This window comes from Paenibacillus sp. JT31N7, assembly GCF_059692095.1.
On sequence record NZ_JCAUAT010000001.1, the window covers coordinates 1 to 115,343 of the forward strand.

101 protein-coding genes (1 of these 101 running past the window's edge) are annotated in these 115,343 nt (G+C 53.9%); 83 read left to right on the forward strand and 18 right to left on the reverse strand.

The window, feature by feature from the left end; all coding sequences use genetic code 11:
- Positions 1 to 124: 124 nt before the first annotated feature.
- Positions 125 to 946: an MBL fold metallo-hydrolase gene (locus tag AC58P5_RS00005; RefSeq protein WP_497383799.1), complete on the reverse strand. Its 822-nt coding sequence runs from the start codon at positions 944 to 946 to the stop codon at positions 125 to 127.
- A 175-nt stretch (positions 947 to 1,121) separates the two neighbouring features.
- Here AC58P5_RS00005 and AC58P5_RS00010 point away from each other — a divergent pair, with 175 nt between their 5' ends.
- From AC58P5_RS00010 to AC58P5_RS00105, 20 genes are all read left to right on the forward strand, one after another.
- Entirely contained in the window at positions 1,122 to 2,417 is a 1,296-nt protein-coding gene (locus tag AC58P5_RS00010; protein WP_497383800.1) for an MFS transporter, read from the forward strand.
- 265 nt (positions 2,418 to 2,682) lie between these two features.
- Complete coding sequence (locus AC58P5_RS00015) at positions 2,683 to 4,338, forward strand: ABC transporter substrate-binding protein (RefSeq protein ID WP_497383801.1); 1,656 nt, start codon at positions 2,683 to 2,685, stop codon at positions 4,336 to 4,338.
- 15 nt (positions 4,339 to 4,353) lie between these two features.
- Positions 4,354 to 5,280, forward strand: a complete 927-nt coding sequence (locus AC58P5_RS00020; protein WP_497383802.1) for an ABC transporter permease — start codon at positions 4,354 to 4,356, stop codon at positions 5,278 to 5,280.
- Between the two features lie 43 nt (positions 5,281 to 5,323).
- Entirely contained in the window at positions 5,324 to 6,232 is a 909-nt protein-coding gene (locus AC58P5_RS00025; protein ID WP_497383803.1) for an ABC transporter permease, read from the forward strand.
- A gap of 136 nt (positions 6,233 to 6,368) precedes the next feature.
- Positions 6,369 to 8,450, forward strand: coding sequence for an ABC transporter ATP-binding protein (locus AC58P5_RS00030; RefSeq protein WP_497383804.1), 2,082 nt, complete (start codon positions 6,369 to 6,371; stop codon positions 8,448 to 8,450).
- A gap of 41 nt (positions 8,451 to 8,491) precedes the next feature.
- Positions 8,492 to 9,061, forward strand: a complete 570-nt coding sequence (locus AC58P5_RS00035) for a GNAT family N-acetyltransferase (RefSeq protein WP_497383805.1) — start codon at positions 8,492 to 8,494, stop codon at positions 9,059 to 9,061.
- 17 nt (positions 9,062 to 9,078) lie between these two features.
- Positions 9,079 to 10,722: an ABC transporter substrate-binding protein gene (locus AC58P5_RS00040; protein ID WP_497383807.1), complete on the forward strand. Its 1,644-nt coding sequence runs from the start codon at positions 9,079 to 9,081 to the stop codon at positions 10,720 to 10,722.
- Between the two features lie 15 nt (positions 10,723 to 10,737).
- A complete protein-coding gene (locus tag AC58P5_RS00045; RefSeq protein ID WP_497383808.1) occupies positions 10,738 to 12,150 on the forward strand; it encodes an amidohydrolase in 1,413 nt (470 codons plus the stop codon).
- 152 nt (positions 12,151 to 12,302) lie between these two features.
- Entirely contained in the window at positions 12,303 to 13,313 is a 1,011-nt protein-coding gene (locus AC58P5_RS00050) for an ABC transporter ATP-binding protein (protein ID WP_497383809.1), read from the forward strand.
- Positions 13,310 to 14,329 (forward strand): ABC transporter ATP-binding protein, encoded by a 1,020-nt coding sequence (locus AC58P5_RS00055; protein ID WP_497383810.1) that lies wholly within the window; start codon positions 13,310 to 13,312, stop codon positions 14,327 to 14,329. The genes AC58P5_RS00050 and AC58P5_RS00055 overlap by 4 nt, the downstream gene beginning before the upstream one ends.
- A 49-nt stretch (positions 14,330 to 14,378) precedes the next feature.
- Positions 14,379 to 15,332: an ABC transporter permease gene (locus tag AC58P5_RS00060; protein ID WP_497383812.1), complete on the forward strand. Its 954-nt coding sequence runs from the start codon at positions 14,379 to 14,381 to the stop codon at positions 15,330 to 15,332.
- Positions 15,333 to 15,344: 12 nt separating this feature from the next.
- Complete coding sequence (gene opp4C / locus AC58P5_RS00065) at positions 15,345 to 16,259, forward strand: oligopeptide ABC transporter permease (RefSeq protein WP_497383813.1); 915 nt, start codon at positions 15,345 to 15,347, stop codon at positions 16,257 to 16,259.
- A gap of 211 nt (positions 16,260 to 16,470) precedes the next feature.
- Positions 16,471 to 17,193 (forward strand): response regulator transcription factor, encoded by a 723-nt coding sequence (locus tag AC58P5_RS00070; protein ID WP_497383814.1) that lies wholly within the window; start codon positions 16,471 to 16,473, stop codon positions 17,191 to 17,193.
- Positions 17,174 to 18,229: a sensor histidine kinase gene (locus AC58P5_RS00075; protein ID WP_497383815.1), complete on the forward strand. Its 1,056-nt coding sequence runs from the start codon at positions 17,174 to 17,176 to the stop codon at positions 18,227 to 18,229. Before AC58P5_RS00070 ends, AC58P5_RS00075 begins: the two co-directional genes overlap by 20 nt.
- Before the next feature lie 82 nt (positions 18,230 to 18,311).
- A complete protein-coding gene (locus AC58P5_RS00080; RefSeq protein ID WP_497383816.1) occupies positions 18,312 to 19,232 on the forward strand; it encodes an ABC transporter ATP-binding protein in 921 nt (306 codons plus the stop codon).
- Complete coding sequence (locus AC58P5_RS00085; RefSeq protein WP_497383817.1) at positions 19,225 to 19,959, forward strand: ABC transporter permease; 735 nt, start codon at positions 19,225 to 19,227, stop codon at positions 19,957 to 19,959. The genes AC58P5_RS00080 and AC58P5_RS00085 overlap by 8 nt, the downstream gene beginning before the upstream one ends.
- Before the next feature lie 15 nt (positions 19,960 to 19,974).
- Positions 19,975 to 20,802 carry an undecaprenyl-diphosphate phosphatase gene (locus AC58P5_RS00090; protein ID WP_497383819.1) on the forward strand — a complete coding sequence of 276 codons (828 nt, stop codon included), beginning with the start codon at positions 19,975 to 19,977 and terminating at the stop codon, positions 20,800 to 20,802.
- A gap of 106 nt (positions 20,803 to 20,908) precedes the next feature.
- Complete coding sequence (locus AC58P5_RS00095; RefSeq protein WP_497383820.1) at positions 20,909 to 21,868, forward strand: alpha/beta fold hydrolase; 960 nt, start codon at positions 20,909 to 20,911, stop codon at positions 21,866 to 21,868.
- Positions 21,869 to 21,975: 107 nt separating this feature from the next.
- The gene (locus tag AC58P5_RS00100; protein ID WP_497383822.1) at positions 21,976 to 23,085 is read left to right on the forward strand and encodes a DUF3626 domain-containing protein; all 1,110 of its coding nucleotides are present in this window, start codon (positions 21,976 to 21,978) and stop codon (positions 23,083 to 23,085) included.
- 407 nt (positions 23,086 to 23,492) lie between these two features.
- Positions 23,493 to 24,566 carry a bifunctional 3-deoxy-7-phosphoheptulonate synthase/chorismate mutase gene (locus AC58P5_RS00105; RefSeq protein WP_497383824.1) on the forward strand — a complete coding sequence of 358 codons (1,074 nt, stop codon included), beginning with the start codon at positions 23,493 to 23,495 and terminating at the stop codon, positions 24,564 to 24,566.
- Positions 24,567 to 24,659: 93 nt separating this feature from the next.
- Here the strand turns inward: AC58P5_RS00105 and AC58P5_RS00110 are convergent, their stop codons facing one another.
- Positions 24,660 to 24,833, reverse strand: coding sequence for a hypothetical protein (locus AC58P5_RS00110; protein WP_497383825.1), 174 nt, complete (start codon positions 24,831 to 24,833; stop codon positions 24,660 to 24,662).
- 477 nt (positions 24,834 to 25,310) lie between these two features.
- Between AC58P5_RS00110 and AC58P5_RS00115 the strand changes: the two genes are divergently transcribed.
- The 10 genes from AC58P5_RS00115 (at position 25,311) to AC58P5_RS00160 (ending at position 36,501) form a co-directional block, all read left to right on the forward strand.
- On the forward strand, positions 25,311 to 26,735 hold the full coding sequence (locus tag AC58P5_RS00115; protein WP_497383827.1) for an RtcB family protein: 1,425 nt from the start codon (positions 25,311 to 25,313) through the stop codon (positions 26,733 to 26,735).
- 5 nt (positions 26,736 to 26,740) lie between these two features.
- A complete protein-coding gene (locus tag AC58P5_RS00120) occupies positions 26,741 to 27,295 on the forward strand; it encodes an RNA 2'-phosphotransferase (protein ID WP_497383828.1) in 555 nt (184 codons plus the stop codon).
- A gap of 99 nt (positions 27,296 to 27,394) precedes the next feature.
- On the forward strand, positions 27,395 to 28,588 hold the full coding sequence (locus AC58P5_RS00125) for an MFS transporter (protein ID WP_497383830.1): 1,194 nt from the start codon (positions 27,395 to 27,397) through the stop codon (positions 28,586 to 28,588).
- 503 nt (positions 28,589 to 29,091) lie between these two features.
- Positions 29,092 to 30,726, forward strand: coding sequence for an ABC transporter substrate-binding protein (locus AC58P5_RS00130; RefSeq protein WP_497383831.1), 1,635 nt, complete (start codon positions 29,092 to 29,094; stop codon positions 30,724 to 30,726).
- A 167-nt stretch (positions 30,727 to 30,893) separates the two neighbouring features.
- The gene (locus AC58P5_RS00135; RefSeq protein ID WP_497383832.1) at positions 30,894 to 31,694 is read left to right on the forward strand and encodes an alpha/beta hydrolase; all 801 of its coding nucleotides are present in this window, start codon (positions 30,894 to 30,896) and stop codon (positions 31,692 to 31,694) included.
- A 6-nt stretch (positions 31,695 to 31,700) separates the two neighbouring features.
- Entirely contained in the window at positions 31,701 to 32,681 is a 981-nt protein-coding gene (locus AC58P5_RS00140) for an ABC transporter substrate-binding protein (protein WP_497383834.1), read from the forward strand.
- An 83-nt stretch (positions 32,682 to 32,764) separates the two neighbouring features.
- A complete protein-coding gene (locus AC58P5_RS00145; RefSeq protein WP_497385995.1) occupies positions 32,765 to 33,715 on the forward strand; it encodes a FecCD family ABC transporter permease in 951 nt (316 codons plus the stop codon).
- A complete protein-coding gene (locus AC58P5_RS00150; RefSeq protein ID WP_497383835.1) occupies positions 33,708 to 34,730 on the forward strand; it encodes a FecCD family ABC transporter permease in 1,023 nt (340 codons plus the stop codon). Before AC58P5_RS00145 ends, AC58P5_RS00150 begins: the two co-directional genes overlap by 8 nt.
- 15 nt (positions 34,731 to 34,745) lie before the next feature.
- Positions 34,746 to 35,600 carry an ABC transporter ATP-binding protein gene (locus AC58P5_RS00155; protein ID WP_497383836.1) on the forward strand — a complete coding sequence of 285 codons (855 nt, stop codon included), beginning with the start codon at positions 34,746 to 34,748 and terminating at the stop codon, positions 35,598 to 35,600.
- A 1-nt stretch (position 35,601) separates the two neighbouring features.
- Complete coding sequence (locus tag AC58P5_RS00160) at positions 35,602 to 36,501, forward strand: alpha/beta hydrolase (RefSeq protein WP_497383837.1); 900 nt, start codon at positions 35,602 to 35,604, stop codon at positions 36,499 to 36,501.
- A gap of 208 nt (positions 36,502 to 36,709) precedes the next feature.
- Here the strand turns inward: AC58P5_RS00160 and greA are convergent, their stop codons facing one another.
- Positions 36,710 to 37,183 (reverse strand): transcription elongation factor GreA, encoded by a 474-nt coding sequence (greA, locus tag AC58P5_RS00165; protein WP_497383838.1) that lies wholly within the window; start codon positions 37,181 to 37,183, stop codon positions 36,710 to 36,712.
- 262 nt (positions 37,184 to 37,445) lie between these two features.
- Here greA and AC58P5_RS00170 point away from each other — a divergent pair, with 262 nt between their 5' ends.
- The 6 genes from AC58P5_RS00170 (at position 37,446) to AC58P5_RS00195 (ending at position 43,398) form a co-directional block, all read left to right on the forward strand.
- Complete coding sequence (locus tag AC58P5_RS00170) at positions 37,446 to 38,900, forward strand: 4-hydroxyphenylacetate 3-hydroxylase family protein (RefSeq protein WP_497383839.1); 1,455 nt, start codon at positions 37,446 to 37,448, stop codon at positions 38,898 to 38,900.
- A 13-nt stretch (positions 38,901 to 38,913) separates the two neighbouring features.
- Positions 38,914 to 39,291, forward strand: coding sequence for an NUDIX hydrolase (locus AC58P5_RS00175; protein ID WP_497383841.1), 378 nt, complete (start codon positions 38,914 to 38,916; stop codon positions 39,289 to 39,291).
- Positions 39,292 to 39,294: 3 nt separating this feature from the next.
- Positions 39,295 to 40,494 carry a M24 family metallopeptidase gene (locus AC58P5_RS00180; protein ID WP_497383842.1) on the forward strand — a complete coding sequence of 400 codons (1,200 nt, stop codon included), beginning with the start codon at positions 39,295 to 39,297 and terminating at the stop codon, positions 40,492 to 40,494.
- A gap of 4 nt (positions 40,495 to 40,498) precedes the next feature.
- The gene (locus AC58P5_RS00185) at positions 40,499 to 41,515 is read left to right on the forward strand and encodes a PLP-dependent cysteine synthase family protein (protein WP_497385996.1); all 1,017 of its coding nucleotides are present in this window, start codon (positions 40,499 to 40,501) and stop codon (positions 41,513 to 41,515) included.
- Positions 41,516 to 41,566: 51 nt separating this feature from the next.
- On the forward strand, positions 41,567 to 42,217 hold the full coding sequence (gene pyrE, locus AC58P5_RS00190) for an orotate phosphoribosyltransferase (protein ID WP_497383843.1): 651 nt from the start codon (positions 41,567 to 41,569) through the stop codon (positions 42,215 to 42,217).
- A 71-nt stretch (positions 42,218 to 42,288) separates the two neighbouring features.
- Complete coding sequence (locus tag AC58P5_RS00195) at positions 42,289 to 43,398, forward strand: quinone-dependent dihydroorotate dehydrogenase (protein ID WP_497383844.1); 1,110 nt, start codon at positions 42,289 to 42,291, stop codon at positions 43,396 to 43,398.
- A 49-nt stretch (positions 43,399 to 43,447) separates the two neighbouring features.
- Here the strand turns inward: AC58P5_RS00195 and AC58P5_RS00200 are convergent, their stop codons facing one another.
- The 3 genes from AC58P5_RS00200 to AC58P5_RS00210 form a co-directional block, all read right to left on the reverse strand.
- Entirely contained in the window at positions 43,448 to 43,921 is a 474-nt protein-coding gene (locus tag AC58P5_RS00200; protein WP_497383845.1) for a L,D-transpeptidase family protein, read from the reverse strand.
- A gap of 205 nt (positions 43,922 to 44,126) precedes the next feature.
- Positions 44,127 to 44,294 (reverse strand): hypothetical protein, encoded by a 168-nt coding sequence (locus AC58P5_RS00205; protein ID WP_497383846.1) that lies wholly within the window; start codon positions 44,292 to 44,294, stop codon positions 44,127 to 44,129.
- 23 nt (positions 44,295 to 44,317) lie between these two features.
- On the reverse strand, positions 44,318 to 44,680 hold the full coding sequence (locus AC58P5_RS00210; RefSeq protein ID WP_497383847.1) for a sigma-70 family RNA polymerase sigma factor: 363 nt from the start codon (positions 44,678 to 44,680) through the stop codon (positions 44,318 to 44,320).
- Between the two features lie 165 nt (positions 44,681 to 44,845).
- Here AC58P5_RS00210 and AC58P5_RS00215 point away from each other — a divergent pair, with 165 nt between their 5' ends.
- On the forward strand, positions 44,846 to 45,064 hold the full coding sequence (locus tag AC58P5_RS00215; RefSeq protein ID WP_009673644.1) for a hypothetical protein: 219 nt from the start codon (positions 44,846 to 44,848) through the stop codon (positions 45,062 to 45,064).
- 92 nt (positions 45,065 to 45,156) lie between these two features.
- Here the strand turns inward: AC58P5_RS00215 and AC58P5_RS00220 are convergent, their stop codons facing one another.
- Positions 45,157 to 46,977, reverse strand: a complete 1,821-nt coding sequence (locus AC58P5_RS00220) for an ABC transporter substrate-binding protein (protein ID WP_497383849.1) — start codon at positions 46,975 to 46,977, stop codon at positions 45,157 to 45,159.
- Between the two features lie 248 nt (positions 46,978 to 47,225).
- On the opposite strand from AC58P5_RS00220, the gene AC58P5_RS00225 reads away from it, so the two are divergent.
- The 5 genes from AC58P5_RS00225 (at position 47,226) to AC58P5_RS00245 (ending at position 51,790) form a co-directional block, all read left to right on the forward strand.
- Positions 47,226 to 47,465: a helix-turn-helix domain-containing protein gene (locus AC58P5_RS00225; protein ID WP_042226250.1), complete on the forward strand. Its 240-nt coding sequence runs from the start codon at positions 47,226 to 47,228 to the stop codon at positions 47,463 to 47,465.
- Between the two features lie 30 nt (positions 47,466 to 47,495).
- The gene (def, locus tag AC58P5_RS00230; RefSeq protein WP_497383850.1) at positions 47,496 to 48,014 is read left to right on the forward strand and encodes a peptide deformylase; all 519 of its coding nucleotides are present in this window, start codon (positions 47,496 to 47,498) and stop codon (positions 48,012 to 48,014) included.
- 464 nt (positions 48,015 to 48,478) lie between these two features.
- Positions 48,479 to 50,263 (forward strand): RNA polymerase sigma factor, encoded by a 1,785-nt coding sequence (locus AC58P5_RS00235; protein WP_497383851.1) that lies wholly within the window; start codon positions 48,479 to 48,481, stop codon positions 50,261 to 50,263.
- Positions 50,264 to 50,437: 174 nt separating this feature from the next.
- Positions 50,438 to 51,016 carry a TetR/AcrR family transcriptional regulator gene (locus AC58P5_RS00240; protein ID WP_497383852.1) on the forward strand — a complete coding sequence of 193 codons (579 nt, stop codon included), beginning with the start codon at positions 50,438 to 50,440 and terminating at the stop codon, positions 51,014 to 51,016.
- A gap of 66 nt (positions 51,017 to 51,082) precedes the next feature.
- Positions 51,083 to 51,790, forward strand: coding sequence for a YqeB family protein (locus AC58P5_RS00245; protein ID WP_497383853.1), 708 nt, complete (start codon positions 51,083 to 51,085; stop codon positions 51,788 to 51,790).
- A 175-nt stretch (positions 51,791 to 51,965) separates the two neighbouring features.
- Here the strand turns inward: AC58P5_RS00245 and AC58P5_RS00250 are convergent, their stop codons facing one another.
- Positions 51,966 to 52,748, reverse strand: coding sequence for an ABC transporter ATP-binding protein (locus AC58P5_RS00250; RefSeq protein ID WP_497383854.1), 783 nt, complete (start codon positions 52,746 to 52,748; stop codon positions 51,966 to 51,968).
- Between the two features lie 152 nt (positions 52,749 to 52,900).
- Here AC58P5_RS00250 and AC58P5_RS00255 point away from each other — a divergent pair, with 152 nt between their 5' ends.
- The 19 genes from AC58P5_RS00255 (at position 52,901) to AC58P5_RS00345 (ending at position 77,345) form a co-directional block, all read left to right on the forward strand.
- Positions 52,901 to 53,695 (forward strand): helix-turn-helix domain-containing protein, encoded by a 795-nt coding sequence (locus AC58P5_RS00255; RefSeq protein ID WP_497383855.1) that lies wholly within the window; start codon positions 52,901 to 52,903, stop codon positions 53,693 to 53,695.
- Positions 53,696 to 53,962: 267 nt separating this feature from the next.
- Positions 53,963 to 55,231 (forward strand): chitinase, encoded by a 1,269-nt coding sequence (locus AC58P5_RS00260; RefSeq protein WP_497383856.1) that lies wholly within the window; start codon positions 53,963 to 53,965, stop codon positions 55,229 to 55,231.
- 345 nt (positions 55,232 to 55,576) lie between these two features.
- A complete protein-coding gene (locus tag AC58P5_RS00265; RefSeq protein WP_497383857.1) occupies positions 55,577 to 56,590 on the forward strand; it encodes an ABC transporter ATP-binding protein in 1,014 nt (337 codons plus the stop codon).
- Positions 56,591 to 56,619: 29 nt separating this feature from the next.
- Positions 56,620 to 57,378, forward strand: coding sequence for an ABC transporter permease (locus AC58P5_RS00270; RefSeq protein ID WP_497385997.1), 759 nt, complete (start codon positions 56,620 to 56,622; stop codon positions 57,376 to 57,378).
- An 18-nt stretch (positions 57,379 to 57,396) separates the two neighbouring features.
- Positions 57,397 to 58,179 (forward strand): ABC transporter permease, encoded by a 783-nt coding sequence (locus AC58P5_RS00275; RefSeq protein WP_497383859.1) that lies wholly within the window; start codon positions 57,397 to 57,399, stop codon positions 58,177 to 58,179.
- 701 nt (positions 58,180 to 58,880) lie between these two features.
- Positions 58,881 to 59,582, forward strand: coding sequence for a response regulator transcription factor (locus AC58P5_RS00280; protein WP_497383860.1), 702 nt, complete (start codon positions 58,881 to 58,883; stop codon positions 59,580 to 59,582).
- Positions 59,579 to 60,571, forward strand: coding sequence for a sensor histidine kinase (locus AC58P5_RS00285; RefSeq protein WP_497383861.1), 993 nt, complete (start codon positions 59,579 to 59,581; stop codon positions 60,569 to 60,571). Before AC58P5_RS00280 ends, AC58P5_RS00285 begins: the two co-directional genes overlap by 4 nt.
- A 235-nt stretch (positions 60,572 to 60,806) precedes the next feature.
- Positions 60,807 to 61,577, forward strand: a complete 771-nt coding sequence (locus AC58P5_RS00290; RefSeq protein ID WP_497383862.1) for an ABC transporter ATP-binding protein — start codon at positions 60,807 to 60,809, stop codon at positions 61,575 to 61,577.
- Complete coding sequence (locus AC58P5_RS00295; RefSeq protein WP_497383863.1) at positions 61,552 to 63,495, forward strand: FtsX-like permease family protein; 1,944 nt, start codon at positions 61,552 to 61,554, stop codon at positions 63,493 to 63,495. Before AC58P5_RS00290 ends, AC58P5_RS00295 begins: the two co-directional genes overlap by 26 nt.
- A gap of 26 nt (positions 63,496 to 63,521) precedes the next feature.
- On the forward strand, positions 63,522 to 64,496 hold the full coding sequence (locus AC58P5_RS00300) for a DUF418 domain-containing protein (RefSeq protein WP_497383864.1): 975 nt from the start codon (positions 63,522 to 63,524) through the stop codon (positions 64,494 to 64,496).
- Positions 64,497 to 64,778: 282 nt separating this feature from the next.
- Positions 64,779 to 65,705, forward strand: a complete 927-nt coding sequence (locus tag AC58P5_RS00305) for a helix-turn-helix transcriptional regulator (protein ID WP_497383865.1) — start codon at positions 64,779 to 64,781, stop codon at positions 65,703 to 65,705.
- Between the two features lie 63 nt (positions 65,706 to 65,768).
- The gene (locus AC58P5_RS00310; protein ID WP_497383866.1) at positions 65,769 to 66,275 is read left to right on the forward strand and encodes a DinB family protein; all 507 of its coding nucleotides are present in this window, start codon (positions 65,769 to 65,771) and stop codon (positions 66,273 to 66,275) included.
- Between the two features lie 127 nt (positions 66,276 to 66,402).
- Positions 66,403 to 67,167, forward strand: coding sequence for an AAA family ATPase (locus AC58P5_RS00315; RefSeq protein WP_497383867.1), 765 nt, complete (start codon positions 66,403 to 66,405; stop codon positions 67,165 to 67,167).
- A gap of 160 nt (positions 67,168 to 67,327) precedes the next feature.
- Entirely contained in the window at positions 67,328 to 68,389 is a 1,062-nt protein-coding gene (gene rlmN, locus AC58P5_RS00320; protein WP_497383868.1) for a dual-specificity RNA methyltransferase RlmN, read from the forward strand.
- Positions 68,390 to 68,813: 424 nt separating this feature from the next.
- On the forward strand, positions 68,814 to 72,098 hold the full coding sequence (locus AC58P5_RS00325; RefSeq protein ID WP_497383869.1) for a hypothetical protein: 3,285 nt from the start codon (positions 68,814 to 68,816) through the stop codon (positions 72,096 to 72,098).
- 334 nt (positions 72,099 to 72,432) lie between these two features.
- Positions 72,433 to 73,485 (forward strand): FecCD family ABC transporter permease, encoded by a 1,053-nt coding sequence (locus AC58P5_RS00330; RefSeq protein WP_497383870.1) that lies wholly within the window; start codon positions 72,433 to 72,435, stop codon positions 73,483 to 73,485.
- A 1-nt stretch (position 73,486) separates the two neighbouring features.
- Entirely contained in the window at positions 73,487 to 74,536 is a 1,050-nt protein-coding gene (locus AC58P5_RS00335) for a FecCD family ABC transporter permease (RefSeq protein ID WP_497383871.1), read from the forward strand.
- Positions 74,537 to 74,590: 54 nt separating this feature from the next.
- Positions 74,591 to 76,366, forward strand: coding sequence for an ABC transporter ATP-binding protein (locus tag AC58P5_RS00340; RefSeq protein ID WP_497383872.1), 1,776 nt, complete (start codon positions 74,591 to 74,593; stop codon positions 76,364 to 76,366).
- Positions 76,367 to 76,541: 175 nt separating this feature from the next.
- The gene (locus tag AC58P5_RS00345; RefSeq protein WP_497383873.1) at positions 76,542 to 77,345 is read left to right on the forward strand and encodes an ABC transporter ATP-binding protein; all 804 of its coding nucleotides are present in this window, start codon (positions 76,542 to 76,544) and stop codon (positions 77,343 to 77,345) included.
- 54 nt (positions 77,346 to 77,399) lie between these two features.
- Here AC58P5_RS00345 and AC58P5_RS00350 read toward each other — a convergent pair whose 3' ends face one another.
- The gene (locus AC58P5_RS00350; RefSeq protein WP_497383874.1) at positions 77,400 to 79,118 is read right to left on the reverse strand and encodes a helix-turn-helix domain-containing protein; all 1,719 of its coding nucleotides are present in this window, start codon (positions 79,116 to 79,118) and stop codon (positions 77,400 to 77,402) included.
- A gap of 154 nt (positions 79,119 to 79,272) precedes the next feature.
- Positions 79,273 to 80,271, reverse strand: a complete 999-nt coding sequence (locus AC58P5_RS00355; protein WP_497383875.1) for an ABC transporter substrate-binding protein — start codon at positions 80,269 to 80,271, stop codon at positions 79,273 to 79,275.
- 239 nt (positions 80,272 to 80,510) lie between these two features.
- On the opposite strand from AC58P5_RS00355, the gene AC58P5_RS00360 reads away from it, so the two are divergent.
- From AC58P5_RS00360 to AC58P5_RS00375, 4 genes are all read left to right on the forward strand, one after another.
- The gene (locus AC58P5_RS00360) at positions 80,511 to 81,410 is read left to right on the forward strand and encodes a DMT family transporter (protein WP_497383876.1); all 900 of its coding nucleotides are present in this window, start codon (positions 80,511 to 80,513) and stop codon (positions 81,408 to 81,410) included.
- A 126-nt stretch (positions 81,411 to 81,536) separates the two neighbouring features.
- Positions 81,537 to 82,772: a family 16 glycosylhydrolase gene (locus tag AC58P5_RS00365; protein WP_497383878.1), complete on the forward strand. Its 1,236-nt coding sequence runs from the start codon at positions 81,537 to 81,539 to the stop codon at positions 82,770 to 82,772.
- A 275-nt stretch (positions 82,773 to 83,047) separates the two neighbouring features.
- Positions 83,048 to 83,890, forward strand: a complete 843-nt coding sequence (gene pgoN, locus AC58P5_RS00370; RefSeq protein WP_497383879.1) for a glyoxal/methylglyoxal reductase — start codon at positions 83,048 to 83,050, stop codon at positions 83,888 to 83,890.
- Positions 83,891 to 84,026: 136 nt separating this feature from the next.
- Entirely contained in the window at positions 84,027 to 85,535 is a 1,509-nt protein-coding gene (locus AC58P5_RS00375; RefSeq protein ID WP_497383880.1) for a sensor histidine kinase, read from the forward strand.
- Positions 85,536 to 85,940: 405 nt separating this feature from the next.
- Here the strand turns inward: AC58P5_RS00375 and AC58P5_RS00380 are convergent, their stop codons facing one another.
- Both AC58P5_RS00380 and AC58P5_RS00385 read right to left on the reverse strand, forming a co-directional pair.
- Positions 85,941 to 86,375: a DoxX family protein gene (locus AC58P5_RS00380; protein ID WP_497383881.1), complete on the reverse strand. Its 435-nt coding sequence runs from the start codon at positions 86,373 to 86,375 to the stop codon at positions 85,941 to 85,943.
- A 74-nt stretch (positions 86,376 to 86,449) separates the two neighbouring features.
- Positions 86,450 to 87,610 (reverse strand): oxalate decarboxylase family bicupin, encoded by a 1,161-nt coding sequence (locus tag AC58P5_RS00385; RefSeq protein ID WP_497383882.1) that lies wholly within the window; start codon positions 87,608 to 87,610, stop codon positions 86,450 to 86,452.
- A 227-nt stretch (positions 87,611 to 87,837) separates the two neighbouring features.
- Here AC58P5_RS00385 and AC58P5_RS00390 point away from each other — a divergent pair, with 227 nt between their 5' ends.
- The 6 genes from AC58P5_RS00390 (at position 87,838) to AC58P5_RS00415 (ending at position 94,494) form a co-directional block, all read left to right on the forward strand.
- Positions 87,838 to 88,830, forward strand: a complete 993-nt coding sequence (locus tag AC58P5_RS00390; protein WP_497383883.1) for a helix-turn-helix transcriptional regulator — start codon at positions 87,838 to 87,840, stop codon at positions 88,828 to 88,830.
- Positions 88,831 to 89,003: 173 nt separating this feature from the next.
- Entirely contained in the window at positions 89,004 to 90,215 is a 1,212-nt protein-coding gene (locus tag AC58P5_RS00395) for an MFS transporter (RefSeq protein ID WP_497383884.1), read from the forward strand.
- Positions 90,216 to 90,350: 135 nt separating this feature from the next.
- Positions 90,351 to 90,899, forward strand: a complete 549-nt coding sequence (locus AC58P5_RS00400) for a GNAT family N-acetyltransferase (RefSeq protein WP_497383885.1) — start codon at positions 90,351 to 90,353, stop codon at positions 90,897 to 90,899.
- A gap of 210 nt (positions 90,900 to 91,109) precedes the next feature.
- Positions 91,110 to 92,597 (forward strand): NAD(P)/FAD-dependent oxidoreductase, encoded by a 1,488-nt coding sequence (locus AC58P5_RS00405; RefSeq protein WP_497383887.1) that lies wholly within the window; start codon positions 91,110 to 91,112, stop codon positions 92,595 to 92,597.
- Positions 92,598 to 92,643: 46 nt separating this feature from the next.
- Positions 92,644 to 93,240: a TetR/AcrR family transcriptional regulator gene (locus tag AC58P5_RS00410; RefSeq protein ID WP_497383888.1), complete on the forward strand. Its 597-nt coding sequence runs from the start codon at positions 92,644 to 92,646 to the stop codon at positions 93,238 to 93,240.
- Between the two features lie 303 nt (positions 93,241 to 93,543).
- Entirely contained in the window at positions 93,544 to 94,494 is a 951-nt protein-coding gene (locus tag AC58P5_RS00415; protein ID WP_497383889.1) for a chitosanase, read from the forward strand.
- Between the two features lie 149 nt (positions 94,495 to 94,643).
- Here the strand turns inward: AC58P5_RS00415 and AC58P5_RS00420 are convergent, their stop codons facing one another.
- A complete protein-coding gene (locus tag AC58P5_RS00420; RefSeq protein WP_497383890.1) occupies positions 94,644 to 95,504 on the reverse strand; it encodes an EamA family transporter in 861 nt (286 codons plus the stop codon).
- Between the two features lie 322 nt (positions 95,505 to 95,826).
- On the opposite strand from AC58P5_RS00420, the gene AC58P5_RS00425 reads away from it, so the two are divergent.
- A complete protein-coding gene (locus AC58P5_RS00425) occupies positions 95,827 to 96,597 on the forward strand; it encodes a DeoR/GlpR family DNA-binding transcription regulator (RefSeq protein ID WP_497383891.1) in 771 nt (256 codons plus the stop codon).
- A gap of 259 nt (positions 96,598 to 96,856) precedes the next feature.
- Here AC58P5_RS00425 and AC58P5_RS00430 read toward each other — a convergent pair whose 3' ends face one another.
- A complete protein-coding gene (locus tag AC58P5_RS00430; RefSeq protein ID WP_497383893.1) occupies positions 96,857 to 97,000 on the reverse strand; it encodes a hypothetical protein in 144 nt (47 codons plus the stop codon).
- Positions 97,001 to 97,173: 173 nt separating this feature from the next.
- Between AC58P5_RS00430 and AC58P5_RS00435 the strand changes: the two genes are divergently transcribed.
- The 4 genes from AC58P5_RS00435 to AC58P5_RS00450 all read left to right on the forward strand — a co-directional run bounded on the left by AC58P5_RS00435 (position 97,174) and on the right by AC58P5_RS00450 (position 104,276).
- Positions 97,174 to 98,991: an APC family permease gene (locus AC58P5_RS00435; protein WP_497383894.1), complete on the forward strand. Its 1,818-nt coding sequence runs from the start codon at positions 97,174 to 97,176 to the stop codon at positions 98,989 to 98,991.
- A gap of 264 nt (positions 98,992 to 99,255) precedes the next feature.
- Positions 99,256 to 99,867: a biliverdin-producing heme oxygenase gene (locus AC58P5_RS00440; RefSeq protein WP_497383895.1), complete on the forward strand. Its 612-nt coding sequence runs from the start codon at positions 99,256 to 99,258 to the stop codon at positions 99,865 to 99,867.
- Between the two features lie 21 nt (positions 99,868 to 99,888).
- Positions 99,889 to 102,453 (forward strand): diguanylate cyclase domain-containing protein, encoded by a 2,565-nt coding sequence (locus tag AC58P5_RS00445; protein WP_497383896.1) that lies wholly within the window; start codon positions 99,889 to 99,891, stop codon positions 102,451 to 102,453.
- Between the two features lie 545 nt (positions 102,454 to 102,998).
- The gene (locus tag AC58P5_RS00450; protein WP_497383897.1) at positions 102,999 to 104,276 is read left to right on the forward strand and encodes an Nramp family divalent metal transporter; all 1,278 of its coding nucleotides are present in this window, start codon (positions 102,999 to 103,001) and stop codon (positions 104,274 to 104,276) included.
- Between the two features lie 181 nt (positions 104,277 to 104,457).
- Here AC58P5_RS00450 and hflX read toward each other — a convergent pair whose 3' ends face one another.
- Positions 104,458 to 105,750: a GTPase HflX gene (gene hflX / locus AC58P5_RS00455; RefSeq protein WP_497383898.1), complete on the reverse strand. Its 1,293-nt coding sequence runs from the start codon at positions 105,748 to 105,750 to the stop codon at positions 104,458 to 104,460.
- A 472-nt stretch (positions 105,751 to 106,222) separates the two neighbouring features.
- Here hflX and AC58P5_RS00460 point away from each other — a divergent pair, with 472 nt between their 5' ends.
- Positions 106,223 to 107,275: an acyl-CoA dehydrogenase family protein gene (locus AC58P5_RS00460; protein ID WP_497383899.1), complete on the forward strand. Its 1,053-nt coding sequence runs from the start codon at positions 106,223 to 106,225 to the stop codon at positions 107,273 to 107,275.
- A gap of 168 nt (positions 107,276 to 107,443) precedes the next feature.
- Complete coding sequence (locus tag AC58P5_RS00465) at positions 107,444 to 107,773, forward strand: DUF3892 domain-containing protein (RefSeq protein WP_497383901.1); 330 nt, start codon at positions 107,444 to 107,446, stop codon at positions 107,771 to 107,773.
- A gap of 52 nt (positions 107,774 to 107,825) precedes the next feature.
- Here the strand turns inward: AC58P5_RS00465 and AC58P5_RS00470 are convergent, their stop codons facing one another.
- Positions 107,826 to 109,175 carry an Ig-like domain-containing protein gene (locus tag AC58P5_RS00470; protein ID WP_497383902.1) on the reverse strand — a complete coding sequence of 450 codons (1,350 nt, stop codon included), beginning with the start codon at positions 109,173 to 109,175 and terminating at the stop codon, positions 107,826 to 107,828.
- Positions 109,176 to 109,533: 358 nt separating this feature from the next.
- Here AC58P5_RS00470 and AC58P5_RS00475 point away from each other — a divergent pair, with 358 nt between their 5' ends.
- From AC58P5_RS00475 to AC58P5_RS00485, 3 genes are all read left to right on the forward strand, one after another.
- Positions 109,534 to 111,090 (forward strand): ABC-F family ATP-binding cassette domain-containing protein, encoded by a 1,557-nt coding sequence (locus AC58P5_RS00475; RefSeq protein WP_497383903.1) that lies wholly within the window; start codon positions 109,534 to 109,536, stop codon positions 111,088 to 111,090.
- Between the two features lie 182 nt (positions 111,091 to 111,272).
- Complete coding sequence (locus tag AC58P5_RS00480) at positions 111,273 to 112,070, forward strand: helix-turn-helix transcriptional regulator (protein WP_497383904.1); 798 nt, start codon at positions 111,273 to 111,275, stop codon at positions 112,068 to 112,070.
- A gap of 108 nt (positions 112,071 to 112,178) precedes the next feature.
- Positions 112,179 to 112,598, forward strand: coding sequence for a VOC family protein (locus AC58P5_RS00485; RefSeq protein ID WP_497383906.1), 420 nt, complete (start codon positions 112,179 to 112,181; stop codon positions 112,596 to 112,598).
- A gap of 157 nt (positions 112,599 to 112,755) precedes the next feature.
- On the opposite strand, the gene AC58P5_RS00490 is transcribed toward AC58P5_RS00485, so the two are convergent.
- Together AC58P5_RS00490 and AC58P5_RS00495 are read right to left on the reverse strand one after the other, a co-directional pair.
- A complete protein-coding gene (locus AC58P5_RS00490; protein WP_497383907.1) occupies positions 112,756 to 113,574 on the reverse strand; it encodes an SPL family radical SAM protein in 819 nt (272 codons plus the stop codon).
- A gap of 73 nt (positions 113,575 to 113,647) precedes the next feature.
- Positions 113,648 to 114,247: a bifunctional transcriptional activator/DNA repair enzyme AdaA gene (locus AC58P5_RS00495; RefSeq protein WP_497383909.1), complete on the reverse strand. Its 600-nt coding sequence runs from the start codon at positions 114,245 to 114,247 to the stop codon at positions 113,648 to 113,650.
- Positions 114,248 to 114,484: 237 nt separating this feature from the next.
- Here AC58P5_RS00495 and AC58P5_RS00500 point away from each other — a divergent pair, with 237 nt between their 5' ends.
- Both AC58P5_RS00500 and ypfJ read left to right on the forward strand, forming a co-directional pair.
- Positions 114,485 to 114,901 (forward strand): VOC family protein, encoded by a 417-nt coding sequence (locus AC58P5_RS00500; RefSeq protein ID WP_497385998.1) that lies wholly within the window; start codon positions 114,485 to 114,487, stop codon positions 114,899 to 114,901.
- A gap of 206 nt (positions 114,902 to 115,107) precedes the next feature.
- Positions 115,108 to 115,343 carry the start of a KPN_02809 family neutral zinc metallopeptidase gene (gene ypfJ, locus AC58P5_RS00505; RefSeq protein WP_497383911.1) on the forward strand. The gene runs 604 nt beyond the window's last position, so the window shows 236 of its 840 coding nt (coding positions 1–236); the start codon lies at positions 115,108 to 115,110; its stop codon lies beyond the right edge, outside the window.

Consider the following 115,343-nt stretch of genomic DNA (forward strand, 5'->3'; position numbering starts at 1 on the left):
GTCCGCGCCAGTCGTCCGCGCCAGTCGTCCGCGCCAGTCGTCCGCGCCAGTCGTCCGCGCCAGTCGTCCGCGCCAGTCGTCCGCGCCAGTCGTCCGCGCCAGTCGTCCGCGCCAGTCGTCCGCGTCAGCCGCCGGCGTACTCGCTCCGGACGATCCGGACGTTCTCTTCGTGGCAGCCGTCCGTAAAGGCGGAACGATAAGCGTGCGCGTCCCGGAGCGCGAGCAGGGCATCGTCGTCATCAGCCTGAACGGCCCCGATCAGGCTTGCGAGGTACCGGTCCGCGTGCTCCAGCCGGCGGTCCATTTCGCGGACGTCCTCGGTCTCCTGCCCGTGCCCGGGCACAAGCAGCTTCAGGCCGTGGGCTCTGTAAACGTGCCGGACAGTGTCCAATGTCTTCTTATATGCTTTGGCGCTGTCATAAATGAAGGGAAGCTCGAAGTCCGATAAATAATCCCCGGCGATCAGGACGCCTAACGGCTCGACCACGGTCATCAGCCCGTCAGCCGTATGACCGGGTGCGAGATAGAAAGTCAGGCGGGTTTCGCCGAGCTGGAACACCTGGCCGTTTCCGGCCGCAGCGATATCCACATGCGGAAATTCCACGGGATAGCCTCTGTCGATATAGTGGCCGGCATCGAACGAAGTGATGAGGGCCAGCTTTTGTTCCTTGTCCGTGTGGTTGAGCAGCCCCTCACTACCGATGGTTACAGCTCCCGGGAACGCTTTATATCCGATGATATGGTCGAAATCGCCGTGAGTAAACAGCACATAAACCGGCCTTTCGCCCCGCACGGCTTCGACATGCTGCCGGATCTCTTCGATCTCCCGAGGCAGCCAGTTCGGATCGGCGATCAAGACGAGATCATCCGTTACGATCACAGTCGAAGTTGTTTTATAGATCGCGCTTTGAAAGACAGTTACCTGTCCGTTGCGATACTGGATCATACGCTTCACAATCTCCTTGCTCCATGGACGATGTGCGCCCGGCATTTAAAAGAAATTGTAGCATCCGAAGACGGAGAAAGAAACCGGGTGGACTCACCTTTTGGAAGAAACCTTTTTATTTACCGCCGGATGAAAAAAGATACCGCTTACCTGCGAAATGAGTTATGCTTAGGGCATGACGAACTTTCTCAATGAATGGAAAACCCAACTGCTCGCATACAGCCGGAACATTCGTCTTTTTTTCGTGTTTATTTTCGTGTGGAATACGGGTCTCGGCATGTTCGGGCTCATGTACAATTTGTACGTCCGCGCGCTTGGCTACGATCAGACGATGGTTGGACAGTTGGTCGGGATGACGGCCATAGCATCCGCAATCATATTAATCCCGGCGGGAATAATGAATGACAGATTCGGGCCCAAGCGGATCGTATCTGCCGGTCTCTTTTTTGTGCTGCTGGCGCTGACCGCCCGCTCTCTTTTCGAGTTTAAAAACGCCCTGCTCGTCACCTCGTTTCTCGGCGGAATGTCGCAGGCGGTCGTATCGGCTACGATTATCCCTTTTATGGCCAACAATTCGACACCCCGGCAGCGGGTTCACTTGTTCAGCTTTAACATGGCGCTAAGTATGTTCGCAAGCGTGGCGGGAAATATGCTGGGCGGTGTTTTGACGGACATGTTCCAGTTTGCCTTCGGCATCTCGGAAGTGATCAGCTTAAGAACGACTTTGCTGATCGGCGTCGGAACGATGGCGCTCGGACTCATTCCCGTGCTTTTGTATACATCGGAAGCTTCCGGTGAAAAAGAGAAAAGAGAGGATAGAACGGCCGGCGCCAAAACCGGCTGGCGGCAAACGGCATCAAAGCATAAGTCTTCGCTTCAGGTTATCGCGCTGTTTGCGTTTTTAAGCCTGCTTACTTCGACGGCGGGCGGGATGATCGTTCCTTATCTGAACGTGTATTTCGAAGACAGATTCGATGCTTCCAAAACGATGATCGGCTTTATCGTGTCGCTGGGCCAAGGGGCGACCGCACTTGCATTCCTGCTCGGCCCCGCCATTGCGCGCAAAATCGGCGAAGCGAGAGCGGTCGTCCTGCTTCAGCTGAGTTCGATTCCTTTTCTGCTGATCACGGCATACTCGTCTAATTTCACATTGGCGAGCGTAGGGTACTTGTTCAGACAGGCGCTTATGAATGCGGCGAATCCTTTTTACAGCACGATCAAAATGAAGTACGTCGACCGCTCGATGCGGGGACTTGCGTCCAGTTCCGGGGAAGCGATGTTCAATCTGGGCTGGTTTCTGGCCTCTCCGGTCAGCATGGGACTAGTGGCGACGTACGGTTCTTACTACGGTTACGCGTACGCCTTCAGTATTACGGCAGTCGTCTATACCGTGATTTGTATTCTTTTCCACGTGTTTTTCGGCAAAGAACGCTTCAAGCCGGCGGAGGAAGCCGAACAGGCAGGCGGGTAACAGATGCTAGGAGCGGGATGCTTCCGATAGGAGGTGTCCCGTTTTTTTATTATACGTCTTTATTGCCAAGGATTGACAGAAATAAGAGGGATGGCTATAATCATAACATACTAATATTATCGGTTTAATCAGATATCGACCAGTTCACTGGAGATACGGTCTTTCCCGGAGGAAAGCTGTGTCTCCTTTTTTTGTGGAGCAGAATAGGCTGGGCACCGGAGAGGCAGCTAAACGCGACTTAAAATCAATGAAATGGAGAGAACTTATGATTTCATCCAGACGTAATTTTCACCTGGCAGTCTTGTCTGCATTTATTCTCCTTATCGTATCCGGCTGCGGGGGAAACGCGGAGAATACCGGCAGCGCAAATCCTCCGGCCTCCGAAAACGGAACAGCCGGCCAAGGCGGCACGTTTACGTACGCGCTTGCCGGATCGCCGTCCGGACTCGACCCTAATGTGGTTCCGGCCGCACTGGATTACCGGGTTATGCGCTCCATTTACGACAGTCTTGTCGTCCAACTGCCCGATCAGTCCATCAAACCGTGGCTTGCCGAGGAATGGAAGGTTTCACCGGACGGAAAAGAGTATACGTTCAAGCTGCGCAAGGACGTTAAGTTCCATGACGGCACTCCTTTTAATGCCGCTGCCGTTAAAGCCAATTTCGACCGGATCGTGAATCCGGCTACGAAATCCCGGTTTGCCGTTACCCTGCTGGGACCCTACGAATCGTCTGAAGTGGTCGACGAGTACAGCGTAAAGGTGCGGCTGAAATCCCCTTACAGCGCGTTTCTGAGTTCGCTCAGCCAGGCTTTTCTCGGAATCGTTTCACCGGCGGCCGCCGAGAAATACAAGGACCAGCTTACGAAAAACCCCGTAGGCACCGGCCCTTTCAAATTTGTGAGCTGGACCGAAAATTCGGCCGTCACACTGCAGCGCAATTCCGAATACAAATGGGCGCCGGAACTGGCGGCCAATAAGGGCGCACCTTACATAGACAAGCTTGTATTCAAAATTATTCCCGAAGAGGCGACACGTATCGGAAGCGTACAAAGCGGGCAGGTTTCGGCCGGAGAGACGGTGCCTCCCCAAAATTTCGTCACTCTCAAGAAGGACCCGAACGTGCAGCTTTTCCAGGCGGAATCTACGGGCATTCCCTACACGCTCATGCTGAATCAGGATCATGCGCCCTGGAACGAGCTGGAGGCCCGAAAGGCCGTCCAGTTGTCGATCGACTTCGATGCCATCGTCAAGACCTTGTATCTAGGGGCCTATACGCGAGCCTGGTCTCCGCTGACGCCCTCCGTACTCGGCTATGATGCCTCCCTGGAAGGAGCCCTGAAACCCGATCCCGAAGAAGCGGGCCGCCTGCTTGACGGGCTGGGCTGGATCAAAGGGGCGGACGGAATCCGCGAGAAAAACGGCAAAAAGCTGACGATCCATTACATCGACGCGTCGCCGAACAGGGAGAAGCGCAACGACATTGCGGCGATGATCCAGCAGCAGCTGAAAAAATCCGGAATCGCCGTGGAAGTCGAAATTTTGGCCGACACGACGACAGCTCTGATGGTCAAGGGGACGAATGATCTGGTCGGCGTCAGTAATGTTTCGGGCGATCCGGACATTTTGCGGAGCTTTTTTCACACGAATGCCATTCCGAAAGACGGGAAGTGGGGGCACAACCATACCCACAAATCCGATCCAAAGGTGGACGCCTGGCTGGAAGAAGGGCTTAGAGAGCAGGACCCCAAGAAGCGGGCGGAGATTTACAAGCAGGTTCAATCGTATCTGATCGAAAATGCTTACGGATTTCCCGTGTACGTATTTCCGTATACCGTCGCAGCCGGGAAAAACGTGAGCGGACTTAAATTCGATTCGCTGGGATATCCGTTGTTCTATGATGTAAGCCTGAAAAAATCGTGACGGGGGGAAGCCGGCTTGATTTACGCGATCGCAAGAAGACTGGTTTCTTCGCTGCTTGTCATAGGAGGCGCTTCGGTTCTCGTCTTCTTTATTCTGTACCTGCTGCCGGGAGATCCGGTGCTGATGATGCTGTCCGGTACGTCCGCCTCCCCGGAGACGGCAGCGAATCTGCGGCATCAGCTGGGCTTGGATCAGCCCGTGATCCGGCAATTTCTCGTCTATGCCGAAAATCTGCTGCGGGGGGATTTCGGGAAATCCCTCGTTAACGATGACCCGGTGCTCCCCAAAATTTTAGAGCAGTTTCCCGCAACGGCTCTGCTTACGGCAGCGGGTACTTTCCTGGCGGTTGTGACGGGAATCTGGCTCGGCGTGCTTTCGGCGGTACACCGCAACGGCTTCATTGATTTTGCGGCCCGCATCGTATCGCTGTTCGGAATTTCCATGCCGACTTTCTGGTCGGGCATACTTCTGATCCTCGTTTTCTCCGTCCACCTGAACTGGTTTCCGGCCGTAGGCTCGGAAGGGTGGGAGTCGCTGGTTCTGCCGGCGGCTGCGCTTGGACTTGTAGGATCGGGTTTTATCGTGCGCATGGTACGGAGTTCCATGCTTGAGGTTATGAATGAACCGTTTATTACCACTCTGCGTTCCAAAGGGCTTAGCGAAAGAGTCGTCATGTACCGGCATGCGCTGCGCAGCGCCCTCATTCCGGCTCTTACCATGATCGGTATCCAGATCGGGGAACTCATGGCCGGGGCCGTCGTGATCGAAACGGTTTTTTCCAGACAGGGGATCGGCAGGCTGCTGGCTGGAGCTATCCTGTCCAAAGATCTTCCGGTCGTACAAGGCGTCGTTTTCTTCACCGCAATCGTGTATGTCCTTGTGAATGTGCTCGTGGACTTGTCCTATGCATTCATCGATCCCAGAGTGAGAAGGGCAGCCTGATGCAGACAGCCGAAAAAGAGACGCGTGATAAGGGGGAAGCCGTATGAAAACTGCAGCCGAAGTGAACTATTTACCGGAACAGCTCGCCCGGGAACGGAGCCGGGAACCGGGACAAAGACGGAGGATCTCGGGCTTTTTGCGGCTAGGCGACCTTCCGTATTATGCGGCTCTCTTGATCGTTTTGGCGATTGCGCTCAGTGCAGTCGTGCCGCAATGGCTGGCGCCTTATCCGCCGACGGAAATGAATGCGGACGCCCTGCTCCAGAAGCCGGGCTCCGCCCACTGGTTCGGGACGGATTACTACGGAAGGGATGTGCTCAGCCTTCTGATATACGGGGCAAGAGATTCTCTTCTGATCGGCGCAGGCTCCGTCGTCATCGGCGGGACCGCAGGCATGCTGATCGGCAGTCTGGCAGGTTATATCGGAGGGTTTGCGGACGGAGTGCTTATGCGGATTATCGATGTGCTCATGGCCATACCGGGCTTGTTGCTGTCGCTGGCCATTGCGGCCGCTTTGGGGCCCAGTCTGCTCAATATTGTACTGGCCGTCAGCGTATCGCTGGTGCCCAAATTTGCCCGGGTAGTCCGCAGCCAGGTGATCAGCATCAAAAGCCGTCCCTATATCGCTGCGTCCCGGTCTATCGGTGCGGGCGGCTGGCATATTTTCGTGAAGCACGTGCTTCCTCACGTTCTGTCCCCGCTGCTCGTCATGGCGACGATAGGGATCGGAACGTCCATCCTGATCGGCTCCGCGCTTAGTTTCCTCGGGCTTGGCGTGCTTAAGGAGATTCCGGACTGGGGAACGCTTCTTTCGCAGGGCAGAGGCTATTTGACCGTTGCTTGGTGGAATGCCACTTTTCCGGGACTGGCGATTACACTTCTTGTGCTGGCCGTCAATCTGCTGGGAGACCGGTGGAGAGACGTGCTGGATCCGAAGCAACATGCAAAATGAATGTTTGCAAATCCGGCGGGTTCACTCGATAAACACGGAATGCGAAGATCGTGTGCGGCAAAGTCGGATGCCGATAGAAAGACGCGGCCGAAATAAAAAACTTCAACCGTTTGGCGGCGGACCGGAGGGAACAATTATGGCAAATCCGATTCTGGAAATGGACCGGTTGAGCGTGGAATTTACAAAAGAAAATAAGAGCCTGACGGCACTATCGGAAGTCAGCCTGCATATCAGGCCCGGAGAGACGCTGTGTCTCGTTGGGGAATCCGGTAGCGGCAAAACGATTTTGTCCAAAGCGATCCTCCGTCTGGTGGAGTTTGAAGGGGGGCGCATTACGCACGGCACCATCCGGCTGGGACAGGAAGACGTGACCCGGCGTCCGCAGAAGCAGATGGGCGCAATCCGCGGAAGGAAGGCGGCGATGGTATTTCAGGAGCCCATGTCGGCGTTCGATCCGCTCTTCCCGGTAGGGAAGCAAATCGCCGAGGCTTATCTTCGGCATAACCGTTGCTCCTACAAGGAGGCTTGGGAACACGCCGTCCGGCTGCTTCATAAAGTCGGCATCCCGGAGCCCGGACTGCGGATGAAACAGTACCCGGGCGAGCTGTCCGGGGGACTGCTCCAGAGGGCGATGATTGCGATGGCGCTGTCTTGCGGTCCCGAGCTGCTCATTGCCGACGAGCCGACAACGGCGCTGGACGTAACCATCCAGTCGCAAATCCTGGAGCTGCTGAAGGAGATCCAGAAAGAATACGGCATGTCGATCCTGTTTGTCACGCATGATTTGGGCGTGGCGGCGGAGATTGCCGACCAGGTCGCCGTTCTGTACGCGGGCGGAATCGTCGAGATCGGCGAGGCGGATGCGTTGTTCCGGACACCGCTGCATCCTTACACGAAAGGACTCATCGGCTCCGTCACGGGTTTGGAGACTCCTCGGGGCAACCGGCTTCCTTCCATTGAAGGAAGCATTCCCTCGCTTGCCGAGCTGCCGTCCGGCTGCCGCTTTCACCCTCGCTGTCCGCATGCCGTCCAGAGGTGCGCACAGTCCGTACCGCCTCTGGAAGAGATTGCCGGACGCGAAGCGGCGTGCTGGCTTGCCGGTGAACTCCGGCAGGAGCGGGAACGTGAGGCGGCGGAAGCTTACCCGGAAGGTTCCCGGGCACGGACGGAGGTCCCGTACGCCGTGATCCGGCCCGCCGCCGGCGGATCGGATCTTCGAGAGGAACACACCGCTGCGGAAGTTTCCGGCGACCGGACGCCGTTGTTTTCCGTACATGGCCTTCGGAAAACATATCGGCTCGGAGGCGGGTTTCTGCGCCCGCCCAAAGGTACGATCTATGCGGTCGACGACGTCACCTTCACGATCCGGGAAGGAGAGACGTTCGGCTTGGTCGGCGAGTCAGGCAGCGGCAAGTCGACCCTCGGGCGGGCTTTACTTCATCTGGAGACGCCTACGGAAGGGGAAGTTCTTTTTGCCGGAAAAGAGCTTTCCGCCATGTCTCCTTTAGAGCTGCGGAAAGCGAGAAAGCAGATGCAGGTCATTTTCCAGGACCCGTACGGCTCGCTCAATCCGCGCTGGACGGTCGGGCAGTGCATCGGTGAACCTTTGGCGGTGCACGGGACACACCGGGGGAAAGAACGCAGGGATAAAGTCGCGGAGCTGCTGGCGTCAGTCGGACTGCCTCGTTCGGCAAGCGAACGGTATCCCCATGAATTTTCGGGGGGACAGCGTCAAAGGATCGGCATCGCCAGAGCGATGGCTTTGCAGCCCCGGTTTATTCTGGCCGATGAGGCCGTATCGGCTCTGGACGTATCGGTACAGGCCCAGATTCTGAATTTGCTGCAGGATCTGCGCCAGAGAGAGAATCTCACGTATCTCTTTATCGGGCACGGTCTTCATGCGGTCCGGCATATGTCCGACCGCATCGGCGTGATGTATCTGGGCAAGCTTGTGGAAATGGCTCCGAGCGACGAGCTGTTCCGCCATCCGGCCCATCCGTATACCGCCGCTCTGCTGGCATCCGTCCCGAGGCGTGACCGCACCGGTTCACGGGAGAGGATCCGGCTTGCGGGCGAAATTCCCTCCCCGGCCAACCCGCCGTCCGGCTGCCGGTTCCATACGCGCTGCCCGGCGGCAACGGCGCTGTGCCGGGAGGTTCAGCCCGAATGGATAGAGGTGGGCCCGGGACACACGGCGGCCTGCCATTATCCGCTATAAAACGGTTTTCTGCTAAAGGTTTTAGAGGTGAGGTGACGATTATGGGAGATATTTTCCGGTTGGCGGAGGAAAGCGACACCGGGCAGCTGTTAGAGCTTGTCGAGGGGGCTTATCAAGCCATCCGGGATCTGAATATCGATTTCAGAGCGGCCTCCGCGGATTACGACTTTATCCGGGCGAACAGCGCCGAGAACGCGTGTTACGTTCTGGAGCGTGACGGACGCATAAGCGCAACCCTTTCGCTGAAATACATGGAAGAAGTATCCGTGTATCCGTTCTTGTATATGCTTGCCGTTCACCCGGCCGAGCAGTCTCGAGGGAAGGGCAGCCGCCTTCTCCGATACGTGGAGGAAGAAATCGTACGGGATACGCTGCTCTCGCCCGCTTCGACGCTGGCAACTTCACGGAAGCATCCCTGGCTTCTTCCCTTTTACGAGCGGAAAGGCTACCAGCCTTTCTACGAGAGGGATCTCGGGACCGACGACAAACTGGTTTTCCTGATCAAAAATCTTCGGAGCGGGTCCGTTACGGATTCGGAAAGTTCTGCACATCCATCCGGCGAAGCGGGATCAGTGCCGTATTCTTTGCCCCGGGATCTGAAGAAAAATTGAAGTGGAGGAATTTTACGGTGAAAAAAAGAGATCGGATTACTTGGCTGATTGTACTGGCCGCTTTCATGACCGGCTTATCGGCCTGCGGAGCGCCTGCCGCCTCTCCGGCATCGTCGCCGAATCAGGGGGGAGCACCCGGCAAAGGAGCGGACTCCGGCGAAAAGACCGTCTATATCGGGATCGTGAACGCACCGATAACGCTCAGCCAGATTAACGACCAGGGCGACTCCGCTTCGGATAACGTTATCGCGCTCCTCAACGATTCGCTGCTGAATTTGAGCGACAAATTTGAATTTACTCCGAAGCTTGCGGAGTCCGTCGAAACGAAAGACAATCAGACCTTTGTCGTGAAGTTGAATCCCGCTGCCAAATGGAATGACGGGAAACCTTTTACCACAGCGGATGTCGCCTTTACGCTCCAGACCGCCCTGCACCCGAAAGTCGAGACGTACTTCAAGCTGAATTTTATCGAAGGGCTGAACAATGCAGGCAAGCTGGAGGAAGGGAAAACGGAAATCAGCGGTCTCAAAATCGTGGACGATCATAAGTTCGAAGTGCGGACGAAGACACCGGTCGACCCGCTTCTATTTAAAGAACGATTCGGAACGAAAGTATTTTTCCTGCCGAAGCATATCCTGAAAGACGTTCCCCCCGAACAAATCGCGACTCATCCTTACTTTCAGAAGCCAGAAGTAACGATCGGGGCGTTCAAATTCGCCAACTTCGTAAAAGGCCAGTATGCCGAGGTGGTCAAAAACCCGAACTATTATTTGTCCCCGGCCAAACTCGACAAAATTTTTATTAAAGTGCTTCCGGCCGCCAATCTGGTGGCACAGCTTCAAACGGGCGAAATTCATATGAATTCGCTGCCCGTCGGTCTTATTCCGATCACGGAATACGAGAAAGTCAAGGCGCTGCCGAACGTGGAGCTTACGACGAGCAATCCGTCCATTCCGCCCGAGCTGTTTTTCAATACGGCGACTATCGGCGACTCCCGCGTACGTCAAGCCGTCGCTTACGCGATCAACCGCAAGCTTATTGTCGATCAGCTTCTGAAAGGCCAGGGCGAAGTGATTGACGGCGGCATTCCGAGCTATCACCCCAATTTCAACAAAGACATCCAGCCATACCCCTACGATCCGGAGAAAGCCAAAAAGCTGCTCCAGGAGGCGAAATGGGATACGAACAAGCCCATCCAGTTCCTGATTCCGGTGGGCAACAAAGTGCGCGAGCAGGCCGCGGATATTCTCGTCCAGAATTTGCAGGCCGTCGGTTTGAAGGTTCAGGTTCAGAAGTATGATTTTGCCACGCTGATCCAGAAAGTGCGCAAAAAAGAGTTCGATCTTACTATCTTCAACCGGGACTTTTACATTGAACCGAGCTCGTATTTTACCCTGTACAAAAGCGACAGCTCGAGCAATTACTACAGCTACAAAAATCCGAAGGTGGATGAGCTGATTACGAAAGGGGAGAGTGAGTCCGATCCGGCGAAGCGGCGTCTGATCTACAACGAGCTGCAAGCGGTCATCCATGAGGATGTGCCGACGCTCGCGGTTTATTCGGAGAAACGTCTGCTTGCCGTATCCAAAGATGTTCGGGTCGGGAGACCCCGGGATATCGGGATGTACAACAATACGAACGAATGGGATTTAAAAAAATAGAAAGGCGTGAGGGCGATGGGAAAGCGGCACTTGGTGGAGTGGCTGGACGGCCGTGCGGAAAAATTCGAGGAGCTTGCGCTGCGGATCTGGGAAGAGCCTGAAGTCGCGTATACGGAGGCGTACGCCTCCAAGCTGCAAGCCGCTGTGCTTCAGGAAGCCGGATTCACGGTCCGCTCCGGTATCGGGGGCGCGGCGACGGCGTTCGTTGCCGAGTACGGCAGCGGAAAGCCGGTCATCGGCATCCTGGGGGAATACGACGCGCTGCCCGGCTTGTCGCAGAAGGTGAGCGCCGAACGGGAAGCCCTCGTTCCGGGCGGACCCGGACACGGATGCGGACATAACCTGCTCGGCACGGCCGGTGTAGCCGCCGCCGTTGCTTTGAGCCGCCGCATCCGCGAGGAAAAGCTTCCGGGTACGGTCCGCTATTACGGCTGCCCGGCCGAAGAAGTCATCTCGGGCAAAACGTTTATGGCCCGGGAGGGCGTGTTTGACGACCTTGACACGGCGCTCACGTGGCATCCCGGCAGCTCCAACATGCCGTGGAACGTGCCGACGTCGGCTCTGACGTCCGTCGAGTTTTTTTTCAAGGGGCGGGCGTCCCATGCGGGCAGTTTCCCGCATTTGGGCCGCAGCGCGCTGGATGCCGTGGAGCTGACGAACGTCGGCGCCAACTATTTGCGCGAGCATGTAGCGGACGGCTCCCGGATTCAGTACACGATCACGAACGGCGGACAGGCTCCGAATATCGTGCCGGAAGACGCGAGCGTCTGGTATTTCCTGCGGGGCTCCAGCCGGGATCATGTCGACGAGCTGCTCCGCCGTCTGCAGAACATCGCCCGGGGGGCTGCCCTGATGACGGATACCGAGGTGACGTGGGAGATCAAGGCGGGCGCGTACGATCTGAACGTCAACCATACGCTCAACGATCTGCTTTACCGGCAAAAAGACGAGGCGGGCCCGCTTTCGTTCACGGACGAGGATGTCCATCTGGCCGCCGCACTCGTGGATACGCTGCCTCCCGACTTGCGGGAGTCGGCACTGAGGCGCCGGGAAGAGCTCGGACTTCCCGCCGGGGAACTGCTGCCGGCCGGGTTCGTGAACGTGAAGCCGGCGCCCAAAGCCTTCGGCGGAGGCTCGACGGACGTCGGCGACGTCTCGTGGATTGCGCCGGTCGGGCAGATCATCACCACGTGCGCGCCGTTTGGCGTGCAGGTGCATACGTGGCAAGCGACGGCGTCCTTCGGCTCGCCGATCGGCCTCAAAGGCATGCACCTTGCGGCCAAGCTCCTGGCACTTGCGGCCTACGAGCTGTTGACGGACGGCGGGGTGCTGCTGGCCGAGGCCAGGGCGGAGTTCCTGCGCGCCACGAACGGCCGCAAGTATGTGCCTGCCATACCCGGCGATGTTCAAGCGCCGGTGCTTGTCTGAGTAAACCGTCGTCCGCAAGGTGCTGCGCAAGGCTTATGCGATGCGAGGGCTGTTCCGCCGCATGAGGTTGACCGCCTTTTTGCGGCGCAGTAGTTTCCGCTGGAAAGCCCTTTTGCGGGAACGGCAAATTTTAACCGAGGAGGGATGCAGGTATGCTGCCCGTGCTGGAAATTCACCGTCTTCAGACCGTCTTCAAGACGGGACACGAAGAAGTAACGGCCGTGGATGAAGTCAGTTTTCAGCTTCTGCCCGGCGAAACGGTCGGGATTGTCGGCGAGTCCGGCAGCGGCAAAAGCGTGACGGCACTCTCGGTCATGAGACTGCTGGGCAGAAGCGGCCGCATTGAGAAAGGCGACATCCTCTTTCAGGGAAGCAACTTGGCGCTGTCGTCCGATCCGGAGCTTAGACAGATCCGGGGACGGGACATGTCGATGATTTTCCAGGAGCCGATGAGTTCGCTCAATCCGGTTTTTACGATCGGGGAACAGCTTCTGGAGGTCATCCGGCGGCATATGGATTTTTCCCGCAAAGAAGCGCGGGCCTATGCCATTGAAATGCTCGGAAAAGTAGGACTTCCCCGAGCCGAAGTCCTTATGAAATCTTATCCGCACGCGTTGTCCGGCGGCATGCGCCAGAGGGTCATGATAGCGATGGCGCTCGCCTGCAAGCCGAAACTGCTGATCGCCGACGAGCCGACTACGGCGCTGGACGTGACCATTCAGGCTCAAATTTTGGAGCTGATGAAGCAGCTTCGCGAAGAGAGCGGGGCCGCCATCATGCTGATCACGCACGATCTGGGTGTCGTCGCCGAGATGGCGGACCGGGTCGTGGTGATGTATGCGGGCCAAATTGTGGAGGAGGCGGATGTTTTCACGCTGTTCCGCGAGCCGCTGCATCCGTATACAAGAGGGCTGCTCAACTCCATGCCCAGAATTAGCGGAGACAGCGGACCGTTGGAGGCCATTCCGGGGACGGTGCCTTCCCTGAACCGCATGCCGGAAGGCTGCCGGTTTTATGCCCGGTGCGCCTGGGCTTCCGCCGTTTGCGCAGGAGAGCAGCCGGAACTGACCGCTCTGGAGGGAGGCCGCCGGGTCCGGTGCTGGGTCTCCCAGGTGGAGGGCACGCTGCCCGAAAAACCGGTCCGGAAGGAGGCTGCCTTATGAGGGGCCGGCCGGAAGTTCCTGCGGCGGACGATGTGCCCCTCCTTCAAGTCGAGCATCTGAAAACGTACTACCCCGTCAAAAGCGGCGTTTTCTCGCGCACGACAGGCTACATCCGGGCGGTGGACGATGTAAGCTTGACCATCCGCAAAGGAGAGACGCTGGGCCTTGTGGGAGAATCCGGCTGCGGCAAATCCACAATCGGCCGTTCCATCGTACGGCTGGAAAACCCCACTTCCGGGCGGATCCTTTTTCGAAACGAGGATATTACGATCAAGACCCGTCAGCAATTAAAGCCGGTAAGGACGCGGCTGCAAATTATTTTTCAAGATCCGTACTCCTCCCTAAATCCCCGCAAAAGAGTAAACGAGCTGCTGGCCGAGCCGTTCATCGCCCACAAGCTGGCGGATAAAAAAGACATTCCCGCGCGCGTCGGCCGTCTCCTGGATCTGGTAGGGCTGCCCCGCGGTTCGGGAAACCGGTTCCCGCATGAGTTTTCCGGAGGGCAGCGGCAGAGAATCGGCATTGCCAGAGCAATTTCGTTTGAACCGGAACTGATCGTATGCGATGAGCCGGTTTCCGCACTCGACGTGTCAATCCAGGCCCAGATTCTGAATCTGCTCGGCGACCTGCAGAAGGAATTAAAGCTGACTTATTTGTTCATCGCTCACGGGATAGGGGCGGTCAAATATATCAGCACCCGGATCGCGGTCATGTATTTGGGCAAAATCGTTGAAATCGGAAGCAAGGAGGAGCTGTTCCGGAATCCGAAGCATCCGTATACCCGGATTTTGCTGAATGCTTATCCGCCGCCCGATCCGGAAGCGCGTTCGGCGGGCCGGATCTTAATCCGCGGCGATGTGCCGAGTCCGGAACATCCGCCGTCCGGGTGCCGGTTTCATACGCGCTGCCCGTATGTCCGGGACTTGTGCAGGACAGCCGAACCGGCGCTTGGCGCGGAATCTCATGCGGCCGCCTGTCATTTTCCGCTGGAAGAACCGGCAGGCCTCCTGTTTTGAGCTAAGATGCAAACGATTCGGCGGAAAGGGAAAGGAGGGAGCTTCGCTTATGCTTCCGTATACGATCCGGCGGATTCTGATTGCCGTTCCCGTTTTATTCGGCATCACGGTCATTAATTTTTTCCTGATCAACATGGCTCCGGGCAACCCGGTCGACATGCTTATCGATCCCACGATGCCCAAGGAACTGCTGGACGCGCGCAAAGAACTGCTGGGCTTGAACGATCCTCTGTGGATGCAGTATCTAAAGTGGCTCGGCGGCCTGCTGCACGGAGAGCTGGGGTATTCGTTCAGCTCGTATGCACCCGTAAGCACCTTGATCGGCGAAAGACTGGGGCCTACGCTGGGACTTGCGGCGGCTTCGCTGGCTCTCGGCCTGCTGATCGCCGTACCCGTCGGAATTATTAGCGCGGTCCGGCAAAATACAAAATTTGATTATTTCATGACGGGTCTGTCCTTTATCGGAACCTCGATCCCGCAGTTTTTTTTCGGACTCAGCCTGATTTATATTTTTGCCGTCCAGTTAAGAATTCTGCCGACGGGAGGAATGTACACGCTGGGAGCCGGCGGGGGCGTCTGGGATCTGATCCGCCATATGATTCTTCCGGTCTTTGTGCTTGGCGTTTTTATCGCGGGCAAGAAGGTCCGGTACGTGAGGGCGAGCATGCTTGACGTGCTGAAGCAGGACTATCTTCGGACCGCCCGGGCAAAAGGACTGCATCCTTTTATCGTCACGAACAAGCATGCGCTCCGTAACGCGCTGATCCCGATGATTACCGTCATCGCGATGGAAATTCCTCTTCTGCTCGGAGGAAGCATTCTCATCGAGCAAATTTTCCAGTGGCCGGGGATCGGCCAGTTAACCATTCAATCGATTCTCTCCAGGGATTATCCCACGCTAATGGGGCTGAACCTGGCTGCGGCTTGTATCGTTCTGGCAACGAATTTGCTGACCGATCTTCTGTACTCCGCAGCGGATCCGCGCATTCGTTACAATGGATAGGAGGTGGAAGCTGTGGCGCTAACCGAATGGAAACTGAGTGAAACGAATTTCCACAGCGGAGCGGCAGAGACGGAATCCGAGCCGGATTCGCCGAGACCGTGGCGGCAAACTTGGCTGAAGTTCAGACGGCATAAGCTGGCCGTAGCCGGATCTGCCGTGACTCTGCTGCTGATTGCCGTCGCCCTGCTTGCTCCGGTTATCGTCCCGTACGATCCGAAGGAAGTGACCGGCGTCTTCTCGGCTGCTCCTTCCGCGGAGCACTGGCTGGGTACTGACCAGGTCGGCCGCGATGTATTCAGCCGGCTGGTCTATGCGACCCGGGTTTCACTGATCGTCGGTTTCGCTTCGGTCTTTCTGTATGTGACATTCGGAACACTGGTCGGTCTGGTTTCGGGTTTCTTCGGAGGCTGGCTGGATATGGTGATTATGCGAATTACGGATATGTTCATGGCGTTTCCGTTTCTGATGGTTATCCTGGTCGTCGTGGCGGTAATGGGCTCGGATATGAGCACAATCATCCTGGTACTGGCCTTGTTTTCGTGGCCGGGTGTCGCCCGTCTGGTCCGGGGAAGCGTCCTGACGATCAAGCAGCTGGATTATGTCAGAGCGGGGATAGCCCTGGGCTACGGCACACCCCGTATGCTTTTCCAGCATATCCTGCCGAACGCTGCCGGCCCCATTATCGTCCAAGCTACATTCGGCGTTGCTTCCGCCATTATGAGCGAGGCGGGACTCAGCTTCCTGGGCATGGGCGTTCAGCCGCCGACCGCCAGCTGGGGCAATATGCTCACGGACGCCCAGTCTCTGACCGTGTTGACGGAACAGCCCTGGCTCTGGATTCCGCCGGGGTCCATGATTCTGCTCGTTGTTCTGAGCATAAACTTTGTCGGGGACGGACTGCGCGACGCCCTGGATTCCCAGCCGTAAACAAGTGTATCCGCACGAGCCTCTTTTTCCGCCGCAGGCGGTAAAGGAGGCTTTTTGAGGATGTGCGGAGCTGCCTGTTTCCCTTTGTTGGAGGGAAACAGCTTTTTTACGGTTCTTTTTGCATATGTGCGGGTTTGTTGGCTTTTAATGGAGATTTCGGTAAACTGGAGTGTACAAGAAGAGGCAAAATTGTTGCGAAGCAGGTGCATGGATGACGGAAATTCACATTCTTATAGCAGACGACGAGAAAGAAATCAGGGATCTGCTAAAGACGTATCTGGAGAGAGAAACATACATAGCGGACACGGCTCATAACGGGGAAGAAGCGCTCCGGCTTGCGGAGGAACGCTCCTATAGTTTAATCGTGCTGGATCTGATGATGCCGAAAGTAGACGGGATCGAGGTGTGCAGAAGGCTTCGCCAGACGTCGAACGTGCCTATCTTGATGCTGACGGCCAAAGATCAGGAAGTGGATAAATTAGTCGGACTGAGCATTGGAGCCGACGATTATATCACCAAGCCGTTCAGTATTCACGAAGTGATCGCCAGGATCAAGGCTCATTTGCGAAGATACAAGGTGTTAGGCAGCGAAAACGGCCTCGCCGGGGAAACGGCCCTATCGGCCGGGGATCTGAAACTGGACCCGAAGAAGTTCATGCTGTCCAAGGACGAGGAAGAGATCGCTTTAACGGCTAAAGAGTTCGAACTGTTGAAATTTTTTATGACGCACCCCGAGCAAGTATTCACGAAAACTCAAATATTCCGCCAAGTCTGGAACAGCGATTACCTGGAAGACGATAATACGGTCATGGTCCATATCCGCAAGCTGCGGAAAAAAATCGAGGAAGATCCGTCCGATCCGAAAAGAATCGTAACGGTATGGGGGATCGGATATAAATTCGCAGGAGAGAGATATGAAGAGAGATCCCGTTAAGCTGCTCGGTATCATCCATTTGATTTTACTGGCGGCTCTGGCCTGGATTACGGCAGTCGGCACCCCGAACGGTATGACCGGCGGGGTGCTGTTTGCTGCGCTTTTTGCTTCCGCAGCCGGGCTGCTCATGTCCAGATTCCGTTATACCGCCAGACTCCGCGACCTTAACCGTCAGCTGGCAAGGGCGCTCCAAGGAAACGTGAACACCCGGATTTTGGCGAACGACGATCCGGCTCTGAACGAAGTCATTTTCTCGGTCAATGAATTGATCGGACAACTGGACAAGCTCCAGGTTTACACGATAAAAACCGAGGCGGGCCGCAAAAGGTTCCTTTCGAATATTTCGCACGATATCCGCACTCCGCTGACGTCCATCATCGGCTACATGGATGCCCTGAAAGACGGGGTGGCGGCAAGCGAGGAACAGAAGCGGCAGTATCTGGACGTTCTGGCCCGGAAATCCGGCGCCTTGAAAAAGCTGATCGACGAAGTGTTTCTGCTGGCTAAACTGGACGCCGATGAAATCCGGCTTCAGCCCGCCAGGCTGGATCTGGCCGAAACCATCCGCGAAGCTGTCATCGAATTTCTGCCGGAGCTGCATAAAGCGGGGCTGGAGCTTGTTCTCCGGCTCCCTGAAGAAGTTTGTCCCGTCGTCGCGGACCGGGTCAGTCTTCTGCGGATGCTGAATAATCTGATTCAAAACGCCGTCAAGCACGGAGCGGAAGGGAATAAGCTCGGCCTGGAACTGTCCCTGGCGCAGGGGAAGTACTGCCTGACGGTCTGGGACAACGGAGCGGGTATTCCCACAGAGGAACTCGGCCTCGTCTTTGACCGGATGTACAGGACGGATGAGTCGAGAAGCCGGGCCGGCGGCGGGAGCGGGCTGGGGCTGGCGATTACGAAAGCCCTTGCCGAAAAGCATGGAGGAACGCTGGGAGCGGACAGCGAGCCGGGGGTACGGACCGCTTTTTACCTGACTCTGCCGGAAATGGGCAATGGACTCCAGCCTGAGGACGACATTTTAAGAAACAATTAAGAACTTGTTAAGAGGCATTTAAAATCGGCTGCTTATCCTGAATAGAGACAGAGAAAAGAACCATACGGAGCAGGAGGGAACCATGAGCGCCATTATCAGAACAACGGGATTGACCAAAACTTACGGAGATCAGAAAGCGGTGGACCGCCTGGATCTGACCGTCGGGCAGGGGCAGATTTACGGCTTCCTGGGACGCAACGGGGCGGGGAAAACGACCACGATCCGGATGCTGCTGGGTTTGATTAAGCCCACGGAAGGACAAATCGAAATTTTCGGTGAAAATTTGTTCAAGCAGAAACGAAATCTTTTGAGAAGGATCGGTTCGATCGTCGAGCATTCGGGCTTTTACGAAAATTTGACCGGTGCCGAAAATCTCCTGATCAACGCGAGGCTGATGGGCGTCCATAAGAAAACGGCGATCCAGGACGCGCTGGAAATCGTCAGCCTCCACCAGGAAACGAAAAAGCTCGTCGGACAGTATTCGATGGGCATGAAGCAGCGTCTCGGCATAGCGAGAGCCGTCCTGCATCATCCGGAGCTTCTTATTCTGGACGAACCGACGAACGGGCTCGATCCCATCGGGATCAAGGAAATCCGAAGGCTGATCAAATCGCTCGCCGAGGAAAGGAAAATGACGATTCTCATTTCCAGTCATATTTTGCCCGAAATCGAACAGCTGGCCGATCAGATCGGAATCATACACCAGGGACGGCTTTTGGAGGAGATTTCCTTCCAAGAACTTCGGACGCGCAACCGCAAGCATTTGGAGTTTCAGGTGTCGGACGACAATAAGGCGGCTATGCTGCTGGAGAAAGAGCTGGACATTCACGATTACGAAGTCCGGGGTGAAGGCAGAATCCGCGTTTATTCCCATATCGGCCGTCAGGCCAGTCTGAACCGGTTGTTCGTGGAGAACGGCATCGACGTTTCCCGCCTTACGATCAGTGAAGACAGGCTGGAGGATTATTTCATCAAGCTGATAGGAGGCGGAACGATTGGTTAATCTGCTGTATACCGAACTTTTGAAATTAAAACGCGCGAAAATGTTCCTGGTCAGCGTCATTGGAGCCTCCGCCGCGCCTGTCCTTATGTTTATCGGATTTCTCAACATGAAAAGCGAAAAACCGGACACATCCGTCACGTACGAGATCTCGTTCTACAACACGAACATGTATGTGCTGCTGCTCAGCGGTACTCTGCTGTACGGCGTCATAACGGCCTATCTGTTCAACCGGGAATATGTCGAGGACACGATGAAAAACCTCTTGACCATTCCCGTATCGCGGACAAGTCTGCTTTTTAGCAAACTGCTCATGCTGCTGATCTGGATCGTTGCGCTGACGCTTGTATCCTGGGGAATGACGTTCGTATTCGGACTGATCGGCGGATTCGACGGGCTCACGATCCACGTTATCTTGTATTCGCTTGGCCGGTATCTGATCGGGGCGGTTCTGCTCTTCCTGCTGTCGACCCCTTCGATTCTCATTACGTTCTGGTTCAAAAATTACGTGCCGACCATTATTTTCACGGCGATTGTCACGATGGTGAACGTAGCCCTGGTAGACAAGAAGTACAGCGCCCTGTTTCCCTGGTCGGCGGTTCACGTGATCGCCAATAAAGCCTACGTGCCCGAATACCCGGTTCTGTATTCCGTCCTTGTCATTCTGGCCGCATCTATCGCCGGATTGGCGGCAACGATTATTTACTTGAACAAATCGGACATTCAATAAAAGGAGCATGCGGCTATGAATCTATGGGAAGCTTTTGCGGCGTTTGTACTCGGACTGGTCGAAGGTTTTACGGAGTTCGCTCCGGTTTCTTCCACCGGCCACATGATTATCGTGGATGATGTCTGGTTCCAGACCAAAGATTTGTTCACTCCCCAGGCGGCCAACACGTTCAAGGTCGTCATTCAGCTCGGCTCTATACTGGCCGTAGTCGTTCTGATGTGGGACCGCTTTATGAACCTGCTCGGACTTAAAAAACTGCCGGGTCAGGAAGAGGGAGGTCCGCGCCTTAACCTTCTTCAGGTCATCGTGGGACTCATTCCTTTCGGTGTCCTCGGTGTTCTCTTCGAAGATTATATCGACGAGTATCTGTTCTCCACGCGCACGGTCGTCATCGGTCTTGTACTCGGAGCGGTCCTGATGCTGGTTGCGGAATGGCGGCGGCCGGCCGTCCCCCAGACAGATACGGTGGACCGGCTGACGTATAAACAAGCGCTGGGCATGGGCTTGTTCCAATGTCTCGCCATGTGGCCGGGTTTCTCCCGGTCGGGTTCCACCATTTCCGGAGGAGTGCTTCTGGGGCTTGGCCATAGGGCGGCGGCCGATTTTACGTTTATTATGGCCGTTCCCATCATGGCCGGCGCAAGCTTTTTGAAGCTGCTCAAAAGTTGGGATTCGATTCCGGCGGAGGCCATCCCTTTTTTCGCCGTCGGCTTTGTAAGCGCCTTTGTGTTCGCCCTGATTTCCATCCGCTTCTTCCTGAAGCTGATCAACCGGATTAAGCTTGTTCCGTTCGCGATTTACCGCTTGGCGCTGGCGGCTGTTATTTACATCGTGCTGCTTTAGACGGCTGAAAATTGTGGTTGTTTTTTGTTTAAGCCGGGTGATATGATCGGATTAGTTTAGGAACAAACCTCCAACTATACATATCCCGGAAGGAAGAGAACTTCACATGCCACTAATCGATCTGCCATTGGAAAAACTGAAAGAGTATCAGGGTAGAAATCCGCGACCGTCGGATTTTGACGAGTACTGGGAGCGCGCGCTGGCCGAACTGGATTCCGTGGACCCTCAGGTGGAACTGATTCCGTCGGACTTTACAGTCCCTTACGCCGAGTGTTTCGACCTCTATTTTACCGGTGTAAAAGGAGCACGGATTCACGCGAAATACGTGAAACCGAAATCAGACGGCAAGCCGCATCCGGCGGTTCTTCAATTTCACGGATACACCGGTCATGCCGGTGATTGGTTGGAGCGCCTCCCTTACGCCGCGCTCGGTTACTCGGTAGCGGCTCTCGATGTGCGCGGTCAAGGGGGAAAGTCCCAGGATATCGGCGGAATTGCGGGCAATACGCATCACGGGCACATCATCCGCGGACTGGATGAGCATCCCGACGAGCTTCTGTTCCGTCATGTATTCCTGGATACGGTCCGTTTGGCACGGATTGTGATGGATTTCGAGGAAGTGGACGGCAGCCGGATCGCCACGATGGGCGGATCGCAGGGCGGAGCGCTGGCACTCGCTTGCGCGGCACTGGAACCGCGGATCCGCAAGACAGCGGCCAACTTCCCGTTTCTGAGCGACTACAAACGCGTTTGGGAAATGGATCTGGCCAAGGACGCTTACGCGGAGCTGCGTACGTATTTCCGCTTCTTCGATCCCCAGCACAAACGGGAAGAGGAAGTGTTCTACAAGCTGGGCTATATCGATATCCAGCACCTGGCTTCCCGGATTACGGCGGATATTTTGTTCGGCATCGGCCTGATGGATACCGTGTGCCCGCCGTCTACGCAGTATGCGGTGCTGAACAAATTGAAGGCGCCGGTACAGTTGGAGATCTATCCCGATTTCGCTCATGAAGGCCTTCCGGGAATGAACGATAAACAATTTATGTTTCTTCAGCAGCTATAAGATTAACGCGAAGGCCGGGGATTTTTCCCTTGGCCTTTGTCCGTTTCCGGCCTATAATCGTTAGTAAGTCAGGCATCACTACGGAATAAAGCGGGGGAGGACTCGCCGTGTACAAACTGAAACCTTGCCAGGAGCGGGCACTGGAGGCTATCGAGGCCAAAGCAGCGGCGGCGCAGCCGCATGCGAATGAGAAGGCCGCCGGGATTTTGCGCGAGGCGGATTTCGACGCTTTGTCCGCGGAAGAGCTGTGTGAAGCGGTTTTGGCCTGCTCCCGCGTCACGCTGAATTTTCACCCGGACCGGCTGGTCGCGGGCGGCCGCACCGTTGCGGAAGGGCTCCTGCAGGACGGCGAGTACCGGAGCCAGTTCGAAACGCGCATCTCAAACGGCAGACTGAGCGCTTATCCGGGCGGGGATCGCGACCGCTGGGAGCGGAGTCTGTTCGGGGGCGCCTATCAGGCGGAGGACGTGCAGCCGTGCGACCGCCCGAAATACGGAGCGCTCAACGTGATGCGCTATGCGGACGGGGCGTCGCCGCGCTTCGGCTCCTGTCACTTCCGGCTGAATGCCGGCGTCCTGGACCGGTGCACGTTTACCTACGGGGACAGTCATGCGCAGCCGGAACATGCGGGCACCCGCAAGGTGTTTATGCCGGTGCTGGCGGCTCTGCTCGAAGAGGTGCGGATCACGGGCTCGGCACTCGCTTCGGAAGCGCGCGATGCGGGTGCGTTTGCGGCCCGCTGCTTGGCCGCTTCGAAGCTTGACGGCGAAGACGGGATGCCCGGTTCCGCCGGTGGAATCGGCCGCGCCCTCGATGACTACATCGAAGCCCAGATTCACGGGGCGATCCGCATGGACTCCGATGTAGAAGCGCTCGTTGCCGACCCGTCATTCCGGGGCACGGCCACCGGCGCGCAGCTTGCCGCGCTCAGCGAGGCATACGGCATCCCGCTCTGCTGGCACCCCGGCTTCCGGCTTGCCGCCGAACACGTGCCGGACGATTTCCGCGGTCCCGTTATGCCCCCGCTTGCGCGACGAGTCGCTGCTGTGTCCCGCGGAACGGAGGCGGCAGCCCCGGACGGGCTTGATGCAGCCGCGATCGGCAGAGCCGCGGCCAGTCTGCATCGCCAGCCGGAAGCATGGGCGGACTTCGGAACCCGGGACGAGGTGCTTCAATATTTGAAGCAGCTGTGGCATGTGCTCGTCCGTTACGGCTGATTGCCGGGATCGGAAGTTGCTTTACCACAATAAAGCGACTACGCATTAAACCGGCAGCTTGCTTTTATTTTTCCGATTGAGTTAGAATGATTAAAATTACTTGTTGAACAGGCTGAGAAGGAGAGAGTAAGCGGATTGACGTTTATGACAGGAACGGACTGCCACCGACTGAGAGCGTCCGAGAAAATGTCCCCGCCGAAGTTCACTCCGGAGCCGGTACCTGATGGACAGCCGCAAGCGGCTTACTCTAGGGTTACCCGTATTCCCTTCGTTACAGGGCCGAAAGTGAGAGGACCGAACTTTTTTATGCAGTCCGTTCTCTCGAATAAGGGTGGTACCACGACTTCTCGTCCCTTGCGGAGGAGAGGTCTTTTTTTATTTTCTGGACATAAAAAGGAGAGATTACGATGGCAAAAGGAAATTTAGACGCACTGCGTGAACGGCTGGATACGATTAACGGTCAACTGCTTGAGCTGCTTTCGGAGCGGGCTGAGATTGTTCAAGAGATCGGTCAGGAGAAGGAACGCCAGGGAGTTCCGAAATTCGATCCCGTCCGCGAGAAGAAAATGCTCGATGAACTGGTGGCGCTCAATAAAGGCCCGTTCAGCCACGAGACGGTCCGGCATTTATTCAAGCAGATTTTCAAGGCGTCGCTTAACCTCCAGGAGGAAGGCCAGAAGAAACATCTGCTTGTAAGCCGCAAAAACAAGAGAGAAGACACAATCGTTACGCTGGGAGACGGGGTTGCGGTAGGAAACGGCAAGCCTGTCATGATCGCCGGCCCGTGCTCCGTCGAAAGTTACGAACAGGTCCGTCAAGTCGCGGCTGTACTGAAAGAAGCCGGTGTGACGGTTATGCGCGGAGGGGCGTTCAAACCCCGCACATCTCCTTACGATTTCCAGGGCCTTGGCATCGAAGGGCTGAAAATTCTTAAAGAAGTGGCCTCTGAATTCGGCCTCAAAACGATCAGCGAAATCGTCGACCCGGCGCATATCGAAATCGCCTGCGATTACATCGATGTGATCCAGATCGGCGCGCGTAATATGCAGAACTTCGAGCTGCTTAAAGCGGCCGGCGACGTGCGTGTCCCCGTCCTGCTGAAGCGCGGTCTGGCGGCCACGCTCGATGAGTTCCTGAATGCGGCCGAGTACATCGTGTCCCGTGGCAATACGCAGGTGATGCTGATCGAGAGAGGAATCCGCACCTACGAGAAGGCGACGCGCAACACGCTCGACATTTCGGCCGTGCCGATCCTCAAGCAGGAGAGCCATCTGCCGGTCCTTGTCGACGTCACCCACTCTACGGGACGCAAAGATATTTTGGCGCCATGTGCGAAAGCGGCGCTTGCCGCAGGTGCGGACGGCGTGATGGTCGAAGTTCATCCGGACCCGGCTACCGCCCTTTCCGACGCGGCCCAGCAGCTGAATTTCAAGGAATTCGAAGAATTCTACAAAACGGTAACGGAATCCGGCTTGTTTTAAGGAGCCCGCGCCCGCATAGCGGGACAGTCACAAAAAGAACCAGCGGAGCACATTCTTTCTTTGCGGAAAGAAGGGGCCGGCTGGTTCTTTTTTTCAGACGAGACGGTAATCGTCTATTTTTTCGCCGTCATCCCAAATTTCCAGGAACAGCGCATCGCAATCTTCAAAATCTTCCGGTTTAAGCGCGAGTGCCTTCTCTTCGTCCGGCGTCACGCACACATTCTCCGTACTCTCTCCGTTAAAAGAGAGAACCACATAGATCTTCATCGTCCATTCTCCTTCTTGTAGCGTAGCGTCCTCCTGCTATTATAAATTTCTTGGTCGTTTGAAGCAAAAACGGTTGAGGATGCTTGATTGTGTATGTTAGTTTAGACACGAGCCCAGCTCTTCGAAAACGGGACGAAACTTAACCAGCGTATGCCTATAATTTTTAAGGTTAGAACCATTATAATCATTTTCTCCCCATGGTACGGATTGACAATTTGCCGCGAAAGAACGTATGATGGGTACAATTATTCGAAAGGAGGCCGGAAACAATGACATTTACCATCTCGCACACTCAATTGAACAGAGAAGTCCATTTCACCGGTCTCGACGGGATCATGTGAAAGTTGGTTAGGCGCATGCTTTTCCGCATGCCGGCCTGAATAACAGAGCTGCAGACAGCCATGGACGCGAAGTCCATGGTTTTTTTGCGTTTATTTTTCTGAATAAGTTTTTTCAACCAGGAAAGGAAGTCTATCTATGAAAGAAAACTATTACCGCCAGGTGAAACTGCCCTCGGGGACCGTACACGTGTACGCCGGACCGTCCTTGTACGAGGCGCTGGACTATAAAGTATTCGAAATGGCGAACAACAATTTGCAAATCCCGAACGGGGTTTATATGAGCTATACACCGGACGTTCACGTCGGAGTCGGAACGTGCATCGGCACGACGGCCGTCTGGAACCGTGAGGACGGGTATGTGTCCCCATCCATCGTGGGGAGCGATATCGGCTGCGGCATGAGGGTTCATCTGACGAATCTGCACAAGGACGAACTGAAGGATTTGAAGCTGCGGAAGAAGCTGGTGCGCACGATTGAGAAGTATTTGCCGGTCGATTCCCATACTCGCGGGCATTTTTCCGACATCCGTTTGGAGACCGTGGTGAAAAAAGGGCTTCACGGTCTTCCGAAAAAGTACATTCCCGACGGGTATACGCCGCGTAAAGCCAAATCGCTGACTCACGTGGAATCGAGCCGCTTCGGTTTTGACGAGAATTCGCTGAACCGGCTGCCGGAAAATGTCTGGCACCGTTCCCATCGCCAGCTCGGAACACTGGGAGGCGGCAATCATTTCGCCGAAATCCAGTCGGTGGAAATCGCGGAAGAAAACCGGGCGACGGCGGAAGCGTGGGGACTGTTTGACGGTCAGGTGATCGTCATGATCCACTCCGGCTCGCGTGCATGGGGCGGATCGGTCAGCCAACTGTGCGGCAGCGACATCAAACGGATGATGCGGGCCGAAGGAATGGGGACAGCGGATCCTAATCTGCTGTTCGCGTCACTGGATCACCCGCTGGCCGTGCAATACACGGATCTGATGTACTCGGCGCTGAACTATGCGGTCGTAAACCGTCATCTTATCGCATATGCCATCCGCGAAGCGGGCAAAGACGTGTTCGGTTCCAAATTCGAGCTTGCGACCCTCTACGATCTGATGCATAACTACGCATGGGAGGAAGATAGGGAAGAAGAGGGACAGCGTGTGTTTGTCCACCGCAAAGGGGCCACGCGCGCACTTCCCGCAAATCATCCGGATAATCCTGAACCGTACGCCTCAACGGGCCATCCCGCTTTAATCCCGGGTTCGATGGGGACTTCTTCTTACATTATGGTGGGAGCGGACGGAGGAAAAGCCAATTATCATTCCATCTGCCACGGAGCGGGGCGCATCCGGTCCCGCAGTGCTACGAAAAGGCTCGTCACGGTGGATGAATTTTCCGCCAGTATGCGCGTGGGTAAGGAGGACGAGGTCGTCGTGAACCAGCGTTCCCTCGAAACGATCCTCGACGAATCGCCGCAGGCCTATAAAGATGTGGACCAAATTATCGAAAGCGTCGTCGGTGCGGGCCTTGCGTCCGTCGTTGCCAAATGCAAACCGATGGCTGTCGTAAAAGGAGTTTGATAACAATGCCGGTATCAAAGGAAGATACACGCTTAAGCAAACGGATGAGCAAGATGTTGCGTCATACCCCCGGAGATTTCGGGCTCGTCCTCGACGGGGAGGGTTTCTGCTCTCTGGAAGACGTTTTAAACGTTTTGAATCGTGTGTCCGGGTTCAAAGAAGTTCATCAGGAAGATGTTGAGAGAGTGGTAAGTGAGTGCGAGAAACAGCGGTTCGAGATTACGGATGGTCATATCCGGGCCAGATACGGGCACAGCCATGAACGCATTACGTACGAGGCGGCAGACCCGCCTCCTGTTCTTTATCACGGAACGAACCGGAAGGCCGTTCCGCAAATTTTGTCCGAGGGGCTCCTGCCCATGTCCCGCCAATACGTCCATCTTTCCGAAGGGCTGCATTTCGCCTCATTGGCGGGAAAGAGGAGAGGAGAACTTGTCATTCTGGAGGTAGATACAGTCCGGGCCCGGCAGGAAGGTGTGCGGTTTTATTACGCCGGAAACGAGGTGTGGCTGGCCGACCGGATACCGTCTGAATGCTGCCGTCCCTTTACCGATCAATAATGATTTTCACTCGGGCCTGCAGGGTGGAGTTTATTCAATAAGCGTGCTAACATAAATCATTGTCTTATTGAATAGGTGAAAGGGGATCAACTTGACCTCATGAATCATGCACAACTTGCGGGTAAAACGGAAACGGCCAAGGACCGGTTCCCGCTGGCACTCATTTCCTTAACGTGCGGCGCTTTTGCGATCGGAATGACGGAATTTGTCATTATGGGACTGCTGCCCAATGTGGCTGGCGATCTTCATGTCTCCATCTCGCAGGCGGGCCAACTGATTACGGGTTATGCGCTCGGAGTAGCGGTCGGAGCCCCTCTTCTGGCGGTCGCGACACACCGGCTGCCGCAGAAAATGCTGCTCTGCCTGCTGATGGTGCTCTTTATCCTCGGCAACGCGGTTGCGGCCATCGCGCCGAATTACGGCCTGCTCATGGGGGCGAGGCTGCTGACCGCGCTGGCGCACGGCACTTTCTTCGGCGTCGGATCGGTTATCGCCGCCAATCTGGTGAAACCGCACCGGAGAGCTGCGGCTGTCTCCATTATGATGGCGGGACTAACAATCGCCAATATTATCGGCGTTCCGTTCGGCACGTTTATCGGCCAGAATATGGGCTGGCGGGCGTCGTTCGGAGCTGTGGCCGTTATGGGCGTTATTTCGCTCGTCGGAATATTAGCTCTGATTCCGGTGATTCCCCGGGAGGAATCATCGAGCCTCGTCCGGCAGATCCGCGCCCTGGCGCAGCCGAAGCTGCTGCTTGTCCTCCTTACGGGAGCCATAGGCTGCAGCAGTCTGTTCACGGTGTTCACTTATATCGCCCCGCTCCTGGAACAGGTTACCGGTTATGCGGAGCACAGTGTGACGTGGATTCTTGTTTTATTCGGCTTCGGCGTTACATTCGGCAATATACTGGGCGGAAAGCTGGCGGACTGGAAGCCGATGCCGGTGATGATCGGCAATTTTGCCATACTGGCGCTTATTTTGGCGGTCTTTGCTTATACGGTTTATCTGCCGGCAGCGGCTGTGGTGACCATCTTCATATGGGGCGTTGCCGCTTTCGGAGTGCTGCCCGGCCTTCAGGTCAAGATTATGACGCTGGCCAAAGACGCACCCGCCCTTGCTTCCACGTCCAATCACTCGGCCTTGAATCTCGGAAATGCCGGAGGAGCTTTCCTTGGCGGCATGGTCATCAACCAGGCCGGTTTATCGACGCTTCCGTGGGCCGGAGCGGTTTTGTCTCTGATCGGTATGCTGCTTGCGCTCTGGGTGTTCGCACTGGACAGAAAAACGGCCTGATCGCACTAAGCGATATTAGCGACAAAGAAGTAAAGCAGGCTGTTAGACTGTCCGACAACCCATGCGGAAACGAACGTTTAGGTTTCTCGCATGTTGCACAACGTCTTGCTTTGCGCTGCCGTACTCGGGAAGCTCCGCAAGGTTATTCCATGATACCGGCCGGAACCGCCGGAACAACGAAAGACCGCACAGAGATGTGCGGTCTTTTTTTCATGCGGACCCAAGAAGAACGGCACCGGCAGCCGACAATTCCGCAGGTCAGCAGTTCTTATGATGCCTGAGACGTATTTGCCAGTGACGATAGTAAGCCGCAGCTTTTCCACTATTTCCGTTTCAGAAAATGTAACGTTGTTTTATGTTTGAAAGAAAGCCGTTCTCAAAGAGCGGGACATCTGCTATAATCAAATGATATTGAGAATCATTATCAAACTTACATATCTCACCATACAAAACCCGGCAGACTCCGGAACAGAACGATAACGAGCATCATTGGAGGGAAAGGGATGAGTGACATTCTAAATAACGACAAAAACGTATGTCCGGGTTTAGCGGCAGCCGCTGCGGATGCTTCTTATAGAGTACGTCAGGTGGAAATCATCAAAGCCGGCGAGAGCTGGGAAATGGATTACCGGCTCATTGATACGCATGTGCTGATCGCCGTTACGGCCGGCGAAGGAGTGCTGAAACGGGACGGCGGACTTAGCCGCCTCGGCGAAGAGAACGTACATATATGTCTGCCCGGCCAGGTAATCGGAATGAAAGCTGAGGGGGACGGGCTGGAGTTGACTCTTGTCGGATTCGACCTTTTTTATGAGGGTGAAACGGGGGAAAACTTTAACAAAGCAACCTGGAGGGGGCCTCAGGTGCTCCACGTTCAGCCTTTGCCGCAGCTGCCCGTGTTAAGCGGGGCGCTTCATACCTTCTGGCACGGCAGCGACCCGCTCGACCGGCTGAAAGCACAGGCGGGATTTCTTGAACTGATCCATGCGATCTGCTCCCATACGCGGGACGAATCCAGGCAGGATGCCCGAAGCGCTCTCGAACGGACCCGCCATTATATCGAAAATCATTACCAGACGAACATCACGATCGACGAGCTCGCGCGGATGGCCGAAGTATCGCCGAAGTATTACGGGGATTTATTCAAGAAAACCTACGGGCTGAGCGTGATCGACTATTTGACCGAGCAGCGGGTTAACCGGGCCAAGCAGCTGATGGCGTTATCCCAATCCCGTCTCAAAGACATCGCTCATGTCGTGGGCTATCAGGATGAATTTTATTTCAGCCGGAAATTCAAACTGGAAGTGGGGGTTTCGCCGACGGTCTATATGAAGAACCGGAGGAAAAAAATCGCGGTCCATCAGTCACACCTGATCGGCCAACTGCTGGCCATTCATCATCTTCCGTACGCGGCTCCCCTGCATCCCAAATGGACCGGCCACTATTACGAGCACTACCGCTCCGATATTCCCGTCCATCTCAGCGCCTACCGGTACAGCGAAGACTGGGAGCACAACATCGAGAAGCTCCGGGAAACACAGCCGGATCTAATCATTTCGATGGACACCCTTAATCCGGGAGAAAAAGAGCGCCTGGAGCAGGCGGGAAAAGTGCTCTATATTCCCGAGCGGCAGTCGGATTGGCGGGAGCAGCTGCTGCTTATCGCCGCTTATCTGGACCGCACGGCCGAAGCACAAGCTTGGCTCGATAAATTCGACAGCCGTGTGGAGTCGCTTCGCGGCAGGCTGCGGAAGCGGGCGGGGGAAGAAACCTTTCTGCTGATCAGCCTGCATAAGCAGGAGATCCGGGTATGCGGAACCCGGAGCATGGGTGACGTGTTTTTTCACGAGCTGGGGATGAAGCCGGCCTACGATTATGCGCGGGACCGGATCAATGTGCCGATCCTTCCCGAACAGCTAGCCGGACTGGAGGCGGACCATATCCTCGTTAACGTCTGTCAGGAAACGGAGACACTCCGGCGGTGGCGCGACCTGCAGGCGACGGCTCTCTGGCGGGATCTCAAGGCGGTGCGGATGGGCCGGGTTCACGAAATTCCTTCCGATCCATGGAGGGAATACTCGGCATCCGGTCACGAACGTATTCTGGGTGAAGTGGAAAAACTGTTTTTGCGGAAATAGTCCAGCATGAAATCCGGTTATTGTCCATGTCCCGGCAAAGAAACGTGGGTTATAATTTCAATTGAGAATTGTTATCAATACATAAACGAAAAAGAACCTCCCTCTTTTTTTTGTTAATAAGTGATAATGATTCTCAGTATTTACAAAGAGAGTGTTGGGGGAATGGCATGGAATTCAGTAGAGAGAGAGGAAGTCTGGAACGCCAAGTTTTTCAAGGCAGGACGCTGAGCGTATACACGCCTCCGTCTTACGGCTTAACGAAGCACCGCTACCCGGTCGTGTATGTCAACGATCCGTCCGACTATATGGATACGGTCTCTAACGAGGCGGTGACCCGTATGGAGGAGCTGTTCCGGGAGAAGAAGCTGCCGGAAATGATTCTCGTCGGGCTGGAGCCGCATGAACGGCTGGATGAATATACGCCTTGGCCGGCGAAGGCGCTGGTCGAATCCGTCCAAGATTTCGGGGGGTTCGGCAAGAAGTATCTGGACCTCGTGGTTCGTGAGCTTAAGCCTTATATCGACAATCGTTACGAGACGCGGACGGGACCTGCCGACACGGGGATGATAGGAGCTTCGCTCGGCGGCTTGATCTCGATGTTTGCGGCATTCGAGCATCCCGGTGTTTTCGGGAAAATCGGCTGCCTTTCAGGTTCCTTCTGGTATGAAGGGTTCACCGAATACATGGCGGAGCGCAAGCTGGCCGACGGGGGACAAAGGTTTTACATGTATGTGGGGGATCAGGAAGGCGTCGGCAAGAAAACGATTCAGAATGCCATGATGGCCCGAACGAGACAGGCTTACACGCTGCTTGCGGACTCCGGTTTTGGCGGAGCCAGACTGCGTCTGGTTATCGGAGAAGGCGGGCATCACCAGGTTCCCGTATTCGTGGAACAGTTTCCCGAGGCATTGAAGTGGATTTTCGTTACAGATACAAACACAATTTTTCCGGATACGGAGAGGGGTTAGAGAAAAATGAAAAAAACATGGGTGGCAGCCGGTCTGGTTGCCGTAACACTACTATCTTCCGCATGCGGAGCGCAAAAAGAAGCGGCTAACACAGGCGGCGCCGAAGCGACCAAAAGTCCGGCGGCAACGACTGCGGGCAACAACGAACCGCGCAAAATTACATACCTCGGCAAAGAATATACCGTACCGTCCAAAGCGGAACGCATCGTAGTGGCCGGCTCCTTCGAATCGATGGAAGACGCACTCGTGCTCGGCGTGAAACCGGTCGGCGCAAATTCGGTCGGCGGCAAATTCCCCGACATGTTCAAGAGCATTACGGACAAAGCGGAATCCGTCGGCGAGAAGACGCAGCCGAATGTGGAAGCGATTCTGAAGCTGAAGCCCGATGTCATTCTCGGTTCCACCAAATTTCCTGCTGAAATGATGGAAAAGCTGAACAAGGTTAAAGTTACGCTTCCGATCTCCCATGTTTCGACCGATTGGGAAGCGAACCTGAACATATTGGCGGAACTGACCGGTCATCAGGATAAGGCTAAAGAAGTCATCGAGAAGTACAAGAAAGACGCCGCCGCCGCGAAAGAAAAACTCGGCACTTCGCTGAAAGACAAAAAAGTGCTGGTTCTCCGTGTGCGTGCGGGCAGCATCGCCATTTATCCGGCCGGCGTGTTCTTCAACCCGTCGCTCTATACCGATCTGGGTCTCGCCGTTCCCAATGAAGTGAAGGAAGCCAAAGCGCAGCAGTTGATCTCGCTGGAGAAATTGTCCGAAATCAATCCGGACTATATGTTCGTCCAATTCTCCGAAGACGAGAATAAAGAGCAGCCGAAAGCGCTGGAAGACCTGGAGAAAAACCCGATCTGGCAAAGTATCAACGCCGTGAAAAACAAAAAAGTGTTCGTCAACGTCGTAGACCCGCTGGCGCAGGGAGGAACGTCGTACAGCAAGATCAAGTTCCTGGAGGCCGCTCTTCCTAAGCTTACCAACTAAATTTCAAAAAAAGCGAGTATTCCGATATGAATAGAAATACGGTAAAGCCTCAATGGATCTTATGGGTTTCACCGGTGATCATCATGTTCACCATTGTGCTGTCCGTTCTCTACGGGGCCAAACAAATTCATCTGCAAACGGTCATGGATGCCCTGTTCCATTTCGATCCGGGTAATGTCGATCATCAGATTATCCGGACCTCCCGTTTGCCGAGAGTAGTGGGGGCGCTTCTAATCGGAGCGTTCCTTGCCATATCGGGCGCACTCATGCAGGGGATGACAAGGAACTACCTTGCATCCCCTTCCATCATGGGGGTGACCGACGGCTCGGCGTTTGTCATTACGCTCTGCATGATTTTTCTGCCTAATTCGTCTTCAGTGGATATGATTTTGTATTCCCTGATCGGCTCCGCGCTTGGGGTCGGTATCGTATTCGGGCTTGCCTCGCTGCTCCCCAATGGATTGACGCCTGTGCGGATGGCCATCGTCGGCACCGTCATCGGTACATTTCTCAGCAGCGTTTCGGCGGCTTTTTCCATGTATTTTCAGAAATCGCAGAACATAAGCTTCTGGTACAACGCGAGACTTCATCAACTGGATCCCAAGCTGATTCTGCTTTGCATTCCTTTCGCGATTGTCGGTCTTATCGCCGCCTTCCGGATAGCGAAATCGATCACGATTCTCTCACTGGGAGAAGAAGTCGCGATCAATCTGGGGCAAAGGACGCTGCTGGTGAAGATCGTCGCCATGGGCGCGGTCGTTATTCTCACAGGGATTTCCGTAGCTCTGGCCGGTAAAATCGGATTCGTGGGGCTCATTATTCCCCATATTACCCGCTTCCTGATCGGCATCGACTACAAATGGGTGATTCCGTGCGCCGGTGTGCTGGGCGGTATATTCCTCGCTCTCGCGGACGTTCTCAGCCGGTTCCTGAATTATCCGTACGAAATGCCTATCGGAGTCGTGACCGCTATTATCGGCGTGCCGTTTTTCCTGTATCTGGCCAGGACGAGAGGCGGGGAAAAGCATGCCTAAACAATCGTTCAGCCGCTATACGCTGGTTCTTCTTTCCGGGATAGGACTTATCGCGATCGCCGCGTACATAAGCTTGACGAACGGATCGTTCGATATCACGGTCCGGGACGTGCTGCATACGCTCTTGCGGATCAACCCGAGTCCCGAGAACGATCTAGTCATTCTCGAATTCCGGCTGCCGCGTATTGTGATCGCGGGACTGGTCGGCATGGGACTGGGCATAGCGGGAACCGTTATTCAGGGAATTACCCGCAACGGGCTGGCGGACCCGGGCATTCTCGGTATCAACGCCGGAGCCGGGGCGGCCATCGTCATCTTCATGTTTTTCTTCCAGGGCAAGCTGCACGGAACAGGCTGGTGGGGGATTATGACGATGCCTCTGTTCGGACTGGTCGGAGGGCTTGCGTCCGCCGTTCTCATTTACCTGTTTTCCTGGAAAAACGGACGGATCGATTCCCAGCGTCTGATTTTAACGGGAATTGCGATCGGGGCCGGATTCAGCGCGCTGGCTTTGTTCCTGACGCTCAAGATGGATGCCAAAGATTTCGAGATGGCTGCCGTCTGGACTTCGGGCAGCATTTACAGCGCCAATTGGAAATATGTCGTTTCCATTTTGCCGTGGCTGATTATCCTGATCCCGTTAATACGGAGAAGTGCGTACATCCTCGATCTTTTCCAGCTCGAAGAGAGCAGCGTGAAAAGTCTGGGCGTCCATGTCGAAAGGCAGAAGGGTATTCTTCTGCTCGGCAGCATCGGGCTTGTCAGCGCGTGCGTATCCGTGTCCGGGGGGATCGGCTTTATCGGGCTGATGTCGCCGCATATCGCCAAACGTCTGGTCGGCGTTCATCATAACCGCGTTCTGCCGGTCAGCGCCGTCATCGGTATGCTGCTGGTGATCGGCTCGGATTTTATCGCCAAAACGGTATTTAATCCGGTCGAGCTGCCTGTGGGTGTCGTCATTTCGATCGTAGGCGTTCCGTATTTTATTTACCTGCTGTTTAAGGCCAAAGCATAGAGGGAGTGTTCGTCCTTGAGTATCATACGTGTGGAGAATCTGGAAACGTGTTATGAAAAGAACACTGTGTTCCGTGATCTCAATTTTGAGGTGAAGGAAGGGGAGGTCACGACGATCATCGGGCCTAACGGCTGCGGGAAATCGACGCTGCTCAAAACGATCGGTCGTATTCTGAAGCAGAAGAACGGGACTGTTTTTTTCCGCGGCCAAAATTTGAGTTCGATTCCGACCCGGAAGATAGCTCAGCATATCGCGCTGCTGCCGCAGAATCCCATCGCCCCTTCCGAGCTTAAAGTCGAAGAACTCGTTTCGTACGGGCGCTATCCGCACCGTAAAAACCTGAACAGACTGTCCCCCCGGGACAAAGAAGTGATCGAGTGGGCGCTCGAAGTTACGAACGTAGCCTCTTTCCGGGATCGGGAGATCGGCAGCCTGTCGGGCGGACAGCGGCAGAAGGTATGGCTGGCGATGGCTTTCGCCCAGGATACCGAAGTGCTGCTGCTCGACGAACCGACGACCTTCCTGGACATGGCCCACCAATTGGAAGTGCTCCAGATCGTAGAGAAAATGAACATGGAGCGGAAGCAGACGATCGTGATGGTGCTTCACGATATCAACCATGCGGCGCGGTTTTCCCATCGGATCGTCGCTATGAAGAGCGGACAAATTATCGCGGCCGGGCATCCACATGAAATTATCACCAGAGAAGTGCTCAATCAGGTCTTCCATATCGATGCCCGGATTATGCTGGACCCGGAGAACGGGGCACCGGTCTGTTACGGGTATGAAAGCTATTTGCGCAATAAGGCGGCATCGTCGGCAGGCAGCACGGAACCGCAAAAAGAAGCGGTAGGCGAAGGAGTGAGGTAGATTGAGATCAGTCAACCGAGAAAATACAGAGTCCGGAGCGGCAGCCGGAGTCCTGGAGCGTGTGACGATTCCGCGGTCCGAGCAGCGTACCGTGCGGTCACGTGCGGAAAACCGGGAATACCGGATTTTCATTGCCGTGCCCGAGGGAGAACCGCCTGCGTCCGGATTCCCCGTTGTCTACGTGCTGGACGCCAACTCCGTCTTCGGCACGATGGTGGAAGCCGTCCGCGTCCAGTCCCGGGCACCGCAGAGAACCGGCGTTATCCCCGCTATCGTGGTCGGCATCGGCTATCCGACGGACGGACCGTTTCATCCCGCGCGGCATTATGATTTTACTCGTGATATCGATGTGGAGGAGCTGCCTTTCAAGCTCAGAACCGGGGAGCAGCCGGAGCACGGGGGTGCGGAAGCCTTCATGGCGTTCATCGAAGACGAGCTGAAGCCGCAGATCGAAGAGACGTATGCTATCGACCGCCGGAGGCAGACGATCTTCGGCCATTCGCTGGGCGGACTGTTTGTTCTTCATATGCTGTACGCCAGGCCGGAAGCGTTCCAATGTTACGTAGCGGGCAGCCCTTCCATCCACTGGAACAAGCGGGTGCTGCTTGAAGAAGAGCGGGCTTTTGCGGCGAAGCTGTCAGCTTCTGCCGGAGGGTCAACGGGTGAGTCTGCGGATATAAAGCTGTTCCTCGCCATCGGGGAGCTGGAAAAGTCGCATCATACGGGCGGCGGAGAGAATGCGGCCGAGCTTTGCGAGCGGCTTTCGGAGTTAGGCGCCTACGGCGTGGAAACCGAGTACAAAGAGTTCGAGGGAGAGGGGCATGTATCCGTGCTGCCTCCGTTAATCAGCCGCGCCGTGCGGTTCGCGCTTCGTCCCGAACTCGCTGCCCGGCAAGTGTAGCGGAAATTGCGCGCCTGTCCGTCGCGGCGACCTTCGTGCCGTCCACTTCATCGCAATCCAATACGATTCGTGCATGAAGACGTCCAGGGCACTCGGAATCGGCGCATTTCGGGCTGAGACGGCAAGAAATCATACGTTAAAAAGGGGCAGCCCGCCAAGTCATCCAAATTGACTCGGCGGGCTGCCCCTTTTTGTCGGGAATAAGCGATTATTTCACTCTGATTTCGAGAAGTTCGTATTTGATGACACCGACCGGAGCATCCACACGGATAATACTGCCGACCGATTTCCCCATCAGGGAACCCCCCAGCGGGCTTTCGTAAGAAATTTTGTTGCCGGCTACATCGGCTTCGGCGGGGCCGACGATCCGGTACTCCACTTTTTCGGAAAATTCGATATCGTTCAGCACGACAATAGAGCCTACTTTAACGGTAGACGTATCGGTATTGTCGGAAACACGGGCTTTCTTCAGCATCCGCTCAATCGTGATAATCCGGGTTTCCATAAATGCCTGATCGTCTTTTGCGGAGTGATATTCACTATTTTCTTTTAAATCCCCGTAGCTGATCGCGGTCTTGAGGCGGGCTGCCAGCTCTTTGCGCTTCACGGTTTTGAGTTCTTCCAGCTCCTGCTCCAGCTGAGCCATTCCTTCGGGGGTTAAGATCACTTCATCTTCTGCCATGTAAACATCTCCTAATGGTACCCAAACTTTTAATAACAGGTGTTTCTTGCATTGTACACTATATGAAGCGATCATGCGAACCTCAATCCGGAAAAAGTCATCTTCTTTTCATTTTGGTAAAAATTGCATAAATTCTATTGAAAAAGAAGAAGGCAACATGGTAATCTTTAATATAGTAAAATTTGTCAGAATGTATTTATTTATGTTTTGATAAACAAAATTTGTCATTTCATGACGATCAGACAGGAGTGAGGCAACCCACATGGTAGTTATCGCAAAATCGGCCGCTGGTCAGTATCTGGATAGACTGAGGGACCGGAATACCGTGTATGTAAACGGAGCAAAAGTCGATGTCCTTACGGAGCCCGCATTTACGGGAGCCATCGCGTGCATCGGGCGCTATTACGATTTACAGGCGGAGAAGCCCGGCGTTCACTGCTTTAAGGACGAGGGAGGCCGAGATGCCCCCATCAGTCTGCTCGTACCCTCAACCGTCGAAGACTTGCAGAGAAAGGGAAAGTCTTACAAGGAAGTCGCGGATCTGTCTTACGGTATGCTGGGCAGAACGCCGGATTTTATCAACGCGGCGCTTGCCACGCTTCATGCCCACAGCAAGCTGCTGGGAGAGAATGCGTACACCGATTTTTCCGCGAATATGAACGCATACTACCGCCACGTCAAGACGAACAACTACTTCGTCGGTCACGGCGCGATCAATCCGCAAATCGACCGCTCTCTGCCTCTCGGTTCCCAGGTCAACGAATATGCGGGCGTTAAGGTAGTCCGTCACGACAAAGAGGGAATTACCGTCACCGGCGCCAAAATGATTGTCACCCTTGCGCCGATCGCGGACGAGCTGCTTATTTTTAACATGCCGGGTTTAAAACCGGGGGATGAGGACTATGCCGTGTCGTTCGCGCTGCCGGTCGACTATCCCGGAGTCAAAATCATCTGCCGGAAACCGCTTGTAAAATCATCTTACCATGCGTTCGACCACCCGCTTGCCAACTCTTTCGACGAAATCGACGCTTACCTGATCCTGGATGAAGTATTTATCCCCTGGAATAAAGTATTTGTGTTTAAAGACGTAGCGAAATCGAACCTGTTCTACGACAAAACTTTCGCGCGGAATCATACGGGCCATCAGGGTATCGTGCGCGGCCTGTCCAAGGCGGAGCTTCTGACGGGAATAGCCGTCAAACTCGCCGGCATGCTCAAGCTGGACGGGTTTGTAAACATTCAGGAGAAGCTGGGAGAGATGACCTCCTACGTCGAGCTACTGAGGGCAAGCATTCTGTTAAGCGAAGCCGACTCCGCTGTCAGCCACGAGGGCGTACAAACGCCGAGCATCAACGCCATCCAGGCGATCCGCTACAATTTTCCCAAAATGTACGAAAAAATGGTGAAAACGATCCAATCCTTGGCGGCGGGCTCTATGCTGTCGACCCCTCATTACGAGGACTTTTTGACCGAAGAGCTAAGCGGACTGGCTGTCTCGCTGTCTACGGGAGAGACGGACGCCGCGACCCGATCGAAGCTCCTGAATCTGGCCTGGGACGCCTCCGGGGACGGCTTCGGGCAGCGTCAGCTGGTGTATGAGTTTTTCCATGCGGGGGATCCCATGAGAATTGCGGCCGGCCATTATCTTCATTACGACAAAAGCGGAATGCTGTCGATGGTAGACAGGGTGCTGGCCCGTGCAAACAAAGCGGATTAGATGTGCGTGTCTCGTGAAGCGGGATCAGACCAGGCTGCTGCTTGTCCGTGTAAGAGATAACGAGCGCTGGTACCTGCCCGGCGGAAAAATCGAGGAGGGTGAGGACCCGGAGACCGCACTTGGAAGAGAGCTGAAAGAAGAGCTGGACATAGACCTTCTCCCGGAGAGCATTGCGTATTTGAGAACGGTGATCGGTGCCGCCTACAAGGAGGACGCGCAGGTCGAACTCGTCTGCTATGAAGCGGACTGGGAAGGGGAAATCGCCCCGTGCTCCGAGATTAGTGAAGCCGGCTGGATCGAGATGGACCGGCATGAGCTGCTGGCTCCCGCCGTAGCGGACCTGGTCCGGGCGATCAAGAACGAAACCGAATCCGAAACTGATACGAGGTGAGCTATGCTGTACAACGCGCAGCGGCTTCAATCGAAGCTGAATGAACATAATCTGGCGGCGGTCATATCGACGACCAAAGAAAATATCCGTTACCTGACCGGTTTCGAACCGGTAGTGAAAACGCTGAATCCGTACCGGGGTCAGTGCTATGCGATCGTGACGGCGGATTCGCCGGGCGAGGTACATGTCGTGCACTCCGTGGGCGAAATCGATCAGATCCTCGACGCCCGCTCGAACATCGGGCAGGTCGTTACGTACGGCACGTTCTATCGCGAACATCCGGGCGGAGGATCGCTGCCCGTAGAGGAAGAGCGTCTGAAATATTTGTCGGACGTGCAAAAAAGTCAGGCCGGTCCCGAGGAAGCTCTCGCGGTTCTGCTCGCCCGTCTGAATCTTACCGCCGAACGGGTGGCGCTGGATGAAGACGGAATTACGGCCGCCGCATTCGGCGCGATCCGCGACAGGCATCCGCAGGGGGAATTTATCGAAGGCGCAGCCCTGCTCCGGCAGGTAAGGGCCGTGAAGACGCAGGCGGAAGTCGATGCCCTGGCGTATTCGGCCGACTGCATCGACTATGCGATCGGTCAGGTTATCGGAGAGCTTCGCGAAGGCATTACCGAGCATGAAATCGCAGCGGTTTTTTCAACCTCCGTTGCCGCACGGGGCGGTCTGGCCGTCCTGCCCATGATTAAAGCAGGCAGGCATGCGGTAGGCGGACAGCGCAGGCCGAGCCGGGATATCCGGCTAACGCCCGGGGACCTGCTCTGGTTTGACTGCGATATCGTCTGCGACGGGTATTGGGCGGATATCGCGAGGGTATTCGCCTATAGGACGCTTAAACCCGAGTATACCAAGTACGATTCTTTATATAAAGGGCAGCAGGAGGCCATCCGGCAGGTGAGACCGGGGATGACGGGCAGCGATGTATTTGGCCTGACGATGGACGCGGTACACGAAGCCGGGTTTCCCGCATACAGAAGGCACCACGTCGGTCATGGAATCGGTCTGGAGCCGTACGAGCTGCCGATCCTGGCACCGGGCAGCGGAGATGTGATTGAAGAGGGGATGATTCTTTCTATTGAAACGCCGTATTACGAATTTGGCCTGGGTGCGCTGCATGTCGAAGATCCGGTTCTCGTAACCCGGGATGAGAGCTTACGCCTGACTAAAGCGGATACCAGTCTAATCAAAATAGTGGGGTGAAATGATGATTCATACCGATATAACGGAGTGCATCGGAAACACGCCGGTCGTCATGCTGGACGACGAACTCGTACCGTCCGGCAAAAAGCTGTATCTCAAGCTCGATTATTTCAATCCGAACTTCAGCATAAAGGACAGAACGGCGCTGGGACTGGTCAAAGCGGCCATGGCGGAAGGCAAAATCCGGCCCGGCTCCATCCTGATCGAATCCACATCCGGCAATCTCGGTAAATCTCTGGCGATGCTGGGAGCGGTTTACGGATTTAAAGTCATTATCGTAGTCGATCCGAAAGTGAGCGCCAGCCTGCTGAAATGGTATCAGGCGTACGGGGCTGAGGTCGACATGGTCACGACGCCCGCGCCGGAAGGCGGATTTCAGAGAGCGCGGCTCAACCGCGTCCAGCAGCTGCTGGACAAGTATCCCGGAGCCTTCTGGTCGAATCAGTACGACAATCCGTCCAATCCGGCCTTCCACGCGGAAACGACGGCAAGGGAGATTGCTGATCTGCCGGTCGATTCGATTGTCGGGGCCGTCAGCACAGGCGGCCATCTCTGCGGTATCGGAAGATATGTGAAAAATCAAAAGCCGCATCTGCGCGTGGTTGCCTGCGATGTGGCGGGCTCCGCCGTGTTCGGCCAACCGTTTGCGCCCTACCTGATCAACGGAGTCGGCCTCAGTTGGAGAAGCGCGAACACGGACACGTCCGTGCTGGATGCGGTCAGCATATCCAGCGATCAGGAAGCCATCTCCATCTGCAGGCTGCTGGCCCGCGATCACGGCATTCTGATGGGCGGCTCGGGCGGGCTGACCGTGTTTACAGCGCTTGCCTGGCTTAAGCACAGCGACGCCTCTTCCGCCCTGGCGATCATTGCCGACGCGGGAACGAATTACCTCGACCAGTTCTATGACGACGAGTGGCTGATCGCCAAAGAAATCAAGCTGCTCGGCAGAGGCGAGCTGGGGGAGAGGCTGCAAAAGAAGGCGTTTACGAATTTAAGTAAACAGGAAACCTTAACCTGATTGCGTGAAAGCATACCAGGTACGATGTTTATAAGGAACGGAGGACGAAGAATGGAACATACGAGAGCAGCGTTTTCCAAATTTGTCGTGGACGAAGGGATCATCCGGTTCGGCGAATTTATTTTAAAATCGAAGCGGATCAGCCCGTATTTCTTTAATTTCGGCTCGTTCGACGATTCCAGGAAATTAAAGGCACTGGGTTCTTTTTACGCCTCGACGATTGTGCGCGAACAAATCGAGTATGACGTGATTTTCGGGCCGGCGTACAAAGGAATACCGATCTCGCTGACGACTGCACTCGCTTTGTTTAACGGACACGGAATCAACGCAAATTTCGCTTTTAACCGCAAAGAGCCGAAGGCGTACGGGGAAGGCGGCAATATCATCGGGTCCGGAATCGAGGGCAAAAACGTGCTGGCGGTAGACGATGTGCTGACCTCGGGCAGGACGATCAAAGATACGAAGGAATTGATCGAAAGCGAAGGCGGGCGGCTTGCGGCTTTCCTGGTCGCGCTGGACCGGGAGGAAAAGGGGCAGGAGGGGCGCTTGTCCGCGTTGGAGGAAGCGGCCTTAACCTACGATGTCAACATCTATTCCGTAGCGAGCATCCGGGATATTGTCACATACATGCGGACTGAGGGGAACAGGGAAGATCTTCTCGACAGGATCGGAACTTACCTGCAGCTGCACGGCACCGCCTGACCGTAAAGGGAAGCCGGCTTGCACAGTCGGGTCCGGCTTCCCCGTTTTATCTGAAAAGGGGAGGAAATCAGTTGATTTATGAAGCCTTGGTGAAGCCCATGCTCTTTAGAATGGAACCTGAGGAAGCTCATGACTTCGTCTTGCGGAATTTACAGAGAATCCAGCGGCAGCCAGGACTTCTGTATCTGCTTGAGAAGCTGTACGGGGTCAGGGAGGAGCCGGGTCTGGCCAGCGAACTGCTGGGAATCCGCTTTCCGAGTCCCATCGGGCTTGCTGCGGGTCTGGACAAAGACGCCCGGGCTGTGCCCGCGCTTTCTTCGATGGGGTTCGGGTTTATGGAGGTGGGCAGCGTCACGCCCATCGGTCAAGCGGGAAACGACCGCCCGCGCCTGTTCCGCCTGCCGGACGACGAGGCCCTGATTAACCGGATGGGGTTTAACAACGGGGGCATTAACGCCATGAAGGAAAGGCTGGAGAGATGCAACGCTCTCAAAATCCCTTTGGGCATCAACATCGGCAAAAACAAACAGACGCCCAATGAGAAAGCGCATGAAGACTATACGAAGTGTCTTCGTTCCTTGTATCCTTACGCGGATTTTTTTATCATCAATATCAGTTCGCCCAATACGCCCGACCTTCGGAAGCTTCAGCACGGGAGCGAGCTCGACGAATTGCTCATCCGCATTACGGCAGAGACGGAAAGGCTGAATGCCCGCCACCGGAGGGACAAACCCGTTTTTGTAAAAATTGCGCCCGATATGGGCGGCGGCGAGCTGGAAAACATGATCGGAAAAATCATGAAGCACGGAATCCCCGGCGTTATAGCGGCGAATACGACCGTCACCCGGAGCGGGCTGACTCATCCGCACAGGGAGCAAACGGGCGGACTCAGCGGGAAACCGCTGCACCAGAAATCGACGGAAATCATCCGCAGTATTTATAAGCAGAGCGGCGGCACGCTGAAAATCATCGGATCGGGCGGCATCTTCACGGCCCGGGATGTGTACGATAAAATCCGTGCGGGCGCCTCGCTCGTTGAAATTTACACGTCCTTTATTTATAAAGGACCCGGGATCAACCGGGCGTGCAGCAGCGAGCTGCTGGACCTGTTGAAGCGGGACGGGTTTACCAGCTTGTCCGAGGCGGTCGGGGCGGATCATGCGGCCGGCAGCGGCACGTGACTGGAAACAGGGCAAAAAGGCGGGGAATGCTCCCCGCCTTTTTTTGCCGTCAGATGTTGTTGACCGTCAGCTTGCCGCTGCCGCCGACGGATTTGATTTTGTTGATCAGCGCATTCTGGTTGCTGTTGGAAAGACGGATACAGCCGTAAGTCGGTCTGAGCGGGTACCACGAAGCGGAAGAGTCCGTGGACCCGTCGCCGCCGTGAATCATGAACCCGAACCGGCCGTTATTCTCGGCGATAAGCGCGTTCCCGCTCGTCGGATCGAGGTTGACCCGGCTGTACGGGCCGTAAGAGGACGTAGGCGTCCCGGCGCCGATGACGGAAGCGGCATACTCGCCTGTAGGCGTATCGGCATTCGTCATCTTCCAGTTGGCGTGGTTATTGTTGTTGGCGGGATCGTTCGATCCGCGTCCCAGCGCTTCGACCGGACCGAAGACAAGCGCTCCGCTTCCGTCGTACATCTTCAAGGTTCCTTTGTTGTCGCGGTTGGCAGAGAAATTGGCAATAATATGGTAACTCATAAAATCAGCCTCCAAATAGAATGTAGACGAGAACCCGATGGAGCCGCAGCCGGAAAGGAAGGACTCCTCTTCCGTTTCCGCCGCCTCGTTTTCCCTCTCATCTATGTAGGTAAAAGGGGAGAGCTTTTAACAACCAGAACTAAAAAAATCTCCTTCGGAAAGGAGATTTTTCTGAAATTTTGGCCGTTCCGGGATGCCTCTTTCATCAGAGCTTGTCCGGTTCTGCGACAGAAGAAGGAGGAACGTCATCGCTTTGCTTGACCAGCGCGATAAAGTCCGTCACGATGCTTTGGACGGCATCCTCGCGTGACATCCGGATGTAACGGCTGATTTTCAGAATATCATCTTCGAAAACTTGCAGCAGCCGGAGCATGGCTTCGGGATCTCCGTCCTTGCTTAGCCGGACGAGCTGGAGGAATTCTTCGTCTGAGATAGGAAGCGGAGCATTTTCCTTTTCCATTTATTCACCGCCTGTTGGGTCATATTGAGGTCCCTTGCGACCTGCGCTTCCGTTTTATCCTGAACAAAAAGCTCGTGGAGGACGATCCTGCCCGTCCGGGACGGGAGAGATTGGATCAAGGCGAGCGCGTCCAGCTTGCTGTCGGAGCTTTCGGAAAAGCTCCCGGCCGTAAACGAATAACCGTTGTCCGAAACCGAATATTCGCGGTTGCTGAGTACCCGGGCTTTATACTGGATCCGCCATCCGATCCGGTACACTTCCTTTCTGTATTTCTCCACCAAAGTAGACTGCTGAGACATAAAAAATCACCCCTTCGTCTTTATCTAATAGGGTAATTCCAGTCGGTTTTTTACAACCGAAACAAGAACATATGTTCTTGTTTATCTCTCTTTATTATACCTGATTTGTTGTAAAAAAGACACGCTTTTTACCTATAAAATGAGACCGAAAGGAGGGAGAAAAGGATGGATCTGAATATCGAGAATCTGGTATCCCTGGTGACCAATGTCGGCTTTCCGGTTACGCTCTGCTTCGTTCTGCTCCGTTACGTGCTGCAGACGATGGGTGAGAAGCTGGATAAGCTGGACAGCTCGCTGAACAAATTGTGCCGGCTGATTAAAGAAATCGACGCCCGGGCGGACCGGGGACGCGGCAAAGAAGACAAGAACGGCACGCAGCCGTAAAAAAAGGATGAGCCCGCAGGGGCTCATCCGAATGCCGGGAACCCTCTGTTCGATGAGACAGAGGGTTTCTTTTTTTGTTCCTATGCTGGCCCTCAAAAAGGCCAGACAGCTTTCTGGGCAGAAGGAGATTGAATCCACACTTTCGAGATATCGATAAGCCCGAACGAATCCATCTGCCTTCCCTGTAAAGAGTCGTGCAGGTGGATTTTTTTGATCACATGGCAGCCGAAGAGCAGCCAGTTGTTGTCTTTCAAGGTCCGCTCGGCTTCCCGGAGCAGCTTCTCCCTGGAAGGTTCGGGAAGTCCGGCGAAACCGTCCAGAATGCGGTCCAGCAGGCCGAGCTGCTCCTCGGTGAGCAAGTGATGGAGGAAGTTGGAGCGGTTCTTATAGTAGCTGATCAAGCCCCATTCCAGGTCGTCCTCCAGCACTTCTTCCGCCGCAAGCAGGTCCGCTTCGGCGGCTACCCGGCTGCGCTCGAAGCTTTTCATCGGCTGCAGGATGAGCGGGAGCCCGGCCTGTGCGCAGCGGTCCCGGAGCCAGCGTGCTTCTTTCTCTTCCTCTTTTTTGTTCATAAAAAAGAGCTGGAGCGGCTCGCCCCGGTAGCCGGACTTCCGAAGCAACCGCACGGCTTCTTGGAGAGGCGCAGCCTCGAAGGAGGTTCCCTCGCTCTCGCTTTGGAGGAAACTGTCAGCCGGAGCGATCCGGTTGCCCTTCAGCTCCGCTACCATCGCGGCCCGGTCGTGAATCATCCTCATCGCTTTGCGGAAATCGGGGTTATGATGGATACCGGGCTTGCGGAAATTGAACAGCAGGTAGCGGGAACCGGCTACGGGATTGATTAAATTGACTGTGCGCTCGGGCTGCCCGGATTCCGTGCCGGCGGCGGTCACGGTGTCGTTCTCGTTCCCGTTCCCGCTGATCTGATAGCGCCGCTCGTTGGACGTATCTTCCGGCATCAGCAGCAGCTCCACACGGTCCAGAAGAGGACGGTGCCCGTAGTAAGCGTCGAACGCACTCAGCACAAGCAGCCGTTCGCTTTGTTCGGCAATCCGGAACGGTCCCGTCCCCGTCAGTATATGAGAAGCGGGATCGAGATCGCCGGGTAGAATCGAAAACTGAATAGAGCTCAGGATATGGGGGAAGAAAAGGCTGCTGCGGCTCAGCTTAAAGGTCAGCGTATACTCGCCGTCCGTCTCGATTTCGCCGATATCTTCGCACAGCCACGCCGAATGGGGCAGCCGCTTCAGCCTCCGCACGGTGAACAGCACGTCCTGAACCGTCAGGCTGCGGCCGTGATGAAAGCGGACTCCCTTGCGCAGGAAAAAGGTCCAGCGCGTGCTGTCGTCGCTGCTCTGCCAAGCATGGGCCAGGCCGGGAACGAACCGGCCTTCGGCGGGGTCGTACGAAATCAGTCGGCTGCATACCTGACTGATCAGATAGGACTCGAACGTGGTGAAAATATAAGCGGGATCGTGGGTCTCCAACCGCTTGTTATGCGTAACCCTGAGCACATCGAGAAGGACCCCGCCGCTTTCCTCGACCTGAAAGCCGAGGTGCGAATCCAGCATCGTTCTCAGCCGGTGTTTCAGAGAAACAGGCAGCGCTTCCATCGACAGAAGGTCGATCGCTTCTTTCAGCTTGCCTTTGTGCATCAGCTCCCGGAACAGGGGAGAGACCACGTCCCCCGGCTCTTTCAGCAGCGTCAGGCGGGAAGAGTTCCCGCGTCCTCGCCCGGGCTGCCAGCGTATGTACTGCTCGTCCTCCAGCTTTCTCAGGACGAATTTCACATTGCGTGAAGAACAGCACAGCAGGTCCGCCAGCCGCTCGATGGTAACGGTAAACGATCCGTCTTCGGACATCTCCGCTTCGGTCAGCAGAGGATAGAAGCGCAGAAAATGCTCGGTTATGTTCATGGCAGACTCCTTCTATATAAAGGTGAAAAACATCTTCGTACCCTGTTTTTTTCTTCTCCTTTTACACTTTACAATTATACACAAACGAAGGAGGAGAAAGCGATGAGGATTACGCAACCCGTTAGGACCGGCAACTCTTAAAAGCCGGAATACGAAAGTCGTTGTTTTCTCAGGAGAACTTGCATATGCTATATTAGGTAATACCTAAATAATTAAGGTTATGCCTAATATACTGGGGGGTGAGTGTTCTGCTGATCTGGATGTTACGGAAAATCATGGCGGAAAGAGGGCTGTGGACCGGTGCCGCGCTTGCGCGCCTGCTGAAAGAAAAGGCCGGTTACGACTTGTCGGCTCCTTCGATCTCCGCCCTTCTGAATGAATCGCCCAAGCAGATGAAAGCGGACACGCTTGACGCCTTGTGTACCGCGCTCGATTGTACGCCGGGAGATTTGTGGGTCCACAAGCCGTCCGGCAGAAAAGGCGCATAAGCAAGCAATATTCAGAAGGAGATGAAGCCCGTGGCCGTGAAAACGATCCTTCCTTTCGGAGAGCCCATTTTAAGGAAAGAAGCGAAGCTCGTTACGGAAATTAACGCGAGAGTGATCAAATTACTGGATGATATGACCGATACGCTGTATGCCGAGGAAGGAAGAGCCGGATTGGCCGCTCCTCAGGTGGGCATTCTGCGCCGTGTCATTGTCATGGACTGCGGGGAGGGGCTGATTGAGCTGATTAACCCCGAGATCATAGACATGCGCGGAGAACAGACCGGTCCCGAGGCGTGTTTGTCTTATCCGGGCTACGCGGGAATGGTGAAAAGAGCGGACTATGTGAAGATTACGACATTAGACCGGAGCGGGAATATGCGGGAACTGGAAGGGGAAGGTTACCTGGCACGCTGCATTCAGCACGAGATGGACCACTTGAACGGCATTCTTTTCGTGGACCGTATTGTCCGGAACGATTTTTATCAGGAACAGACGGGGCAGCCGGCGGATCTTGCCGAGGTTCTCCGTCTGACGAACCGGAAATTTTAAGCGGTGCTTTGTTGGTCGATTGAAGGCTGACCCCGACCGGCTGAATATTTCGACGCCACAAGCGATCCGGCACGCGTTCAAAAGCCGCTCCCGGCCTTCACGATTGCCGCCGTGGTTGCTATCGCCTTGCTACGCCACAACGTGCGCTGAGAGCTGTACGCGGTGTGAAACGCTGCCGCCTGCGGCGTCCGCTTATCTGTCTAAAGCAGCCGGGAAATCAGGTCCCGGGCTGCTTTTTTTGAAGGAAGATAAAGGCGGCATCGAGAACGGCATACAGGAAACCGGCCGCGACAAAAAGAATATTATACCGGTCGGAATAAGGGATGAACCACATACCTAAACCGCCGATAATCAAATAGAGCGGAAGCCGGATCGGCCATGTCCATTCTTTATGAGATTCAAGCCGAATAAAAAATCGGGTATTCCGTCATTTTTGTCAGAAAAAGCCCCGTTCCCTAGTCTGTATGACAGGTCAACTTTTTTGCGAGGTGCTCATCTTGAATCACTACACAACCGATTTGAAAAACTGGGAACAGATGGATGACAACAATCTGGTGCAGCGGGCACAGGACGGAGAGCGAGAGGCATTCGGGGAACTGGTCCGGAGGCACCGGTCCCGCATGTACGGGTATGCGCGGGCGATTACCCGGGAATCATTTTTTGCGGAGGACATTGTCCAGGATGCGCTGGTGAAAGCTTTTCTGCATCTGGGCAAACTGGTCGAGGCCGACAAGTTCTTGCCCTGGGTACACCGGATTGTGCGCAATCAGGCCTTCACCCGCCTGAAAAAAACATCCGCCAGGGAACGCGCTTTCTCGCAGCTTCCCCCGTTGTTGAAGGGTACGGGCGAAGAATCGCGGGAATGGGACGATCTGGACCTCATTCTGGACCGGCTCGGCCGTACGGCCGCCGACAAAGCGGAAGCGTCGCTCACCCCGGAAGAAACGTACATGCAGAAGGAAACGCTGGAGATACTGACCGGGATCATCGGCTGCTTAAAGCCGCGTGAAAGGCGTATTTTCGAGTCGTATTTCTTTGATCAGCTCTCTCCGCAGGAAATCGCCGGGCTGTTCGAGCTTTCCTCCGCGAATGTGTACCAGATTATCAGCCGTTCCCGGAAAAAAGTGATGCAGGAAAGAATCCGCATAACGGTTGGCTCCTATATGAGAACGAGAAAGGATATGGGAGATATGAAAACTGTTTTTGTACCGGATCATGAAAGTTTCACGGAGGCTCAGAGCTGGACCACGGCGGCGGATGCCTTATATGCGATGCTGAAAGCTGCGGGCGAGACGTTGTCCCATCCGATGGTTATGGGGCTGACCGGCCATGCGTTCCGGATCAACATCGTGCCGTCCGGCGTCCATATTGCGGGCCCGACGGCATACAGCTTTGCGGATATCCTATCCGGGGGACTGGAGAACATCGGCTATCAGTCGGCTTATGTGGACGGGATGAGCGGGGCGCTCGGCACGAATGCGAATTTTCTTGAACCGGCATTGCTGAGCAAAGAAGCGATGGGCAAACGCGGCATCAACCAGTCGCTGCCCGAAGCTCTCGACTTGATCCACCGGTCCATCGACAAGGGCATTCCCGTGCTCGCCTGGGACTTGTTCCTCCCTGAATTCGGGCTCATCTACGGATACGACGATGATCGGCGTCTGCTTCATGCCTATGAATGCGGAAAGAAAGATACACTGGCATACGAAAACCTGGGCCGCAGCGTGCAGGAGGAGATTTTCGTGCTGGCACTCGGCGGGTCGGCCGGGGCGACCTTCAAGCAGCGGCTCAGCCGAGCGCTTGCCATGGTCTTGGACCATTACGAAGGAAAAGAACGGGACGACTCCACCGGCTCGGTTAAAGGGCTGGCGGCATACGATGCCTGGATCGAGGCTTTCCGGGGGGAAGAAATCGAACCCAATGGAAATGCCTATAATATCGCGGTTGTAAGAGACGCGCGGACTCATGCCGTCCGGTTTCTGAACGAAGCGGCGGAGTACTGGGCTCAAACCGGAGAATCTGCGGCGGGTTTTGCGGATGTTCCTGTCCTTGCCCGAAAAGCGGCTCTCGAATACAAGGAAGCAGTGGGGCATTTCTCCATTCTCAAAGATCTGTTCCCGTTTCCGCAAGGCGGCGATCCTAACGATCCCGATGCTTCCGCGAAGGCGATCTCACTGTTGGAACTCATTAAAGAGCGCGAACAAACAGCCGCCGGCTATCTCCGAGAGCTGTCGAATCTGCTTCGTTAAAGAGAAGTTTTCTTAATTAGGTTCAGGAAGGGCTGCCGGCTATCCGGCGGCTTTTTACTTTTTTATGCCCGAAAGAGATAAAAGAGGGTTTAAGTGACGAAAACTTTGTGCTATAATTTTACCTATCGGTAAGTAAAAATGAATAAATAGGCTAGCTATGAGGGAGAAAAACAAATGTCCAACAATCAGACCCATCAGCAGATTCTCGAAGCCGCCTTCAAACTGTTTGCGGAGCACGGTATAGATAAAACAAGTCTCGCCATGATTGCGGCCGAAGTCGGGATCACCAAGCCCGCCATCTATTATCATTTTTCTTCGAAAGAAGCGCTGATTCAGTTTATTTTCGAGGAAACGTTCCGGGACTATACGTTTTCCCATTATTTCAAGCCGGACGAATTTACAAAGGAAAACTTTCAAACGCTGCTTGTCGAGAACGGATTGAAAATGCTTCCGCAGGAAGAAGAAGAATACAGCATCCTGCGCGTTTTGAACGAATTCCTGCTGGCCGTAAGCCGCCAGGACGTTTACAAGCAGCGGCTGTATGAGATTGAAGAAGACTTTCTTCTGGGCTTCACGGCCTTAATGGAAAAAGGTGTCGAACTCGGCGTCGTCGCTCCGGACAAAATTTCGGCGAAGGCATACGTGCTGGCGCTCGTCATCGACAATTTAAGCAACTTCATGCTTATGGGCTTTAAGCCGGATGTGAGAGAAATCTGGAGCGAAGCTGTCAACGGCGTATTGATTCGCGACTGAAAACTTGCGGATGCTAGAAAAAGTTGTTATGCCCGTGTTTATTTTAAGCAAAGCAGGTGATGGTTCTTGACAAGCTTCCATACACAACCGCAGCAGGTAACGCTCGGGCTCGACCATGCGTCGCGGATCATTTTGCTTGCCGGTCCGGCCCTTCTGGGAGGTGTTCTGGGCTATTTCATTCCCGGCCTCGCCAGACTGGCCCTTAAACTTCCCTGGATCCCGTATCAGGGTCCCATTGAAGCTCTTACTTCTTTTCACGGACCATGGGTCAGTCTTGTTGCGGCTCTGCTTGGTGCGTCGGCGGGTCTATGGTTTACGGGGCAGGCGTTTAAGGAAATCGTGTTCGTTACCCTCTCTGAGCAGGAAATTCAGCTTAAGAAGGACGGCCAGGTGCAGACGATACCGAAAGAAGCGGTCGGGACCGTATATATGGACGGCAAGCAAATGATTATTCTGGGTGCGGACGGCCGGGAACTGGCCCGGGAAACTTACGAAGCTCCTGCGGAGAGCCTGCCCGCCGCTCTTAAGACGTTCGGCTACAACTGGTCGGGAGAAGGGGATCCGTACAGAGACCGGTACGCGAGATGGGTGCCCGATATGCCCGGCGTCAGCCCGCCCGTCAATGCGCTCCTGAAAGCGCGCGAACGGGCGCTGCAAAAGAAGGAGAAAGAAGAAGCGGCGGATCTGCGGCGCGAAATCGCCAAGCTCGGCGTCGTTGTCCGGGACGAGGAAACACGCCAGTACTGGCGCGGAACGGATGAAGGCCGCGGTTAACCCGCGGCCTCTAGGGCACTGTGGCGGATGCTCTCCGGCATCCGGCTCTGTTCACCCGCATGCGTGCGGGTTGCCTGCTCTTTCGGACCGCGAATTGAGGCGCCGCATGACGGTGTTCAACCAGAGAGAAGCCTCTAGCGGCGCCCGGTTGCTTTTACAGGTCAGGCGAACCCGGTCAAGGCACGCGTACGTAAAAGCGCTCGTCGTGATTGTCCACCTGAACCGGCGCTTCGAAAAAATCGCTCAGCGTCGCCGTGTTCATCAGCTCGCCGGTCGCGCCCTGACGCACGACTTCTCCTTGCCGGAGCAGCAGCGTGTGCCCGAACACCGGAAGAATTTCTTCGGTGTGGTGGGTTACATAGATCAAGGTCGGCGTCTGCTCTTGCCGCGTCAGCCCGCGGATACTCTCCAGCAGCTTTTCGCGGGAAAATAAATCGAGCCCGTTGCACGGCTCATCCAGAATCAGCAGCTTCGGATCGGCCATCAGCGCCCTGGCGATGAGAACCTTCTGCTTCTCGCCCTGGGAGCAGGTGCGGAACTCGCGGTCCCACAGATGCAGGCAGCCCATCGTGCGCATAAGGTCTTCGGCTCTGTTTAAATCTTTGTCCGTAAGACGTTCGTACAAGCCGATTGTGGCGTACTTGCCGCTGATGACGACGCTTTGGGCTTTGTCCGCCCCGTACAGCTTGTCCTGCAGGGAGGAGCTTACCCAGCCGATCGACTGCCGCAGCTCCCGCAGATCGATTTCGCCGAACCGGTGCCCGAGCACGGTAACGACGCCGCGGGTCGGCCAGATATAGCCGTTAATGAGATTGAGCAGCGTCGTTTTGCCGGACCCGTTCAGCCCGAGAAGCGCCCAGTGCTCTTGAGGACGCACTGTCCAGTTGACCCCCTTCAACAGTTCTTTGCTGCCTGTTTTCCAGGTAACATCTTTAAGCTCGATGATCGCAGTATTCATGGCTATCCGTCTCCATTTTCGTGAAATTGCGGGAATGCTCCCGTTAGCTTTTTATTCATCATAAAGAGTGAGGCGGGCGATGTCGATACCAATCGTGCTGGATCCTTGTCATAAAAAAGCAATTTTCGCTATTGCGGAGGAGGTGCAGGCCCATGAAGCTGGAAATGACCACCGGTCGTCTCGAATTGTACAAATATGAGGAAGCGTACGTGAACGAACCGCATCGCCATCCCGACTGGTTCCAGATGACGATCCCCGTCCGCGGAGCCTGCGAGTTTACGCAATCCGGTAAAACGTACCTCCTGGCGGCAGGGGAAGTGCTGCTCCAGCGTCCCGCGGAGGAGCATCATTTCAAGACGGGTCCGGGGGAGAGCGTGCTGATTGTGAAGCTGCACGGAAGTCTCTTCCCGGTAGAGGAAGATCGCGGAAACCGGTTCGACGTAAATCCTGCGGAAGCGGCGGAAACGTTCGGAGTCTGGACGTCCGGCTTGATCAATTCCCGGAACACCGAAAGCCTCCGGGACGCCGAAAGCCGTGTTGTGCACGATGTGAGGCGGATGCTGGAAGCGGGAATGCCTCCGGCGGACGGCCATTATACGGACACGGAGCTGATCCGCCCCATCGCCGATCCGCATTTGCGGGACGCCTGGGATTATATGAGGGCGCATTACAAATCCGCGATTCCTGTGGAGACTCTGTCGGCCATTGCCCTTCAAAGCCGGTATCATTTTATCCGGTCCTTTAAAGCGGCGACGGGGCTGACTCCCCATCAAACCGTTCTGAAGCTGAGAATGGAGGAGGCCCGGCGGCTGTTGATCCGCACCTCCGAAACTGTCACGGCAATCAGTGCGGGACTCGGCTTCTCAAGCGCAAGCCAGTTTTACAGGACATTTCTGAAAGACGCGGGCAAAACGCCCGAACAGTACCGCCGCGACAGCCGCGTCTAAATGCAAACCGACACGAAAAACGGCAGCAACCGCTGCCGTTATATTGCGTTCGGCGCCGGCTGCTGACTGCTTTTGTAAGAATGAAGCTCTTTTCCGACCGATTTTTTTCCCTTTTTAATCGGATTTATAAACGTCCACTGCTTGTGTAACGCGTTACTTAGTTAAAAGGACCTGCTATCTATAGGATTAGAAGACTATATACATAAATATCCATTTTCCTATAGATTAGTAATACGAACAAATATTTATAGTTAAAGGAGAATGATTATGTCTCATTGGAAATATCCGCTCTCTACCCGGTTTATGTATCGTGCCCTCTGCCTTGCTCTGGGAAGCGCCATTCTCTTGTCTCCTGTGCAAGCGCTTGCAGTATCTGAAACGTCGCATGCCGTTGAGACGGGTAATACTCTGTCCTCTCATAAAAAAGAAAATGATAACGCTTACAGAAAAGGCGGTAAGCATAAGCGGTTAACTCAGGGAAGCCAACTGGAGGTCGGTGAAAGCCGTGTGCTCAGCTCCAAGGAAATCCGCAAGGAATGGGATGGCATTGAGCCGGAATACAGCCCGGATAAAGCCGTAGAGGCCGTCAAAGCGGCACTGCCGCAGAAGGATTACGAGGAACTGTTCCCGTATCGGCTCGGTTCGGCCCAGTGGCATGAAGCCGCCAAAGGGAAGGAGTACTTCAAGGAAAATCAGACCGATTATTTCTCTTACGACAACCTCATCCAGGCCGTAACCGAGGCGGCGAACATCAAATACAAGGTCAGCACGCGGAAAGGCTCCAAAAATTCGCAGGAGGTTTTCCGGCTGGATAAAGAAGGAAAGACGGAAACGCTAGTCTCCCGTTCTGCGGATTTCAATTCGGAATCCAACCGGAGCAAAATCATCGAAACCGAAATCGTGGATTACGGCACCTTCCTGAAAGAAGGCACGAAGAAAAACCGCAAGCGGGAGCTTGCCGCTCTGTTGGCCCATCTGTCTCACGAAACGGGCGGCGGATGGGATGCCGCTCCGGGCGGACCGCTGCGCTGGGGGCTCTTCTGGAATGAAAACATCGCCGGACGGACGGGGCAGAATATGTCCAACTTCGTCGATCCCGACAGTTCCAAGCTGTACCCGGGCTTCGGGGATAAAAGGTATTACGGCCGCGGGCCGATCATGCTCAGCTGGAATTTCAACTACGGCTTGTTCAGCTCGATCATTTACGGCGACAAGAACATTTTGCTTAAAAATCCCGAAATCGTGGCGGCCGAAGGAAAAATCGGTTTCATGACGGCGATTCTGTTCTGGATGACGCCTCAGGCACCGAAGCCTTCCGCACACGATGTGATGATCGGCAAGTGGAAACCGTCTAAAGAACTGGCCGAGAAAGGGCTGAAGCCCGCAGGTTTCGGCATTACGACGATGGTGCTCAATGGGCTGGAAGAAAATCAGCCTGAAACCCGCCGGGCAGCCCATTACCGGGATATTACGAGCCGGATGGGGGTCGATATATCCGGTGAGAAGCTGGATACACTGGGAATGAAGCCGTTCTGACGAAGCGATAGGCTGTGTAAATGCGAAAGCTGCCGGGATACCGGCGGCTTTTTTTATATACGGCGGCGGTGTAGACATGCACTAGGGCAAGCAGGTGGTTTTAACATGTGATTTTTTGTATCCAGCACATGAAAATGAAAAGAATACCATTGTTCTTCGATCGTTTTCTCTGTTCAGGAAAGTGTCCATTAACATTGAATTGTGCAGGAAATAGTTGTTTGTTCATGTATAACAAAATTAACTAACAAACTATAATCTATATAAATCTAGGTGAAAACGATGTACTATATGAATATTAGTGAAAAATGAATGCATTATTCATAGATTTTACAAACGGAGATGACTATGAACATCATTCAGGTTGAACACATTGTAAAAGAATATAAAACGAACAAGCGGTATCACGGCCGTTTCGGGGCTATAAAGACACTGTTCTCCAGAGAATACATACGCACAAAAGCTGTCAACGACATTAGCTTTACTGTTACCAAAGGCGAGTCGATCGGTTATCTGGGACCTAACGGCGCCGGTAAATCAACGATGATCAAAATGATGACCGGTATTCTCGTCCCTTCTGAGGGAAACCTGCTTGTCTTCGGACTTAATCCGCATAAGCACCGCAGGGAGATTTCGAAAAAGATCGGTATTGTATTTGGGCAAAGGAGTCAATTGTGGTGGGATCTGCCGGTTGTAGATTCCTTTGAGCTGCACAAACATATTTACGGCATTTCAGAACATGACTATTTAACTAGGCTCGAACAATTCACGTCCATGTTTGATATGGCCGAATTTCTCCATAAACCTGTCAGGCAGCTCAGTCTCGGACAACGTATGAAAGCGGAGATCGCCCTGGCGCTGCTGCACTCCCCTGAAATTCTGTTTCTGGACGAGCCGACGATCGGCCTGGATGTGATGACCAAGCACAACATCAGACAGTTTCTTCGCACAATCAACTCGGAAATGAACGTGACTATTCTTTTAACGACGCACGACTTGAAAGACATTGAGGAGATTTGCAACCGTATTCTGATCGTCAATCAGGGAAGCTGTGTTTTTGACGGCACAGCCGTACAGCTCAAGAAGCTTCACCTCGGACAATACAGCAAAAAAATCATTCTCGAATTCAACGCCGACCCTGGCACCGTTACACTGCCGCATGCAACCTTACTTAAGGATGAGGGTATCCGCAAGCATTTCGAGCTTACTCCCTCCGATACAGGTGAACCCGTTTCTATCTCGACCGTGCTCAACAATCTTTCCTGTGTGAACGACATAAAGGATATTTCTATCGAGGATGTCGGCATTGATGAAGTAATGCGCGCCGCTTTTGTAAACTACAGTCAAAAAGATCAAAAGTGAGATGGCCAATGAAAAAATATTTTTCGTGCATGCAGAAATCTTTTTTTCTCTGCTTAAGCTACCGCTCAGAGGTTTGGCTGCGGATCTTAGGCAATGTTGTAATCGTTTACATACAGGTATCCATATGGTCTTCGCTTATTCGCCATGCCGCACACCACGGATACACGTTGGAGGATATGATCGCCTATTCGATCGTCACAACGGCCGTATCTAACTTGCTTATGACCCATGTATTCCGGTCTGTCGACAGTAAGCTGAAATCAGGCGATATCTGTATGGACTTGCAGAAGCCAGTCGTCTTTCCTTTCTATTTATTTTTTTATCAGCTGGGCATCACGATATTTCAAACGCTATTTACGACCATTCCTTCTGTCGCTTTAGCCTTTTTATTTTTTGGTTTTCACCCTCCAGGAGCAGACAAGCTTATTCCTTTCTTTTTTAGTGTGCTCCTTGCACTTTTGATTTCTTTCCTCTTTGGATATTTGATTGCATTGATTTCCTTTTGGTTCCTAACGACATTTGCTCTGGAATGGACGTTTGGTGCATTCATGCTCATATTCTCCGGCTCATTTTTACCGATATGGTTTTTTACGCCGGCCTGGGCCAAAATAGCGGAAGCACTCCCGTTTCAATACTTAGGTTTTATTCCGAGTGCCATCTATATGGGAAAAATAGCGGACCCATACTTGGCGCTTGGCAAAGGTGTGTTGTGGGTGCTTCTACTGTTATTGGCAGTGGGACTCTTGTGGAAGAAAGCCGTACATCGACTTGAGGTTCAAGGCGGATAGCGAAGAGAGGGAGATCTATTGACCATTCGTTTATTTTTTCACTTTCTTCGGATTATTTTCAAAAGCCGCATGGAATACCGCGCCGATTTCTTTCTCGGCGTGTTCGGCCAAATAGTAGGCTACGCCGCTGATTACGTGATTTTATGGCTGTTAATCCAATCTTTCTCAACGATAGACGGATGGACTTGGCCGGAACTCGCGTTTCTGGTCAGCCTCAATATATTGAGCTATGCGATCGGCGCATCGTTCACATACACTCCGACGGCTAATATGGAAGAACTTATCCGAACAGGGGACTTTGATAAATATTTGACCAAACCATTGAATACCTTGATGTATTTGATAGCGAGCATGTTCAATTTCGGTTACATTGCGCATATTACGATTTCTTTATCGATTCTCTTGTGGTCCATATTCGCGCTTCCCATGCAATGGACGCTTCTAAAAATCGTCTACCTGATCCTTATTCTAATTGGAGGGGCTATGATTCAGGCGGGTGCCCTGATATTAGTCAGCTGCTGGGGCTTTTTGTTCACGAAATCGCAATATTTGTTCAGTTTGTATTTTAAAATGAAAGAATTTATCTCTTATCCGGTCTCCATCTATGCGCCATTTATTCAAATCTGTTTGACCTGGATCATTCCTTTGGCTTTCATAAATTACTATCCTTCCTTGTTTTTACTCGGGAAGCAGGGGGGAAGTCTAGTTTACCTGACACCACTACTTGGACCTGTCTTTCTCATAGTCGGGATTAAATTGTGGTTTATCGGTGTGAACCGTTATCAGGGAACAGGAAGTTAATGAATACGAATTATTGTTAATTGTTCCTGCTATAGCAGCCAGGTTTTCATAACTTTTATCAAAACAGTACCCCCCTTTTGTCAAGAACGGATCAGGGCATCCATAGTGGACCCCCTTCTTCCGAAGTTCCAAAACAGTCCGTGTTAAAGTGCTATTGAGAAATCGAGTCTTTTAAAAAATCCGTAAAATTCACTGGGGATCTGCCAATCAGGTTTTCCAAAGCGGGATTGGTCTGCGAGAAATCTCCCTGTCGACTTGCCTGAAAGATACCCGTAAGCATGCCGACCATCGCTTCCGGCAGTACCCTCAAGATCGTTCAGTGGAAACGATGTTTGAACAATTCATTGAGGTTATATCGGTCAATTTGGCCCCTTTTTGGAAGCAAGCAACCAGCTAAAGACACGCCTTTTTCTCCATGCTTTGTGCCCGGCGCTGTACACATCTCGGGAGTTGCCCGTATGCAAATCCTGACGGGCGCCCCTTATGCACTTGGTCCCCCAGATGCTCCGAAAGGATTGTGCCCGAACCGCAGCAAGGATCGACGAATCGCTCTTTTTCCCGAGGATTTAAAGGCCTATTGGGCAAAGATTTGTAAATGGATAATCCATATGCGATGTCACGGGCTTTGCACCTCTTTTAGCGGCATGGTAAGGTAAATCTGTTCCTATATGTATAACTGCTGAAGAGGTTGTGAGGCTGTCATGTATAAAATTTTCATCGTGGAGGACGATCCGAAAATAGCCGGCCTTCTGCGCTCGTATCTCGTCAAATACGGATTCGAGGTAGAAGAAGCCGAAGATTTCGGCCGCGTTCTGGACGCGTTTCTGGCGTCCAAAGCTCATCTGATCCTATTGGACGTCAATCTGCCGAGCTATGACGGGTTTTACTGGTGCCGCCAGATCCGCGCTCATTCCGTTTGTCCCATTCTTTTCATTTCGGCCCGGGACAGTCAGATGGATCAGGTCATGGCGCTTGAGAACGGGGCGGACGATTATATAACGAAACCTTATGATATGGAAATCGTCCTGGCCAAAATCCGCAGTCATCTGCGGAGGGCCTACGGTTCCTATGCTCAGACGCAGGAAGAGAGAACCGTAGAGTGCGGTTCGCTCGTGCTGTATCCGGAGCGGTACGTCGTCAGCGTGGGCGACCGGTCCGCCGAACTGACGCAGAAGGAGTCCGTGCTGCTGGAAGCCCTTATGGAGAAGCGGGGCCGTGTCGTCGGCCGGGAACGGCTGCTGGATCTGATGTGGGAAGATCAGCACTTTATAGACGACAATACACTGAACGTTTATATTACCCGCGTCCGCAAAAAGCTCAAGGAGCTGGGCTGCCGGCAGGCCGTGGAAACCGTCAGAGGGGCCGGTTACCGCTTCGGCGCAGTGCCTCCCGAACAGCTATGAGCCTATTCTGGAAGGACCACAGGCCGCTGCTGCTTTTTTATCTGGCCCAGATGCTGCTGGTGCCCGCCCTCTACTGGCTGAGCGGAGAAGGGCGGCCGCCCGGTATCGTGCTGTACGGGATGGCGATCAGCTTTGCCGTGCTCCTGCTGTACTTCCTATTCCGGTATTGGCAGCAGAGCAAGCTTTACAAGAGCCTGGACCACCCTTCGTCCGCCGCGGACGGCAGTTTTGAGATAACGGGAGATTCGCCGCTTGCCGAGGCGTTCCGGGAAGTGCTCCGCATGAAGGAGCAGACTTACGAGAAGCAGCTTCACGCGTATCAGAGCAAGATGGACAGGCATATCGAGTTTATGAACCGCTGGGTCCACCAGATGAAAACCCCGCTGTCGGTCATGCAGCTTACGCTCCGTGAGCTGGAAGACGAGCATATGCAGAGCCTTCAGGAAGAACTCGACCGCATGCGCAAAGGGCTGGAGATGGTGCTCTATACGTCGCGGCTTGACCGGTTCAACGAAGATTTTCGCGTGGAGCCGGCAAACCTCCTGCGGGTAGTGAGTGAATCGGTGGCGGAAAACCGGCGCCTTTTTATCCGCAAGGGGATTGCCGCAAAGCTTCTTATCGAGGAGAATCTGGAAGTATACACCGACCGGAAATGGCTGCGGTTTATGCTCGGCCAGATTGTGACGAACGCCGTTAACTATTCCGCCGGAAAAGGGGAAAGTGTCTCGATTGCCGCTTTCAGGCAGGGCAGCGCCACCGTGCTTGAGATTACGGATCAGGGGATCGGGATCGCCCCGGAAGACTTGAAGCGGGTGTTCAACCCGTACTACACGGGACAGCGGGGCAGGCAGTACCATGAATCCACGGGAATGGGCCTCTACCTGGTCAAAGAAATCGCCGGAAAGCTCGGACATGCCGTCGAGCTGCAATCGGAAGCGGGGGCCGGTACGACCGTGCGGATTATTTTCCGGCCGGGAAACCGGGCCTGACCGGAGGCAACCCGTCCAAGATAGGCGCTGCATATTGCAGCGCTCTTTTTTTTGCCCGTGCGGACGTTCTCCGGAATACTTCCGAACAGAAAGGCGAACATAATCTTAAAGCGATTGTAAGGATCAGTTAAGGTAAATCCATAGCCGGACAGCCCGGCATTCTGTACAGTAGGGGTAGGCTGGCTGATTCATGAACAACAACCGGACGGATAATTCCGGGACAGGAGTGAGAACTATGGATATTTTGCAAGTAAAAGCTCTTCATAAAACGTATCCGGGCAAAGTCGTGACCCATGCTCTGACCGATATTCATTTAACGATTGGAAAAGGCGAATTCGTCGGTATTATGGGCCCTTCGGGGAGCGGTAAAACGACGCTGCTGAACATGGTGTCGACCATTGACCGGCCGAGCTCGGGAGAAGTGAACATCAACGGACAAAATCCGTACCGGATGAAGAAAAAAGACCTGGCGGTGTTCCGCCGCAGGCAGCTCGGCTTCGTCTTCCAGGATTTCAACCTGCTGGATACGCTCACGGTCGCGGAAAACATCGTGCTGCCGCTGACGCTGGACAACCGCAAGCTCGGCGAAATGGAGCGCAAGCTGCAGGAAGTTGCCGCGCGCCTGGGCATTACGGATATTCTCGGCAAACGCGTGTACGAGATATCCGGCGGACAGCGCCAGCGGACGGCCATCGCGAGGGCCGTCATCACTTCGCCGGTTCTGCTCCTTGCGGACGAACCGACAGGCTCTCTCGACTCCAACTCCTCGCGCGTCGTGATGGAGTCTCTTGCGGAAATCAACGAGCGTGAGGGCACAACGCTTATGCTCGTGACGCATGATCCGCTCGCGGCGAGCTACTGCCAGCGCATCGTTTTTATCAAAGACGGAAAACTGGCCGCCGAAATTCACCGGGGCGACAGCAGGCAGACGTTTTTCCAGAACATCATCGACACACTGTCTTTCTGGGGAGGGAATATCAATGAACTTTCCTCGATTCGCGTTTAACAACGTCAAACGCAACGGCCGGGCTTACTTTGCCTATTTTCTGAGCAGCGCGTTTATGGTGATGATTTTTTTCACGTATGCCGTATTCATTTATCATCCTCAGCTCGACCGCTCCCTGATGGGACCGATGACCCGGGCCGGGATGCAGGCCGCCGCGTATGTCGTGTTCATTTTCGCGTTTTTCTTCGTTCTGTATTCCATCAGCATGTTTCTTAAATCCAGGAACAAGGAATTCGGTATTTTAACGATTCTCGGCGCGGACTCGGGTCAGGTCAACCGGCTGATTTTTCTGGAAAATATGCTGGTCGGGGGAGCTTCCATCGTTACGGGCATTTTCAGCGGAATTTTCCTGTCGAAACTGTTTCTTCTCATCAGTATGAAAATGACGGGAATGGAAGATTTGCCGTTTTACTGGCCGATCCGGGCGATTCTTCTGACCGCGGTGTGCTTCGCCCTCTTGTTTCTCGTTATTTCCGTGCTGACGCTGTTTTTTATTCGTAAAAATAACGTTCTTGAGCTTCTGAACGGCAGCAAAAAACCTAAGACAGAGCCGAAGCTGTCGATCTGGCTATGCCTGCTCGGTTTTATTCTGCTCGCCGTAGGTTTTCTGGCGCTGCGAATCGGGGAAGTGGAACCTGCCAATATATTTATTGCCGCAGCCGCAGGAATTGCGGGGACGTATTTCTTTTATTCGCAGCTGACCGTGCTGGCTACCCGCGCCGTGAAGCGCAGCCGGAAGAGAGTGTGGCGGGGGACTAGGCTGCTGTGGGTGTCGGAGTTTAGCTACAAGCTGAAAGATAACGCCCGAATGCTGTTTCTGGTGACGGTCGTGACTTCCGTATCCTGTATGAGTGCGGGCTTCGTCCTGTCTTTAGAGCAGGAGAACCGGGCGTATTATTTAAACAACCTTGCGGCCATTCAATATACATCTTACGACCCGGTTAACGCCGATAAAGAATTGAGAGTTATCGACGGCATGCTGAAGGACGCGGGAGCTGCGTACAAGCTGCTGGAGCCGGACTCTTTCTACGCCATGCTGCAAGGAAAGCCGGGCTCCTATGTGGATCTGGTATCCGTGAGTGAATTTAATAAGATTACCGGCGCTCTCGGAAAGGAACAGCTCGGACTCGGAGCCGTCAATACAGGGGAAGCCGCTGTCGTTTACACGAAAGAAGCGGGAGCGGCAGACATACCGGAAGGACCCGTCGTATTGAAAGACCTGCCCGGTACTTTGCAGGTGAAACAGACGCGAAACGCGGAATCGCTGGTTGCCATATTCAGTTCGGGAACGGTGCTCGTGCTGGAGGATCAGGAGTTTAAGCGGCTGAAAAGCGCCTCCGAGCAAGATAGCCCGTTCCGCTCCCGGAGCTTTGTCTATCTTGTTCCGGAATGGAACACGGGCAAACTGCCCGCATTAGGCAGCCCTGAATCGGTTACCGGCGACAAACTGCTGGCCTGGCACGACGAGCTTCAGAAGAAGCGCGAAACGGACAGCTTCGTGTGGACCCGGGCCCACAACTTTTTGCAGATGCAGCAGGGAACATCGCTTTTCCGGTTTATCGGGGTATTCATCGCGTTTATTTTCTCGATATCGACCGCAAGCTTTCTCTATTTCAAGCTGCACACGGAGCTGGCGGCGGACAGTCAAATGTACCGCGCGTTTTCGAAGATCGGCTTAAGCGCCGGCGAAATGAGAAAGTCGGCAACCGTTCAGATTGCGCTGCTGTTTTTTATTCCGATTGTTGTTTCGACCGTTCAGACCATCGTCGTTCTCGGTCCCATAATGAACCGTTTCGGCTTTGCCAAGTCGCTTGGCCCCGCTTTGATGGTATCGTCCGCTTTCCTTGGGGCGCAGGCGGTTTACTTCCTCATTGTGCGTTCGCGCTATGTGCGCACCTTGAATAAGTGGATGATCTAATCCAAGAAAGTAGAGAACAAACAAACATGACAACCGATATGAAAAACAACGAACGAATTGTAACGCTGGATTATTTAAGAGGGTTTGCGCTGCTCGGCATCATTTTCATTAATATCCGGCAGATGGTATCCGCAACAATGGACCAAACTGCCGAAGATATAGCGATCAACACGTTTATGGATATAGCGGTCAGCCACCGGTTTTACGTAATTTTCTCTTTCCTTTTCGGAGTCGGCTTCTATCTCTTCGTTTCCCGGGCGAAAGAACGGGGAGACCGCGCCATGCTTTTATTCACGCGGAGGCTCCTGCTTTTGCTGGCAATCGGACTCGTACATCACTTCTTTCAGCCGGGAGAAGCGCTCTTGATCTATTCGATCCTCGGGTTTCTGCTGCTGCCTTTCTTTAAGAGAAAACCGGCGGTTGTGTTTACGACCGGCCTTGTCTTGACGATCACCGGATGTTTTACGGTTTTTCTTGTGGAGATCTGGGGGCTGTTTCTGCTCGGTTTGTGGGCGGGACAGATCGGGCTGTTTCAGCAGAGTGACCGCTACCGGCGGGGGTTTCGGATTGCAATGGCCGTTTCCCTGCTGCTTCTGGTTCCGTCTTACTATGTTCAGAAAGCCATTTTTGACCGCACGGGGATGGTCGATGTTGCCCTTGCGACCGGGGGTCTTTCGTTCAGCGTTTTTTACGTGACGGCTCTTACGCTGCTGCTGCGGAGCGGAACAGTCCGGCGTCTGCTGGCGCCGATGAAGTATCTGGGGAGAATGGCGCTGACCAACTATCTCATGCAGACGTTCCTCATCCTTTCGCTTAGCGCGCTGTTCAGTTGGCCGAACCGAGTCCATTCCAGCGAGCTTGCCTGGACGGCGGCGGGTATTCTCCTGATCCAGATGGCCGCGAGCACATGGTGGTTGCGCTATTTCCGGATGGGACCGGCAGAGTATGTGTGGCGGCTGGGAACCTACGGGAAAAAGTCCGTCAGGCATTCCTCGGTATGAGCGAGAGGACGGTAAAAGGATAACAACTCTCAGCCGTCCATTTAACCTGTCCGTGAAAAATAAAATCATTTCATCTATGGGATGAAAGTCGCCTGCCAGGCGGCTTTTTTTCTTTGTTCAGCGGATTTGTGAAACTTTTTATAGAAAGTTGTATAATGACAATCTTTTTTTTAAAGAGGGGGGGTATTACGCACTTGGAAGCGGACCGGGAGGTCCGCTTTCTTTGTGCTATAATGAAGAGACGCAGGAAAACCATTTACTTCCAGAGCGCGGAGGATTTTCATGAAGCTTGAACGTCTTGTATCCATGATCTATATGCTGCTGAATCATGAAGTGGTGTCCGCTTCGGTATTGGCCGAGAAATACAACGTCTCGCAGCGGACGATTTACCGCGATATGGACGTCATTTGCGCGGCGGGATTTCCCGTCGTTTCGCATCAGGGCGTGAACGGCGGTTACGGAATCATCGAGGGGTACAAGCTGGACAGGAGCCTGCTCGGCGCCTACGATGTCAATTCCCTGATCACGGTGCTTCAAAGCATTTCCACCCTCTTCGGAGAGGACGAGAAGGCGGAGGAGACGATCCGGAAGCTCCAGACGATCCGCACGGAACCGCTCGCCGAGACCCTGACCATGGACATCGGAAGCCGGAAGGAGATGCTGGAAACGATCCGGCGTATACGGGAAGCGGCTTCCGGCCGGAACGCGATCCGCTTTGACTACGTCAATCTCAAGAGCGAAAGGACTCTGCGGACCGTCGAGCCTGTCCGTTTAATGTACAAACACGAAGCCTGGTACCTTTACGCTTACTGTCTTTCCCGGGCGGATTACAGGGAATTCAGGCTGTCGCGGATGAGCTCGTTGGAGCTTATGGAGGAACGTTTCGAGCCTCGTGAGGTTCCCGCGCAGCGCGGTACGGCCGAAATGAAGCGGAACTGCGAATCCGCAGCCGGTACGACGGTCAGGCTGAGATTTTCAACGGGAGTGCTGGCAGCTGCTCTCGACCGGTATTACTATGCGGACAAACGATACTCGGATGACGGCTCCCTGTATGTCACCTTCAGCGTAGCGGATATCACTCCTTCTTCCTGGCTTGCGGAATCGATTCTCAGCTTCGGGGACGGCGTGGAAGTGCTGGAACCCGGCGAGTTAATCGAAGACATCCGGCAGCGGATCGAAAAAATGCGGAATCTTTACACAAAAGTATGACACACAGATGTCAGTCTTCTTCTTTTATACTAAGTTCAATAAGAAGAAGGAGCGTGTTTACAGATGAGCAAACATCAGGCAGTCGAAATGTACAAGTTTCACAGTTGGGCCAACGAAACGATCTTTAACCGGTTAAAAGAGCTTCCCGAATCGGTATACCGGCAGGAAATGACGAGCGTTTTTCCGTCCGTTGCCAAGGTGATGGCGCATATATATATCGTGGATCTCTGCTGGCTTTATATTTTGCAGGGAGAAGACATGAAGAAGGCCGGTGCGGATGCGCGCATACAGCAGGAAGAAATCGAAAACATGAGTTTGGAAGAGCTGGAGGCCGCTTACCTGGAATTATCCCGGCGCTACCGGAAATGGATCGCTCTGGGGCAGGATCTCGATCAGCGGTTTATGCTCGACAACCCGTATACGCGCAAGCGGGATACGAGCTATGCCGAAGTCCTTTTCCAGGTTGCCAATCACGGAACTTACCATCGGGGCAATCTTTCGGCTATGCTGCGCCAAATCGGCCAGTCTTCCGTTATGACCGAATATGCGTTATACTGGTATACTGAATAGTACGGAATGAGGATGCGTCTGACGCGTCCTTTTTTTAATGAAGAGAGCTGCTAATCTGCCGAATTTTCCGATTAATCAACCTGTAAATCCGCAGAATAGCCGAATCCGCAGGCGAGGAGGATGCCCCATGCACGTCGGAAGCGATGACCGGTATCTCCGTCATATCGAATTGAAAAGAGAGGCTGTTCCCTCCTGGAAGCGGTATCCCTTCGATCTGGATGCCGTCCGCAGCCTGGACAGACTTGTTTTTCACCCGAAGGTAACTTATATTGTCGGCGAGAACGGAACAGGGAAGTCCACGCTTATGGAAGCGATAGCTACGGCATGGGGGTTCAATCCGGAAGGCGGGACGCTGAATTTTTCTTTTGCCACAAACCCGACGCATTCGGAGCTTTACGAGTATATCCGGCTCTCCAGGGGGATACGGAAAGCGCGCGACGGCTTCTTTTTCCGGGCGGAGAGTTATTATAACCTGGCTACGAATATCGACGAGCTCGATGCGGATTCTTCATTGTCCCAGCCTTTCATCAAAGATTCGTACGGGGGCGTTTCTCTTCATGAACAGTCGCACGGAGAATCGTTTTTTGCCGCTTTTATTCACCGCTTCGGCGGCCAAGGACTTTACATTCTGGATGAACCCGAAGCCGCGCTGTCGCCGCTGAGACAGATGGCCATGCTTGCGCGCATGCACGAACTGGTTGGCCGGAACTCCCAGTTTATCGTTTCGACCCATTCTCCCATCCTGATGGCGTATCCCGACGCTGCTATGTACCACCTGTCTGCGCAGGGGATCGAAGAAACAACGCTCGAGGAGACGGAGCATTATGTGATCATGAAGCGGTTTCTGAACAATAAAGAGAATATGCTGCGGGAATTGTTCGGTGAAGAGTAAGCGGCCGGCAGAGGAATGGATACAGCTATAAAATGGCAGCCGGTCCTAAGCTCTTGTGTTACGTCTGGAATTTTGGCACAATGATAGAATGTAAAGCTGTGTTCCGCACTTTGGCGAGGGTGAGACCGGCTGATATGTTTTGCTGAAAAGAGGAGTACGAATGAACAAACCATCCATCTATGGATTAACATTTGATCAATTGACCGCCTGGCTGCAGCCCTACGGGCACAAGAAATTCCGGGCCTCCCAGATTTGGGATTGGCTGTACCGGAAGCGCGTGGCGAGTTTTTCCGATATGACGGACGTGAACAAAGATTGCCTGGGGCTGCTGGAAGAGCACTTTGTCCTCCAGACGCTGGAAGAACACGTGAAGCAGGAATCTTCCGACGGGACCGTCAAGTTTCTCTTCCGGCTTTCCGACGGAAACCTTATCGAAACGGTGCTGATGAGGCACAAGTTCGGCTTATCCGTCTGCGTCACGACCCAGGTCGGCTGCAATATCGGCTGTAGTTTCTGCGCGAGCGGCCTGCTCAAGAAAAGCCGGGACTTGTCCGGCGGCGAAATCGTGGAACAAATCATGAAAGTCCAGTTTTATCTGGACAAAGCGGGCAAGGAAGAACGCGTAAGCCATGTCGTCGTGATGGGGATCGGGGAGCCGTTTGACAATTTCGAAAATCTGTCCGATTTCATTGGCGTCATCAAAGACCACAAAGGACTGGCGATCGGCGCCAGACATATCACGGTCTCTACTAGCGGACTCGCTGACAAAATCGTCGAGTTTGCCGATTCGGATCTCCATGTGAATCTGGCGGTTTCGCTGCATGCGCCGAACAACGAGCTGCGCACGCGGATCATGAAAATCAACAAAGCGATCCCCATCGAGAAATTGATGGAAGCGATCGATTATTATTTGGGCAAAACCAACCGCAGACTCACCCTGGAGTACATTCTGCTGAAAGGCGTGAACGATGCCCGGGAGCATGCGGAGGAACTGGCCGAATTGATCGGAGACCGCCGTTCCCTGGTCAACGTCAATCTCATTCCGTACAACCCGGTCGACGAGCACAGCCAGTATCAGCGGAGCGAGAAGGAATCCGTGCGCGCTTTTTACGATATCCTGAAAAAGCAGAATGTAAGCTGCAGTGTGCGGCTGGAGCACGGAGCGGATATCGATGCCGCTTGCGGTCAGTTAAGAAGCAAGCAAATCAAAGCGACCGGTTAAAGAAAGAAGCTAGAGAAGAATTAAATCGAAATCATGAAGCGTATCCCGGACGGGGTACGCTTTTTTTTAGACGATGTGCAGCTCCCGGCGTTCGATGGGGCGTCTCATAACGGTAGTCAATCACATGTAGAGGGAGATACGTGATTAAAATCATCTGAAGGATACCACGTGGTTATCAAATTAAGGATAAATCTCAGATTAACGTTGACATATTCTTCCTATCTAGATATTATAGATACCAGAAGGATACCAACAAAGACGGAAAGAAAGAGTATTCTTCTGGAATCAAATAGAGAGGAGGAAGCTGACCGACCAACCGATGCTTTAAAGTCTTTTGTGATAACGCTTACAATGGTGTTTGTCTCTGCTGGAACCTTTCTTGTAAAGCTGTTTGTCAACCTGAACGGATAAAGGAGGAATTGTCATGAAAAGAGGAAAGACCCGCCGGCCCCTTCTCGTTCTCATGAGTCTGATGATGATGCTCGCGGGCTGGAGCGGCGCCGCTTCGGCCGCTGAGCCGTCGGGTACGGAAGCGAACGCCGCGGCTCTAACGAGCAAGCTGGCCCAGAAAACATATGGCAGTCCGGAAGAGCTGCTCATCCCCAACAACTACACGGTAGCCGTATTCAACGGCGCGGCGGGCAAGGAAGACGGCCGCAACGTGCTGTATGCGACGAGCAAAGGGAAGCCGGGGCATCTGAACGTCATCGATCTGGATGACTATAAACTACTGCGCAGCATTCCGATCGCTCCGTCCGAAAGCTCCTGGGCCCACACCGTTGCGCCTGACGGAACCTTGTTCCTGGCGGCGGACGGAGGCGGAGCGAGGCTCTGGAGCTATTCGCCGGTAACCCATACGCCCGTTCAGGTCGCCCAATTCGCCGGACAATCCGTACCGAACAGCATTACGACCGACGAGGAGGGCCGAGTATATGTGGGCACTTATCCGGGGGGGAAAGTGTACCAGTACGACCCGGCCACGAAGCAGACGAAGGATTACGGGCGCGCCATCGGACAGCTGGATTCCGAGTATGTCCGCTCCATCGCTTACCAGGGCGGCAATGTGTATGCCGGCACTGCTCATAAGCAGATCGTCCGGGTCAATCTGCAAACCGGCGCGAAGACGGACATCGCCGCTTCCTTGACGGTCAAAAACGATACGGTCTACGATCTGGACACGATCGACAACCGCTATTTGTTTGCCCGCTATACGGATGGAAGCGGTGTGCCCGGCGAAGGTTACATCTACGATACAAAAACGGAGTCCTGGCTGGACACCGAGCTTCAGAACGTAACCGGCCTGCATGCGACCGATTCGCAGAACGGAAAGCTATATTATATGTCCGACAAAAAGCTGAAAACGTTCGACCTCGCCACCCACGCGGTGGAAGAAACGGGGATGGAATACGGAACGGGACTGAGAGGGGCGGATTGGGTCGAATTCAAGGACAATCCCGATCTCCCGGGCAAAACGCTCGTTACGGTCCGCTACGACGGCGGAGTCACCTACCTCAATATCGACACGAAGCAGGTCATCCAGAAACCGCCCGTCATTCCGGGTCTTCCCGGCGTAGTCAACCGGCTGGCGGCCGTGTCCCAGGCCCAGCTGATAACAACCGGCTCGCAGGCGCGTTCCTCGCTGGTCAACTTGACGGACAACACGGCGAAGCCGTTCAGTATCGGCCAGGCCGACAGTGTTTATCAGCTCGGGTCGAAAGTATACATGGGCGTCTATCCCGAAGGCAGCCTGTTCGAATACGACCTGAATAAGGAGCCGGGCGACACCAATCCCAAAAAGCTCGCCGTCTTGGAAAACGATCAGGAACGGCTGGTGAACATGACGAGCGGACTCGGCAAGCTGTACATTTCGACGATCTCGGGATACGGAACGCTCGGGGGCTCTCTGACCGTGTATGATCCGGCTTCCGGCGAGCTTAAGGTGCACCGCAACGTCGTTCAGAATCAAAGCGTGCTCAGCACGACCTTCTATGATGGAAAAATTTTCGGTTCCACGACGATCCGCGGCGGACTCGGTTCCGAGCCTACGGAAGCGGAAGCCAAGATATTCGTATGGGACGCGGTAAAGGAGCAGAAAATCACCGAATTTCCGCTGCGTGTCCCCGGTCTGGACAAACCGATCTTCATCGGAGATCTGGCGGCAGGTCCCGACGGGCTGATCTGGGGCGCTTCCTATGAGTATATTTTTGCGATCGATCCCCAAACGTACGAAATCGTCAAAAGCAAAAAAATATACCCGCAGTTGAACTTCACTCAGTGGGCGCACCATCCGCTCCGCTGGTCCGAGGACGGACTTCTTTATGTCCTGTTCAATAACAAATTGACCGTGATCGACCCGGACACGCTGGAATTCCGCACGCTGACGGATACTTCCCGTTTCGATCTGGGCATGGACGGGAACTTGTATTTTACCGACCAGGCGACCAACACGATCCTGTACCGGATGAAAGTCGACGGGGAAGTAACGGAAGAACCGCCGGGCACGCCCCTTCCTGTCCGCAATGCCGATTTTGAGGATAAAGTCGAGAACCATGCGATTCCCGGCTGGAGCCCGCTATTTGCAACCGGAACGGATTATTTCTACGGAGTCAGCGGGGATAGGAGCGTATCGGGAATCAAAAGCCTGAAAATCACCGACAAGCTCCGCACCGCTTCCGTCGCGCTTCAAAGCGACAAGATCACGGTCCAACCGGGCGGGGATTATGAAGCCGGAGCTCAAATTTACATCGAATCGGGCCAGCCGGGACTGATGTTCCGATTCTTTGACGCCAACAACGCCACGATTTCAACGCTCGAAACCCATCTGGATGAATCGAGACTGGCCCAGTGGCAGAAAGTCACTCTGCGCGGCAAAGCTCCGGCTAATGCTGCTTACGCCCGACTGATTGCGGTAACGAGCCGATACAACATCGCCTCGGCGTATTATGATAATTTTTTCGTCCAGAAAAAAGAAGCTCCGGTCCCGTCCGCATCGGCATCGCTGCTTCCCGGGCCTAACGCGGACGGCTGGCTGAACCGGGATGCGGTCCTCCGCATCGAGGCGGCCCGTGCTTCCGCGGTGCGCTACTCGGCCGAGGGAGCGCAGCCCTCCGCCGAAGTGACCGTGAACGGTGCCTCGGCCGAACTGCCCGTCGGCGCGGAAGGCGTGACCACGGTCACGTATTCGGCCGTGAGCGCGGCCGGAAACCAGTCGCCGCCGGGAAAGGTCACGGTCCGGCTCGATAAGACGGCTCCTTCGGTGCAGTTTACCGCCGAGGCCGCTTATTCCGTAGACCGGACCATCGAGATCCGCTGCGCCGCGTCCGACGCTTTGTCCGGACTGGCCGGCGACCCGTGCGCGCAAGCTCTGATGAGCGCTCCGGCCTACAGCCAGGAGCCCGGAAAGCACGAGATTAGCGTGACCGCCGTGGATAAGGCGGGCAACCGGTGGACGGCTGTCTATCCCTATGAGATTGCCGTCACTTACGACGGGATGTGCTCCCTCGTCAAGCAGTTCGCACCGGACGACCGCGGGACCGAACTGGCTTTATGCAGAGCGCTGACGGCCGCACGCAAAGCGGAAGAAAATGGCGGTGCCAAAGCGAAGGCCGCCGTGCTTCTTGCTTTTACCAAACAGGTGGACGCATTCAGCGGCAGGAAGCTTACCGCCGAAGAGGCGGGTATTTTAAAAAAACTGGCGGCTTATTTATAGACCGATGCGGCCGCAACCCAAACAAACGGACAGCCGTTATTCGGCTGTCCGTTTTCTGCTGCTCGCAGGCGGCTTTATTTATTGGAGCGGTGAACACGAACAGTCCGCTTTATCTCAGATGCTGCATGCCGACAAGCGGGATCTGCTGATCTTTTAGCTGCTTGGGTTCTGATAACAGGTCCGCATTCTGTAAATCTTTTCTTTTTTGTACAAAAAAGTTCTCGCTTTTGTCCATTGCCCAGACAAAAGTTGTCACTTAAAATGAATCTTGTGATAATGAGAATCAATATCACTGATAATCGCTTCACTAAATATAACGTACAGGGTGGCAGGTATGATTCAGCAAAATGCAGCAAGGGAAACGCAAACAGCTTCATCCGTTCCGCTTCGCACCCGTCCGCTGGCCGCAGCCCTCATTCTCACAGGGGGGATTCTCCTCCTGGTGCTGGGAATAGGGGTATCGGTTTCGTTCGGGGCAGCCGACATTTTATTCTCGACAGTCTGGGAAGCTGTCTTTCATTTTAACCCGGAGTCTACACAGCATCAGATTATCGCCGATCTGAGAATGCCGCGCGTGCTGGGCGGCGCAATGGTAGGGGCGAGCTTCGCGGTTGCCGGAGCGATCATGCAGGGCATGACGAGGAACCCCCTCGCGGACTCGGGTCTTCTCGGCCTGAACGCGGGCGCGGGCTTTATGCTGGCGCTCTGCTTCGCTTTTTTCCCGGGCTTGGCCTATTCCAAGCTTATTCTGATGTCGTTTCTCGGTGCGGCTGGCGGAGCCGTGCTGATCTACGGAATCGGCTCCATGGCCAAAGGCGGCTTGACGCCGCTGAGGCTGGTTCTCGCGGGAGCGGCTCTAAGCGCTCTTCTTTCCGCGATGAGCGAAGGGATCGCCTTATATTTTCATATCGGACAGGACATTGCCTTCTGGTATGCGGGAGGCGTAAGCGGAACCACCTGGGTTCAGCTCAAGGTGATGCTGCCGTGGTTTTTGGCCGCACTGCTGGGCGCCATCGCACTTTCCCGTTCGATCACGATGCTCAGCCTGGGGGATGAAATCGCCAAAGGATTGGGGCAGCGTACCGGACTCGTTAAGCTGGGGGGCACGGTCGTTGTTCTCATCCTCGCGGGAGCGTCCGTCTCCATCGTCGGAGCGGTGGGCTTCGTCGGACTGATCATTCCGCATCTGACGCGCTTTCTGGTTGGCGTGGATTACCGCTGGATCATACCGTGCTCGGCCGTGCTCGGCAGCCTGCTGGTCGTGGTGTCCGATCTGGCGGCCAGAATGATCCATCCTCCTTACGAAACACCCATCGGGGCGCTGATCGCACTTATCGGGGTTCCGTTCTTCCTCTATCTGACGCGCAAAGAAAGGAGGGAGCTGTAACGTGAACCTGAATCTGGACTACTCACCCATTATGGAACATGAGCGAAAGCGGAAGAAAAGGAACATCACAATTCTCGTTATGTTCTGTCTGCTTCTTGTCCTTACGTTTATCATCAGTATGAACATCGGCTTTATCCGGCTTTCTCCTATAGAGCTTTTTAAGACGCTCATCGGAGAAGGAACACGGAAGCAATCGCTGATCCTCTTCGATTTCCGGCTGCCCCGGATCGTGCTCTCGATGCTTGCAGGGGCGGGTCTGGCGATATCCGGAGCCATCCTGCAGGGCATCTCGCGCAACGCGCTGGCCGATCCCGGAATTTTGGGCATCAATGCCGGTGCGGGACTCGCGGTTCTGCTGTTTATCTGCTTTTATCCCTCTGCGGCTGCCGCTCCGGTTTTCCTGCTCCCCGTACTCGCGCTGGCGGGCGCCGGTCTGACGGCGATGCTGATCTACACGCTTGCGTTCAAGCGTAACGAGGGTTTGTCTCCGACCCGTCTCCTGCTGTCGGGGATCGCCGTGGCGGCCGGAATCAGCGCCGCAACCATCGTGCTGACTTTACGGATCTCTCCGGAGAAATACCAGTTCGTGGCCACGTGGATGGCCGGAAGCATCTGGGGGACGACCTGGAAGTTTGTGCTCGCGCTCCTTCCTTGGATCGTCATCCTGTCGATCTACGTATTCTGCAAAGCGCGGGTGCTGGATGTGCTGAACCTGGGCGATCAGCTGGCCTCGGGACTTGGCGCTCCGGTGGAGAGGGAGCGTTTCCTTCTTCTCGCTTCCGCCGTTGGCCTCGCCGGCTCTTGTGTCGCGGTAAGCGGCGGAATCGGCTTCGTCGGGCTCATCGCCCCGCACCTGGCCCGCAGACTGGTAGGACCGGGCCACAAAGTCCTTCTGCCGGCCGCAGCCCTTGCCGGGGCGCTGCTTGTATGCGCAGCCGACACGCTCGGCCGCTGGGTGCTGCAGCCTTCCGAAATGCCTGCCGGAATTGTGGTCGCGGTCATCGGCGCTCCTTATTTCTTGTATCTGCTTGCGCGGTCCAAGACGGAGTAGAAGAGCCTGCCGGCTTCTGCCGCCAACGAAGGTTTACAGAAAGAGAGGTGCTTTATGCTCCGCCGTTTTTTTGCCTATTACAAACCGTACAAAGGCTTGTTTCTGCTCGATTTTAGCTGCGCGATCATAGCCGCCGTACTTGAGCTCGCTTTTCCGCTGGCGGTCAACCGGGTCATCGACGATCTTCTCCCGAGCGGCAAATGGGAATGGATCGCATGGGGCTGCGTCGGCCTTCTCGGCATTTACGTGATCAGCGCCGCCTTGCATTATGTCGTCACTTATTGGGGGCATAAGCTCGGCATCAATATTGAAAGCGATATGCGCACCAAACTGTTCAACCATGTACAAAAACTTTCTTTCCGTTTCTTCGATAATAACAAGACGGGGCATCTCGTTTCCAGGATGACCAACGATCTCATGGATATCGGGGAGATTGCCCATCACGGGCCGGAGGATTTGTTTATCGCCGTAATGACCCTGGCAGGGGCTTTCGGCATTATGCTCGGCATCAACTGGAAGCTGGCCGTTCTGACTTTCATTATCGTGCCGGGGATGATCTCGCTTTCGCTTTATTTCAGCCGCAAAATGTCGCTCGCTTTCGATAAGATGTTCGAATCCATTGCGGATTACAACGCCCGGGTCGAGAACAATGTCAGCGGCATCCGCGTCGTTCAAGCTTTTACGAACGAGAACTATGAAATCGCCAAGTTCGCTTCCAACAACGGGCAGTTCAGACGGAGCAAGCTTGTGGCTTACCGGATTATGGCCTGGAATTCTTCTATCAGCTATCTGCTGATGAAAATCATTTCCCTTTTCGTTTTACTGTGCGGAACATGGTTTGTACTGGCGAAACAAATGACCTACGGGGAATTCATTGCCTTCGTCATGCTTTCGAACGTATTTCTCGGGCCGATCAAACAAATCAATTCCGTGATCGAAATGTACCCCAAAGGAATCGCCGGTTTCAAAAGATATATGGAAATTTTGGAATTAGATCCCGATGTAGCCGATAAGCCGGATGCGCGGGACGTTGACCGGCTGCTGGGTAATATCCGGTATCAGAATGTGAGCTTCGGCTACGAAAATAAAGATAACGTGCTGAATGGGCTGAACCTGTCCATCAGGCCCGGGGAAACGGTCGCTTTCGTGGGCCCTTCGGGCGCGGGCAAAACGACCTTGTGCAGCCTTCTTCCGAGGTTTTACGAAGTGACGGACGGTTCCGTCACCATCGACGGCATCGACATCCGGGACATGAAGCTGGAGTCGCTGCGGTCCCATATCGGAATCGTCCAGCAGGAAGTGTTCCTGTTCGACGGCACCATCCGAGAAAATATCGCCTATGGCAAACTGGGGGCCTCCGACGAAGATATCCGGGAGGCAGCCAAAAGAGCCCAGCTCGAAGAGCTGATCCTTTCGCTGCCGGAAGGGCTGGATACGCGGATCGGCGAACGGGGAGTGAAGCTTTCCGGCGGTCAGAAGCAGCGGCTGTCTATCGCACGCATGTTTCTGAAAAATCCGCCGATCCTGATTCTCGACGAGGCGACTTCGGCGCTCGATAGCGAGACCGAAGCGGTCATTCAGGAAGCGCTCTGGGAGCTTTCCAAAGGACGGACGACACTGATTATCGCGCACAGGCTCGCTACGGTTAAGCATGCCGACCGGATCGTCGTCATCACGAAAGAGGGCATCGCCGAACAGGGAAGCCACGAAGAGCTGCTCGCCGGAGGCGGTGCCTACAGCAAGCTGTATGCGGCGCAATTCGGCGCCGAGCTGCTTAACAAGCTCGGAAGTGTAATTCCGAGTCAAGAACGGGCCGCCGGAACTTTTTGACGTCAAACTTCGCGTTCTTGCCCCGTTAAGCGCCAGGTTTCGGAGCGCAAGCTTTCTCAATCGGCTCAGGTCTCGTCATTTTACATAAAGATCAGGCCCGGACACACAGGAATACAGGGAAATACGCGGATCGTCTCATATATACAGAAAGGCAAAACCAAGGAGGGAATATCGGATGACGTTAGTACAGGAAAGACTGCATACTTCCAGTCTGCATATCGGCTACGGGGATCTCAGTATCGTGAGCGATTTGAACATTTCCATCCCGCAAGGCAAAATAACCGCGCTGGTAGGCGCGAACGGTTCCGGCAAGTCGACCATCCTGAAAACGATGGCGCGGCTCATGAAACCGGCCTCGGGCGGCGTGCTGCTCGACGGGGTGTCGATCCACAGCAAATCTACACGGGAAGTGGCCAAAGAACTGGCCATTCTGCCGCAGAATCCGTCGGCGCCCGCCGGGTTGACGGTTACGGAACTGGTCGCTTACGGCAGATATCCCCACCAAAGCGGCTTCGGTACGGTTACTTCCGAAGATAAGCGCATCATCGGCTGGGCCCTGGAAGTAACGGGAATGATGCAGTTCCACGCGAGGCCCGTGGATCAGCTTTCCGGCGGCCAGAGGCAGCGCGCGTGGATCGCCATGGCGCTCGCCCAGCAGACCGATATTCTCTTCCTGGACGAACCGACCACTTTCCTTGATATGGCCCACCAGCTCGAAGTTCTTCAACTGCTGCACAAATTGAACAGCGAAGAGAAAAGAACGATCGTTATGGTGATTCACGATCTGAATCATGCCTCCCGGTACGCCCAGCATATCGTAGCCATCAAATCCGGCAGCGTGATGTGCGAAGGCTCGCCCGCTGACGTGATGAACCAAGATATGCTGCGCGAAGTGTTCGCGATTCATGCGGACATCGTTACCGACCCGCGCACGGGTGTCCCGCTGTGCCTGCCGTATGAACTGGCGCCGGAAGCGTGAAAAGGCCCTGTGCGAAAGAACCCCTGCCGATCCTGTTGCGATCGGCAGGGGTTTTCAGCTTTCATCCGGCCTATGGCCGGGGTGAGGGCCGCCACGAGCGGGTACGATCCGCGCTTTGCCGAGTAGACGGGGAAGCTCGTCGAGGAGTTTCTCCGTCGTCATGGCGTCGGAGAAATTCCACTCGTCCGCTTCGACTGCATAGCAGCAGCCGCTGCGGACAGCGGGGAGCTCCATCCAAAGAGGGGACCGCATCATCTCTGCGGCGGCTCTCCGGGATTCGGCATCTGCGGGGAGCAGCATAAATAGCCGGTCGCCCGCATAATCCTTCATTTCTGCGGGCTGCAGTTCGAGATATGAAAGTTTCTTATCGAGAAGTCCGCGCGTCTTTCCGGCTGGCCGGAAACCGTCCGGATGGAAGAGCATGGAAGAGAGTCCGATCGTGCCCATTACAAAAAAGCGTTCTCTTGCAAATGTGAACACGGACGCGGTCTCTTCCGGCCGCACCCAAGCCCCAAGCCGGTGCCACATGGCGGCGGCTTTCTTCTCATAGCGGGCGAGCCACGTTCTCGCTTCCCCCCGTCTGCCGAGAATTTCCCCCAGCAGCTCAATCCGCTCGCCAAGCGGGGCGAAAGAGTCGAACGTAAGCGTGGGGGCGATCGTGCGAAGCGTATTATACTGCGATTCATCTTCGCTGGAGACGATGATGAGGTCGGGCTTCAGCGCCTCGGCAAGAGCCGGGTTGATCGGGAATCCGATATCCTTGACGGGAGGTTTGAGGCGGCCGTTCTGATTAATCCACGGATAGCCTCCTCCTATGGCATCCACACCCAGAACGGCGAGATCCCCGAACGTCTCACCGTGATAAATCACCCGGCGGGGGATGGCCGGAATTTCGACCTCATGACCCGTCCAGTCTTTGATCCGGGTCCGCTTTTGAAGAGATTGGCTGTATTGTCTCGGTGTAACGCCGGTCAGCTGCCGGAAGCGCCGGTTGAAATAATATTCGTCGGCAAAGCCGACACGTCTCGCGATTTCCCGCAGAGGTTCGCGTGTGGATCGGAGCCATTCCTTGGCTTTCTCGATTCTGAGCTCGTTCAGGTAATCCAAAGGCTTTTTCCCGGTCAGCTCCTGAAAGATCGTACTGTACTGCCAATGGGGGACACGGGCCTGCTCAGCGAGAAATTTTACTGTAATGGGCCGCTTGTAATGTTCCTGAATGTAGCGGATGCTGTTCTCTATCGCATGTGTGCAGCTGGACGGTTTAGGGCTGTTCACATTGTGTTCCAACAGGAACCCCATCAGTTCCTGAAACTGGAGCTGCCGGTAAAAGTGCTGAAGTTCTCCGGACGGTTCGGTTTCCGTCAAGAGCTCGGCAAAACGCGCGGCTCTCGCGAAGGGATAGACGGTCCATTCCACACGGCCGCGAACGAGCGGTTTCATGTACAAAGTCGTTTGGCGGCTGTCGCAGGAGACAATCCGGCACGTGATGCGGTAGAACGTCAGGCACCGGTCACTGTCCGTCCTGAGTTGGTAGGAAGACCCGGGCGGGATCATATAGCATTTGTCGGGAGCGCAGAAAAATGTTTCGTCCGCCACTCTCAACGTCCCGGTGCCGCCGCTAATGAGCAGAAGAGTATGTAAGTCGGGTACTTCGTCCGCATCAATATCGGGCATCGCAGTTGGTTCATAGGTATCGGGCGAGATTTTTTCGGCAGCCGCGAATTGGAACAGCAGAGAGCGGAGAGGAAGAGAGCGTGAATCGGAAGAGGCCATATCATCACATCCTTTTTGATACTGATAATCATTATCATTTAAATTCATTGTAACTAAAAGAAAGAAGCATTTCAACAGAGGTTGAAAGCTTCTTTTTAAATAGGCCGCCAGGTTGTTCCGCTGGGGAAGGACGGGTGCCGTCCGCGCGATCTTTTTATTTTTTGATCAGATTCGGAATTTCGCTCAAAAGCCATTCCCGCGTAGCGGCGTCACTGCCCGACTTGCGAATGTCGAGGGTGTAGACGTGTCCGTTCTTCACGGCCGGAAGATCGAGCCAGATCCGGCTTTTCAGAAGCTCCTCCGTCGACTGCTGCGCTTCTTTGTCTACCGGGGTCAGAATAAAGATACGGTCACCGGCTGCTTTGGGAAGAACCTCCGGCGAAATTTGCTTGAAACCCGCTTTTTCGTCCAGCACGTCCCGGATCGGCGGAGTCGGTACAAATCCGTTCTTGTCGTAGAGAACCTGGGAAAGTCCCGTGCTTGCCATCACAAACAACCGGTTGCCGGGATAATAAGTGAAAACGGAGGCTGTCTCGCCGGGTTTTATTCCTGCGTCATGCAGGGTCTTCCACATCGCTTCCGAACGCGCTTCGTAACCGGCCAGCCATTTTTCCGCCTCCGGCTTTTTGCCTAGAAGATCGCCGAGCAGAAGAAGCCGTTCCTTCATGGGCAGGAACGTATCGAACATGAGCGTTGGCGCGATTTTGTTCAACTGCTCGTATTCTTTCTCGTCGGTACTGCCCGTGAGGATAAGATCCGGTCCCAGCTCCAGCACTTTCTCCAGGTTAATGGGGGAACCGATGTCCGTAATGGTCTTATGCTTGTCCGCATAGACCGTGCCTGTCAGCCACGTGGCTGCCGTGCCGATGGCCTGCACGCCAAGTGCGTCCAGATCGCTGAACGTCTCTCCGTAAAAAATGACCTTCCGGGCAGCAGCCGGAATTTCGGCCTTATGCCCTTTGTAATCCGTAACTTTGCGAGGGAGAGCGGCGGATTTATCGGCATCGGCGGTGGGGACGCCGGTAGGAGTCCCGGTTTGTTTGCTTGCGGCATCGGCGGTTTTCTGTAAACCGGAGCCGGCGCACCCGCTTAATAAAGCGGCGCTTAGTACGGCAGTGAAGAATAAGGTAGAAACAGGTCGTGCCAATTTCATGAGTCAGTCAGCCTCCATCGGTCTTATGTAACGATAATGATTCTCATTATCGGTTGCTGCAATCATAACGTACCCGTTTGCGGCCGACAATGGACAAATCCCGGGCACGACTTTTGTTTTTGTACAAAAACGGCAGCCGCATAATTCGCATTCTTCCTTCGCATCCATCCTTCGGTCCCCATCTTACCTTAAGTGTGTTAAGATTTTCTCAGTTAACGAATGGGAGGAGGGAAGACCGGATGAACCCGATAAAATTTGGCAGTTTAGTCGTCACAGCGACACTGCTTATGGGGTCTTCGTTTGCAGTCGGCAAAATGGGACTCGCCTACGTTTCGCCACTGCTGCTTGTGGGAGTCCGCTTTACGCTGGCCGGGGTCTTGATGGCCTTATGGGTCTTGGGTACGAGGAGACGAATGCCCCGGACGGCCGCCGAGTGGGGGCGGATCGCCTTGATCGGCCTTTTTCAGACAACGGGAGTCATGGCATGCATTTTTCTGAGCCTGAGGACCATTTCGGCCGGTGAGTCGTCCCTGCTGACCTTTGTGAATCCGCTGCTGGTCGTGCTGCTGGGCACTCTTTTTCTCGGGATGAAGTACCGGTGGTCGCAGTGGGCCGGCGTAGCGGTGGGATTTCTGGGAGTCGCCGTGACGCTCGGGTTACAGCTGGATTTTAAAACCGGCACCTTGTTCGGCCTGGGCTCCGCAGTATTCTGGGCGGCCGCGACACTTCTTGTCAAACGCTGGGGCGCTGCTTTCGATATTTGGGTCATGACCGCTTTTCAAATGCTTGTGGGCGGACTGGCGCTGCTCGTACTCAGCCTGCTATTGGAAAAACCGCTTTTTGCGCTGAATGCGGATTCGGTATGGATCATTCTGTATCTTGCCGTACTGGGTTCCATTGTGCAGTTTGCGGCCTGGTATTATCTGCTGAGCAGAGGAGATCCCGGAAAAACGAGCGCCTTTCTTTTTCTGGCTCCTTTTTTCGGTGTTCTTTCGGGCTGGCTGCTGCTGGGTGAGACCGTCCGCTCTTATGTGTACGGAGGAGGCCTGCTTATTCTCGCCGGTATTTTTTTCGTGAACTGGGCGCCTGCCGGAACCGGTGTTAAGCCTTCCCGTTTGGAAGAAGATCATTCCGCATGACTACCTGAATCTTCGGAACAAAAAACATAAAAATGGATATTAAACCAGTAATTTGGAACCTGTTTTTAAGGGCGTGAAGGGGTTATGATGAACACGGGATTGCAATTAGGAAAAGGGGGATCATGGATGGTGAACCACCACAAGCGGCTTTCCTTGCTCTTGTCCGTATTTCTGCTTCTCAGTCTCTTCTCGTCCTTTATGTTCAGCCGGACCGCCGGAGCTTCTTCCGTCAGCGATTGGGTGCCTGTCTGGAGCGATGAATTTAACGGCCCGAACGGGTCGGGACCGGACTCTTCGAAATGGAATCTGGAAACCGGAGCCGGCGGCTGGGGAAATAATGAGCTTCAGCACTATACCAACCGCACGTCCAACGCCTATCAGGAAAACGGAAATCTGGTGATTCAGGCTGTAAAAGAAAACTATAACGGGTCCGATTACACCTCCGCACGTCTCACGACGCAAAATAAATTCAACCTGAAATACGGGCGGGTCGAAATGCGCGCCAAGCTGCCTTACGGGAAAGGAATCTGGCCCGCCTTCTGGATGCTCGGCAAGGACATCGGTTCCGTAGGCTGGCCCGCCAGCGGCGAGATCGACATCTTGGAATATGTCGGCGCCCTGGAGCCGAACCGTGCGTACGGAACTCTGCACGGACCGGGCTATTCCGGCTGCTGCGGTCTTTCCGGATCGTATCTGCACCCGCAGAATTTGAGCAATGATTATCACACGTTCGCTCTGGAATGGGAGCCGGGCTCGTTCAAGTGGTTCGTGGACGGCAAGCTGTATCACACGAGAACGCTGGCCGATGCCGGTACGAACGCGTGGGTGTTCGACAAGGAATTTTTCTTTCTGCTGAACCTCGCGGTAGGAGGCAACTGGCCGGGCTACCCCGACGGCACGACAGTCTTCCCGCAAAAATATTACATCGACTATGTCCGTGTATGGCAGCGCGCGGGAGGTTATAACGTCGTCGCCCTGAAATCGGAAGCGAACGGAAAATACGTGACCGCCGAACATGCGGGCGCCAGTCCGCTTATCGCCCGTTCTCAGACCGTCAGCGGCTGGGAGAAGTTCGAGCTGGTCGACCTCGGCGGCGGTAAGGTCGCTCTGAGAGCGCTTATCAACAACCGGTACGTTTCCGCCGACAATGCGGGAGGAAGCCCGCTCATTGCGAACCGGGAGACGATCGGCACCTGGGAGACTTTCGAGCTCGGTAAGACGGCGGACGGCAAGCAGACGTTAAAAGCGCTGGCGAACAACCAATATGTGTGTGCGGACAACGAAGGCGCCAGCCCGCTTATCGCGAACCGCGCGACAGCCAGCAAGTGGGAGAGCTTCGTAATTGTGAAGCAGAACCCGTAAGCGGCCGTTCTCCGGCCAAACGGCAGGCAATGACAGGAGTTTCCTTTGGATAAAGGAGGCTCCTGTCTTTTTTTGTGCCGGAAATAGAATGCTAGGAGGGAGAGGAAAGCTGGCAGGAAGAGGACAACGCAAGCGCGGTCCAGGGTACTTCCGGGTGCCTATGGCGCGCAAAAGTACCTATCATACTTTAAAGTGCTTACTTCACGAAAGAGTAAGTAAGCCGCATAATAGGACATGCTACATCTTAAGCCTATTCAACAGGAGGTCATCCGGAAATGACTAGACAACTGCAAGATACAACTACCCTGCACAACGGGGTTAAAATGCCATGGCTTGGCCTCGGCGTATTCAAAGTAGAGGAAGGACCCGAGTTGGTAGAAGCGGTTAAAGCGGCTATCAAAAACGGGTACCGGAGTATCGATACGGCCGCCGTATACGGCAACGAAGAAGGCGTCGGCCAAGGAATCAGAGAAGGTCTGGCCGAAGCGGGCCTTTCCCGGGAAGAACTTTTCGTCACTTCGAAAGTCTGGAATGCGGACCAAGGTTACGAGTCTGCTCTCCAGGCATTTGAAGTCAGTCTGCGGAAGCTCGGCCTGGATTACCTGGATTTGTACCTGATCCACTGGCCGGTTCAAGGAAAATACAAAGACACGTGGCGCGCCCTTGAAGCCATTTACGAGTCGGGTAAAGCCCGGTCTATCGGAGTCAGCAACTTCCATGTCCATCATTTGCAGGACCTTTTGCAGGATGCGAAAATCAAGCCGATGGTCAACCAGGTGGAGTTCCATCCGCGAATGACCCAGGATGATCTGCGTGCTTACTGCCGCGAACAAGGAATCCAGTTTGAAGCATGGTCTCCGCTTATGCAGGGCGGGCTGCTGGATAACGAGGTTCTGAAGTCGATTGCGGACCGCTACGGCAAATCCGTCGCGCAGATTATTCTGAGATGGGATCTGCAAAACGGCGTGGTGACGATTCCGAAATCGACGAAAGAGCACCGCATAATCGAAAACGCAAGCGTGTTCGATTTCGAACTGACGGCGGACGAAATGAGCCGAATCAGCGCCTTGAACGAAAATAAACGAGTCGGTCCGGACCCGGACAACTTTGATTTCTAAGTATAATGCACAGCTCTTAAAAGCCGTCCCCGGACGGCTTTTTTGCTTTTTCGCTCCTTAAGGGCAATTTTTAGGTTCTATTAAGTTGCTTTTAAGATTCAAAGAGGATAATCAAGGAAAAACCCTGGAGGAAGCTATGTCTATACGCATGCGGCTGACTTTGTTATATTCGGGTATTCTTTCCGCTACACTGCTGCTGTTCGGCATCGTGCTGTACAGCTTTCTGCAGATTTATTTTATTAACGACCTTAAAGACTCGCTCAAAGAGCAGACGGATGTGCTGCGGGAGAGTGTCACCTATAAACTTAAGGTAGATCCGCTGGGTTCTGATCTGGACATTCAGCTCGACCATGTCGATACCGTTCAGTCGGGCATGTACCTGCAGCTTATCAATTTGATCAACGGCGATAAAGCGAGGACGCGGAATTTAGGCCAGGTGGAACTGCCTTACTCCAAAGATTCCGCCGGTAAAAAAAAGGAAGGCTACTACATCACGGAAGATGTCCAGCAATCGCCGTTTCTCATCTACAATCAGCCGCTGCTGTTGAACGGGAAGCTCGTAGGCGTGCTGCAGTCCGCTTATAACATCGGCCTGATCGATAAATTTCTGTCTATACTCCGGCTGGTGCTGCTGCTGCTCTCGCTCGTGGTTGTCTGCACCGCCTCGTTCATGGGCTGGCTTTCTTCCAAGCGGGCGCTGAAGCCCGTATACGCCTTGATTGAAGCGACCCGCCAAATTCAGAAAAGCGACGATCTGGGCAACCGGATCGCCATTAAACCAACGGGTGACGAAGTCAGCCTGCTGGGGACAACCATCAACGGCATGCTGGAACGCATCCAGCACATGTACGGGGAACTGGACAAATCTTATATGACTCAACGGAGATTTGTGGCGGACGCTTCCCACGAATTAAGAACGCCTTTGACGACGATAAGCGGCAATGCGGAATTTTTACAAAAGGCGTGGCAGTCGTTCGGGCAGGCTCCGGAGCAAAGAATAGACAGGGACCAGCTCGACCTTTCCATCGAAGCCATACACGATATTGCCGACGAGGCAAGCCGGATGGGGAGACTGGTGCACAATCTGCTGACATTGGCGCGTGCCGATTCGGGGCTTCATCTGAGAAAAGACAGGCTGAACATAAGCTCCGTCGTCCAGGATGTTATCCGTAAATCCCAGGTGTTTGCCAAATCCGCCGAGTTTCAAGCCGGTCCCCTGGAGAGTCTCGAATCTTTGTACGTTGTGGGCGATAGGGATTACCTGCAGCAGCTTTTGTTTATTTTCGTGGAAAATGCTTTCAAGTATACCGAAAACGGTTGTGTGAGATTTTACGCAAGGGCGGCAGAAGAAAATGTGGAGCTTATTGTCGAGGATACCGGAATCGGGATGGACCAAGCGGATATTCCGCATATCTTCGACCGATTTTACCGGGCCGATCCTTCAAGAGGCGAAACGCCGGGTACCGGACTCGGCTTGTCGATCGCGAAATGGATTCTGGATGAACATCACGGTACGGTCGATATCCACAGCCGCCGGAACGAAGGCACCCGTTTTACGATCCGGATTCCGGTCGTGTCCGCTATTCAGGAGGAAGGAAGAATGACCGCCTTGGGCGAAACTGCTTCCGCACGGCTCAACGAGTAATCAGTGTTCTAAACGGGAAAATCCGCTGAAGCTTCAGCGGCCTTTTTTTGCGCGAATTGCAGGAAGGGATATCATATAATTTATGCCATTAATAAAATTAATTAATGACGTTAATCGAATTGGACCTCTTGGGATACAGGACGCCGATCTTGGTTAGCGCCTGCTGAATGACGGGTTATCCTGAACTTCGGATGTGTAGAGATTCGTCGTATAACCACCGGAAGGCGAGGTTGTCGCCCGCTTTTATTCAAATTAAGCATCATTTGCAAATCTTCTTTCATGAACGAGGGGTACCTCCTCTGTAAGCTTACACCTCTATATTCGCTTTTTCCGGAACAAAGGTTCGATCCGGAGATTTCCGCCTTTTGACGGCGCAGCAAAAAAGCCAGAGCCGCAGCTCTGACTTTACTGGATACGAGAAGATTCTTCAAGGTGCGGATTGTGCGCGGCCGGTTCGGACGATGCCCACAGCACCCACCAGATAAGAAGAGGCTGGAACAACAACCGCAGCCAGAGGAGCGAAGGCGGTGTATACGATTGGGACGGGACGGGAATGTGGTACAGGGCCGCGTAAATATTCGCGGGAAACACAAGCACGAGGTAGACGGCGGTGATTATTCCGGCCTTCCTGCGCAAGGAAGGCACGAGGAGCAGGACGGCCAGTACAAGCTCCAATATGCCTGTCGCATAAATCAGAGGAACCCGGAGAGGAACGAATTCCGGCAGCATGCGGGCAAAGCCTTCGGCCTCTTCGAAATGATAAAAGCAAGCACCGGCGAAAAAGACGGCGAATAGGAGAATTCCGATTTTTCTCGGCCACGATGAACGCGATCCGGTCATGTCTCACCTTCCCTTTCCCTGCAAGGAGGGTTGATTGCGGTGAGCGTTATTTACCCGCAGGGGACCGGCCGGAATCACGAACCGATGACGGGCCGCTTCTGTTTGCGCAGCGCATCCAGCAGTTCGGGGCCTGCGTGCAGGTTATCGCGGACCAGATCACGCGGAGTCAGCGCCATCCACTGGTTGAGCGAGATGTCCGCGAACCGGTCGCTTTTGAACATTTCCAGAAACCAGACGGTCTCTTCGCCCGTGTTCTGGATATAGTGGCCGTAGGCGAACGGGACGTACCCGACGTCGCCCGCCCGGTAGTCGAAGGTGCGGGCCGAGCCGTTCCCGCCGAAGACGGTCATCCGCGCCTGGCCGGACAGGTAGTACTGCCATTCGTCCTGGTTGGGATGCCAGTGCAGCTCGCGCATGCCGCCCGGCTTCAGTTCGACCAGCGCCGCGGCAACCGTTACGGAAACGGGGAAGTTGGAGGAATCCACGATCCGCACGCTGCCGCCCGGCATGACAGCCGGTGTTTGTGCGAGCAGCCTGTGCTTGAAGCTCTGTGGAATAGTGCCGTATGGCGACTCGATTTCCTGGGAGGAAAGAGAGTCCGGGACTTTGTCCTGGAAAATATACACCTGACCGGACGGGATATTCTCGAAGGCGCTCTCGCCGACACCGAAATTAGCCGCGAGAACGTCCGGGGGCGTGTGGGCAAACCAGTCCGAAATGGACAAGGTGTTGAGATCGGAAAAGCTCCCGTCGTCGAAGACGAGCAGAAACTCGCACCCTTCCCCAAGCCCCTGGATGGAGTGGGGGATACCCGGCGGGAAATACCACAAGTCTCCTTCGCCGACATCGTCGATGAAATTGCGGCCCTTCTCGTCCACTGCCGTAATTCTCGCTTTCCCTGTCAGCATGTAAGCCCACTCGGCCTGCTGGTGCCAGTGCAGCTCGCGCACACCGCCGGGGGTCAGGCGCATATTGACACCTGCAAGCGTCTTAGCGACGGGAAGCTCCCGAACTGTAACTTCACGGGACCAACCGCCGTGGTTCAACTGCATATGGGCGTCCGAGAACGAGAATTTCATGTTCGGGATCAGACCCGCATCGGTTGCGGGAGGGACCAGCATGTTCGGGTTTTCTAAATCGCGCAGGATATCGCGAGGACCCGGGTCGGTGGCCCCCGCACCGTCGGCCCGGATGGGCTGGGGCACTTGAAGCTCTTCTTTTTCCGGCTTGTTCATGACATCCGCTCCTTCGTTCAGGTGACAAGGAAAATCGCCGAGCTTATCAAGCCTATTCATATGCGGGACCGATTGTCCGTTAGTTCTGTTAAATAAACAACGGATTACCCTATATGGCGGAAGCCGCTTAGTTACTGGGTTGCAAAGGAGGAGGAAATTCCCTACAATGAACTCGAATACTAATTGATAATGGTTCTCAATATCGTAATTGGAAGGGGGAAGCGCCTATGCCTTCCGCTATACATATCGCTAAAATGCATGATTATTTCGACCGTTTTTCCGAATATATGGAGGGTCGGATTTCCGGCTGCGGCGGGGAACAGACGCTCCGGCTTTCTCCAAGGATGGGGGAGGGAAGCCTGACCCGCATCCCCATTAGATCCGGCATGGAGATTGTTATTTCGGATTTCGAATTAATCCGTGATCTTAAAGTGGAGGTTCACGGAGCTTACAGCTTGTTCGAGCTGAACTACTGTCTGGAAGGAGACATTTACTGCGCCTGGGAAGGAAACGAACTGCAGACCGGAAGCCTCAGCGGCAATGTCTTTTTTATGGAGAATATGAACGTGTATATGGAGAAAAAAGGCGGAATCCGCAACCGGACGCTGGAAATCCGGCTTCATCCCGAGCAATTGCTCCGCTGTGCCAGAGGTCCGGAAGAGACGGAGCAGATCCGGAATCTGCTCTCCCGCAGCCGGGGCAGAATCGGAAGGTTTACGGATACACCGCTTATCCGGCAGGGGGTCAGGGATCTTTTGCAGTCCGGCCGCCTGGGGAGCATGCGGAGATGGTACGCGGAAAGCAAAGCGATGGAGCTGATCGCACTAATCAGTCAGCCGGAAGATGCCGGTAAAGAAGCAGCGGGGATCAGCCTGACACCGGACGACAGGGAACGGCTGTCGGGGGCGAGGAGGCACGTGCTGGACCGGCTGGAAAGTCCTCCGTCTATCCCGGAGCTGGCACGGCTTTACGGAATCAATGAATACAAGCTCAAAAAAGGATTCCGCACGCTGTTCGGCACAACCGTTTATGAACTGGTGCGCAGAGAGCGGATGAAGAGAGCGGCCGAATATATGGACCGGGGAATGAATGTGAGCCAAGCCGCCGTTCAACTGGGTTATTCGAACATGAGTAATTTTACGGCGGCATTCCGGAAACAGTTCGGTTTGAACCCGGGCCAATATCTCAAACAAGCCAATCAAGGCCAGCCCCGACTTTGAGGCTAAAAGCGGCCGTAACGATCTCCTTGACCCCTGCGGTAAAGGAGATTATTTGTCTTGCCGCTCCTTCAACAGGCAGAATTGCTTCGCCGGCAGGTAGCGGGTTTTTCCGGGCATGAACGATAATGAACAACGTACGAATGCCGTTCTAACCGGGAAAGGAGACAAAGTCTATGAAAAAACGGTTTCTTCTTATTTTTCTGACCGTCCTGGCCGCCATGACTTCCATTGCCACATTTAATCCGATTCTCGGGCTGCTGGCCAGAAGTATGGGGCTGAGCGAAATCCAGACCGGCAGTCTGGTATCGGTAACGGGCTTGTTCTGGATCGCGGGAACGTTCCTGTGGGCAAAATGGGCGCGAACGGGCAGGAAGCTGGTGATGGTTACGGCCCTGCTGGGCTATATTGTGACGCTGGCGGCGTTTGCCGTCGTATCCGACCTCGCCCGGAACGGCGGTTCGGACCCCGCCTGGCTCTATCTTCAGCTGCTGTTCCTGCGCGCGGCCGGAGGTTTCTTCTTCGGAGCGATACCCGCCATGGCGCAGAGCTATCTCATGGAGTGGACGACGGCGGAAAACCGCGCTTCCGGGATGGCGCTGTTCGGAGGGGCGAACGGGCTCGGTTTCGTCCTCGGTCCCGCGCTCGGCGCGCTGCTGACGCCTGTCGGCCTTACGGCGCCGATGTACGCTTCCGCCGTACTGCTAACGCTGATTGCGGCCGCATTCTGGCTGATGATTCCCTCCGGCCAGCCTGCGAGTGGAAGCGTCCGCGCCGTCAAGCTGACCGCCGCCGATCCGAGAATTTCACTGTACCTGGCAATCGGGCTGACCTTGTCCGTCGTCATGATTATTCTCCAGGTAACCTGCGGCATTTTCATCCAGGACCGCTTGGCCGTCACTTCGCGGGATGCCGCACGGTACATAGGCCTCGGCCTCTCGTCGGCTGGTGTTCTCGTGGTCGTCGTTCAACTGCTGATCGGCCGCTATCTGAAATGGCCGACGAGCAGGCTCCTCAAGATCGGTCTGTCGTCCCTGTGCGCAGCCTTTCTGCTGTTCCTCTTCTGGCCCGCGATGTACCTGCTTGTCTTCCTTCTGTTCGGAGTAGGTATCGGATTTACGCTTCCGGGCTACATTACGGCGGCATCGCTCGCGGTCGAAGAGGAGGAGCAGCCGGCCGTCGCTTCTTTTACGGCCTCGGTACAAGGAGTCGGCTCGTTTGCGGGACCGTTGACGGGAACGCTGCTTTATTCCCTGCACACGTCGGTGCCATACGCCGTCTGCGCACTGCTGACCGCCGTGTTTTTCCTGACGGTATGGACCAAAGGGCGTCCTCGCGCCCACAGCGTCGCAGCTCCCGCTCCGGCTCCGGCAGACCGGACGGATTAAAGGACCGCGCTCAGGCAGCCGATTGTATGTACCCCTCCTTTCCGCCCGCATCGTTAGAAATGCCGCAGCCGGTTATGGTACAATCACGTAGCCGGACGAGACGGCAAAATATACAAGCTGAAACCGAGGTGTCTTATGCCGATTATGAAACTCCTGAACGAACAGGTGAATTCTGAAATGAAAGCGAGTATAGCCGGGGTGGAAGAATACCCGGAAATCGAGCGCCTGATGGTGGAGACCGCGAAGTGGCTGCGGAGCAAAGGATCGACCCAGTGGTCCGGGCTGCTGTCCGGCAGTGACGATCACGATATGGCGGGCGCCCTGGAACGCGGGGAGGTTGTCGTGTTCAAGGGGGCGGAAGGTGCTCTTCAGGCTTGCGTAATTCTCCAGCAGGAACCGGCGGAGTGGGACCGCAATCTCTGGAACCTGGACCCGGAGGAAAGCGGGACGGCCGTCTATCTTCACCGTCTGGTCGTTAACCGTGGACAAGCGGGCAGAAGCCTGGGGAAAACGGTGATGGACTGGATCGGACAGGAAATGTCGTTTCCGGGCAAAGACCGGATCCGTCTGGACTGTATCGCCGGCAACGAGACCTTAAACGCTTTTTACAAAACGTGCGGCTACACGTATATCGGCGAGTCGGACGGATTCAGCCTGTACCAAAACGTGCTGCCCGTACGCTGAATATCTGCTTCCGTCCCCTTCTTTCTAAGGGGCGGGAGTTTTTTTATTTCACGCACCGGCCTCCTGCCGAAATCTATTGACATATGGAAAAAGCTGTATTAATCTATTGTTGACTGAATAAATCAATCATAAATTTAGTCGTTGTGAGTGAATGATTTTTTTGCACGATAATTGACTGAATAAATCAATCAAAATAAAGGAGGAAATAAGATGAACACTCAAAATATCGGTAATCGCGCCAAAAGAAAAGCGCTAGTAATCGGAGGGAGCATAGGCGGCTTGTTGACCGCCAGGGTGCTCGCGGATTTTTATGAAGAGGTGCTTGTTGTCGACAAAGACGAATTTCCCCTGGAGCCCGCCGACCGTTCCGGGACGCCGCAAGGATACCACCCGCATCGTTTTACCCCGCGCGGGAAGACGATAGTCGAGCGTTATTTTCCGGGCTACGAGGAGGATCTGCTTCAACTGGGCGCGCTGTCATCCCTGAACAAAACCGTGACGAACATGAACGAGTACGGAACGATCAGCGGGCCCTACCCGCGCAATGACATCAAATTCAGCAGAGCTCTCCTGGAGTGGGTGATCCGAGAACGGGTGAAACGCATCCCGCAGGTGTCTTTTCTTCCGGGCCATGAGGTTGTTCAGCTTCTGAGCACCCCGGACCGGAAGAAAGTGACGGGCGCGGTTATACGGGGCAGGAGCAGCGGCGGAGAAGAGAAGTCCTATCAGGCAGATCTTGTTATCGATACTGGCGGACGGCTGTCCAAACTGACGAAGTGGCTGGAATTTATGGGGCTGGAAGTGCCCGCCTCCGATTATTTGAACGTAGATCTCGGTTACAGTACCCGCAGGTACCGGGTCCCGGCCAATAAGGAGCATCTTATCGAGGAGTGGGATGTAATTAATATCGCCGGGCAGCCGGCTAAAGGATCGTTTACGGGTGTTTTGTCTTTTATTGAAAATAACTTGGCGGAAATGCTGCTGTACCGCCCGGGAGGACAATATCCGCCCACGAAGGAAGACGAATACGAAAAAGCGGCCGCGGATCTCCCCGACTCCGTCATCGCGGAAATTCTCGGAGAACTGGAACCGGCCGCCTCTCCGAGAGGATTCCGTGTGCCGCAGCTGTACCGCAGGCACTTCGAGCAGATGACGGATTGGCCCGCGGGATTGCTCGTTCTCGGAGACGCTTACTGCATCTACGATCCGATCTTCGGGCAGGGGATGACGGTGGCGGCCATCGAAGCGGAGACCCTCGAAGCCTGCCTGCGGAAGCAGAGTCTGGCGGAGGTGCCTTCGCCGGAGTTCGAACGAAGCGTACTGCGCCGGCTCCAGGACGTGATAGAGCCTGCCTGGTGGTTAAACTGCGCGGCCGATCTCCGCTGGGAAGGCGTAACGTATTCGGGTGCCGCGCCCCTGAAAGGAATCGAGTTCGGGCAGCGATACATGAACCTTGTGCTGAAATACGCGACCGGGGATAAGAACATGAAATTTTTCGGCCTGTACTGGGCCGTCAATACGCTTGCCCTGCCGCCGGGTCAGCTGTTCCATCCGGACATGGTACGGGAGGTGCTGTCTTCCTCCGAGGAAGGCAGGCGATTGCTTGACAAGCTTCTTCCGGAAGGCTCCGGCTCCCTGGCCGCCGTACTGGAGGAGATCGTCCCGGCGTTTTCCGAAACGGCTTACGAAACGGTCTGAAAGGATGCTATAATTTGGACATCAGCACGTGAAGTGGAGGATTACAGTGGCACCTTTAAACGATCAGCAGTTAAATCAGATACGGGATGAACGCAGAGTTCAAATTATGCAGGCCGCCCTCCGCGTTTTTGCGAAAAGGGGAATCATCGGTACGAAAATGAGTATGATCGCCGCGGAGGCCGGAATCAGTCACGGTCTGCTCTACCATTACTTTACTTCCAAAGAAGAATTGTTTACGACGCTCGTCCAAGGCGCGATGGAAGCTTCCCGGGAAGCGATGAAGGAAGTTTACCGGCTTCCGGGTACGCCTCTTGATAAAATCAGGAGATTATCCGAAGGTATGCTCGATAAAAGCGGGGCGCCTTATTTTATGCTGATCCACCAGGCGCGGACCTCGGAGGGAGTGCCTGACAAGGTAGGTCGGCTCATAAAGGATTACTCCTTGGATACTTACGTGGAGCAGCTGCTGCCGCTGTTTCGCGAAGGGCAGGAACGGGGCGAGCTGGAGGCCGGGGATACGGAGGAAATGATCGCGTCTTATATTTCGGTATTGTCGGGAATTATGGTGGTGACCGCCGATGGGAACGGTGATTACCGGGTTCCCCCGGCAGATCGTCTCCTCCGGATGATTACGAAGAGGTAAAACCGTCATGGGCTTAGCTGCGCCCGTTCAGGCATGGCGAATTTCCTACGATGCCGTTTAAGCTGCAGCTGATTGCCGGAGACGGCACGTTTTATGAGGGCTCTCGTCCGGGAAACCGGCGGGAGCTTTTTACGCTGGCTGGGTTCGATCACGATGAAGCGAAGAGGGGGATATTTACAAATTCTTCAAGCAGGCAAAAGAGGTATAGGGCACCGGTCGGCCGAATATGTTCTGAGTAAGGAGGCCTTCCCTTTTTAAAAGTTAAAGCGCTTTAACTTATTAGGATTCTAAGGAGGAATTTGCTTGCAAACGAAAGAATCAGTATCCGTACGAAAACGGGTGAAATCATGTCTGGTTGCCGCACTAAGTCTTACTTTAACGAGCGCGCTTCTGTTCACATCCGCCTCGCTGCCCGCGAAAGCTTTGGCTGACGGAAATCCGTCGCAGGGTGAAGCATTTGCCGCAGGTGCGGCGAATTCCCACGACGATAATTTTTCCCCGGCTACTCTTCAATTTTTGAAATCGAAAACCGGTTTGGACGGAGAGCAATGGGACAACATTATGAAACTGGTGAACAAAGCCGAACAAGACTCGCTGAAATGGACCGGGTACTATGGGTACTGCGAAGACATCGACGATGACCGCGGTTATACGATCGGTATTTTCGGCGCGACGACAGGGGGGTCCAACGATACGGGCCCGGACGGACCGGCGCTCTTCAAGGAATATGACGCCGTAAGCGGAGCCGCAAATCCCTCCGTGCAAGGGGCGCTTGCCAGAATCGGAGTTAACGGCACGATGAAGGGGTCGATCCTGAAAATTAACGACAGCGAGAAAGTATTCTGCGGCAAAATTAAAGGTCTGCAGAACGATCCGAACTGGAGAGAGGCCATGTGGCACACGTTCTACAATGTGTATATCAAATACAGCGTCGAGCAGGCGCGCAAGCGCGGATTTAATTCGGCTCTGACGATCGGATCTTTTGTGGATACGGCTTTGAATCAAGGGGCCGAGGGAGACTCGGGAAGTCTGGAAGGCATTCTGGCCAAATCCGGCAGCAGCACGAACGAAAAGACATTTATGACGAATTTCTACGCCAAACGCACGCTGGTGGTGGACACGAACGAATACAACCAGCCGCCCAACGGCAAAAACCGGGTGAAACAGTGGAGTTCGCTTCTGAGCACGGGAGAAACGGATTTGAAAGATGCGGATGCGGCGGTTAAGAAAGCGACAAGCTGGACGATGAAGTAAACGCAAAAGAGCTGCGCATGCACAGCCGGCCTGGAGACCTGGTTCCTTCCGGAACCGGATCTTCGGGTTTTTTTTACATGAAAGGTGCGGGACCGTCGGGGATCTTGTATGTTACACGTTGATCATTAAAAACGCATGATCGCCTCCGTTCAGCCGAAAAATCCGATCAGCATGATCCCGGCGGCTATCACCAGGGAGCTTAGGATCCTGATGGTGCCCTGTTTTTCTTTCAGGACGAAAATACCAAGCAGGGTGGCGAACACGGTTCCGATTTCGCGGACAGGCGACACATGCGCGACCGGCGCATAGGCGAGCGCGAGCAAAAACAGCAGGTAGGAACCGGTGTTTAAGACGGCGCCTAGCACAATCCGCTTCCCGTTGAGTTTCCATTCGGCGGAGAGCTGCCTGGACGACAGGACTGCCGGAGTTAATCCGGCAGCGAAGCCGATATTGGTTACCTCGAGCAGGGTAAGGGCGGAAACGTGCTGCAAGTTGATTTTATCCACGAGCACATAGGAAGTCGTACATAAGCCGACTCCCAAGGCCATCAGCACGGGAGCCAGCGAGAATCCTTCTCCGTGTGAGACGGATCTGCGCGTCAGCAGACCACTGAGCATAACGAAGCCGATAATCATGCAGAGAAGACCGATCCAGCCGGGAACGGACAAAGATTCACCGAGAAAAGCGACGCCGAATGCCGGAATGAGCAGGGTGTTGGTACCCCTCATGATCGGATATACTTGGGACAAATCTCCCATCTGATAGGTACGGGATAGCAGGAGTCCGTAGACGGCCTGGAGCCCGGCAGAGACCAGAAGCAGGAGCCAGGCCCCGCTATCAAGGGATGCGGACCATAATTCCTGGATGAACGGGGGAAAAAGGGCAACGGCGGCGATCATGGCGATGCACCACAAAAAAACGCTCTTGTTGCGGCTGCTTTTGGCAAACAGGCTCCAGATTGAATGAGTGAGGCCCGAAAGTACGACGAGTAAAAAGGCAAGCAGGATCATGGAATCATCTCCGTAGCTGTCATTCGTCCGGCGAATTAGGTTGGGTATTCTTTTGCCGGGCGATGTTGTTGTGGGATGTGGTATTGTGATGTTTTATGTGGTTTAGAATGTAATTGTATGCTTATATCATTGAGGTGTCAATGTGAAAAACAAATGATGCAACAGCCTGGATTCTTCGAGCCGAATGTATCGTAACATGGATAATCACTTATAAATCCGACGCGATGCGGAAAGTTGACAGAAGAGAGAGCAACTTTTACACTGTAGAAAAACAACATCATTCAACATGTAATAGGGAAATGGTTGTTATCGGAGGCCGCTTATGTCCTTGACTTACGAAGACAGAAGGAACACGATCTTAAAGCAGCTGGAAATGGAAGGAAAAGTACAGGTTCACCTGCTTTCCGCTGAATTTAACGTCTCGACGGAAACGGTCCGCAGGGACTTGGACCGTCTGGAGAAAGAAGGCAAGCTGCGCAAAGTATACGGCGGTGCCGTAAAAGTCAGATCCGACCGGATAGAGCCGCCGTTTCTTAAGCGAGCTCAGATGATGCGGCGGGAGAAAGCTTCTATCGGCAAACTCGCGGCTTCGCTGATCCGGGAAGGAGAAACCGTCATTCTGGATAACGGGACAACGACGCTCGAAATTTTGCGTCATCTCCAGAACCGACCCGACGTGACGCTGATCACGCATTCCGTTCCGATTTTAACGGCTGCGATGGATACGTTTGCGGGCAAAATCATTTTTGCCGGAGGCGAAATCAATCGGCATTATCAGGCCGCAACCGGCGCATTGACGGATCATCTGCTTCATCAGTTTAAGGTGAACAAAGCGTTTATCTCGGTTGGAGGGATATCGCTGGTTGACGGCATTACCGATTATCATCTGGACGAAGCCGTTCTCTCGCGGACAATTATGGAGCGGGCGGAAGAGACCATTCTCGTTGCGGACCACACCAAATTCGGCGTGACGACCTTTGCCCGTGTGTCCAAGCTGGAGGAAGTTTCGATGGTGATCACCGACTCGGGGTGTCCGCGGGATTGGATCGACAGTGTGGAGGCGCTCGGCATCGAAATGCGGATAAGTTTATAAGAAGGGGCACGAACGTAACCCGGGCCGGAATAACTATGCCTATCGGAAAAGAAGACAGGAGCGCAAAAAGCTCCTGTCTTCTTGGTTTTTCAGGCCATCGGCGTCGCTTCCGCCGAATGGCGGGGCTTGTCAGTGTCCATCTTACCGACGATGCCACTTTCCTGGCCTTACGGCCGGGTTTGTCGGAGAGATTGAAGAATCAACTGGATCATGTTTTAAAGGGCTGATCCGGCCTACCGCTATAAAACACGTAAATCGATCAGATAATGAGCCGAAGACGGGCTTGCTCGAAGAAAAGCTTTTTTTCCGCTTTAAAACGATCCGATTTGCCCGATTTTACGCCTGCTTCTTCCGCCATCGCCGCCTTGGGGTAGCTATACTTAATTTTGCTCAACCGCTTCATAAGCTGCGTATCCGATGCCGCCGGAATCTGACGTTCCCGCGGTTTTTTGGTCCCGTTTTTTGTTTTTAATTGGATATCCCGGCTTTAAAAACAAAATAATAACCCGAAAAGCGGGACATACGCTGTGGAGCTAAGACGTTCAGGGCAGAAGAAAATGGAGAGGAAGTATCGCCATGGTCGGTAAATTTAAAAGACTGCTAATCGGACGTCCCATGAAAAGCGCAGAAATCGAAGGAGAGAAACTCAACAAGCTCAAGGCACTCGCCGTCCTGTCTTCCGATGCCCTGTCATCCGTCGCATACGGGACCGAGCAAATTCTGATCGTCCTGATGGCCGCGGGTTTTACGGCACTTTGGTATTCGGTCCCCATTTCACTGGGCGTACTCGGTCTGCTGCTTATTCTCATCTTGTCCTACCGGCAAACCATCTTTGCCTATCCTACCGGGGGCGGCGCCTATATCGTCGCGAAAAATAATCTCGGCGTTCATACCGGCCTGCTGGCCGGCGGCTCGCTGCTCGTGGACTACATCCTCACGGTAGCCGTGAGTTCTTCCGCGGGAACGGACGCCATCACGTCGGCGTTTCCGTCCCTGCACGATCACCGGGTGCTGATCGCGCTGACGATGATCCTTTTTCTGACGATCATGAACTTGAGAGGCATTACGGAATCCGCATCGGTGCTCGCTCTGCCGGTCTATTTATTCGTCATTTCGATCTTTGTGCTGATCATTTCCGGCGTGGTCAAATATTTCACCGGCGGCGTTCATGCCGCTGTTCCCGAAATGAGTACGACCGTATCGAATATCAGTCTGTTTCTGATCTTGAAAGCATTCAGCTCGGGCTGCTCGGCATTGACCGGGGTCGAAGCGGTTTCCAACGCCATCCCGAACTTCAAAAAACCGGCCGAACGCAACGCCGCGGCGACGCTGGTCATGATGGGCACGATTCTCGGTGCGATGTTCATCGGAATCAGCCTTCTCGCGTACTGGTACGGCATTGCGCCCAGCGAGAAAGAAACCGTCGTTTCGCAAATCGCGAACGCCACCTTCGGACGGGGATTTATTTATTACTTCATTCAGGGCGTTACGGCGCTGATCTTGTTTCTGGCCGCCAATACGGCGTATTCGGCTTTTCCGCTGCTTGCCTTTATGCTGGCCAAGGATAAATTCATGCCCCGGATGTTTATGGTCCGCGGCGACCGTCTCGGTTTTTCGAACGGGATCATCAATCTGGGCGTCTTATCGGCTCTGCTCGTTATCGTGTTCAGCGGGGATACCGAAAACCTGATCCCTCTGTACGCTTTGGGGGTATTTATCCCCTTTACGCTTTCCCAGCTCGGGATGATGGTCCGCTGGTTCAAGCTGAAGCCGTCCGGCTGGCTCGGCCGCTTTATCGTCAATACGATCGGCATGTTAACGACGTTAACGATTTCCCTGATCTTTGTATTCACGAAGTTCAGCCAGATCTGGATGGTGTTTTTCTTCCTCCCGCTGGTCATCTTTATTTTTATGCAGACCAAAAGGCATTACGAAAATACGGCCGACCAGCTCCGCATCGACCTTGCACGCGATAAACCGCTGATCAAAGGAAACACGATTGTCGTCCCGATCGCCGGTATCACTCAAGTGGTGAAACAATCGCTCGGCTATGCCAAATCCGTTACGGACAACGTGGTGGCCGTCTATGTCGGTTTTAACGACGAGGATATCGAGCGCATGGAGAAGAAATGGGAGGAGTGGGACCCCGGTGTGCGGCTGATCGTACTTCGCTCGAGCTACCGCAGTATTATCCGGCCGCTCATCAAGTTTGTCGACACGGTGGAGTGGAAAACGGCGGAAACCGACCATATTACGGTGCTGATCCCGCAGTTTATCACCAAGCACTGGTGGCAGCACATTTTGCACAATCAGACCAGTCTGCTGCTTAGAGCTTACCTGTTTAACCGCAAAGATGTGGTCATCTCGACGGTTCCTTATCATTTGAACAAATAAAAAATAACTCGAAAAATCCGCGGAGCGCGCGGATTTTTTTATTTCCAGGGAAAGTATGCACAGATTTCCCGATCAGATCCTGCGCTTGATGCTCCGGGAGGGGAACCGGCCCTTTCAAACTGCTGCTTCGCCGGAAAATGTAGAGGGGAAGTACCCTGTATTTTGCGGAAAAGCGCCGAACCTCTTCATGTGTTGGCGCGCCGCGTGTGCTTTTATCCCGGGCTTTTGCTATCATTATAAAAAAAAGGATAAGGGGAAATCGTAATGACAACTACTATCGCCAGCCGGTTAAGAGAAGAAACGGCGCCCTTTCACGATCAGATCGAGCAGAACGCGTATGCGAAAGCGATTATGGATAAATCTTTAACGCCCGAAACCTATAAGGCTTATCTGGAGAAATTTTACGGCTTTATCCTGCCGTCGGAAAAAGCGTTCAGCGCGCTGCCGGAATGGGGAAAACGCGGTTTCGATATCGAATCCCGCCGGAAAGCGCCCCTTCTCGAAAACGATTTGGAGCAGTTGGGCCTGACAAAGGGGCAAATCGAAGAGCTGCCCCTTTGCGCCAGCCTTCCGGATGTCTCCACGTTCCCCCGCGCGCTCGGCTATTTGTACGTGCTGGAAGGCTCCACGCTTGGCGGGCAATTGATTACAAAGCAATTGAAGGCAATTCTTTCGGTAGACCCGGAAGTGAACGGGCGTTATTTCAACAGCTATGGAGCGGAGCTCCGGACCAAGTGGACCGAATTCCGCGAGTTTCTTTTGGAGAATGTGAAGGAAGAAGAGCAGGAACAGGTCCTGGATGCTGCCAAAGAAACCTTTATCCTCCTGGATCAATGGCTGAAGGAAGCTCCCGGGAGTCATACGGCTGTAATTTAAAAGTAAGGGGCAGATGCCTTTATGACAGAAACAAGCAAGCCGAAAGATCCGGAACTTCCGGAAGTTCTTAACCGGACATTATTAACGGAGGGGGATTTTGCCTCCCCTAATGAAGAGATTGACCTGACCAACTGCGAAAAGGAGCCCATTCATATTCCCGGCCTGATTCAGCCGCACGGTGTCCTCCTTGCCGTTACCCATACGAAAGAACAGCCGTTAATCGTTCAATGCAGCCGGAATGTCGATCACTTCCTGGGTCGGACTCCGGAGGAGCTTCTGGGACTCTCATTGGAAGAGGTCGTGGGAAAAGCGCAGCTGGACGCTTTGCAGGAAGAACTCGGGAACCGGACGTTCGATCCTTCCAAGCTGCATTATATGACGATTTCCATTGAAGTCCGGGATGAACCCGTCTCTTTTTACGGCATTATGCACGAAAGTGAAGATCTTCTTATTCTTGAACTTGAACCCGCGTCCGACAAGGAAGAGAGGACCTTTCAAGACTACGAATGGATCCAGACGTTCTTCTGCAAAATGAAGCGGGCGGGCAACCGGGTGGAAGCCAGCCAGATGGCCGCGGAACAGATCAAGGAGATGCTGGGCTACGACCGGGTCATGGTGTACGAGTTCGACGAGGAATGGAACGGCAAGGTGATCGCCGAGGCGAAAGAAAACGGGCTGGAGCCGTTTCTGGGCCATCATTATCCCGCGTCGGACATCCCTAAGCAGGCCCGTGAGTTGTATCTGAGAAACTGGCTGAGGATGATCGTCGATGTGCATTACAAGCCGGTAGAGATTGTCCCTACGCTTCATCCCATGACAGGCAGACCGCTCAATTTAAGCTTGTCCGTGCTGCGCAGCGTCTCCCCGCTGCATATCGAATACTTGCAGAACATGGGGGTAGGGGCGACGACAACGATCTCGCTTATTCATGACAACAAGCTGTGGGGTCTGGTCACCTGCCACCACTATTCACCGAAATATATCACCCATCGGATCCGCAACCTGTGCAACTTCCTGGGCTTCTTTTTCTCCAGTGAACTGTATCAGAGGCAGCAGCTCGACGACTATCAGACCGAAATTGAACTGAAGACGATGGCTAACCGGATTTCCAATATTTTCATTGGGAATACGAGTGCCAATCGTGTCATGGAGCAGCTTAAACTGGAGGAAAAATCTCTTCTGCAGGTGATGAACGCCTCCGGCGTCGCTGTCAGCTACAAGGATAAGCTGGCCTTATTCGGCGGCACCCCGGAAAAAGAGCAAATACGGGAACTGGCGTTCTGGATGTCCAGACAAGCCGATGATTATGAATATCACACGTCCCGGCTCAGCAAGGAGCATCCGCCTGCGGCCGCTTACAAAAAGACCGCTTCCGGGGCGCTTTATCTCGCCCTGTCGTCGGACGGCAAAGATTATATCATCTGGTTCCGTCCCGAGGTCGTCCAAATCGTCAATTGGGCAGGCGATCCTGCCAAGGCCGTGCTTAGGGAGAACGACGGCGTCCGGCTGTCGCCGCGCAAATCGTTCGAGAAATGGAGACAGGTTGTGGAGTCGTCGTCTCTGCCATGGAAAATCCAGGAGCTGCGGGCGCTGCCCGACCTGAAATCCATCGTGCTCATGCAGACGGAAAATCAGATGAGGCAGGCGGAGGAACAGGCTCGGCAAAATTCCCGCATTCTCAAGGAAAACGAGAAAAGGTATTTGCAGCTTATGGAGCTTTCACCCGTTGCCTTCTTTACGATCACGGATAAGCGTATCGTTTACTGCAACGAACAGAGCGCGGAGCTTCTTCAAGCCGCGAACCCGGAAGACCTGATCGGCAAATCGGTGGCGGAATTCGTCCATCCCGATTTTTTTCCGGTTCTGCAGCAGAAAATGGCGGATCTGGACACCTCGGCGCTTTCGTTGTTTTCGATGAGCGGCAGATACGTAACCGTCACGGGAGGGGAGCTGCAGCTTGAGATTACGATGGCGAGCGTCATTTACGGCGGCAAGCCTTCCTTGTTTGCCATCGTGCGGCGCATAGAGGAAGAGGAGAAAGAGGTGTTCTCGGAAGTCAGCAACCAATTGCAGACGTTTATTAACACGGACTCCCTGACCGAAATGCCCAACCGCCGCTTCTTCGACGAGAATCTGGAGGAGGAGTGGCAGCGTGCCGCGGCGGCGGGAACGCCTGTTTCTCTGATTCTGATGGACATCGACCATTTTAAAGCCTACAACGCCTTGTACGGCTATCAGGGAGGAGACACCTGTCTGCAGTGGATGTCGGACATCCTCGTTGCGATCGGCAAGCCGAACGAAGCGGTGATCGCCCGGTACGGCGGCGGGACGTTCGTCCTCCGGCTGGAAGCTGTACTCGAGAAGGCCGTCGATTTGGCGGAACAGATCCGGCTCGGCGTCCTCTCCATGAAAATCCCGCAGACTCACAGCGACAGCGGTGATTACCTCACCGTCAGCCTGGGCGTGGCATCGGCTTATCCGGAGCCGGGGAGCGGTCCGGACGATCTCGTCTACGCGGCGGAACGTGCGCTGCAGAAAGCGAAAAACGAAGGGAGAAACCGCGTATCGGTTATCCGGCCTGTATAAGTGCAAGTTCGCAAAGAAAGACCCTGCAAAGCCTATTTGGGACTGCAGGGTCTTTTGTCTGTAAAGGACACGTCCGCCCGTCATTTGAATTTTTTGGTGTCCAGGTGCCGATCCAGAGCACCCCATCCGAGAAGGTTGCATAGGATGCCTGATGAGAAAGGGTATATGTCTTCATAGCGCCGACGGAACTCCTCATCCGTTTACTTCTCATTGTATCCTCTCCCTTCTCTGTTTATTTACGTTAACTTCCGAATTATCAAATAAATAACCTCTTAATTAATCAAACTACTAATATTTATAAATCCATCTAATGGAATTAGTGGCGGGTTTGGTTTTTCTCTCTGAAGAAACGGTTAAAGACATTTAGGAAACGGCGCCCCGACGTAATAATTACATACAATCCTTCAGAGAATAGGTTAAAGTCCGGTCTCTAAGACAGGCTGATGGTTTACAAGCGAGAGAGAAGGGACTATAATCGAGTTAATATTTTGCGTGCGAGAAACATTTATGCACGCAGGTAACTTTTAAGGCAAGAGGTGAGTACTATGGCTGAACAAGACATCACGAAATCTAAACGAACACCTCTTACCGCAGAATCCGTTTTGAGTGGAGACGTGAAGGGACTTAAAAGATTGCTTCCTTTTCTGGGGCCGGCTTTTATCGCTGCGGTCGCTTACCTGGACCCCGGAAACTTTGCAACCAATATTACAGCGGGTTCCAAATATGGATATATGCTCCTCTGGGTAATTGCCGTCTCGAATCTGATGGCGGTTCTTATTCAGGCTTTATCCGCGAAACTCGGCATTGCGACTGGGATGAACCTGCCGGAAGTCGCGCGTGAACGGTTTCCGAAACCGGTCTCCATCTTCTTGTGGATTCAAAGCGAGCTGGTCATCATCGCGACGGACCTGGCCGAATTCATTGGCGCCGCCTTGGGCTTGTATCTGCTGTTCGGCATTCCGATGCTGCCGGCCGCGCTGATCACGGCGGTAGGCTCCTTCGCTATCCTTGAGCTTCAGCGGCGGGGATATCGGTCCCTGGAGGCCGGAATAGCCGGCATGATTTTGATTGTCGTCTGCTCCTTTGCGCTGCAGGTGATCAACGCGCAGCCGGATGCAGGGGCGGTCGCCGCCGGTATTTTCACCCCGAAATTCCAGGGTGTCGACAGCATTTTGCTTGCGGCGGGCATGCTGGGAGCTACGGTTATGCCGCATGCCATTTATTTGCACTCGTCTTTGACTCAGAAACGGATTGTCGGTAAGAACGAGCACGAGAAGAAGCGGATTTTCAAACTTGAATTTATCGACATCGTCCTGGCGATGGTGATCGCGGGCGCGGTGAACATGGCGATGGTCATTATCTCCGCCGCCTTGTTTTTCAAAAACGGACTCGGTGTAGAAGAGCTCGACGACGCGTTCCACAAGTTTTACGAGCTGGCCGGTCCGGTATCCGCCGTATCGTTCGGTCTGGCTCTCTTGATCGCGGGTCTTTCCAGCGCATCGGTCGGAACGTTAGCCGGGGACGTAGTCATGCAGGGCTTTATCAACAAGCGGATTAATTTGTATCTGCGCCGCGCCATTACGACCATTCCTCCGCTGGTGATTATCATTATGGGAATCGACGCGACCAAAGCGCTTATTATGAGCCAGGTTGTGTTATCGTTCGGCATCGCCTTCGCACTGGTGCCCCTGCTGCTCTTCACGAGCAACCGCTCGATTATGGGCGGCCTCGTCAATCAGCGATGGACGACGGTTCTCGGTTGGATCATCGCCGCAATCGTTATTATACTAAATTTATTTCTACTGGTTACCACGTTCATTTAAACGGCATCGGTCGTGCAAGCCGCAATTATGGAGCCTCTCTAAACCTGAGAGGCTTTTTTTCTATGGGGACCCGGCAGGCCAAAAAGAAAAGATACCCGCCGCAGCCGCGCCATGCGGACAACAGGGGGTATCTTATTTTCGTTCATTTCGTTAGGCGATTCCCCCAAAAATAGGAATCGTTTTAGCTGCCCGGGTACGGCCGGCTTTCCGAAAGCGGAATGTAGGAACCGCGGTAGCGTTCCAGAACGGGTTCCGGGCACTCCAGAGTAAGCCGCGTGCCGTCTTCCTCGTAGCTGATAGACCGGACGTGGGCGAACTCATTGAAATAAGCGGCCACGTGGCTCTGGTCGTAAGGGACGAGCAGTTCGCACCGGACATCTTGCCGGAAGATACGTTCCCGGATCTGCTCCGTCAATTCGGAGATTCCGGCTCTTAGTTTGGCGGAGAGAACAATTTTGCCGTTATCTGTGGAAGGAAACTCAAGAGAGGACAGGTCCGCTTTGTTGTACACGAACAGCTTGGGGAGATGATCGACTCCAAGATCCTTGAGCGTTTCCTCCGTTACCGCAATCTGCTGCTCATACACCGGGCTCGAACTGTCTACGACGTGAAGCAGCAAATCCGCTTCCGCAACTTCTTCCAGCGTTGAGCGGAACGCTTTAACGAGATGATGGGGAAGCTGACTCACGAAGCCGACGGTGTCGGTCAGCAGAAACGACTTACGGTCCTGCAGGCGGATGCTGCGCACCGATGTCTCCAGGGTGGCGAACAGCCGGTCTTCCGCCATAACCTGTTTGCCGTCCCCTGGATTGTGCGTCTCCATCATGGCGTTCAACAGACTGGATTTGCCCGCATTCGTATACCCGACAAGACAGACGACGGGAACTTCGTTCCTGCGGCGTTTCTTCCGCTGGGTTTGACGGTGGCTGACGAGCTGCTCCAGCTCCTTCTGAAGCATGACGATCCGTTCCTCGATTCTGCGCCGGTCCAGCTCCAGCTTCGTTTCCCCGGCGCCTCTGTTTTTAAGCCCCGATCCGCCGCCCTGCCGTCCGAGCGACTCGCGCAAACCGACGAGCCGGGGCAGCATATAGTGCAGCCGGGCAACCTCGACTTGAAGCTGGGCCTCTCTCGTCCGGGCTCTCTCGGCGAAAATCGCGAGAATAAGGGCCGTCCGGTCCATAACGGTCCGGTCCAAGGCCGCTTCCAGATTGCGAAGCTGGGAAGGGGTCAGCTCGTCGTTGCAGATGACGAGATCGGCCTCCTGAGCTTGGATGAGCTCCAGCAGCTCAGTGATTTTCCCTTTTCCGATATAATGGGAAGGGTTGCTGCGGCTCAGCTTCTGTGTCACCATGCCGGCTTCTTGAATCCCGGCCGCGGCGGCCAGGTTTGCAAGCTCCTCCATATAATAGCCGAAATCCGTACGGTTACCCGGATGAATCCCGATAAGTATCGCTTTTTGTTGTTGTCGTTCCAAATTAATCATCCTCTCGATAGAAAAATAAAAACAGCACAAGAATATTTCCCGTGCTGAAGATACAAGAGGACCAGGCACAGAAATCGCGCGGATTTCCTGCCCTGCGGATATATAGGGTCTATGGATGAACCTCTTCGTTTAACCGTCCGAGGGTTACCTGTAAAATGACAGACCTATCCCGTAGTCCTCTGCACACAACACACAGAGTCTTTGACACCATCCTTAGATGTGCAAAGATCTGACCCGGATAAAATCCACCACACGTAACGCCTCCTCTGCTAAGATACATTTACCTTACCACAACCGCCTCCGTCTTTCCGAGGGACAGTTTCCTTTATAGCCATTCTTTACAGGCCTTATAAAAGCGGCCGTCAGCAAATCGCCGTGAACGATGCGCCGTCCCGTGTTAAAATACATAGAGTCGAAAAACCAAAAAAGTCCATTCAAAAACATACAAAAGGAAGCGGTATCTATGATATTCACCCAAGAGGAACTACAGTGGATCAGAGAACAATCGCCGGGCATGGAGTCGGAAGGAGCTTTGACCCAAGAACTGCTTAACCTGATTTATCAAAACAGATGGTTTAAACTGTTCGTTCCGGACGACTTGAACGGCCGCATGACTTCCCTCCCGGACGCTCTCCGGATTTTCCGGGAATGCTCTAGGGCAGACGGAAGTTTCGGCTGGCTGGTGACCATTGGAGCCGGCGGCGGTTTTTTCGCTTCGTTAATGAAGCCGGAAGTCGGAAAAGCCTTGTTTACCGGTGAGAAAGCCGTCGTTGCGGGCAGCGGCGCGCCAACCGGTACAGCCAAGCGGGTCGAGGGCGGCTACCTGGTGAACGGCCGCTGGAAATACTGCAGCGGGGCTGCTCATGCCACGATGTTTACCGCAAACTGTGTGGTTGAAGCGCAGGATGGTCTGGAGCAGGTAGAGAGCGCGGAAATCCGTTCGTTTATTTTCACGCCGGATCAAGTCCGTGTTCACCGGGACTGGAATACATTCGGCCTCAAGGCGACCGGAAGCCACAGCGTTTCCGTTACGGACCTGTTCGTCCCGGACAGCATGACGTTTCTCTTCACGGAAGTGCACGCCTATGGAGACGAGCTCATCTACCGGTACCCGTTTATCCCGTTTGCCCAGGCTTCTTTCGCGGCGGTTGCCCTAGGAATCGCGGCGCATTTCGTGGAAGAAGCCCGCGAATATATCTGCGTGAAGGAGCGGAGACTGCACGTTCACAAGAAACTGGAGGAACAGGAAGCACTTCTGGATAGGACCGAATCCGCACTCTACACGGCGATAACGTGCTCATGGGAAGAGCTTGCCCTGCAAGGGCGCATGTCAGAGGCTGACGAGAAACAGGTATCCGAACAATGCCTGAGTGCCGTACGCAGCGTGCTGACAGGTACGTTTGAGCTTTTTTCGCTGCTGGGCTTGTCGGCGGCAATGGAAGACAGTCCGGTAAACCGGACGTGGAGAGATCTGCAAACCGTATGCCAGCACAGCCTCCTTTTGCCGGAACAATAAGGCATTGGACTTCCTTTCCTTTTCAAGCTAACGCGATGTAATAGAGAGTCAGACTGTCCGCAGTCTGATTTTTTTGTTAAGACTGGTTAGGGCAAAAGCCTTCCCGCAGTCCACCGTGTTTCATAAAGGAACGCGAAAAAAGACATGCTATAACCGAGGTGATCCCCGATGAATCAAGGACCGACGAATACCGATTTTGAAGCGATTTACGAGAATTACAAGCAGCAGGGAGAGCTGCAGGCTCTTCAGGAGCAGACGGAAGCCGCGGCTTCGGACGGTTTGGAATCGATCGTGGCTGTCCGCAAAAACGAGGACGGAGACATCATTGCCGTTAAAACGTCCTCCGGACGCGAGCTCGACTATGTTTCCGCACTGAATGAAGCCAAATCCGGCGCTCTGGCCCATGTGGACGTGTTTCACCGGTACGGACGCGATATTCTCCGCAGCGAGCCCGACGGAGTTAAATCGAACAATCTGGATCAGCTGCCTCCTTTTTAGGAGCGCGCAAAAGAGCCCGAAGGGATTGGGCTCTTTTTTATGTGCGAAATAGTTAATGAGGACTGTAAATCGAATACGCGAAATGATAGAGCGAATTATCGTTGGCGTTCAGCTGTGTTCCGCCGTAGTATACGAGAAGGGGAATAATATCGTAATAATGGGTTGAAGCGTAGCCGGGGAACAAATTCTGTCCGATAGCAGGCTGTATTCCGTTGATCGTTACGTTGAAAGTTCCGTTGCTGCTCGTCGTACCCGTTCCGCTATAAATTTTGTTGTTGAGTTTGGTTTGTATAAAGACAGTAATCGGGGCATTGAAAGCTGGTGCTCCCGAAGCGTCCTTGGCGAGACCGGTCACCGTCATGTAATTCTGGATTCTCCATTTATTTCCTTCCCCGTAATTGATCCTTTGTCCGGCATCGATATTCGGCTCCGATTTAATGCTTACGATATCTACCGATGCGGGAGTTTTAAACTCGCTGAAAGTAAGTGAATACGGAACGGAAGCATTAAACGAATTCAAGGATACAACCCGCAGATAATAGGTGCCGGGAGACAGGGAGCCGTCCACATCCTTGTTCTGGTCCACTGTACCGACAGATCCTAAATTCTGATCGAAAATTTGCAGCTGATAGGTAGTGCCCGGTGCGCTGTTGGCCAGTTTGATATGGAAAGATTTAGCGGCGGTAACCGTATATTTGATCCAATCGGCGTCCAGGCTGTTGTCAATCGTCCCGCCGCTGACCGTAAACGAATCTGTTTTCTGCTGGGCATGCCAGATGTTATCGTCCGGCTCAGCCGTATCGTAGGATGCCGATTCTACAACCGTAAAGTAATAAGACGTATTGGCATCGAATCCCGTGTAAGCCGAAACGGCCAAGAAGTAAATGCCCGCAGGTGCTATCCGGCTGATTTGCTCATTGGATTGAGGACCGTAGGAGGAAGTCTCCTGCTCCACCAAACTGCTTGTTGCAGGGTCGTATCGGAATAAGTGAAGGTCGTAGTCAATCGAAGGGGACTGAATGGTTTGAAGATAGGCGGTCAGTTTGCCGGGAGCGTTCGTTTGAAAGGCGTACCACCGCTGTCCGCCCGCTTCCGTAATTTTATCCGCATAAACGGCTCCCGTTACGACTTGCGCCGCATTGTTCGGATTGTTGTTAAGCGCGGCATTTACGTTTACGGATAATCCCTGACCGCGAGCCGCCTTTTCCAACGATAAGGGAGCTTCAAGAGGCTTGCGGGATTCCGGAAGAGCATCGCGCTGGGACTTGAATTCGGTCGGAGAGGTTAATTCACCTCCCTGCACGACAGGCTGTACGGTCACAGCCGCTTCTGCTTGTCCGGCTAGTCCGCTTAATAGAGCCGAGCCTGCGATAGCGAGAGACAAAAACCATTTTTTCAACATATGTTTCTTCCTCACCTTCTCCATAAATTACCGCACGGGCGGTTGTATATGTAAGCGTAGGACGCTTCATATCGGAAGAATCTGTCGGTCGTGTGTTGAGCTTCTGGGTAAGAACACATCCGGAGAAAGGAGAAACGGAAGAAACAAGATTTTGTCCCAACTTTTATCAGAATTCTAGCATGCAAGTTTCGAAACTGTCAATAAATACCATTGGCCTGCTTTAGCTTTATTTTTAAGGAAGCCACAGATACGAAATCTTTGAAAGAAAACGGCTTTTTTTCAATCCTGCATTGAGTTGTCCACCCCGTAACGCTTATAATAAAGCGAGTAAAAAGTTTATAAGAAAAGGTGTCTATTCATGAGCATATTAAACGTAGAACGACTGAGCCACGGCTTTGGAGACCGCGCGATCTTTAACGACGTGTCTTTCCGCCTCCTCAAAGGAGAGCATATCGGATTAATCGGTGCCAACGGAGAAGGTAAGTCCACCTTCATGAACATTATTACAGGCAAGATCCAGCCGGATGACGGCAAAGTAGAATGGTCGAAAAGGATGCGGGTCGGCTATTTGGATCAGCATGCGGTTCTCAGCAAAGGGATGACCATCCGCGATGTCCTCAAAGGAGCTTTTCAATATCTGTTCGACATGGAACAGGAAATGAACGGCATGTACGAAAAAATGGGGGATGTAACCCCGGAAGAGCTGGAGCAGCTGCTCGAAGACGTCGGCACGATCCAGGATACGCTGACCAATCAGGATTTTTATATGATCGATGCCAAAATCGAGGAAACCGCCCGCGGTCTCGGCCTTACGGATATCGGGCTGGACAAGGACGTCAACGACCTCAGCGGCGGTCAGCGGACCAAGGTCTTGCTCGCGAAGCTGCTGTTGGAGAAGCCCGATATTCTTCTCCTCGACGAGCCGACTAACTATCTGGACGAGCAGCACATCGAATGGCTGAAGCGCTACCTGCAGGAGTACGAGAACGCCTTTATTCTGATTTCGCACGACATTCCGTTTCTGAACAGCGTCATTAACCTGATCTATCATATGGAAAACCAGGAGTTAAACCGCTACGTAGGCGACTATGATTACTTCAAACAAGTGCATGAAATGAAAAAACAGCAGCTGGAATCGGCTTATAAGCGCCAGCAGCAGGAAATCGCGGACCTGAAAGACTTTGTGGCCCGTAACAAAGCGAGCGTCGCGACTCGGAATATGGCCATGTCCCGGCAAAAGAAACTCGACAAAATGGACGTTATCGAGCTCGCCAAAGAGAAGCCGAAACCGCAGTTTAACTTCAAAGAAGGCAGAACGTCAGGTAAACTGATTTTCGAAACGAAAGACCTGGTTATCGGATATGAAGAGCCGTTGTCCAGACCGCTCAATCTCCGTATGGAACGCGGGCAGAAAATCGCTCTTGTCGGTGCCAACGGTATCGGTAAAACGACGCTTTTACGCAGCATTCTAGGCGAGATTCCCGCATTGTCCGGCTCCGTTCAGCTTGGGGAAAACCTGAGCATCGGTTACTTCGAGCAGGAAATGAAAGAGGCTAACTACAATACGTGTATCGATGAGATCTGGAAGGAATTCCCCTCGTATAGCCAGTTTGAAGTGCGGGCCGCCCTGGCGAAATGCGGTTTGACGACCAAGCATATCGAGAGCAAAATCACGGTGCTCAGCGGCGGAGAGAAAGCCAAAGTTCGCCTCTGCAAGCTGATCAACAACGAAACCAACGTGCTTGTATTCGACGAGCCTACCAACCACTTGGACGTGGATGCGAAGGAAGAATTAGCCCGTGCGCTTAAAGCTTACAAAGGCACCATCCTGCTGATTTCCCACGAACCTGAATTTTATCGTGAAGTCGTTACGGAGACATGGAACTGCGAATCCTGGACGACGAAAGTGTTCTAACCGTCCCCGGTCCCGGACAACTTATAACCTGTTCAGAAAAGTCCTGCTTGCAATTGCTGAGGCAGGGCTTTTTTTATGATTAAAAAGGGAACAAACATTCGTTATTTAATGTTTTGTTCGTACCAAGGAGAGGAAGAATGTGGTAGAATGGGTGAGCAAAGAATACAAGGAAGGTGAAGCGTTTGACTGACCGGTATTCCGAAATCGATGAGGTTATTTTGTATATCCAGAGAAACATTCACGAGCCTCTCTCGCTTAACCAATTGGCCGCTTACGCCTCTTACAGCCCGTTTCACTTCACACGAATTTTTAAAGATAAAATCGGACTTACTCCTCAATACTACGTTTCATCGCTTCGTCTACAGAAAGCTAAAGATCTCCTGCTGCGCACTAATTTGAGCATCCGTGACATCGGTCTTGAAATCGGACAGCAAAGCCTGGGTACCTTCACAACGCGATTTACCGAGAAAGTCGGGATGACCCCGTCGGAATTCCGGAATTCTGCACTTCTGGCGGACAGCCACTTTCACTCTCTGCAAAAGCTGGATGACTGGTCGATGCCCGAACCCGCTGCACGGCTGCCTTTCGGAACAATCGAAGGGATTGTTCAAGCCACGATTCCTTTCGAGGGCATCATTCTGATCGGTCTGTTCGCCAAACCGATTCCGGAAGGGCTGCCGCTGTACGGCACATTGCTTTCCTCGCTCGGAAGCTTCTGTCTTTCGGGCATTAAGCCGGGCACTTATTACCTGATGGCGACTTCCGTTTCCTGGGGAACGAAGGCGGTTGATTTTCTTTTGCCGGAAGCGACGCTGCGTACCCGTTCAAGAGAACCGATCATCGTTAAAGCGGGTATTCCCGTCCCGCAGCAGCTCGTAACTCTGCACGTTCCGCGCTATGACGATCCGCCAATCTTAATCTCTCTGCCGGTTCTTATGAATAACTTCCTCAGGCGAGCAAGTTCACCAGGCAGCACGTAACCAGAGAGGTTTCCGCCGTATTACCGCAATTTATAAGAAATCCCTGCTTTCACCCGGTGCTAAACTATTCTCAGGAACAACTATAACTTTTCGAGAGGATGTTGATGAATGGCTAAACATACGACTTATATTATTTCCGAGGATGCGAGGGCTCAAGCTGAATTTTACATACAAGCGCTGGGAGGCGAGATCACGTCCGTTACGACGTACGGTCAGGTCCCGGGCGCGAGCGAAGAAGAACTGAAAGATAAAGTCATTAACCTGAGCCTGGTTGCGGCCGGCGTTACTTTTCTCATGTCGGATTCGATGTTTGAAGCGTTGACACCGGGAAATGTGGTAAGTCTCTGTCTTGAATTCGCTACCGAAGAGGAAGCTCACTCGGCTTTTAACAATTTGTCGAAGGACGGTAACGTTAATCAACCTCTGGAACCGGCTTTCTGGGGCGCCCTGTTCGGACAGCTGGAAGACAAATTCGGCATCTCGTGGATGATTACGTCCGACACATCGGCATGCCAGGAAACCCAGTAACTTAAGCAGTCGTTACGACAGCGGTATGCGGTTACGGCAGGTTGACCGCAATTTTGCTCCTCAATTAATCTCCTCTATTACAAAACAAGCAAAAATCCGCATCTCCGCGGATTTTTGCCTTCATTATTGCCTGCATATGGCTTGCTGGCTTTAAAGCCTACGGCTCGAAGCCTTCCTGGCTTACAAAGATCTGGTTCTCGGGAAACACCTTCTTCAAGCGTTCTGCTATGATCCGATAAGCAAGGGGATGATACCAATCTTCCAATCCTAGCTCCTTATAGATGTTTTCCAATTTCAAACTTCGCGTTCTTCTTCCTCCGCTCCCGTCCCCCATAAAATAATCGTCCACGCAAACCCGGTTTACGACCGACTTTAATAGGTCCGGAAATGCTTCGCTGCTCGGCAGAAGAGGAGCAATCGCAGCTTGTGCGGGTACTCCGGCAGCCTTTAACGCTTCGAGAGCCTTCATACGTGCTTGTATAGGCGGAGCCGCCGGGGAGAAGCGCTTTCTTATCTCATCCAGGTCCGTCTCTACGGTCATACTGACACGTACCCGGTCTTTTAATTGAAGCAGCAGGTCCATGTCCCGCTCTACTAAGGGACTCCTTGTTTGGACCAGGACAAAGTCGGGTGGATCTTCGGTCATCACTTCCAGCAGAGAGCGGGTGACTTGTTCTTTATGTTCAATCGGCTGATAAGGATCTGTACTTGAAGACATAAAGAGAGTGACGGGACCTTTGGTTTTCGCTCGGCGAAGCTCTTTGCGGAAGATATCGGCCGCTTCTTTCTTGACATCCACCCAGGTTCCCCATTCGGCCCCGCGGAAAGTGGAGACAGGCATTTTTCTTACATAACAATACGAACAGCCGAAAGAACAGCCGGTGTAAGGATTTAAGGAATGGGTATATCCGGCAAGAAAACCCGTTCCTTTATTCAGCAGTGTTTTAGGCGTTTTATAACCGTATTCCAGTTTCATAGTCGCTCCGTTCCTCTGATTGCTTCTGACTGGGATCCATTCGATAGGTTTCATCTGTTTCCGCCGAAGGTACTCAGCTTTCTATTGTTCGGCACAAGCTTCGGGACTGCCGGTAGCCTGCGGGTGTATAGCCGGTTTTCCTTTTAAAAAGCGTAATGAAATAGGAGGTATTCGGAATACCGACTTTAGATCCGATGTCGGACACCGATAACTGTGAAGTACTGAGCAGATTTTTGGCATTCTTGATGCGAATGTGCTGAAGGTATTCCAGCGGAGTCATTCCTTTAATTCGCTTGAACGTACGCTGCAGATGATAAGGACTGCCGTGGCATATTTCCGAGAACGTTCTGAGCGTCAGCGGTTGTTTATAGTGATTGTCCGCATAATGGGCGATTTGTTCGATCCAGTCATCGTCCGGAAGGCGACTGCCGGTCGGTTTGCATCGTTTGCAAGGACGGAACCGGGCCTGTAGGGCTTGTTCCGCATCTTGAAATATGCAGGTGTTTTCCGGTTTGGGCGCTTTGGATTTGCAGGAGGGACGGCAAAAAATGCGGGTTGTTTTCACTCCGTAAAAAAAGACGCCGTCGTAAGCACTATCATTGCTGATAATAGCCTGCCATTTATCGGGACAGGGACTATCCAGTGTTGCCGCTTTTCGAACCCGCTCTGACATAGCTGGAAACACCTCCTTTATCCTATCCATTATACCCCTAAAGTGAACGTATGTACGTATAAATGAATGAGACAGCAACATATCGCTAAACCGATTTAACTTGGAGAGCCTACTATACATACCTTCATGACTAAAAGCGCAATTTAAAAGAAATGCCGGATTTAAACCCATGCTACAATAAAAGCAACCGGAAAGATCTTCCGGAAAATTCAATAGATGATGTGGAAAAATTTTTGCATGGCAACTAAATCGGATAAAATTTTTGTGAATTTACCGGTTAAAAATTTAAACAAATCCGTTGAATTTTTTACAGCGCTCGGTTATGAATTCAATGCCCAATTTACGGACGAGAACGCAACCTGCATGGTTGTCAGCGATAATATCTTTGTGATGCTTTTAGTGGAAGATTTCTTCAAATCGTTCACAAACAAGGAGATTGCAGATACGGGAAGAAGTGCGGAAGTCATTGTGGCGTTGTCTGCCGGCAGCAAAGAGCAGGTGGACGAGATTGTAACCAAGGCGCTGGCAGCGGGAGGAAGTCCGATGAATGATAAAGTGGACCATGGCTTTATGTACACGTGGAGCTTCCGGGATATCGACGGTCACCATTGGGAGTATATTTATATGGATGAGAGTGCGGCTGCTGAGGGATAAGGTGCCGTTTCGGGAAATAAAGGAAATAGATTTTCTTCTGAAAGAGCCGCGGCAAGCGCGGTTCTTTTTGTTTGCTGGAAAGGGTTGGATCATGAAGCGTATGCCAAACCTTCACAAAGTTTCTGACTTTACAAATCGGGTATATTACCATATAAAATCATTCATTCTAACGGACTTGTTTCTATACACCAGGGGGAGGACAAGCGATGAAGTGGCAGGGCAGAAGAGGAAGTTCAAACGTGGAAGACCGGAGGGGCGTCGGCAGCAAAACGTTAGTCGGGGGCGGGATCGGCGGAATCATTATCGTGCTCCTAATGACGCTGCTCGGCGGAAACCCCGGCGATTTGCTGAGTGATCTGACAGGCGCGGGGTCCGGATCCAACGCACCTTACGAGGAAACGCAGCAGGAGAAGGAGCTTTCCCAGTTCGTCTCTGTTGTCTT

What these genes read in the sequence shown, in the direction of transcription:
- AC58P5_RS00110 (WP_497383825.1), bottom strand. Translation starts at nt 24,833, where the DNA reads ATGAAGATCTATGTGGTTCTCTCTTTTAACGGAGAGAGTACGGAGAAT.
- AC58P5_RS00010 (WP_497383800.1), top strand. Translation starts at nt 1,122, where the DNA reads ATGACGAACTTTCTCAATGAATGGAAAACCCAACTGCTCGCATACAGC.
- AC58P5_RS00075 (WP_497383815.1), top strand. Translation starts at nt 17,174, where the DNA reads ATGAAGAGAGATCCCGTTAAGCTGCTCGGTATCATCCATTTGATTTTA.
- AC58P5_RS00485 (WP_497383906.1), top strand. Translation starts at nt 112,179, where the DNA reads ATGGCTAAACATACGACTTATATTATTTCCGAGGATGCGAGGGCTCAA.
- AC58P5_RS00430 (WP_497383893.1), bottom strand. Translation starts at nt 97,000, where the DNA reads ATGAAGCGGTTGAGCAAAATTAAGTATAGCTACCCCAAGGCGGCGATG.
- AC58P5_RS00105 (WP_497383824.1), top strand. Translation starts at nt 23,493, where the DNA reads ATGGCAAAAGGAAATTTAGACGCACTGCGTGAACGGCTGGATACGATT.
- AC58P5_RS00135 (WP_497383832.1), top strand. Translation starts at nt 30,894, where the DNA reads ATGGAATTCAGTAGAGAGAGAGGAAGTCTGGAACGCCAAGTTTTTCAA.
- AC58P5_RS00080 (WP_497383816.1), top strand. Translation starts at nt 18,312, where the DNA reads ATGAGCGCCATTATCAGAACAACGGGATTGACCAAAACTTACGGAGAT.
- AC58P5_RS00400 (WP_497383885.1), top strand. Translation starts at nt 90,351, where the DNA reads ATGCCGATTATGAAACTCCTGAACGAACAGGTGAATTCTGAAATGAAA.
- greA (WP_497383838.1), bottom strand. Translation starts at nt 37,183, where the DNA reads ATGGCAGAAGATGAAGTGATCTTAACCCCCGAAGGAATGGCTCAGCTG.
- AC58P5_RS00030 (WP_497383804.1), top strand. Translation starts at nt 6,369, where the DNA reads ATGGCAAATCCGATTCTGGAAATGGACCGGTTGAGCGTGGAATTTACA.
- AC58P5_RS00095 (WP_497383820.1), top strand. Translation starts at nt 20,909, where the DNA reads ATGCCACTAATCGATCTGCCATTGGAAAAACTGAAAGAGTATCAGGGT.
- AC58P5_RS00280 (WP_497383860.1), top strand. Translation starts at nt 58,881, where the DNA reads ATGTATAAAATTTTCATCGTGGAGGACGATCCGAAAATAGCCGGCCTT.
- AC58P5_RS00265 (WP_497383857.1), top strand. Translation starts at nt 55,577, where the DNA reads ATGAACATCATTCAGGTTGAACACATTGTAAAAGAATATAAAACGAAC.
- AC58P5_RS00350 (WP_497383874.1), bottom strand. Translation starts at nt 79,118, where the DNA reads ATGGCCTCTTCCGATTCACGCTCTCTTCCTCTCCGCTCTCTGCTGTTC.
- AC58P5_RS00050 (WP_497383809.1), top strand. Translation starts at nt 12,303, where the DNA reads ATGCTGCCCGTGCTGGAAATTCACCGTCTTCAGACCGTCTTCAAGACG.
- AC58P5_RS00325 (WP_497383869.1), top strand. Translation starts at nt 68,814, where the DNA reads ATGAAAAGAGGAAAGACCCGCCGGCCCCTTCTCGTTCTCATGAGTCTG.
- AC58P5_RS00170 (WP_497383839.1), top strand. Translation starts at nt 37,446, where the DNA reads ATGGTAGTTATCGCAAAATCGGCCGCTGGTCAGTATCTGGATAGACTG.
- AC58P5_RS00310 (WP_497383866.1), top strand. Translation starts at nt 65,769, where the DNA reads ATGAGCAAACATCAGGCAGTCGAAATGTACAAGTTTCACAGTTGGGCC.
- AC58P5_RS00235 (WP_497383851.1), top strand. Translation starts at nt 48,479, where the DNA reads ATGACAGGTCAACTTTTTTGCGAGGTGCTCATCTTGAATCACTACACA.
- AC58P5_RS00435 (WP_497383894.1), top strand. Translation starts at nt 97,174, where the DNA reads ATGGTCGGTAAATTTAAAAGACTGCTAATCGGACGTCCCATGAAAAGC.
- AC58P5_RS00120 (WP_497383828.1), top strand. Translation starts at nt 26,741, where the DNA reads ATGCCGGTATCAAAGGAAGATACACGCTTAAGCAAACGGATGAGCAAG.
- AC58P5_RS00145 (WP_497385995.1), top strand. Translation starts at nt 32,765, where the DNA reads ATGTTCACCATTGTGCTGTCCGTTCTCTACGGGGCCAAACAAATTCAT.
- AC58P5_RS00260 (WP_497383856.1), top strand. Translation starts at nt 53,963, where the DNA reads ATGTCTCATTGGAAATATCCGCTCTCTACCCGGTTTATGTATCGTGCC.
- AC58P5_RS00380 (WP_497383881.1), bottom strand. Translation starts at nt 86,375, where the DNA reads ATGACCGGATCGCGTTCATCGTGGCCGAGAAAAATCGGAATTCTCCTA.
- AC58P5_RS00395 (WP_497383884.1), top strand. Translation starts at nt 89,004, where the DNA reads ATGAAAAAACGGTTTCTTCTTATTTTTCTGACCGTCCTGGCCGCCATG.
- AC58P5_RS00070 (WP_497383814.1), top strand. Translation starts at nt 16,471, where the DNA reads ATGACGGAAATTCACATTCTTATAGCAGACGACGAGAAAGAAATCAGG.
- AC58P5_RS00440 (WP_497383895.1), top strand. Translation starts at nt 99,256, where the DNA reads ATGACAACTACTATCGCCAGCCGGTTAAGAGAAGAAACGGCGCCCTTT.
- AC58P5_RS00360 (WP_497383876.1), top strand. Translation starts at nt 80,511, where the DNA reads ATGAACCCGATAAAATTTGGCAGTTTAGTCGTCACAGCGACACTGCTT.
- AC58P5_RS00115 (WP_497383827.1), top strand. Translation starts at nt 25,311, where the DNA reads ATGAAAGAAAACTATTACCGCCAGGTGAAACTGCCCTCGGGGACCGTA.
- AC58P5_RS00035 (WP_497383805.1), top strand. Translation starts at nt 8,492, where the DNA reads ATGGGAGATATTTTCCGGTTGGCGGAGGAAAGCGACACCGGGCAGCTG.
- AC58P5_RS00285 (WP_497383861.1), top strand. Translation starts at nt 59,579, where the DNA reads ATGAGCCTATTCTGGAAGGACCACAGGCCGCTGCTGCTTTTTTATCTG.
- AC58P5_RS00345 (WP_497383873.1), top strand. Translation starts at nt 76,542, where the DNA reads ATGACGTTAGTACAGGAAAGACTGCATACTTCCAGTCTGCATATCGGC.
- AC58P5_RS00330 (WP_497383870.1), top strand. Translation starts at nt 72,433, where the DNA reads ATGATTCAGCAAAATGCAGCAAGGGAAACGCAAACAGCTTCATCCGTT.
- AC58P5_RS00420 (WP_497383890.1), bottom strand. Translation starts at nt 95,504, where the DNA reads ATGATCCTGCTTGCCTTTTTACTCGTCGTACTTTCGGGCCTCACTCAT.
- pgoN (WP_497383879.1), top strand. Translation starts at nt 83,048, where the DNA reads ATGACTAGACAACTGCAAGATACAACTACCCTGCACAACGGGGTTAAA.
- AC58P5_RS00045 (WP_497383808.1), top strand. Translation starts at nt 10,738, where the DNA reads ATGGGAAAGCGGCACTTGGTGGAGTGGCTGGACGGCCGTGCGGAAAAA.
- AC58P5_RS00500 (WP_497385998.1), top strand. Translation starts at nt 114,485, where the DNA reads ATGGCAACTAAATCGGATAAAATTTTTGTGAATTTACCGGTTAAAAAT.
- rlmN (WP_497383868.1), top strand. Translation starts at nt 67,328, where the DNA reads ATGAACAAACCATCCATCTATGGATTAACATTTGATCAATTGACCGCC.
- AC58P5_RS00130 (WP_497383831.1), top strand. Translation starts at nt 29,092, where the DNA reads ATGAGTGACATTCTAAATAACGACAAAAACGTATGTCCGGGTTTAGCG.
- AC58P5_RS00185 (WP_497385996.1), top strand. Translation starts at nt 40,499, where the DNA reads ATGATTCATACCGATATAACGGAGTGCATCGGAAACACGCCGGTCGTC.
- AC58P5_RS00425 (WP_497383891.1), top strand. Translation starts at nt 95,827, where the DNA reads ATGTCCTTGACTTACGAAGACAGAAGGAACACGATCTTAAAGCAGCTG.
- AC58P5_RS00005 (WP_497383799.1), bottom strand. Translation starts at nt 946, where the DNA reads ATGATCCAGTATCGCAACGGACAGGTAACTGTCTTTCAAAGCGCGATC.
- AC58P5_RS00200 (WP_497383845.1), bottom strand. Translation starts at nt 43,921, where the DNA reads ATGAGTTACCATATTATTGCCAATTTCTCTGCCAACCGCGACAACAAA.
- AC58P5_RS00220 (WP_497383849.1), bottom strand. Translation starts at nt 46,977, where the DNA reads ATGAACATAACCGAGCATTTTCTGCGCTTCTATCCTCTGCTGACCGAA.
- AC58P5_RS00255 (WP_497383855.1), top strand. Translation starts at nt 52,901, where the DNA reads ATGAAGCTGGAAATGACCACCGGTCGTCTCGAATTGTACAAATATGAG.
- AC58P5_RS00375 (WP_497383880.1), top strand. Translation starts at nt 84,027, where the DNA reads ATGTCTATACGCATGCGGCTGACTTTGTTATATTCGGGTATTCTTTCC.
- AC58P5_RS00055 (WP_497383810.1), top strand. Translation starts at nt 13,310, where the DNA reads ATGAGGGGCCGGCCGGAAGTTCCTGCGGCGGACGATGTGCCCCTCCTT.
- AC58P5_RS00140 (WP_497383834.1), top strand. Translation starts at nt 31,701, where the DNA reads ATGAAAAAAACATGGGTGGCAGCCGGTCTGGTTGCCGTAACACTACTA.
- AC58P5_RS00090 (WP_497383819.1), top strand. Translation starts at nt 19,975, where the DNA reads ATGAATCTATGGGAAGCTTTTGCGGCGTTTGTACTCGGACTGGTCGAA.
- AC58P5_RS00390 (WP_497383883.1), top strand. Translation starts at nt 87,838, where the DNA reads ATGCCTTCCGCTATACATATCGCTAAAATGCATGATTATTTCGACCGT.
- AC58P5_RS00180 (WP_497383842.1), top strand. Translation starts at nt 39,295, where the DNA reads ATGCTGTACAACGCGCAGCGGCTTCAATCGAAGCTGAATGAACATAAT.
- pyrE (WP_497383843.1), top strand. Translation starts at nt 41,567, where the DNA reads ATGGAACATACGAGAGCAGCGTTTTCCAAATTTGTCGTGGACGAAGGG.
- AC58P5_RS00215 (WP_009673644.1), top strand. Translation starts at nt 44,846, where the DNA reads ATGGATCTGAATATCGAGAATCTGGTATCCCTGGTGACCAATGTCGGC.
- AC58P5_RS00315 (WP_497383867.1), top strand. Translation starts at nt 66,403, where the DNA reads ATGCACGTCGGAAGCGATGACCGGTATCTCCGTCATATCGAATTGAAA.
- AC58P5_RS00470 (WP_497383902.1), bottom strand. Translation starts at nt 109,175, where the DNA reads ATGTTGAAAAAATGGTTTTTGTCTCTCGCTATCGCAGGCTCGGCTCTA.
- AC58P5_RS00250 (WP_497383854.1), bottom strand. Translation starts at nt 52,748, where the DNA reads ATGAATACTGCGATCATCGAGCTTAAAGATGTTACCTGGAAAACAGGC.
- AC58P5_RS00305 (WP_497383865.1), top strand. Translation starts at nt 64,779, where the DNA reads ATGAAGCTTGAACGTCTTGTATCCATGATCTATATGCTGCTGAATCAT.
- AC58P5_RS00355 (WP_497383875.1), bottom strand. Translation starts at nt 80,271, where the DNA reads ATGAAATTGGCACGACCTGTTTCTACCTTATTCTTCACTGCCGTACTA.
- AC58P5_RS00445 (WP_497383896.1), top strand. Translation starts at nt 99,889, where the DNA reads ATGACAGAAACAAGCAAGCCGAAAGATCCGGAACTTCCGGAAGTTCTT.
- AC58P5_RS00465 (WP_497383901.1), top strand. Translation starts at nt 107,444, where the DNA reads ATGAATCAAGGACCGACGAATACCGATTTTGAAGCGATTTACGAGAAT.
- AC58P5_RS00475 (WP_497383903.1), top strand. Translation starts at nt 109,534, where the DNA reads ATGAGCATATTAAACGTAGAACGACTGAGCCACGGCTTTGGAGACCGC.
- AC58P5_RS00290 (WP_497383862.1), top strand. Translation starts at nt 60,807, where the DNA reads ATGGATATTTTGCAAGTAAAAGCTCTTCATAAAACGTATCCGGGCAAA.
- AC58P5_RS00385 (WP_497383882.1), bottom strand. Translation starts at nt 87,610, where the DNA reads ATGAACAAGCCGGAAAAAGAAGAGCTTCAAGTGCCCCAGCCCATCCGG.
- AC58P5_RS00450 (WP_497383897.1), top strand. Translation starts at nt 102,999, where the DNA reads ATGGCTGAACAAGACATCACGAAATCTAAACGAACACCTCTTACCGCA.
- AC58P5_RS00025 (WP_497383803.1), top strand. Translation starts at nt 5,324, where the DNA reads ATGAAAACTGCAGCCGAAGTGAACTATTTACCGGAACAGCTCGCCCGG.
- AC58P5_RS00495 (WP_497383909.1), bottom strand. Translation starts at nt 114,247, where the DNA reads ATGTCAGAGCGGGTTCGAAAAGCGGCAACACTGGATAGTCCCTGTCCC.
- AC58P5_RS00150 (WP_497383835.1), top strand. Translation starts at nt 33,708, where the DNA reads ATGCCTAAACAATCGTTCAGCCGCTATACGCTGGTTCTTCTTTCCGGG.
- AC58P5_RS00270 (WP_497385997.1), top strand. Translation starts at nt 56,620, where the DNA reads ATGCAGAAATCTTTTTTTCTCTGCTTAAGCTACCGCTCAGAGGTTTGG.
- AC58P5_RS00460 (WP_497383899.1), top strand. Translation starts at nt 106,223, where the DNA reads ATGATATTCACCCAAGAGGAACTACAGTGGATCAGAGAACAATCGCCG.
- AC58P5_RS00340 (WP_497383872.1), top strand. Translation starts at nt 74,591, where the DNA reads ATGCTCCGCCGTTTTTTTGCCTATTACAAACCGTACAAAGGCTTGTTT.
- AC58P5_RS00490 (WP_497383907.1), bottom strand. Translation starts at nt 113,574, where the DNA reads ATGAAACTGGAATACGGTTATAAAACGCCTAAAACACTGCTGAATAAA.
- AC58P5_RS00300 (WP_497383864.1), top strand. Translation starts at nt 63,522, where the DNA reads ATGACAACCGATATGAAAAACAACGAACGAATTGTAACGCTGGATTAT.
- AC58P5_RS00295 (WP_497383863.1), top strand. Translation starts at nt 61,552, where the DNA reads ATGAACTTTCCTCGATTCGCGTTTAACAACGTCAAACGCAACGGCCGG.
- AC58P5_RS00365 (WP_497383878.1), top strand. Translation starts at nt 81,537, where the DNA reads ATGGTGAACCACCACAAGCGGCTTTCCTTGCTCTTGTCCGTATTTCTG.
- AC58P5_RS00240 (WP_497383852.1), top strand. Translation starts at nt 50,438, where the DNA reads ATGTCCAACAATCAGACCCATCAGCAGATTCTCGAAGCCGCCTTCAAA.
- AC58P5_RS00125 (WP_497383830.1), top strand. Translation starts at nt 27,395, where the DNA reads ATGAATCATGCACAACTTGCGGGTAAAACGGAAACGGCCAAGGACCGG.
- AC58P5_RS00205 (WP_497383846.1), bottom strand. Translation starts at nt 44,294, where the DNA reads ATGCTCCGGCTGCTGCAAGTTTTCGAAGATGATATTCTGAAAATCAGC.
- AC58P5_RS00060 (WP_497383812.1), top strand. Translation starts at nt 14,379, where the DNA reads ATGCTTCCGTATACGATCCGGCGGATTCTGATTGCCGTTCCCGTTTTA.
- AC58P5_RS00405 (WP_497383887.1), top strand. Translation starts at nt 91,110, where the DNA reads ATGAACACTCAAAATATCGGTAATCGCGCCAAAAGAAAAGCGCTAGTA.
- AC58P5_RS00210 (WP_497383847.1), bottom strand. Translation starts at nt 44,680, where the DNA reads ATGTCTCAGCAGTCTACTTTGGTGGAGAAATACAGAAAGGAAGTGTAC.
- AC58P5_RS00015 (WP_497383801.1), top strand. Translation starts at nt 2,683, where the DNA reads ATGATTTCATCCAGACGTAATTTTCACCTGGCAGTCTTGTCTGCATTT.